The sequence below is a fragment of the Neobacillus sp. 19 genome (assembly GCF_049463095.1).
Taxonomy (GTDB): Bacteria; Bacillota; Bacilli; order Bacillales; family Cytobacillaceae; genus Neobacillus.
Map to the genome: position 1 here is coordinate 56,967 of NZ_JBMPZU010000058.1, position 115,343 is coordinate 172,309.

Sequence of the window (115,343 nt, forward strand, 5' to 3'; positions counted from 1 at the left end):
ACCCCTACAAGACTTGAGCTTTGGTCAACTACAAATAATGTTCCCACATCTTCAAGAAACATTGTACAAATAGCATCGTAAACAGAAACGTTTTCATTCACGACCACCGGAATGGATTGATAATCCTTTACATAGATTTTCTGCAAATTTTCCGTCAATAACTGCGCTCCTGATTTCCCTGTATAAAAGTATCCGACACGCGGCCTGGCATCCAAAAAACCGGCCATCGTTAAAATAGCAAGGTCCGGCCTTAGTGTCGCCCTAGTCAGGCTTAATTGATCAGCAATCTGCTCTCCTGTAATGGGACCATTTTCTTTCACTATTTGCAATATATGCTCCTGGCGTTTAGTTAGTTCGATTGTCCTCACCACCTTATAATACCCAGTTAAAATGTACATTATCTTAAGGAATATTATATACCACAAACTATTTCAATTCCATTCAGAAAAGCGGAAGCGCCCTGTTCAGCGGCGTATGGCCTCCTCGAAAAAGCTAACGCTTTTTCTTCGTGCGATGCCGATGCCTATGCTGCCGAAGCTTTCCCTGTGGAGCACTCCAACTGAGATAAAGGAAACACGATGCGCCGGAGGCGAATCGATGTTGACTTATCGTAGGGCGGAGTGCGAAGGACACTAGCCGCTAGGGCGCTGGAGCTGGACATTTCTTTAAAGTTGTTATAGATTCTGATAGTACTATTGAAAAAGGTGCGGAGTCCGCACCTTTTCGTTTGTCTAGCTTATTAAAACACCATTTTTTCTTGCAGGAAGTTTACTAACTCGGCAATCGGGATGCGGTTTTGTTCCATCGTGTCCCGGTCGCGAACGGTAACCATGTTGTCTTCTTTAGAATCAAAGTCATAAGTAATACAGAACGGCGTACCAATTTCGTCATGGCGGCGGTATCGTTTACCGATTGAACCAGCTTCATCATAATCAACTGCAAAGTGTTTGGATAACGTAGCAAACACCTCTCTTGCTTCATCAGACAGCTTTTTCGATAATGGCAGGACGGCTGCTTTAAACGGTGCTAAAGCCGGGTGAAAATGCATCACCGTTCTTGTCGTTCCATCTTCAAGCTGCTCTTCGTTATAAGCATCAATCAAGAACGCCAGTGTAACCCGGTCGGCACCAAGTGATGGTTCAATGCAAAATGGTACATACTTTTCATTGGTTTCAGGATCAAGATAATGGAAATCCTCTCCAGAGTGTTCCATATGCTGTTTCAAATCATAATCGGTCCTTGAAGCTACACCCCATAATTCACCCCAGCCAAACGGAAACTTAAATTCAAAATCAGTTGTTGCATTACTATAGTGAGAAAGTTCATCTTCAGAATGATCACGCAGCCGTAGATTTTCTTTTGTAAGTCCTAGTGACAATAGCCAACTTTCAGCAAAACTCTTCCAGTAGTCATACCATTTTAGTTCCTCACCTGGTTTACAGAAGAACTCAAGTTCCATTTGTTCGAATTCTCTTGTACGGAATGTAAAATTACCAGGGGTGATTTCATTACGGAAACTTTTACCGATTTGCGCAATACCAAACGGGAGCTTTTTCCTCATGGTCCGCTGCACATTTTTAAAGTTAACGAAAATACCTTGCGCTGTTTCCGGACGAAGGAAAATTTCATTCGTACTTGATTCAGTTACCCCCTGGAAGGTTTTAAACATCAAATTAAATTGACGAATTCCTGTAAACTCATGGCTGCCACAGTCGGGACATGCAATATTATGTTCTTTAATAAGCTCTTCCATTTTTTCAAATGGGAGTCCGTCAACAACCAATTCGATTCCCTTTTCATCAAGTGCATTTTCAATTAATTTATCCGCACGATGGCGCGCTTTACAATTTTTACAGTCGATCATCGGGTCATTAAAGTTACCGATATGCCCGGAAGCTTCCCAAGTGCGCGGGTTCATTAGGATGCTTGCATCTAATCCGACATTGTAAGGGGATTCCTGTACGAATTTCTTCCACCACGCAGCCTTAATATTATTTTTAAATTCAACACCTAACGGACCGTAATCCCACGTGTTCGCAAGTCCTCCATATATCTCTGATCCAGGAAAAATAAACCCTCTGTGCTTTGCATGTGAAACAATTTGCTCCATTGTTACATTCATTCTTTTTTCTCCTTTACTTTTTAATCAAACAAAAAACTCCCGCCCCTATGCTATTACAAGCATAGGGACGAGAGTTACCCGCGGTTCCACCCTATTTGCTGCTATAAAAAGCAGCCTCCTTAAAATCGTGCTTACACACGTGTTTGCTCAGGAACGCCTTCGTTAGTGCCCTATACCCTAGCTCACACCATCCTAGGTTCGCTTTTATAGAGATGACTAAGTACTACTTTCCTTCATAGCAATTATGATATTAAACAGAATTTTATCTAAAACTTCAAGCATTGTCAACAAGCCGATTAAAAGAGATTACGAAATTGATCCATGGAATTAAGAAATTTCTTTGTTTTGAAATGAAGTCCTGAATATTCTTCATAGTAGGCGGTTATGACTTTTTTAAGTTCTGCTTTCGTTTTCTCTTTGACAGAAATTTCACCTAACCTTGAAAGATCAAAATAATAAAATAATCGTAATAATTTCACTGTAGCTGGTGATAATTTAAAATGGTACGGATCTTGGTTCAAGCACCGGTGGCAGATAAATCCGCCTTCGCGAATAGAAAAAGAAAAATGTCCGTCTGTACTGCCGCAAACGGAACATTGATTTAAGATTGGATATAATCCCATGACATTTAACATTTTCATTTCATAAATATGCATCAGAATATCCGGATCATAGCCTTCATTCATGTAATTTAATGTCTGATATAATAATTCAAAATGAAACGGGTTTGGTTTTTTTTCATCTGTACATTTATCGGTTAATTCAACAATATAACTGGCATAGGCAGTTAAAAAGATGTCTTCGCCAATTGAACGCATCGAGGTAATCATTTCTCCCTGCTGCAAGCTCCCTAAACCGGTACCTTTTTGTACTAGAAAATATCCATGTGTAAAAAGCTGGGTAATGGAAGAAAGACGGCTGTTGGGCTTTTTAGCTCCTCGTGCCATAATGCCGATCTTTCCCCATTCCCTTGTATATAAGGTTACAATTTTATTGGTTTCACCATAATCATTTACTCTAATGACAATGCCTTCACATTTCTGAAGCATTACAAGCACCTTCTTAAGTCATACGCAAGACTCGCTTATGAAACGGGAAAATCGATTTGTGCTAGACCTTCATTCTGATTTCCGGGTATTTCTTGGTTTTCCTTCTCAAGCTCTTTGAAGAGAAGATATGTGTCAATATTACCTGTCTGGAGGAATACTTTCCACGTAAAATCCATCATCGAAAACCCCACCTTTCATTATTTAGACTAGCCTAAAGTTATATCCCAAACCATACATTTATCATAGCCTGCCATTGCCAAAATCATAAGACGAAATATTTGTTAATGTTGTCCATGCATAATCTTGTAGATAAGCTAATATTTTTAAAAGGGTTATTATTTAATATTCATCTTCATTAAAGCCATAATCACGAAGCTGGGACATCTTATTACGCCAATCTTTCTGGACTTTTACCCAAAGCTCTAAAAATACTTTTGACCCAAGAAGGTTCTCAATATCACTTCGTGCCCGCTTTCCGATTTCTTTCAGCATACTTCCTTGTTTTCCAATAATAATTCCCTTTTGTGAATCTCGCTCTACAATCACTGTTGCCATGACATGAATAATATCCTTGCCCTCTCGCCTTTCCATTTTATCAAGCACAACTGCCAACGAGTGTGGAATTTCTTCTCTTGTTAAATGCAGGGCTTTTTCTCTAATCAGTTCCGTAATGATAAACCGTTCCGGGTGATCGGTAACCTGATCAGCAGGATAATATTGCGGCCCCTCAGGTAGGAAGGATTTAATTTGGTCTAATAAACGTTCGACATTATTCCCTTCAAGTGCAGATATGGGCACAATTTCTTTAAATGAATATTTTTCTTTATATGATTCAATAATTGGCAATAATTTATCAGGATGGATCTGATCAATTTTGTTAATAACGAGAAAGATAGGGGTGTTTATTGTTTGAAATTTTTCAAGAATAAATTCTTCCCCACGTCCAAATCCTTCTTCGGCATTTACCATAAATAGGATCAAATCAACTTCTTTAAGTGTATTTTGTGCAACCTTCATCATAAAATCGCCTAATTTATGTTTTGGTTTATGGATCCCTGGCGTATCAATAAAAATCATTTGAGCGTCAGGCAGGGATAGTACACCTTGAATTTTATTTCGAGTGGTTTGCGGTTTATCACTCATAATGGCAATCTTCTGACCGATTACTCGATTGAGGAAAGTGGATTTCCCCACATTCGGACGGCCAATAATCGAAATAAAACCTGATTTGTATCCGTTTTCATTCCCATTATTCAACATGTAGATCCTCCGGCGAAAAGGCACCAGGCAATAGATTTTCTACTGTAATTTCTTGAATATCCCCTTTTAGGTTTGTTAAGACAACCTTCATATCTCTCGGGCATAACTCAGAAATAACTTGTCGGCATGCACCACAAGGGGAACATGGACGCTCTGTATCGGCAACAACGGCTAACATGTGAAAATCCCTATCACCTTCTGAGTAGGCTTTAAAAAGGGCTGTTCGTTCTGCACAGTTGCACATACTGTAAGCGGCATTCTCAATATTACAGCCATGATATATTTTTCCATCTGTTGTAAGCAATGCTGCTCCTACACCAAACTTGGAATAAGGCACATAAGCTTTATCTCTTGCCTTTTTTGCTTCTTCAATTAATTGTTCGATATTCACAAAACTTCTTCCCTTCCAGCAAGAATCTGCTGTTTCTTTATTTTACACCAAAAAACAGAGAAAATCATTACTTGCAATCAAAAAGTAATATAAAATTTAAAAAAGTTTGAATTTTCCCTCAAATTAACTTGTGATCAAAACAAAAGTTAATTATGTCATTTTACCGAATTCGATTGCCTATTTCAAATGGATAAAATAAATTACATTACAAAAGTCTAACAACATATGGTAAAAAGATGATCATCCCGATTACAGCTGAGAGAGCCGCATAGACTAAGACAGCCCCGGCCGCCAAATCCTTTGCTTGTTTTGCCAATGGATGGTACTCAGCGGTAACAAGGTCCACCACTCGCTCGACAGCGGAATTCAATAATTCCAAGGCAAACATCCCTCCAATAGCAAAAAGGATGAAAAGCCATTCCATTTTTGTAATCGAAAAGTAAAAGGATACGACTAGCACAATGAATGAACTCATAAAATGAATGCGCATATTCCTTTCCATTCGAAGTGCCGTCATAATCCCTGACAAGGCAAACATAAACGATTTCATAAATGGGAAAGACTTATCTTTTGAGTCCATAGTCATCTAAAATTTCCTTTTGCAATCTGAACATTACCTTTTCCTCTTCCTCCGTCATATGGTCATAACCTAATAGGTGAAGGAATCCATGTACTGCCAGGAATCCAAGTTCTCTTTGAAAAGAATGGCCATACTCCTCAGCCTGTTCTTTTGTCCTTGGTATTGATATAATAATATCCCCTAAGACTCTGGGCTGCTCCACACCAGTTAGTTCCATTTCTCCTTCACCGAGCTCCTCCATCGCAAAAGAGATAACGTCAGTAGGCATGTCCTTATCGCGATAGTCTCGGTTAATTTCATGGATTCTCTCATTCGAAACAAATATGATTGAAACCTCGCTGTGTTCTTCAATCTGCTGTTTTTTAGCGGCAAAGTGAATTATTCTTTCAACTTCAAGCATTTGTTGTTCCGATAGTTCATTGGTTTCATCAATACAATCAATAAGTAGTGTCATGCTTGTTTCACCTTCTTTGTCTTTGTCAGTTCAGGGTACTCAATTCTTGAGTGAAAGATCCCCTTTAACGTCTCACATAGCGTATGTGAGACCGTTTCAATTTCTTTCATGGTAATATCACATTCATTTAATTGACCATCCTGCAGCCGGTCTGCGACAATTTTCTTAACAAGAGATTCAATGAGTTCTGGTGTAGGCTGTGATAATGAGCGGACGGCGGCCTCCACACTATCAGCAATGCCAATCACTGCAGACTCCTTTGTCTGTGCCTTTGGACCTGGATAACGAAACTCCTCTTCCCTTATATCAGCATTATTTTGAAGTGCTTTATGATAAAAAAATTTTAGTAACGTTGTCCCGTGATGCTGCTCGGCAATATCAATAATTTCTTTAGGCATATGATATTTCTTTAATATCGCCGAACCGTCAGTAACGTGGGCAATAATGATACTTCCACTTTTATCAGGCGGCAGTCGATCATGAGGATTTTCAAGATGCATTTGGTTTTCGATAAAAAAGTTAGGTCTTTTAGTTTTTCCAATATCGTGGTAATAACTTCCTACTCTAGCCAGCAGTCCATTAGCCCCAATGGCCTCACAGGCTGATTCCGCTAAATTAGCAACCATGACGCTATGATGATAGGTTCCCGGCGCTTCCATTAAAATTTTTCTAAGAAGCGGATGGTTGGGATTAGAAAGTTCAATCAGCCTAATCGTGGAAAGAATTCCAAAACTTGCCTCGAAGAAAGGCAATAATCCAATCGTTAGTACAGCAGATCCAATACCCGATACAAGGGCAGTAATAAAATAGTACCCATATTCAATCCCGGAAAATTGTCCGTTTGGCAAAAACAATAACACACCTATCGTCAAAAGATTGACAATCGCAGCAAATGTCCCGGCCTGTAATATCTTTGTCCGATGATTCTGTGTGTTTAAGAATAAAATTGCTGCTAAGGAACTAAAGAGGATATAAATCCCCTGTGAAAAATTAAGCGTGCCCGTGACCCCTTCGTTGAATAAAATACTTCCACAAACCGCCATAATGATTGACGTTAGAAACGCTAGCTTTTCATCAATTAAAATCTTTAACAGCATACCACCCATGGCAGCTGGGAAAATATACCCAATGCCGGCAAAATTAAATATTTGCAGCATGCTAATGATTTTGATAATGATGAGAGAGAGAATGAAAATAATCCCAAATAATAACAAAGATGTTTGCCGTTTCTCTGGCAGGGATTTCATTTGATAAAAATAATAATAAATCGCCGAAAGGAAAATAGTAATTAACGCAACTAATCCAATAGAGGGTTTAAACGATTTATCATTGTTTAATAGGCCGACCAGCTTTAATTGTTGATAAATATCCTGATTGATTAACTTCCCTTCTTCAACTATAATTTGCCCTTGAAGGATTTTGACAGGTTCTACACTTTCAGCTGCCTGCTGCCTTAGCTCTTCTGTCGCTGCGGGATCATAAAATTCATTTTGAATGACGGCATACCTTCCCAGATTGATGGACGCCAATCTTAAACTATCACTTAAGGCAGTGTATTTTAATTTTTCCTCTACCCTTTTCTTAGCATTTTCCACATCATCAGTTGAAATTCTTTTAGTCATAACATTATTAATTGCTGTAACGGTCAAATCCTTTGCAATCGACAATTCATCATTACTTGCCTGGACTAACGCAGAAAAAACTTGATCTGAGAGATCTTTTGAAACACCAGCTGTCAATTTTGCTTTTAATCTTGTCACTTTATCTGATACACTCGGTTCTCCCTTTTCCGGCGTATCCACAGCTGCTAAATCTTCCTGCTTCTTCATTTCCTCTTTTATTTCATCATTTACTTCTACCGCCGATTGAAAAATGGAAGTAATCAAATCAACTCGATTTTGGGTGTACTCATTTTTCAAAGAAGATGACAGGCTGCACCTGATTAACAGCCTCTTTTCGCTTATTTTCTGTACTTTTTCTATCTTCGACGGTCCCCGGAGATCGAATCGTCTTTTCAGCGACAGAAAACAGGCTTAAATCCAGCTTTTCCGGCTTTACATTACTGTACATAGCAGCAAAAAGAACAATTCCTAATACAATAAAAAATAGGATTCGAAAAAAAGTAATATCGAGTAACTTTCGTATCCGAATGAAGTGCTGCTGTAGTTTATCCAACTAAATCCCCCCAGCCACGGCCCATAAATCATGTGTTTTGCGAAAGAATATACATATTATTACTGAAAGTACGCTTTATGTAAAATGATAACAGTTTTTTTAATAAGTTTCACCTATTACTAGGAGAAGGTTCATGTTGACATGGAAAAAGGGATAAACCTATCCAAGGTTTATCCCGCATCTTATTACTGATTTGCTTTTTTCTCATAGGCTGCGATAATTCTGCCGACAAGCGGATGACGGACAACATCACTTTGCTCGAGAAAGATAAACGAAATTCCATTTACATTTTGCAAAATTTCCTCGGCGGCAATAAGACCAGATTTTGCACCCTTCGGCAAATCAATTTGTGTTCGATCTCCTGTGATGACCATTTTAGAGCCAAAGCCAAGTCTTGTCAAAAACATTTTCATTTGTTTATCGGTTGTGTTTTGTGCTTCATCTAAAATAACAAATGCATCATCTAATGTACGGCCTCTCATGTAGGCAAGAGGAGCAATTTCTATTGTACCCCGTTCAATTAATCTTTGGGTATGCTCCGCTCCTAGAACGTCATTTAGTGCATCATACAGGGGTCTTAAATATGGATCAACTTTTTCTTTTAAGTCTCCCGGAAGAAAGCCGAGACTCTCGCCTGCTTCAACAGCCGGCCTGGTTAATATTATTTTATTGACCTGTCCGCTTTTCAAGGCATTTACGGCCATGACAACAGCGAGATAGGTTTTACCTGTTCCGGCTGGGCCAATCCCAAAAACAAGGTCATTTTTCTTAATGGCCATCACATATTGCCTTTGCCCCAGCGTTTTTATTCGAATTGTTTTCCCTTTAGCATTTCTGCCGATCTCTTCATCATACAAATTCACAAAATAATCAAGCGTTCCTTTTTGAGCCATTTGAATGGCATAGAGGACATCTCTTTGGCTGATATTAATTCCCTTTCGAATCACATATAGTAATCGGTCTAATATTTGTCCAGCTATCACGACGTTGTTTTCATCGCCTGACAAACTGACAGATTCACCCCTTGTGATAATGGAAACACCAAGCTCTTGCTCGATCATTTTTAAATTTTGATCTGAATTCCCCAGCAGGTTAATGGCCTCTGTGGGATTTTCAAGCTGTACATTGATCGTTGTTAATTTTTCTGTCATTCAAGAGTCTCCTTGGATATCGGTTGTCCGACTGCAATGTTTTCAATTATTTTAAAATGAATAGCTAATATTACCTTACCATTTTTATACTCTTTGTGTAAAATCTTTTCATCTTTTATGATAGCATCTTCACCTAGCTTGCTTTTTATTTCTTTTTTCGCCAGCTCAAGCGCATATTGTTCAGCCTCCTGCTTGGAATACGCGCGCAAATATTCTTCCCGTTCACGAATCGTTTTATTGACATAGGAAAGTGGCAGCTCCCAGTTCAGAAAATGAAGTTTATGAACTGTCTTTTCAGTTTCATATTTCTTATATTCAGGTTTCCCAAAACCCCATATTGGTATTTCAAGATTCCCCATCAATAATGCATACTTTTGTTTTTCCTTACCAGTATATACATTAAAGTTTGTTTCCAAAGGGAGTTGGACGTCACTCTTATACCAGGTTTCACCCCAAACTTCGCCGGTTGCTGCTGTCAATTCGGGATTCTCGTCATTACCAAATAATCCGGATACGAGTAATTGCCCTTTTTCTACATGGTCATGAATATCAACAACTTTTTGGCCAGTTTCAACAAACATCTGAACAATGATGGCTTTCTTTTTCGCAATAAGATTCTGCGGTGATAATTGCTCCGGTTTTTTCGGCTCATTCTTTTCGACAACCTGCAGGTGATAGGTTGTCCCCTTTAATTCCACACCTACCCATGTTAGTGCGCCAATACGATCAGTTAAATGTCTTTGTATTCCTTCCACGTTATCAACCAAAAACTGAACCTTGCCGATTTTAATACCCATCTTGTCCAATTCTTTGCGGATTTGGTACTCAGTTGCCGGTTTTGCTCCTTTTATTTCAATTCCCCAAATCACATTCGATAAGAAAAAGATAATGAATAAAAAGGCGGCTGCTCCTAACATAAAGCCGCTATTTTTTAAAAGTCTTCTAAACAAAAACGGCGCTCCGCTTCGTCCTAAAAAGGAAAGCTTACAATCCGCTTTCCGCGCAAAATGTCTAATTTTCAGGGCATCCTGGACCCTCATTTTGAAAGTAATTGTTTCCGTCCCATGCCGTTTAACCTGCCAAACATGCAGTCCATTTCTTGTTAAAACATTTATAAAGCGCTCAAGCCCCTTTCCAGATACTTTTACGGTAACCCTGCCATAAAAAAATTCGATCCATTGGTTCTTCATTTTGTTCCTCCCGGATTATCAGTTATATAAATAACCTGATCAATTTTTCCTTCCAGTAAAATTTCTTCAGGTAGTATCGTTTTAATCACAAATGACTTACCTGTAATTAACAATTGACCTTGCTTTAGCAGCAAACGGAGTTCTTTATCAGTAAACGCCAGCAGGCCGCGGTGATTCTCTATATAGATATGGATTTGTCCAATCATCGTAATACGGGGCAAATCCATCATGACATCTTGAGGAAGATCCATTTTATTAGCCATCCAGTTGCGAACTCGTTGGCCCCATTTTTTTGCCATAAAAAAAGAACCCCCTTTCATCTCATATTTATGAAATGAAAGGGGGTTCAGCACACCTTTTTCTTTTGTTTCTTAGGACTAAATCAGCCTTTTCTTGCAAAATAAGGTTTTTTCGACCGCGGTTCGCCAAGAATTTCTCCCCAAATAATTCCATTGATCACGGTATTTGAATCCGGCTCTTTAGAAATCATCGGTTCGCTTTCAGCCTGTCTTGGCTTGATCGTTTGGTTTTCCAGCTTCTCATTTTGCAGTCGAGCAGCCGCCATCCCTGTTCGACTGGCTTCTGATTCTTGCCTGACTTGTAAATATTCTTGTTCAATATTTTTCATTTTTTCTTGCGCTAATTCCTTATTTTGTTCTGTTTTCTTCGGCCTGATTTGTTCTGCTCCCTCATTCGCCAGCTCTTTAAAAAGCGTTCGAATATCCTCCATACCATTTGCTGTAAATGGCTTTTTGGGAGAGTGCCCTTGAGTTCGTTTTGCTTTACCGAATAGTGTTGAGATAATACCGACAATAATGAAAAATAATACGGTTTCCAAAGCTCCCACCCCCTTCTTTTCTACTAAAGCGGGTTTTATTTATCGTCTTTCTTCTCGCCTGTCATTTTCCCAATGGAACCTCTCATTTCCGTATCGGCAGAAATGTTTTTATAATTCATATAATCCATCACACCAATATTTCCGGATTTAAGTGCTTCCGCCATCGCAAGTGGAACTTCTGCCTCTGCTTCAACAACTTTAGCTCTCATTTCCACTACTTTCGCCTTCATTTCTTGTTCGGAGGCGACAGCCATTGCCCGCCGCTCTTCGGCCTTCGCCTGAGCAATTTTCTTATCAGCTTCCGCCTGCTCTGTTTGTAATTCTGCGCCAATGTTTTTACCGATATCCACATCCGCAATATCAATCGACAGGATTTCAAAAGCGGTCCCGGCATCAAGCCCTTTCGCCAAAACCGTTTGCGAAATCAAATCAGGATTTTCAAGGACCTTACTGTGACTATCTGATGAACCGATTGTGGAGACAACTCCCTCACCCACACGGGCAACCACTGTTTCCTCCCCTGCACCGCCGACAAGTCTCTCGATATTTGCCCGAACGGTGATTCTTGCCTTAGCTTTTACTTCAATACCGTTCATTGCAACACCAGCGATAAATGGGGTTTCAATTACCTTTGGATTAACGCTCATCTGCACCGCTTCTAAAACATCTCGTCCTGCGAGGTCAATTGCAGCACATCGTTCAAATGATAGTTCAATATTTGCACGATGGGCAGCAATAAGGGCATTAACGACCCGATCCACATTCCCTCCGGCAAGATAATGGCTTTCCAGCTGATTAGTCGTCATGTTTAAACCAGCCTTATGGGCTTTAATAAGCGGATTTACCACCCTGCTCGGTGTTACCCTTCTCAGTCTCATCCCAACTAACGTGAAAATACTAATGCGGACTCCTGCAGCTAGTGCCGATATCCAAAGCATGACCGGTACAAACGATAATAGAATTCCTAAAAAGATTAAGGCAACAATTACAATTGCAATAATAAAAATTGTTCCTCCGGATATAACGTCCATTATGAAACCTCCCCAACAGATTTAATTGACTTCTCTAACTACAATTCGGGCACCTTCAACTTTTATGACTTTCACTTTTGCGTTTTGCTCGATAAAGCTTCCCTCACTTACGACATCAATTCGTTCATTCTGAATAATAATTGTTCCTGCCGGCCGTAAAACGGTTAAAGCTGTCCCAACCTTTCCCAAAAGATCTGTACGGTTAATATTTGATACATAGCCATCCTCTTTCCTAGCGGATTCCGACAATACCATTTTATTAAAAAGGACAAGCTTTTTACCGAACATCTTAACCATCATAAAGAAAACAACAATAGAAATCAAAATGGCGATAAAAATAGAAACCCCTATTTGAAGGGCATCTTCACCAGCTAAAAAAAGGCTTAAAATTAAGGCAGCAACACCAAGTGTACCAGCAACCGCTCCCGGCAGGAAAAACTCTAAGAAGATAAGAATAATGCCTCCTACAAATAAAAATAATGTTCCGTATCCAGCAAGTCCGGCTTGAAAATGCCCGTAAAAGAACAAAATGAGCGCTAATACACCAATAAATCCCGCTATCCCAAACTTTGTTGAAAAAAGCTCCAGCACAATTCCAACTCCCGCTATTGTCAGGAGAACGGTTACAACAATCGGATCAGTAAGAAACTCAAATCATTCGAGACCCCCCTTTCTTTCTCTACAACTGACTATATGTAATACGTACAAAGGAGTAAAAAGTTTCAAATTGCTGCCGATAACTTTAAAAGACCGCAAGCAATTGGAGCCTGCGGTCTTTATGTCAGAATACTATGAAAGGTGTTGTTGTACAAATTTATTTACGAGTGAACCATCTGCTTTGCCTTTTACTTTAGGCATAATGGCAGCCATCACTTTTCCCATTTCCGCTTTTGATTTTGCACCGACTTCAGTGATCGTTTCTTTAACGATTTCTGACAGTTCTTCTTCAGAAAGCTGTTTCGGTAAATACAGCTCGACTATCGAGAGCTCGGTATGCAATTTATCAACTAAGTCTTGACGACCAGCCTTATCAAATTCATGGAGGGAGTCTTTGCGTTGCTTTACTTCGCGAGAAAGGATTGTTAACTCCGCATCCTCGGAAAGCTCTTTTGTTCCGAGCTTAATCGCTTCATTCTGCAATGAAGCTTTGACCATCCGAATAACTGAGAGTTTGTCTTTTTCCTTGTTTTTCATCGCTTGTTTCATATCATTATTCAAACGCTCGAGAAGACTCATGTATTACACCCTCTCTTAAAACTTACGTTTTCTTGCTGCTTCAGACTTTTTCTTACGTTTTACACTTGGCTTTTCATAAAATTCGCGCTTTCTTGCCTCTTGCAAAGTACCAGTTTTTGATACTGTACGTTTGAAGCGACGAAGAGCATCTTCAAGCGATTCGTTTTTACGAACGACGGTTTTAGACATTCTCTTTCCCTCCCTCCGAAACACAACACACTTACATTCAATCCATGTACCATGCAATTATAATATAACCTTGATACAAGGTCAACTGAAATTCGCAACGGAGTTTCACTCATCTTAAAAAAATTACTGCCTGTCTTAAAAAGTGGCATGTACCGCTGCTTTTAGCCATAGAATGAAGCGAGGAGGCCTAGAACATGCTGTACATACTATTATTTGTTCTTTGCATTTTATTATTTATATTTGGAATGACCATAATCAGGTTTGGCTTATTTAATTTATCTGCAAATAAATTAAAGACATGGTTGATAAAATTAACAAGCACACCTTTAAAAGGAATGGTAACGGGGACGTTTATTACTGCCCTGCTGCAAAGCAGTTCTGCTGTTATGGTGATTACAATAGGATTAATTTCAGCCAGAATAATGACTTTTCCTCAATCCATTGGAATTATTCTTGGCACAAATATCGGCACAACTTTTAAAACTGAACTTATTACGTTTGATTTAGATGCCATTCTTGTTCCTCTTGCTGTTAGTGGAGCATTACTCATTTTATTCAAAAATAAAAAAATGAGAAGTATCGGTATGCTTTTATTCGGAATTGCCTCCGTTTTTACGGCAATGAAGGGTTTTGAATTATTAGCACAACCTTTAACAACAATGGACTTTATTAATAAATTTATTTTATCAATTAATGACAATCTTATGTTAAGTCTTTTGGCTGGTGCTGTTATTACAGCCATTATCCAATCCAGTACGGCGATGACGGGTATAGCAATGGGATTTTTAACGGCCGGCTTGCTGCAGCTTGATGCCGGGATCGCAATTGTCCTTGGTGCGAATATTGGTACATGCATTACCGCTGTTATTGCCTCAATTGGGGGTGGAAAGGAATCGAAATTAGCCGCATTTGCACATGTTTGGCTCAATGTGTTTGGCGTTTTGCTGTTTATCCCGATAATTCCACTGCTAACGGAGAACGCTCCGTTACTTGCCAGTAAAAAAGATGTCCAATTAGCTCATATTAGTGTGATTTTTAATGTGGCAACCTCATTGCTCGTATTACCGTTCGCCACACGTTTTGGAGAGATGATATTATTTTTTCACGATCGGCGGCCTAAGCGGCCTGTATCGTGAAAAAGACGGCGCAGGTCGCCGTCTTTTTTTGTAGTTAATAATCCGAAGTAACCTTTAGTCCATTTATTATCGCAACACTTGAGCTTGCACCAATCCGCGTTGCACCGGCCTCAATCATTTTTTCTGCATCCTCCGTACTGCGGACACCGCCTGACGCCTTAACACCTATAGAAGGTCCCACAGTTTGTCTCATGAGAGCAATATCTTCAACTGTTGCGCCCCCTGTTGAAAAGCCTGTTGAAGTTTTCACAAAATCAGCACCGGCTTTTACAGAAAGCTCACAGGCACGAATTTTTTCTTCCTGCGTTAACAAACTTGTTTCAATAATAACCTTCGTCAGCGCCTTGCCCTTAGCTGCATCAACAACAGCACGGATATCCTTTTCAACTAAGTCATCATTTTGATCCTTCAATGCACCAATATTAATAACCATATCCACTTCATCGGCACCATTATCAACAGCATTTTTCGTTTCAAATGCTTTAACATCTGAAGTTGTGGCCCCTAGAGGAAAGCCGATGACCGTACACACCTTAACACCGCTGCCTTGCAAAAGCTCTTTGGAAGTACTAACCCAAGTTGGATTCACACATACTGAAAAAAAATTATTTTCCTTAGCCTCTTGGCACAAGGTTTGAATCTGTTCCCTCGTTGCTTCTGGTTTTAGTAACGTGTGGTCAATCATTGCAGCAACATTAGCAGCAGTCATTTACATGCTCCTTTCAATTTTTAATATGGAAAGAAACTTGTTTCTTACAGTAGTTTGCCCAAAAAAAAAGAACCTGCGAGAGGTTCTTTTTCCTTAAATAGCAGCTTCTTCTTTGTTAAAAACTTCTTCCTTAACTAACGCAGTATCCTCCACAACTCGGACAAATTGGCCCTCATTGTATGGATAGCCTGCTTTTGTAATTTTTACCTTAACAATCTTACCGATCATCGCTTCTGTTGCAGGAAATACTACTTTCAAATAGTTGTCTGTATAACCAATATATTTTCCAGAAGCAGCTTCCTCCTTGTATTCTTCTTCTGGAATTACTTCTAAAACTTCCCCTTCAAACAGTGAGGCGTATTCCTTTGCTAACTGATCAGATAGGGAAATTAGGCGGTGTACACGTTCATTTTTCACTTCTTCATCGACTTGGTCTTCCATCCTTGCTGCTGGCGTTCCAGTACGTTTAGAATATGGGAATACATGGAGTTCAGAGAACTTATGATCCTTAATAAAATTATAGGTTTCCATAAATTCTTCTTCAGTTTCCCCCGGGAATCCAACAATGACATCAGAAGTAACCGCAAGACCGGGAAGTACTTCTTTCAAGCGTTCGAGTCTCTCTCCAAAGAATTCCATCGTATATTTACGGCGCATCCTTTTAAGTACCGAATTAGAACCGGATTGAAGCGGAATATGCAAATGACGGACAACAATATTCGATTGGTTAATAACTTCAATGACTTCATCCGTAATCTGGCTCGCCTCAATCGAGGAAATCCGAAGGCGTTCAAGACCATTAACACCCGCTTCTAAATCACGTAGCAGCATGGCAAGATTGTAATCCTTCATATCTTCGCCGTAACCGCCGGTATGAATACCGGTTAAGACGATTTCTTTATAGCCCGCATCGACGAGCTGCTGTGCTTGACGAATAACTTCTTTCGGGTCGCGAGATCTCATTAAACCGCGAGCCCATGGAATGATACAGAAGGTACAGAAGTTGTTACAACCCTCTTGGATTTTTAAAGAAGCACGTGTTCTGTCCGTAAATGCAGGAACATCAAGCTCTTCATAAACACGGTTTTTCATGATGTTTCCAACACCATTAATCGGCTGGCGTTCCGCTTTGTATTGTTCAATGTAATCAAGCATTTTCACACGATCCTGCGTGCCTACAACAATATCAACACCTGGAATAGCCATAATTTCTGCTGGCGATGTCTGTGCATAGCATCCTGTGACACAAATAACCGCATCAGGGTTTTTTCTAACTGCCCGGCGGATAACCTGTCTGCTTTTCTTATCACCAGTATTGGTTACCGTACATGTATTGATAATATATACATCGGAAATGGATTCAAAATCAACCCGTTCATAACCTTCTTGTTTAAACAATTGCCAGATGGCTTCTGTTTCATAGTGATTTACCTTGCATCCAAGTGTATGAAACGCGACTGTTGCCATTTGTAAACTCACCTCAATAGTTCAAAATGATAGGATATGGCCGCAAGTGCATATAATGGGGCCGTTTCCGTTGGTAGAATTCGCGGCCCTAAGCCGCATAGACCAAATCCATGATCTCGTAATAGTTGTACCTCTTCATCCGCTAAACCGCCTTCAGGTCCAAAAACCAAAAGTAGTGAATGTCCTTTTTTCATTTTTTTGAGGACAGATGAAAATACAGATGTCTCACCGTTTCTGCTTTCTTCCTCAAAAGCGGCTAATTTATAGTCAAAATCCTTACTTTTGGCCAGCATTGCTTTAAAACTCATCGGACTAATAATTTCAGGCATAAACGCACGATGGGATTGTTCTGCCGCTTCTTTGGCAATCTTTTGCCATCTCTCTATTTTTTTTGCAGCTTTTTTTTCATCCCACTTTACGACTGAACGAGATGCAGCAAATGGAAGAAACTGATGTGCACCTAGTTCCGTTCCCTTTTGAATAATCCATTCCAGCTTGTCCCCTTTTGGGAGCCCGCTAGCTATTGTAATTGAAATGGGAAGCTCGGAAACTTCATCTTTCCATTGTACAACGTCTGCAACGACACTTTCATCGGTAATTTCTGCAAGCCTGCAAATAGCTTGTTTTCCCTCTGGATCGACACAAATGATTTGATCGCCCATTTGCATACGCATCACCTTCACAATATGATGGCGGTCTTCGTTATTAATGAAAAAACGATCATCATTTGCATGTTTGTTCACAAAGTAGCGTTGCACACTTTTGCACCCTCTCTAAAACATTTTACTCTTTATTTTACAAAAGATAAGGCAATAATGAAAGATGTGAAAAATAAAAAGGGGTCTCTACACCCCTTTTTATCGATTATATCCTTTTAGCAATAATGGCAACCCAGTCTTCCATTAAGATGGTTTCTGAAATTTCAAAACCTGCCGCAACGAGCGCTTCTTTAACCTGATCTTTCTTTTGCTGGATAATCCCGGATGCAATGAAAGTTCCACCTGGCTTAACGACATGGGCAACATCTTTCGTAAATCTTAAGATCACTTCAGCTAAAATATTCGCAACAATCACATCCGCCGAATTTTCCTCAACACCATCTAAAAGATTATTTTGAGAAATGGATACGGTCTTACTTACTTTGTTTAACTTGATATTCAGCTTTGCAGATGTTACTGCTACTTCATCAAGGTCATAAGCTCTTACATCCTCTGCACCAAGCATGGCAGCGGCAATGCTGAGCACCCCAGATCCAGTACCAACATCGATCACCCTGTCACCGGGACGAACAGTTCGCTCAAGGGCCTGGATACACATAACAGTAGTTGGGTGGGTTCCGTCCCAAAAGCCATACCTGGGTCTAATTCAATGATTAATTCATCACTGCTGACCGGTTCATAAATCTCCCAAGTAGGAACAATCGTGAATTTTTCTGAAATTTTCACAGGGTTATAATATTTCTTCCACGCTGTTGCCCATTCTTCTTCGTGCACTTCGCTAATCGTTACTTTATTTAACCCCAAGTCAATATCGTAAATAATCAGATTATTGATTGATTCCTTAATCGCGTCAACTGTTTCTCCCAAGAAACTGTTAATAGGCAGGTAAGCTTTAACGATAACCCCTTCTTCTGGATAATCGTCGGGATTGAGTTGGTAGATTTCTCCGAATTGATCTTCCCTTTCCTTCGTCAATTCAAATGGATCTTCTATGACTACTCCGCTCGCCCCGGCTTCATGCAGGATATGTGAAATAGGTTCGATCGCTTCGTTTGTTGTGTGGATACTAATTTCTGACCACTTCATTCTACCAACTCCAATTCTTACTCGCTTTTAAAAGCACGTTTTACTTTTGAGAAAAAACTTTCTTCATGTTCGCCAATAGGTGACGAGCCGCTAAGCTCTGCAAATTCTTTAAGCAATTGCTTTTGTTTATCTGAAAGCTTTGTCGGTGTAATAATCCGGACAATTATATACTGATCCCCAACACCATATCCGCGTACATTCGGAATACCTTTTCCTTTCAAACGGAATTTTTTACCCGTTTGAGTTCCTGCAGGAATTTTCAGCTTTACTTTTCCACTTAAGGCAGGCACCTCTATTTCATCCCCTAAAGAGGCTTGAACAAAGGTAATCGGCATTTCACAATAAATATCATCGCCATCTCTTTCAAAGAACTCATGCGGGCGTACTTGGAAAACAACATACAGATCTCCTGCCGGTCCGCCATTAATTCCAGCTTCCCCTTGGCCAGCCATACGAAGCTGTTGGCCGTCATCAATACCTGCAGGAATCTTGACATGAATCTTTTTGCGCTTTTGCACTTTTCCTAAACCGCCGCAGGTAGAACATTTATGCTTTATTTCCTTTCCAGTACCATTACAATGGTGACATGAACGACGGTTTACAATCCTGCCAAATGGAGTATTTTGTTCCACATTTAACTGACCTGTTCCATGACAATGCTGGCAGGTCTCTGGGTTTGTTCCTGGCTTTGCACCCGAACCGCTGCATGTATTACAGGTTTCCTCACGTGGAATTTCAATATCTGTTTCTTTGCCAAATGCTGCTTCTTCAAAAGACACAGTCATTGTGTATTGAAGGTCTGCACCCTGTCTCGGCGCATTTGGGTCACGTCTCCTTGAGCCGCCGCCACCGCCAAAGAAAGTATTAAAGATGTCTTCGAACCCGCCAAAGCCGCCGCCAAAATCAGAACCGCCGCCAAATCCTCCAAATCCTTGATTCGGATCGGTATGGCCGAATTGGTCATAGTGCGCCTTTTTTTGATCATCACTTAACACTTCATATGCTTCAGCAATTTCTTTAAATTTCTCAGCCGCATCTGGCTCTTTATTAATATCTGGGTGATATTGTTTAGAAAGTTTACGATACGCTTTTTTTATTTCATCCTTTGAAGCACTCTTACTAACACCAAGTACTTCATAGTAATCCCGTTTACTCATGATTACCACTCCCGAATCTGTCACATAAAGATTATTCTAACACCGGTAATAGTACTATTGCAATGAAAAAGCCAAAGTCTGAATAAATGACTTTGACTTTTTCACACATAGTAAAGTAATTATTTATCGTCTTTAACCTCTTCAAATTCTGCATCTACCACATTGTCATCTTTCGCAGCTGAATCATCGGCATTTCCGCCTTGTGCTGCCTGTTGAGCTTGTGCCGCTTGTTCATACAGCTTTACAGTCAATGCTTGAACGATTTCCTGTAATGCATCCTTTGCAGTACGAATTTCGTTAAGATCATTTTTCTCAATTGCTTGTTTCAATGCATCTTTTGCATCGTTAGCTTTTGCAACCTCTGCCGCATCAACCTTACCTTCAAGGTCTTTTAATGTTTTTTCAGTAGTGAAGACTAGTTGGTCCGCCTCATTTCGAAGCTCAACTTCTTCCTTACGCTGCTTGTCAGCTTCTGCATTTTCTTCTGCTTCTCTGACCATTTTTTGGATTTCTTCATCAGATAGACCCGTTGAAGACTTAATTGTAATTTGTTGCTCTTTATTTGTGCCAAGGTCTTTAGCACGAACATTTACAATCCCGTTTTTATCAATATCGAAGTTCACTTCAATTTGTGGAATTCCGCGTGGTGCCGGCGGAATATCAGATAATTGGAAGCGTCCTAATGTTTTATTATCTGCAGCCATTGGGCGTTCTCCTTGCAGAACATGGATATCAACAGCCGTTTGATTATCCGCTGCAGTAGAGAATACTTGTGACTTAGATGTTGGGATGGTTGTATTACGATCGATTAATTTCGTGAATACCCCGCCCATTGTTTCAATGCCAAGTGATAAAGGAGTTACGTCGAGTAAAACTACGTCCTTAACATCACCGGTAATGACTCCGCCTTGAACAGCAGCTCCCATTGCCACAACTTCATCTGGGTTAACGCCGCGATGAGGTTCTTGGCCAGTTACTTTTTTAATCGCTTCTTGAACGGCAGGAATCCGTGTTGAACCGCCGACAAGAATAACTTTATCAAGTTGTGACGCAGATAGGCCAGCATCACTTAGTGCTTGGCGAGTTGGTCCCATTGTTCTTTCAACAAGATGTGCAGACAGTTCATCGAACTTCGCTCTAGAAATAGTGACTTCAAGGTGAAGCGGTCCGGCTGCGCCAGCTGTAATGAACGGTAAAGAAATTTGTGTGGAACTTACACCGGAAAGATCTTTTTTCGCTTTTTCCGCTGCATCCTTTAGACGCTGCAGGGCCATTTTATCTTGAGAAAGATCAATACCGTTTTCTTTTTTAAATTGATCTACTAAATAATCAATGATTACTTGGTCAAAATCATCACCGCCTAGGCGATTATCACCAGCAGTTGATTTAACTTCAAATACACCATCACCAAGTTCAAGAATTGAAACGTCAAATGTACCGCCGCCAAGGTCATAAACAAGAATCGTTTGATCTTGGTCTGTTTTATCTAAACCGTAAGCAAGTGCTGCAGCAGTCGGCTCGTTGATAATTCGTTCTACTTCAAGACCGGCAATTCTTCCGGCATCCTTTGTTGCTTGACGCTCTGCATCATTAAAATATGCAGGAACTGTAATAACGGCCTTTGTTACTTCCTCGCCTAAATAGTCCTCAGCATAGGATTTTAAATATTGAAGGATGATGGCTGATAGCTCTTGCGGAGTATAATCTTTGCCTTCAATATGCTCTTTATGATTTGTACCCATATGGCGTTTAATCGACATAATCGTATTAGGGTTTGTAATCGCTTGGCGCTTTGCCACTTCCCCGACTTGACGCTCACCATTTTTAAATGCAATTACGGAAGGAGTTGTACGATTTCCTTCTGGATTTGGAATTACTTTTGGTTCTCCGCCTTCAAGTACGGATACACAAGAGTTCGTTGTTCCAAGGTCAATACCAATTATTTTACTCATTGCCTGTTCCTCCTAAAAAAATATGTAGGCTTATTGATTTACTTTTACCATTGCCGGACGAATCACACGGTCTTTTAATAGATAGCCCTTTTGAAATTCTTCCGTCACAATATTTGATCCATAATTCTCATCCTCACCTTGCATGACGGCATGATGCTGATGCGGGTCAAACTCTTGCCCTACAGATTCGATTTGTACAACACCTTCTTTTTTCAAGGCATCTAAAAGACTGCGATATACCATATCCATCCCCTGCAATAACGATTTGGATTGCTCGTTGTCAGCTTCGATATTCATCGCTCGTTCAAAATTATCTAACGAAGGCAGTAAATCTGTAATTAATTTTTGTGCTCTATATTTTTCACTCGCCTCTTGATCCAATCGGGACCGGCGGCGGAAATTATCAAAATCTGCCTGAAGACGTAAATAACGATTTTCTGATTCTTCTAACTTATGATTAAGCTGTTCAATTTCTTTCAGCTGTTCATCGATCGGATTAATCTCTGTTTTTTCAGCCTCATCAAATACAGACTCAACCGTTTCTTCTTCAGTAAGTTCAACTTTACTAGTATCGTCGATTTCTATTTCTTCATTTAGTGTATTGTTTTTCTCATTTGTCAACTTACTCACCTCCCTTAAAGGATTTGTGTATTTAGTAAAAATCATGTCTTATCCATAAGAAAGTGGGTGAAACTTGAGAGGCATTTCACCCTTACTCAATATTACCCGTGCTAATTATTTTGATACAATTTCGTTAAAACCTCAGTCAAATCCTTGCTTAAAAATTGGAGCAAGCTTATCACACGGGAATATTCCATTCTCGTAGGACCGAGGATTGCAATCGTACCCAGCTTTTCCGCACCGACTGAATAAGAAGCTGTAATTAAGCTGCAATTGTCCATGGCGGTAATATTATTTTCGGTACCAATTGTCACATGGATGCCAGCTGATTCTTTCCGAATTAAATTATAAATCCATTCTTCTTGGTCAATCATCATGAGCAACGTACGGATTTTAGCAATATCATGAAATTCCGGCTGCGCTAATATATTTGTTTTTCCGCCAAAGAAGAGCTTTTCATGGATTGGCATTTTTAAGGAATCAGCAATTGTATGCAGCATTAAATCATAATTATGAATATGCTGCCTCAAAAGCATTGCTACTTCCTTATAAATTTTATCGTTTAAATTTTCCAACGAAACGCCTGCTAATCGCTCGTTCAAAATATTCACCGTTTTTTCCAAGTCACTTGAATCCATAGTGGCAGGTATTGAAAAGGTCCGGTTTTCAACATGGCCGGTATCCGTAACAAAAATGGCTACCGCCGTCTCTTTATTAAGCGGAATGATTTGGATTCTCTTCAGCTTATTAATGCTTACGGCCGGTCCAAGAACGATCGATGTATAATTGGTCAGTTCCGATAGAATTTTAGCCGATCTTTGAATAATATTTTCGTACTCATAAATCTTCTCAGCAAAAATCGACCGAATAATCGAGATATCCTGCTGATTTAAAACTTGAGGCGATAATAAATGGTCCACATAATACCGATAACCTTTTTCTGAAGGCACACGCCCTGAGGAGGTATGCGTCTTTTCAATATACCCCAACTCTTCAAGGTCAGCCATTTCATTGCGAATCGTCGCTGAGCTAAAAGAAATCTCCTCTTTTTTCGACAAGCTTCTTGAGCCGACTGGTTGGGCAGATCGAATAAAGTCATCAACAATAACTTGAAGAATTAACAATTGACGATCTGTTAACAACATTCATCACCTCTGTTAGCACTCATCATTACCGAGTGCTAATTATACTAATAAATTATCAAAAAAAGGGGGATGGTGTCAATCATTACATACTCCTAAAAATGTTTGGAATACCTCATTACCTAAAAAACGGCCTTTTTTAGTTAAATATATATGATTATTCTTCACTTCTATCCATTGCTTTGCGATTAATTCCGTTAGCTGCTGTTCAAATAACTTTAGTGGGTCTAGACTAAACTTTTCAATAAAATGTGAAATTGACACCCCTGCTGTTTTCCGTAAGCCCAGGAACATTTCTTCTTCCACCTGCTCGGCTTTCGATGTTTGGTGTTCTTCAAAAACAGGAAGTATGCCATTGTTGATTTGATCGATATATTTTTTCAAGGGTCCTGAGTTTGATCGTCTAACTCCATTCACATAACTGTGTGCACCCGCACCAAAGCCGTAATAATATTCATTATTCCAGTAGGTTAAATTGTGCCTGCTCTCAAAGCCAGGTTTTGAAAAATTACTAATTTCATATTGATTGAAACCATGCCTGTCCATTTCATCCATTAACAGTTCATACATGCTGGCCTCGACATCTTCACCAGGAGTAGGCAGCTTGCCCTTTTTCAGCAAATTATAAAATACGGTCTTTGGTTCAATAATGAGCGAGTAGGCAGAATAATGATTGATATCAAGGGAAAACGCCTTTGTTAAAGACTCTTTAAGATCCTGAACAGTCTGAGTCGGTAAACTAAAAATTAGATCAATGCTGATATTTTCAAAACCAACTGTTTTCGCGTTTTCAATCGTCTGATAAACGTCTTTTGCTTTATGAACTCGGCCGATTTTCTTTAGTAAATCCTCATTAAAGGTTTGAACACCAAGACTAAGTCGGTTGACACCCGCCTCTTTTAATATTTGTAATTTTTCTTTACTTAAATCACCAGGATTGGCTTCAAATGTGAATTCGCATGTATTACTTTTAGGCAGGTTTCTTATTATACTTTCACAAAACATGGAAAGCTGTTGTTCATTTAATGACGTTGGCGTACCGCCGCCGACAAAGATGGTAGCTAATTGATCCGCAGGATATTGATGAAGCGTCAGCTTCATTTCCTGATCAAGAGCTTGTAAATAATCTTCAACAGGCTGTCCCTTAAGAAACACCTTATTAAAGTCACAGTAATGGCAAATATGCTCACAGAATGGGATATGAAGGTACGCAGCTTTTATCATGTTTTACACTTCCTAATAAAAAGAGGCAGGAACCACCTACTATCAGGCATGTCCTAACCTCAGCTAGTTTTTATTTTTTTGAATTATTGTCATCCATTTTTAATACTGCCATGAACGCTTCTTGCGGTACTTCAACGGAACCAACTTGTTTCATCCGTTTCTTACCTTCTTTTTGTTTTTCTAACAATTTACGTTTACGGGAGATATCTCCGCCATAACATTTCGCCAAAACGTTTTTCCGCATCGCTTTAATGGTAGAACGTGCGACAATTTTCTGACCGATGGCTGCTTGGACAGGAACTTCGAACTGTTGTCTAGGAATCAGTTCTTTAAGTTTCTCTACAATCACCTTGCCGCGATCATAAGCAAAATCCTTATGGACAATAAAGCTTAGGGCATCGACTTTTTCAGCGTTTAACAAGATATCCATTTTGACAAGGCTGGAAGGTTTATAACCAATTAATTCGTAATCGAAAGAAGCATAGCCCCTTGTACTTGATTTGAGCTGGTCAAAGAAATCATAGACAATTTCCGCCAATGGAATTTCATAGACGATGCTGACGCGATTTTCTCCTTGATATTGCATATCAATAAAGATCCCGCGCTTCAATTGGCACAACTCCATAATAGCACCGACATAATCATTTGGCGCCATCATTGTTGCTTTTACATAAGGCTCCTCTACCCGGTCAATTTTCTGCGGGTCAGGGAGGTCAGATGGATTATCTACTTTCACTTCTGAGCCGTCAGTCATATGAACATGATAGATAACGCTCGGTGCTGTAGTGATTAAATCAATCTTAAATTCCCGTTCAATCCGCTCTTGGATAATTTCCATGTGCAACAGGCCTAAGAAGCCGCAGCGGAAACCGAAGCCAAGCGCTTGAGAGGTCTCAGGTTCAAATTGGAGTGCCGAATCATTTAATTGCAGCTTTTCAAGGGCTTCACGAAGATCATTAAATTTAGCTGTATCGATTGGATATAGACCGCAATAAACCATTGGATTTAACTTTCGGTAACCAGGAAGCGGATCTGTTGCACCATTCTTTGCATTTGTAATCGTATCCCCGACACGGGTATCGCCGACATTTTTAATGGCTGCTGTTAAAAACCCAACGTCACCTACAGTTAATTCATCAAGCAACGTCGCTCTCGGTGAAAAAACACCTACTTCATTTACTTCAAACTCTTTACCGGTAGCCATCATTTTAATTTTGTCGCCGACTTTAACAGTACCATCGACAACACGGATATAGGCAACAACACCACGATAGGCGTCATATAAGGAGTCAAAAATCAAAGCCTTTAATGGTGCATCCGGATCCCCTGTTGGCGCCGGAACTGTTTTTACGACTTGTTCAAGGATATCTTCAATCCCAATTCCCGCTTTAGCGGAGGCTAACACCGCTTCTGAGGCATCAAGACCAATGACTTCTTCTATTTCATTGCGGACCCTTTCAGGCTCAGCGTTTGGGAGGTCAATTTTATTAATTACCGGCAAAATTTCAAGGTCGTTATCTAGTGCAAGGTAAACGTTCGCCAGTGTCTGCGCTTCAATCCCCTGCGCGGCATCTACGACTAAAATGGCACCTTCACAGGCAGCAAGGCTCCTTGATACCTCATACGTAAAATCGACATGTCCCGGCGTATCAATCAAATGGAAAATATAGTCTTCTCCATCTCCCGCTTTATATTTCAATTGTACAGCATTTAACTTGATGGTAATCCCGCGTTCTCTTTCCAGATCCATCGAGTCTAAAAGCTGATCTTTCATTTCACGAGATGTTAATGCATTGGTTTTTTCCAATATACGGTCTGCCAAAGTTGATTTCCCATGGTCGATATGGGCAATAATTGAAAAATTTCTTATTTTCTCTTGTCGTTTCAGTCTATCTTCTCTATTCATGGTAGTTCACTCCTACTATTCTCGCGCATGTACACTATTTTTGATTATATCAGCAGGAAAATCAAGTATCAATAAATTTTGCAAAACAGAAAATGAGCGGCACCATCGTGGTACCGCTACCCATTTTAGTCTGTTATCAGTTTAATTAATTTTCCCGAGGCACTTGAAATTCCTTCTGACATTTTCTTTCCCATCGATGAAAAGAAGTTATAAGCACTTATTTCCTCGAGCTTCTTCTTTTTCCCCTCGATATCATGACTAGAAAGATCTTTGCCAAGAAAAGAGGCACTTATATGATCGTCCGATTCATAGATAGAAACAGCATTTTGAAAATTTGGATCATCATAGCCCTTCATTTTATGGATCCCTTTACCCGCCAGCTGCATCCCGGTTAAAACGCAGATGAGCATTAGAGCTGCAATGCATAGGCATTTTACCATAAACATTTTCATAAACACTGCTCCCTTACTGCTATTGATTATTGTTTATCCGTTGATTGCTCAACATCATCGTTTACTTTTTCAGCCTGCCAAAAATACTCACTAATCACATCGGCAAGGGCATCTGCCGAGCGATTTAATTCTTCAAAAGTATTATCAACCCCGCCAAATTCAATCAGCATGGCATTCTCTGATAGATTTTGATTATAGACACTATTTGAGCCAGGTTCATTTTTAACGATGACGCCTCTACTTAATCCCTTATATTTTTTTTCTAAAAGATCGTGAAGTTCGGTTGCGAGTCTTGCATTTTTCTCATGATTTGGATTTTTACCACCGATTACAAAGGCTAGCTTAGCATATGATTTTCCGTTAACATCAACAGTTGTATGTTCTTTCCGCTTTGCATCTCTATGGATATCAATCAAATACTGGTAGTCACGGTTTGAAGCCATGGCTTCCTGAACAAGTAATCCAGATTCTTGGTATGACTTGGGATACTTCAACCCTTTTTTATTTAAGTTCCCCTGAACATCGGTTTTATCAATGACTGTTCCGATACCCCTATCTTCTAAACTCGTTTTTAGCTGATCTCCGATTTTAGTGACGTTAATTTGTGAATGGTATGCCAAATTTGGATTTGTGACTCCTTTAAGATATGGTAAATAGGATTCCCGATTATGGGTGAAATAAACATAAACTACCTTTCGATCCCCTGTAGTTTGACCCGGAGCTGGGGATGGATTTTCATTTGACGGTCGATCTAAGCCTTCTAAACTCTGCAGTGCTGCCTCCCGCTCGCCCTTCATAATTTCTATCGGCGGGGATGACTCCATCGGCATGTTCGTATAATTCGTACCCTCTCCCGCAACCAGAATTTTCCCATCAAATTGGAAGAAGCCCGGAAGTTCCCTGCCAAGAAGGCTTCTTGGATCATCCAAATTAATATTGCTTGATAGGCTTAAAACTAAACTGGCCAGTTTTGGTGTCGAAGCCCAATTATTCTCGACCTTTAAAAAGTGATGATTTTCCCAGCCCATTAATTGATAAAGCAATTCCCCATTCACATTGGTAGCAGCTTGATTTACAGACGAGGACATAATTCGATATTGTGGCTTCAACGAGGTTAATAGCCCGCTAATAGAAAATACCAAGATCAAAAATAATGATAAGGCTGCAAATATTTTAAGTAAGCTTGTCCCTTGAACAACTAAAAACGTACCTGGTGTTCTAGTATTTTTCATGGTTCCACCTCGCATTAACGATTCTAGTAAATCTTATGACATTACTAGAATTGATAGAACCAATAAATTAGGGCAATAAAACAGGAGCCTTTTTCCTTTCAGGCTCCTGTTTTTTTATTTCGTATAATATCCGGCATTTTCTTGGTCAACCGCTGTATGGAGGGAGGCATTTAACCCGTTTGCAATTAGGTTCGCCATGTCTTCAATAAAGACATCCACTTCCTTAGGCGTGACCATTAAATTATGTCCGATCGGAGACAGCACTTCATAAATTAACTTTCTCTTCTCATCATCAGACAGCGTGCCGACCATTCCCAAAAACGTCTTCCGATGCTTTTCTTCCGGCAAATCTTCTTCTGTTAACTTTCTTTTTTCCCCAAAGCTCATACCTGCCGGTGCAAGTGCTCTAGATGGGCGGTTCCCTTCCCGCAGTTCTTTCCCAAAATGTTTAAGAATGAAATCAATCGTATCACTAGTAATGGAAACCGCGTCAACAACGGTTGGTACCCCAATTGCAATAACAGGAATCCCAAGAGTCTCCTTACTAAGTTCCTTTCTTTTATTCCCTACCCCTGAACCGGGGTGAATACCTGTATCAGAAATTTGAATCGTGGAATTGACCCTTTCAATTGATCTTGATGCCAACGCATCGATCGCAATAACAAAATCTGGCTTTGTTTTTTCGACAACACCAAAAATAATATCACTCGTCTCAATTCCAGTCAGTCCCATTACTCCGGGCGACAAAGCGCTAACGGAGCGGTAACCTTCCTCAACATTTTCTGGCTGCAGCTGATAAAGATGACGGGTGACCAAAAGATTTTCACACACCAATGGGCCTAATGCATCAGGGGTAACATTCCAATTTCCAAGACCAACTACTAGGCATGAATCTGTTTTCTTAATGCCTGACCCTTCTAAAAAATGAGCAAATTCCCTGGCAAAAATCTCTTGTACCTTTTGCTGCACCTCAGTGTTTTGCTGCCGGATCCCCTGTACCTCTACGGTTAAATACCGTCCGGCTTTTTTACCTAGCTGCTCTTCACCCTGTTTCGTTACTTCCACCAAAGAAATCTTTATATCGTCAACATCTTTTTCCTTAATTATGACTCCTTCAATTTGCGAAAGGTTTTCCTCTTGTCCGACAGACTTTCCTGCAAGCACCATTTCCCTTGCTTCAATGGCCAAATCTGTTCGAATGGAATACTGACTTAAGTCAATTGATTCACCCATTTTTCCTTCACTCCCAACCCTGTAAATAGAGATATTACCTATTTTTGCCCTTATCATTCCAAAACATGCAGATGAAAATTCTTATCCCGATTAATTGTGTATTGCAAAATAGGCTCTCGTTTGATAAAATACTTCTTGTTCTGAATTTATTATTGATGAATGTATAGTCGAGTTCATATAGTCTCGATTCTTTGTAGGAGGTGAATGGAATGCCTAACATTAAATCTGCTATTAAGCGTGTGAAAACAAATGAATCTAAAAACGCTCAAAATACAACTGCTAAATCTGCAATGCGTACAGCTGTGAAGAAAGTAGAAGCTGCTGTTACAGTTAATGACGCTGCTGCTGCAAAAGAAGCATTAGTATCTGCTGCTAGTAAATTAGACAAGGCTGCTGCAAAAGGTCTTATCCACAAAAATGCTGCTGCCCGTAAAAAATCCCGTCTAATGAAAAAAGCGAATGCGCTATAAGAAAACAAAAAAAAACGATTCCTACAAGGAGTCGTTTTTTTATTTCTTCATCCGAAACAATAACATTTCTATTAATAATGATTTATTCATTCCGCCGGTTTTCATTTGATAATCCGCATCAGCAAGAAGCTTCATGAGGTTTGATAATTCTTCATCACTAAATTTACCAGCTTGCCCAAGTGCGAGCTTGACCCTGAACGGGTGCGTTTTCAAGTAACCTGCTATTTGCTGCTGTCCATAGCCCCTTCTTGAAAGCTCCTTCACTTGATAGATCAGCCTAAATTGTCCTGCAAGCAACGCTAAAATCTTAATGGGTTCTTCATTTTGCTTTAACAAATCATAATAAATTCGCAGTGCCTCGTCTAATCTTCGCTGAACTACTTTTTCAATCAGGGTAAAAATATTTTGCTCAAGCGACCTGGCTACAAGGTTGTCAACCAAGGCAGCATTGACTCGTTTTTCCTCAGCAGCATATAAGGACAATTTGTCCACTTCGCCTGCAATCATAAACATATTTGTGCCCACCAGTGCAAGCAGTTGATCAATCGCAATTGCTTCGAATTCAATCCCACTGCTTTTTGCCCGCTCTGCTACCCATTTCTTTAATTCATGTTCAGATAATTTTTTGGCCTCGACTATTTCGGCGTTCCTTTTCAATTCCTTAGTAATCTTTTTTCGTTCGTCTAATTTTTCATAAGGAGCTGAAATAACCATTACCGTATATGGAGCAGGCTCTTTTAGATACGCTTCAAATTTTGTTAAATTGTGATCGACTTTTTCTTTCGATTTTTCAGCGGTTAAAAACGCGGGATTATGTAGAAAAATAACTTTCCGTTCCCCTAAAAATGGAAAGGTTTCGGCATCCTCTAATGCCACATCAACAGGTGTTTCCTCTAAATCATACGCAGAAAAATTAAAATCCTTTTCGTCTTCGTTTAAAATATGGCTAAGCAGTAATTGTTTCGTTTCATTGATTAAAAATGCCTCTGTTCCATATAATAAATAAATAGGAGCAATTTCCTTTTTTTTAATTTTTCTCCAAATATCTACTACCATCTTGTCCAGCGCTCCCCTTCATTTCCTCACATCTTATCGTAATGAAGCTTGGACGATTTGACAAGTATTAATTGGGAAGTGGCACTTATCGATTAAGTGCCACTTCCCGATCTATAATGAACGCCTGCAATTGATAGCCCTAGGAGCTTTTATTTGCCTGGCGGGGTTTATTCGTAAACATAGTATAGCCTCGCGTAAGTCAAGCTATTTTGACAACTCTTGTCAGTACAGGAAGCAGTAAAAGGGATGCTGGATTTTTTCAATAAAATAGCTTATACTATTAGTTGAAAAATAGGAGGGGTTGACTGTGAACGAATTTGAAAAAAATCCGCAAAGTACTCGTAACGATGCGCTTGATTCCGGGATGGGATTTGTAGTTTCCTTCGGCTTTTTTGCTACAATGTTTATTATCGCAACAATTGTTAAGCTAATCGGTTCATAAATGAGTAGCTTACATATGCGTAAACTAAGGGCTGCTTTCTGCGCAGTTCTTTTTTTATTCTGTGAATTACTTTATCTTATGGCAAATGGGTGTAAAAGGTTCCTTTCCCATGATAAAAACGGTAGGTTATGGCGCCTTGCAGATCTGTTCGGTAAATGATTGTATTTGTTTTCTTTAACCGCTCCAATACTTCCTGATGGGGATGGCCAAAGCGATTTTTCTCACCCGCGGAAATAAGGGCAATTCGCGGATTTAATTGCTGAATAAAAGCTTCAGAACTGGATGTCTTACTTCCATGGTGACCAGCTTTGAGGACATCAATCTTCATATTCGTAAATTCCCTTATTATTTTCTCCTCCCCTTCTTGGTCTAAATCACCGCCAAAAAACCAGCTGACTCCCCCTAAACGGGCGACAATAGCAATCGACCCGCTGTTCCTCTCCCCAGTAAAATTTTCTTTAGGCGACAGGATATAAAATTCACTTTCCTCCTTTCTCCATTGATCCCCTGATTTCACTTTTTTCACGGGAATACCTTGTTTCATTGCCTCCTGAATAATGGCTAATTCTGTTTCGGATGGTTCAGTTACGGAAGGCAGCAGAATTTGTTTCACCTCAAGTTCAGATATAATGGCTAAAGCCCCGCCAATATGATCCATATCGCCATGTGTAAGGATTAGTTTATCGATCCGGGTAATTCCCTGTCCTTTTAGGAATGGAACAACTACATCCCGGCCCACCTCATAAGGCTTGGTACGCTGCCTCCACTCATCTTCAGCGAAGCTAACCGTTCCTCCTGAATCGATCAGATAATTTCCCTTTCCGTGCGGCAGATGGATTAAGATGCTATCTCCCTGCCCGACATCAATCATGGTCACTTCACCATTAGGGTTCAGCCAGTTCCAGCATGGTTGAAAAGAAAACAGTACGGCCGTCAATACAAGCAAATAAAGTCCTTTTTTGGTATAGGTACCTGTTTCCCAAATGATAAAAATAGCCGAAATAAGCACAATGTAGAGGATTAGTATGAACACATTTGGTTTTCCTGGAATAAAACGGACAAATGATAAATGAGCTAAAATTTCAATCAGCTGATTCGAAAGATGAATGGTTTTTACGAAAAAGTCAATAAAGATTTGCGGGGTTTTTGCGAACAGAAGTTGAATAAAAAACAATGCATATAATCCAGGAAGATAAACAAATGAAAAGAGAGGAATATATAGCAAATTGGCGAATATACCGACTAATGATACCTCGAAGAAATGATGCAGCAGCAATGGCAATGCTGCCAGCTGTGCCGTCACAGATGTAACCAACATCCGTATCCAATTCTGCTGGTATTTGGTAAGGATTTGTCGTGCAGACAGAATGATCGCAAAGCTGACTGAAAACGAAAGCTGAAAACCAGCATCAAAAATCACCATTGGAGAAATCAATAGAAAGAGAATGAATGCCCAGCTAATGGCATCAATTGGTAAAAGTTTCATATGGCTTTTAAATTTGACTGTGAAAAGGACCAAGAAGATCATTAATGCTGCCCGGATAACTGAGGGCGAACCGCCTGTAAGGATGACATAAACGGGGAGCAGCATGAGAAGAAAATTTGTCATGAACTGTCTTGTCAATCCAAATCGAATCCCAATATAAAAAACCATTCCAATTAACAGGGAAACGTGAAGGCCGGAAATGGCTAATAGATGAATGATTCCTGTTTTTTGATAATTCCCAAGTAATTTAGGATCAAGCAGGCTCCTGTCACCAAAAATTAAAGCGGCCGAAAGGGAGGAAATTTCGGGTGGAAAATGATTCTCAAGATAGCGGATACCGGAAAAACGAATTTGTTTGATCAACACGAGCGGAGAGGGTTTCAATGGAGAACAATGTTGGAGTGGGTTTTCCTGAATCTCAGCAATCCAATAAATACCCTTAAATGACAAATACCTGCGGTAATCAAAAGCATTTGGATTTTTCGCTATCGCTGGTTTTTTCAGGGTTCCTGACACTGAACATAAACCGCGATAAAAACTTTTATTCTGTAATGCCCCTTTTTCCGCTTCTGATTTGATTTCGTAACGGATCAGGAGTTTTTCTTTGGATTGCTTTTCGATAGCAGGTACTTGTAGTACATTACCATCAATTTTGGGATCACCAAAATATTCAATGATAAAGTTTTTACTTGTAACGGGGATGACTGATTTATTCTTTGTTTCAGCCTGCACTCCCACGAGGAGGAATGCAACAAATACTATGAAAATCTGGAAAAGCTGGGTACTTCCAAACCTTTTATATTTTTTTAAACTATAAAGATAAATGCCAATTAATAATAAAAAAGTGTGATACGAAATAAGTGCACATAAAACCCCCATTAATGCAGAAAGAGCGAAATAAAGATATTTTCCATTCATCTTTTTTCTCCAATTGTGGTATTTGTCGAAGAGTTTTTAGATTATTGAAGACGCCGGAGAATCCCCCAGCGTCTTTAAAAACGATGTTCATTGGTTAATATTGCGGAAATCAATAACTGATTCCGTCAATTCAACCTTGGCCACTTTGACATTTGCTTGTTCAAAAAGTTCGATTGCGTAAGGATGATTTTTATAATCCTCCGCGTAATAAACTGTTTGAATTCCTGCCTGGATAATCGCCTTACAGCATTGCAGACAAGGGAAATGTGTAACATAAATTTCTGCCTCAGCAGTTGGTACACCAAACTTTGCGCATTGCAGCAGCGCATTCATTTCAGCGTGAATCGTTCTTACACAATGATGATCAATTACATAACAGCCTTTATCAATACAATGATCGCCGCCGGCAATAGAGCCGTTGTAACCGCCGGCAATAATCCGTTTATCTCTCACAATCGTTGCACCCACTGTCAAGCGTGTACAGGTGCTTCTTAGGGCGAGTAAATGGCTTTGTGCCATAAAATATTGATCCCAAGAAATTCGTTCCATTTTTCTCCACTCCCTAGAAAATACTTTCTTTTAAGTTTACTGGTGTTTGTCCATTTCGGTCAATGAAGAATTTAATTAACGACAATTAAATCCTTTAATTTCTCAAACGTTTTATCGCCGATACCGTTGATACTCTTTAAATCTTCAACCATTTTAAATGGACCGCTGACATTCCGATATTCAACAATCGCCGCAGCCTTTGCCGGGCCAATACCAGGAAGGTTTTGCAGTTCCTTCTCATCCGCTTTATTAATATTTATTTTCCCTTGATTTTGGCCAGCACCGCCAGATACCGCGACACCTCCTTCAGGTGTACTTGTAACAGGGATACCTGCCTCTCCCTTAGCGGGTATGTAAATCACCATTTCATCTTGGACATGCTCGGCTAAATTCACTTGTGTTTGGTCTGCCAGATCTGTTAAGCCGCCCGCCCGGCTAATCACATCAATAACCCGTTCACCTGTAGTGGATTCATAGACCCCTGGCAGCTTTACTTGCCCCTTCACATCAACCATGATTTTTTCCGGCAGTACAGCAGCTTGATTTGTTTGTTGGTTATTTTCTGCTTCCTTGACATCTCCTTGAAGCATGCTTTCGTTCATCATGGCATTAATGGGGGCAGGCTCTGAATCATCATACATATAAAAAAAATAAAAGCCGCCGGAAACAATAAAACCAACTACAATTAAGGTTAACTTATGCTCAATAAGCCAGTCTTTCAAAAGAATCCATCCTTTCTAAAGGTATATTTCACTTCTGGTTTTCATATGGTTATAAAAGAATATTGCATGCGAAGGAGGGTCGGAAAATGAATATAGGTATCATCGGTACCGGAAATATGGGGACAATGTTGGTTGAAGCTTTGATTGATGGAAAAACCATTGCCCCTTCTTCAATGATGATTACAAACAGAACGAAAGCAAAAGCCTTTCTGCTTAAAGATAAATATAAGGGAATTAGGGTTGGGGCAAATGCAGAAGAAGTAGCAGCTCAATCCGATTTGGTATTTATATGTGTAAAACCGTTAGAAATATTTAAGGTTTTGGATAAGATTAACCCACATTTAGGCCCTGAAAAATGTCTTATTTCGATAACGAGCCCTGTCAGTACAAGCCAAATTGAGAAAAAGGTATCTTGTTCAACAGTCCGGGTGATCCCAAGCATCACCAATCGTGCGTTAACAGGAGTTTCTTTGGTTACCTATGGAGAAAATTGCAGTGAATATTGGAAGACAAATGTTAATCAATTGATTTCGAATATTTCCGTACCAGTTTGTATTGGAGAAAATATTACGAGGGTTGCCTCTGATATCGTTAGCTGCGGTCCTGCTTTCTTCAGCTATCTGCTGCAGCGTTTCATAGAAGCAGCAGTAAAAGAGACTGAAATTGATAAAGAAGCAGCGACGATATTTACGAGTGAAATGATTGTTGGGCTTGGTGAATTAATAAAGCAAGGGCATTATACCTTACCGTCATTACAGGAAAAAGTAAGTGTAAAGGGCGGTATAACCGGTGAAGGAATTAAAGTATTAGAAAATGAAATTGGGGATGTATTTGAACATCTATTTCAAGCAACACATGCAAAGTTCAAAGAGGATCTTGATAAAGTGGAGATACAATATTCTAATCTATAAATTCGCCTTCATTTGACAAAATCCTTCTTTCATTTTATAAAAAAAGCCATCTTTTTATAAAAAAGACGGCTTCGGGCTGTCGAGAAACTCTCGACAGCCTTTATTTTATTTAATTTCTTTAATAATTCACCGCGTTAATTAACTTAAATTATTAATAATTCAACTATTCAACATGTCTGTTGATTTGCGCTCCAGGCACTTCGCTTTCCGCGGGCGTGCCGGGGAGCCTCCTCGGCGCAAGCGCCTGTGGGGTCTCCCACTGCCCCGTACTCCCGCAGGAGTCTTCGTGCCTTCCGCGCAAATCAACAGGTGTTATTAATAGGACGAGCAACTCAACCAATATTTAATAAGATAAGTGGTTAAATCAATGTTTAAGCCAAAAGAGTCTGGTCAAAGGAATATGAATTTGAGTGTATTGATGAATTAGTTCCGAATGATCACCTTCTTCGATTGATTGATAAATATGCAGACTTTTCATTTCTTTTTGAAAAAGTACTCTCTTTTTATAGTGATGATAACGGCCGTCCATCTGATCCCCCTTATTCTTTTTAAAATGATGTTCATAGGGTATCTCTTTGGCATACATTCCGAAAGGAAAGTAGAAAAAGAAATTAAAATGATCATTGCTTATCATTGGTTTTTAAGTTTAAAATTTTATGATCCGGTTCCTTACCTGAATCGATTGGACCGTCAGGTCCAATGGTTTGGTTTTAAGGTAGAAGCTGTTGCTCTAGATTCAGGCTATCTTACTAATCCTAAAGGACTTTCTAATCGTAATATATTTGGCGTTATTGCCCATAGTCGATTCCATCCTACTACTGGCTTATTCCCTAATTGGAAATTTACTTTGACAATGAACGGGATCTTTACATTTGTCCTAATACCCAAGAATTACCCTACAAGACAACAAACCGAGAGTGTTTAAAGAATACAAATCTGATTCGAAAAAATGTGAAGGCTGTCCACTTTTATTCCAATGCACACGTTTAAAAATTAAAGTGAAAGTTGTAACACGACATGTATGGGAGGAGTTTAAGGAAAAGGTAAGAGTAAATCGCTTATCAAAATCAGGAAAAGAGCTATATAAATTTTGAAAGGAAAAAATTGAGCGAAGCTTAGCAGACTCAAAGAGCTGCATGGGCTTCGCTACTGCCGGTTGCGGGGTAAAAAAAGCAAGTGAACAGGCTCTTCTTACTGTAGCTTGCCAGAACACGAAAAAGATTGCGACACACTTATTCAGGCTGGAAAAGGTGTGTTGCAATTCTTTAAGTTGATTATCTCCTGTTGATTGGAGCGGAAGGTGCGAAGACTCCTGCGGGAGTACGGGACAGGTGAGACCCCGCAGGCGCGGAACGCGCCGAGGAGGCTCACCGAACCGCCCGCGGAAAGCGAAGCACCTGGAGAGGAAATCAACAGGCCCATTAGCAGGGACATTTTTGAAAAAAATAGGCCATTCAAATCCCGATAAAAATATAAAATTGCCGAGAAAAATACACTTTCTCGACAATCTGAAGCCATCTTTTTATTTTTATTTTTTAGCGACAAAAAAGATCCGCTCTGAATGTGGCTGCGGTCCGGTATGTTTGAAATCGGCAGCAACCTCCAGAATTTCAAAACCTGCTGTCTCTAACCAATTTACATATTGTTGGACCGGATAGGTCCGCTGAAAATGAAGCTCATCAAATCGGTCATACTTCCCTGATTTTTCATCCAAAGCAAAAAAGCTTAGTTCATGTTCGACACTATTTGGATGTTCACCAGGGAAACTATTCCAAATATAGGATACATCTTCATCATTTAATGCGAAGGTTTGGCTGATGAATACTTGGGTAATTTTATAGATTGAATGGACATCAAAAATGAAAATCCCATGATCGTTCAAATGTTCCATGGCTGCAGCAAAAGTGGACACCACTTCTTCTTCTGTTTGCAGGTAGTTCAATGAATCACAAAAAATGCCAATTACATCAAATTGCCCATGACCTTCCAAATCAGCCATACTTTGCTGGAAAAATGGAATCCTGACACCTTCCCCTTCCGCCTTTGCCTGTGCGACAGCGAGCATATCCTCTGACAAGTCAATCCCAGTTACTTGGAATCCTTCCTTTGCAAACCTGACAGAGAGCTCACCAGTCCCGCATGCTAAATCTAAGAGACGCAGATGGGGACCCCTTCGTTTGACGTCATATTTAACAAGAGTTTCTTTAACAAACTGTACCCATTCATCATATGGGGCATCTTTCATCAGCCCATCATATAAATAGGCAAACTGTTCATAACTCATGAATTCAGCTCACTGCGGATATCCTCAAGCGGCGCGTCGCCCCATAGCCGTTCCAAATTGTAGTAGCTTCTTTCGTCCCGATGGAATACATGGGCTACGACATCCCCCATATCAATTAACACCCATCTTGCTTCATCAAACCCTTCAATACGTTTCACATCGTATCCATGTTCTTGTGCCTTTTCTTTCATTTCTCGTGCAATTGCTTGTACTTGTTTATCAGAATTTCCGTGGCAGATAATGAAGTAATCTGCAATTAAGGAAATACCCTTCATATCGAGAGCAAGAATGTCCTCTGCCCGTTTATCATCCGCTGCTTTTACTGCTATTTTTAAAAGTTCCTGATTTTCCATTCATCAATCCTCCAGTTTCGTAACAAGGTCATTGTAAGTATAAAAAGTCTCTGGGTACACCGTTTGATTTTTTTTCATTAAAAATAAAATCGTGTTTTGTACCGCTTTTATTAATGCCCGATCTAAATTTCCTTTTGCCATTTCTCTTACTTCATCTACACCTGGGAAATGTCTCCCGGGTTCGATATAATCCGCTAAATAAATGACTTTTTCAAGCATCGTCATACCTGGTCTCCCAGAAGTATGGTAGCGTATAGCAGCCAAAACTTCACGGTCAGTAATTCCGGCTTCCTTCTCTACGAGATAGGTACCTGCTGGAGCATGCCATAATTCTGAATTAAATTGGAGCAAGTCCTGCGGGAAACCTTGGGAAACAATGATTTCTTTCATTTCATCCTTGGGGCGAAATTTCGCGTAATCATGAAAGATGGCGGCCATTTCCGCTTTCTTCTCATCTGCACCAAATCTCTTGGCTAAAGAAATGGCCGTTTCCATTACCCCCAGCGTATGCTGATAACGATGCTCCGTCAATTGTTTCTTAACCAGTCCCAACGCCTTTTCACGTTCCATATAAATGCTTCTCCTCTATATAATCAATCACCTGATCAGGTAATAAATATCGAACGGTCTTTCCGCTTTTCATTCGATTCCGAATCATACTAGATGAAACATCTATTGCCGGGACTTCAACATACAGGACAGGGTATTCTGTTTGATGGCTGTAGGAAGGTCTCCTGACTCCTACAAAGTGGACCAGGTTTACAAGTTCATTAATTTTATGCCATTTCGGCAAATATTCAATCATATCTGCCCCGATAATAAAGAAATACTCGTTGTCAGCATATTCGCTTTTCAGCATTCTCATTGTATCCACTGTATAGGAAGGACCTTGGCGTTCGAGCTCAATTGGTTGAATCGTAAAGGCAGGATTCCCGTCAATTGCGAGCCTTAGCATGTTTAGGCGATCCCCATCTTCGACTGATTCTGATTTTTTCTTATGCGGCGGCTCATGGTTGGGCATAAACCAAATTTCATCAAGATTTAGTGCAGAATAAACTTCATTGGCAATCATAAGATGTCCGTAATGCGGAGGGTCAAACGTTCCTCCTAATATTCCCACTTTCTTCATGCGTTCGCCATCCTTTACTCCATTGATTAAGGCAGTGTTATAGTTTTCTTTTCAACAGACTCTTTATAAAGAACAATTGTGCTGCCAATTATTTGCACAATTTCAGCACCCGTTCCAGCTGCCAGCTCTTCAGCAACTACTGTTTTATCTTCTTCGCAGTTTTGCAGCACACTGACTTTAAATAGTTCCCTAGCTTCTAGCGCATCTGCGATTTGCTTAATCATATTTTCATTTACGCCGCCCTTCCCCACTTGAAAGATTGGATCTAAGTGGTGTGCCTTTGCGCGTAAAAATCGTTTTTGTTTACCTGTTAACATCGTTTTCCTCCTAATTGTAACAACACATTCTCTCTCATTCTTTCGACATCAGGGAATATGCCTGTCCATTTTTCGAAAGCAAGTGCACCCTGATAGACAAACATATCAACTCCGGTTTGGGTTCTTGCCCCTTTGGATACGGCATCTTGCAAAAGCTGCGTTTCCAACGGATTATATATTATATCACAAACAATTGACTGTTCCCTTAATTTGTCCAAACTCAAGGGCTGTGCCGAGATTTTCGGTGACATCCCAATCATCGTCGTCTGAATAATTAAATCATATTCCCCAATATTTTCGCTTGCTTCTTTTAAGGACAAAGCTTTAGAGGAGCTATCATAAGGACAATCCTCAATAAGTTTTACCGCCCTCTCTAAAGTCCGATTTGCGATGTCTATAACCATCGGTTTTGCTTGGGCCATGGCAAAGTAAATCCCTCTAGCTGCTCCCCCGGCACCTATTACCAGGATCCTTTGCCCCGATACGCTTGGTACATATGGGTTTAAACTTTTTAAAAAACCGGGACCATCGGTATTATAACCAATCAGCTTTCCGTCCTCATTGACCACTGTATTGACTGCACCAATGCTGGCTGCTAAATCATCCACTACATCTAAAAAGGGTATAATCGCACTTTTATGTGGAATGGTTACATTAAACCCGCCAACCCCAATGGCTCTTAGGCCCTTAACAGCATCTCCTAAATCCTCAGGTTTTACTTGAAAAGGGAGATAGTGAGCATCCATTTGATAAAAAGAAAATAAATCATTTAGCATAACCGGTGACATCGAATGCCCAATGGGATCACCTAATACTGCATATAACTTTTTCACTTGTATCTCCCCACCTATTCTACGGCTTCTATATTTATATTAAAGATTTTCGAATTAACGTTTGAACACCTTTCGGAACGTACGCAGCCACTTTTGCTCCCGGCTCATTTACTGTAATCCAGCCAAGCCCCGAAAATACGATATCTGTTTTAGCTTCTTTAATAACAAATTCCTGTTTCACAAGCTCCGGAAATGTCGCTAATTGTTCAGGAGCCGGCGGTGTCAGCATTTCCCCAACATGCTTTTCATAAAGCTCGTCCGCATTTTCTGTTTTCGTCCGGTGAATATTCAATTCATTGGAAACATAACAAACAAATGAACGTCTGCCGCCGCTAATATAATCAAATCGGGCCAATCCGCCAAAGAATAATGTTTGATCTTCATTTAATTGAAATACTTTTGGCTTGATTTCCTTTTTAGGGGTAATCATTTTTAGGTCCTTTTTATCTACAAAATGGGCCATTTGATGATGATTGATAATCCCAGGTGAATCAATTAAGGATTTTTCGTCATCTAGCGGGATTTTAATAATGTCGAGTGTCGTTCCAGGGAAATGAGAAGTGGTAATCACATCCGCCTCGCCGGTGACTTCCTTAATAATTCGGTTTATGAAAGTAGACTTTCCAACGTTGGTGCAGCCCACGACATAGACATCTTTACCTTGCCGCAATTCATCAATTGCCGCAGCCGTTTCTTTTACATTTACCCCTTTTGCTGCACTGACGAGGAAGACCTCTTCAGGTCTTAAGCCCAGCTCCTTTGCTTCCTGCTTCATCCAGTTTATCAATTTGGTATGCTTAACAGACTTCGGCAGCAAATCAACCTTATTTCCGACTAGGACGACCTTGTTATGACCGACAAACCGGTGTAATCCCGGGAGCCAGCTGCCATTAAAATCAAAAATGTCAACAATCATTACAATAAGGGCGTCTGTTCTGCCGATTTCATTTAATATTTTTAAAAAATCATCGTCGGTTAAATTGACATCCTGAACCTCATTATAATGCTTCAGACGAAAACATCTTTGGCAAATAATCACTTCTTTTTCCAAAGCGGATGATGGCGCATATCCCAGTTCCTCTGGGTTTTCGGTTTGGACCTTGACACCGCAGCCCATGCATATATATTGTTGTTCAATCACAGATTAATCCTCCCACTGAAGCATCCCTTTTTTTCGAAACCAATTTAAAATTCTCCGTTCCGCAAAGCGATTAAATTTTGTCCAAAATCCGTCCGTTTGGGCAACAGGTACAACGAGAATGGTATGAAACCCGCTGCGGTTTCCGCCGAGAACATCCGTTAATAATTGATCACCAATGACAACAGTCTCTTCCTTCTTAATGCCCATTTGCGAAATTGCCCTGTGAAACGCTGGTCCCATCGGCTTTCTTGCCCGGAAAATAAACGGGATTTTAAGCGGGTCAGAAAAAGCCTTGACTCTTTCCTCATTATTATTAGAAACAATTGTGACAAGTATATTATGTTTCTTTATTTCGTCAAACCATTTAATCAACTGAGGAGTTGCAGTAGGACGATCCCATTCCACTAACGTATTATCCAAATCCGTGATAATCCCTTTAATCCCTCTTGATGTTAGCTCCTCAGGAGATATATCCAGAATGCTTTTCACATGTTCATTCGGCAAAAATTGTTTTAACACTAAGCTTACACCTCATTAAATTCTAAATAAAATTCCTCTTTTATAAGAGGTAGCAGTCAGACCAATTATTTCTGTACCATCATACCAATTTTACCCTTTGTTTCAAAGTTTTAAGATGTGAAAAAAATATTTTTCGACAAACATCTGCAATTCCCCGCCCTGTGGATAACCTTATTAACATTATACCCTTTGAATCATTTACATTTAGGTACTTTATAAACAAATTAATAACAAGTTATCCACTATTACCTGTGGATAAATAGAACGATTGTTCTATAAGAATAAATTTGGTAGATTTAGGGTACACCATTTGAACATACCATTTTATGTTTCTTTATACCAAAAAAGAACAATTATTTAAATCGGAGGTGGATTCTGACGTGCGGAAATTGTCAGATGAATTATTAATTGAGTCCTATTTTAAAGCAAGAGAATTAAACCTAAGCCCAGATTTTATTGGTCTAATTGAGTCCGAAATCCAAAGGCGATCATTATTCAATAAAATCAAAAAATCCTCATAACCTTCCATACTGCCCTTTAAGGGCCTTTCTTTTTTTTGGCGAAAAAGGAAGTCAATAAAAGCCTCCAGGCACCTGCTATTGTATTTTGGTCAAAACGCCTATCTTTTCCCCGACGCTAATATCTTTAGGAGTCTTAATCGTTGAATCAATTTGAAAAGTTCCCTTTTCAAATAACAGCACAACGGTTGAGCCAAAACTAAAATAGGCCATCTCTTCACCCTTGACTAACTCATATCCCTTATGTGTAGTTTCAATCGAATTAACAAACATGGCTCCAACCTTGACAACCGAAACATGACCAAATACCGTTTTCACTTCCGTTATGACTCTATAGTTCTTAGCAAGTGTTCTGCGTCCATATTTTAACCCTAATTTATTGACGGGATATGATTTTTTTCCAAGTGTCCATTGCTTTGTAACGATTCCATCAACAGGACTATGAATGCGATGATAATGACTAGGACTTAAATATAGAATCATATATGTACCATTTAAGTATTTTGCTAAAATGCTGCTCTCTCCCAACATCTCTTCAATGGAATAGTTTTTACCTTTTACGATGATGTCACTTGTTTCTTTTATCAGCCCAACGTCTTCGATCACGGCATCAACCGGACTAACAACTCCATCATGACTTTTATCGATTTTCCTTGCATCCTTTTTCAACGTCCTAACAAATAAATCGTGAAGGGTGGGAAATTCGGACAACTCCTTTTCCATTTCTTCTTGTTTCAAATGATAAATTTTAGCAAACGATGGTACGGCGAAACGACTGATTTTCGAACGGGCAAACCGCTTCAGAATACCTGATGTCCACTTTCCATTCGTTAATTCAATCAATAGCCGATAAAACCCCTGTATCATAGAACTACCCCCAAATAGTGTAAAAATACTCTTTACGAAAAGACATAAAACGCTTAGAATTAAATAATATAGTATAACAGTATTTGTTTTCCTTCGTCCTCGAGAAAGGAGTGGTGTGGAGAATGTTTTTATTGGATGTATTGGATCAGACTATAAAAAAATTAAAATCTCAAACAGCAAATGTGATGACCTTAACGAATTTATCATTGGGCGGATTTGCAATTGTATTCGGACTGCATGGAAATCTAAGGTTAAGCCTCCTGCTTATTTTTATCGCAGCATTGGCAGATCGATTTGATGGTATGATTGCCCGAAAATTTAATATTGAATCAGAGCTTGGGAAACAATTAGATTCCATGAGTGATATTATATCATTTGGAGTGGCACCTGCACTATTACTATACCAAGGAATTTTACATGAATTTGGCGGACCTGGTTCATTTTTTACAGTATTCTACATCGGTTGCGGTGCATTTAGATTAGCGCGTTTCAATATTACGGAAAGCACTGGATATTTTACCGGGCTGCCTATTACTGCAGCAGGCTGCTTGGCAACCTTAAGCTTTTTAGCCATTCCCTATCTTCCATCCCAAACGTTCTTATTCATCATTATTATTTTATCCTTCCTAATGGTTAGTTCATTTACACTTAGAAAAGTATAAATAAACACAGAAATGACCTGCTTTAGCGTCTTGCTTGGTAAGGTCATTTTTTCATTTTTTAAGCAAATAAATTTTCAGGACAGACACAATTTCCCGATTTCCTCATAGGAATTATTAATAGGCATTTTGCCTAAAAAGAGTACGGGGGTGGATGTGGATGTCTGGAATCTTAACAGCTCTCGGTTATTTAATGAAGGAATTTTTATTTCTTGTTTCTTATGTAAAAAATAATGCCTTTCCGCAGCCCCTATCTGCTGCAGATGAAAGAAAGTATTTACGGTTAATGGCAGAAGGGGATTCGCATGCGCGTAATATGTTAATTGAACACAATTTAAGGCTTGTTGCGCATATCGTAAAAAAATTTGAAAATACCGGGGAAGATTCGGAAGATTTAATCTCAATTGGAACAATTGGGTTAATAAAAGCAATCGAGAGCTACTCAGAGGGGAAAGGAACAAAGCTTGCTACCTATGCTGCCCGCTGTATTGAAAACGAAATCCTGATGCATTTGCGGGCACTCAAGAAGACGAAAAAGGATGTTTCCCTGCATGACCCGATTGGGCAGGATAAAGAGGGGAACGAAATTTCATTAATTGATGTACTGAAATCCGAATCAGAAGATGTAATTGATACGATCCAACTAAACATGGAGCTTGAAAAAATAAAAAAATATATCGAAGTGCTCGATGATCGGGAAAAAGAAGTCATCATTGGCCGATTTGGCCTCGATTTACAAAAGGAAAAAACCCAGCGGGAGATTGCAAAGGAGTTGGGTATTTCTAGAAGTTATGTCTCGCGGATTGAAAAACGCGCACTGATGAAAATGTTCCATGAATTTTACCGGGCAGAAAAAGAAAAGAAAAAGAAGAGTTAACCCACATACAAAAGAGCAGGTACCATCACCTGCTCTTTTGTACGTTGTTACTTACCTTCTTTAAGTAGATTACTCCATTTTCCCCCGCCATCAACGGATTCAAACAAATCATTTTTATAGGTTGTGAAGGCTATTTGGTTTTTACTCTTTGGATTCACTGTTACATAAGTAATAGGATTATCGTAATCAAGAAAGGGAATGGTCATATCTGTTTGTTCCCCAGAGATTGGATTTACTATTTTTAATAAAATTTTATCATTTTCTACACTTGAAAATAAAATTGAGTCCCCGTAGAACGCCAGTGCCGTTACCATAAATGGACCCGTAACCAGCTTCATGGTATTCCCATTGTCTATTGAATAATAAATTCCCGATCTTGTTGCCATCGCAATGGTATTTCCATTATCCGGGTGAACAGCCATCATTCCAAACGAATCGGCTTGGAAATCCTTCAAGGCACTTCTTTTCCAAGTTTCACCGTTATCAATAGAATAATTCACACCTAAACCTAAGTCATCGTTCGGCTGCTCACTTATCACATAAATACCATTCCCCGAATAGCCCGCTGCCGTAAAATGAAAATTAGCTTTACCATAAAAGGCTAATTTTTTTAGTGTCTCCCCTTTATCAGAACTGTGTACTAATCCAAGAGGATCCTTCAAGTTTGTTCCTTTTTGCGGATGACCACTGGCAACGAAGCCCGATTCAACCGCCTGAAAACCGATATAGTCATGTTGACTTGCGGTTGTTTCATACCATGCCCCATCCTTGTACATTTTTAAACCATCATTTGCCGCTACATATAGGGCAGTGTCATTCCCTGGATAGCCGATCCCCCTGATATTTTTCAGCTTAAATGTGTTCGCCTTGACAATATCAAATTTTTCTTTTATTTCTGCCTTCTTTTCTTGATTCGACTTTTCTGCGGTTTCACTCTTGTTTGTGCAGCCAACAGCAAGGAATATGCCTATGAGGAGAGCAAGAAACACTTTTATTTGAACCTTCATTTTTTTCCTCCCGAAAAACTTCATAGTAAACTATGAGATATCCATCCACTTATACCGTAGTCCTAATAAGATTGTCAAATAATTGATTGTAATAATATTTTTTAAATGCTTTATTGACATGCACATTTGCCTATACCGTAAATAATAAGGGCTCATACGCTAATATAAAACATTAAAGGGGGGAAACATGATGCCTTTTGGATATCCTGCTGCTTACGGTTACCCGGCTCCCTATCCTGTTAATCGTGCTCCATATGGCTTTGGTGCCGGTATATGGATTGCAGTGATCATTGTTCTCTTTATTCTGTTATTTATTTTCGGAGCCTGGTGGTGGTATACCTGTTTTTATTAAAGCAGATTACGGCTTATGCGATGAATGCATAAGCCATTTTTCTTGTAGCAGGTACAAAATATAGAATTTTTCGAAAAGTAGACATATAATAAATAGGTACATATATAAAGGAGGTCCAAGAATGACAGCAACTACATATTCAGAAGTCTGGAATCTTGATGTATTTTTTAAAGGTGGAAGTGAATCCGCAGAATTACAGGAACACCTTGTTCAAACCGAAGAATTGATCAAACATTTCGAAGCAAAAGTGAATAACTGGACACCAATTAATTCTCTGGAGGACGGCAAGTATTTGCAAGAATTACTTGCCGATTTGGAAAAATCCGCAAAAAAATTAATTCAAGCTGGAGCCTTTGCCGGCTGTTTACTAGCACAAAAGACTGAAGATAAAAAAGCATATATGCTAGACGCGAAAATAACAAGCTTAAATGCCATTTTCCAGTCTGCACTTGGATCGTTAGACAACCTGCTGACCTCGATTAACGATGTGGTATGGCAGCAGTTAGTAGCTGCTGAACCATTAAACGAACTTGCCTTCGTGTTAACGGAAAGCCGCGAAAAAGCGAAAGAGAAGCTGTCTAAGGAAGAGGAGGCCCTGATTAGTTCCCTTGAAGTGGATGGCTATCACAGCTGGGGCCAGCTGTATGATTTAATTGTCAGCAAAATCAAAGTATCATTTACCGAAAACGGAGAAGAGAAACTCCTTTCTATCGGCCAGGCCTTCAACAAATTTTCAAGCCCTGACCGCGAAATGCGCTCAAGCGTCTTCAAAAATTGGGAAAAGTCTTGGGAAGAGCAGGCAGATTTCCTTGCGAAAACGTTAAACCATTTATCCGGTTTCCGTTTGAATGTCTATAAAAAAAGAGGCTGGGAAGATGTCTTAAAAGAACCGCTCAGCATCAATCGAATGAAAAAGGAAACATTGGATACGATGTGGGCAGTTATTTCGGAAAATAAACAGAAGCTTGTTCAATATTTAGAGCGGAAAGCAAAGCTCTTGGGACTTGAAAAGATAAGCTGGTTTGACTTAGAGGCACCATACGGGAAATCAGAAACAAAAGTTTCTTATCAAGAAGGAGCCGAATTTATTGAACGAAATTTTGCTTTGTTTGGTGAAAAAATGGCTTCATTTGCGAAAAATGCCTTTGAGGAACAATGGATTGAAGCAGAAGACCGCCCGGGAAAAGCTCCAGGAGGTTTCTGTACCGGGTTCCCTGAAAGTGAACAATCCCGCATCTTCATGACGTATTCCGGGACACCGTCAAATGTTTCAACACTTGCACATGAACTTGGGCATGCGTTTCATTCTTATGTAATGAGGGATATCCCATTTCTTAATTGCAATTATGCAATGAATGTAGCTGAAACGGCTTCCACTTTTGCAGAAATGATTGTGGCAGATGCTTCAGTCAAAAGCGCAAAGGATGAAGAAGAAAAACTTGTTCTTCTCGATGATAAAATTCAAAGAACCGTTGCCCTGCTTATGAATATTCATGCCCGTTTCTTGTTTGAAACCCGTTTTTATCAGGAAAGAAAACACGGAACAGTATCGGTAGAAAAATTGAATGAATTGATGCTAGAGGCACAAAAGGAAGCATACTGTGGTGCTTTAGAAGAATATCATCCATTATTCTGGGCTTCCAAGCTGCATTTCTTTATAACGGGAGTTCCATTCTATAACTTCCCTTATACCTTTGGCTACCTGTTCTCTCTCGGTATTTATGCTGAGGCGCTTGAGGAAGGGAAGGGATATGAAGAAAAGTATATTGCCTTATTACGAGACACTGCCTCTATGACGGTAGAAGAGCTTGCGCAGAAACATTTACAGGTAGATCTGACGCAAAAAGACTTTTGGGAAAAAGCTGTTCACATCTGTCTCGATGATATTGACGAGTTCCTGGAGCTTACTGCGAATAAATAGGTTTTATAACGAAAAGAGCATCGGTGGCTATCCCCGGTGCTCCTTCTTTTTATTCGACACTTATTTCCGCTGAGATTACGCAGCCGATTGCTCCTGTAATAATTAACGCCATCACAACCATGAACATATTCTCCACCCCTTAGATAGATCATGTATTTCTTACTTAAATTTATCATGTTTTCACAGTATCTATCTGAGGGAAAAATGAACATTTTGTTAACAAAGCTTCTATAGGATTAACTACGATTTTTTTTCTTTGGTGTAAAAATTAACGATAATAATAATAAATGTAACGGCATACTTGCTACCTCCTATTTTAGGTTCGGCTAGGTGGTATCCTTCATATCCCATAAACTAGCCCCTCGTCCCTGCATTAGAAAAAACATCATCTCAAAAACCACCTTTCTTCTCATGAATTTTTTACTGCTTACATAATCCGGTACATGGATGCTTGACGATCCTTGTTCTTTTCATAAAGCTTTTCAACCATTTCTTGATGTGCAGCCTCTTCCAGGCTCATTTTTCGTTTATGAATGGTAATCGTTAAAAAGAAAATATTTAGCGTCATTTTGATTCACTTCCTTTTTTTAAAGGATTTTCACATGAAATGATGCATGGAGATTTGACGGTCTTTTGTTTGATCATATAGTTTTTCAACCATTTCCTGGTGAACCGCTTCTTCAAGACTCACTTCTCGTTTTTTAAATGTAATCGAGAAAAATAAGATATTTAAGGTCATTGGATTCACTTCCTTTTTTTATTTGTTATTACATGAAATGATGCATAGAAATTTGCCGGTCTTTGTTTTGCTCATAAAGCTTTTCAACCATTTCCTGGTTTGCCGCCTGTTGAAGGCTCATGGTTCGTTTTTTAATCGTAATCGAGAAAAATAAAATATTGAGGGTCATACATACCACCTCCTTTAAAGTCTTTTTCTTTTTTAAATTCAGCAACATCTTCAAAATATGCAAAACATATCCATTTTGCGAGAAAAAAGGGCACAAAAAGGCCGCAGAAGAATAGGGTCCCTGCGGCTGGCATTTTTTAGACACAAAAATACCGCAAGGCGTCATTCTCCCTGCGGCATGGATATGTATTGTAACAGTACGTTAAGCAATCCATTCCTGTCTGGTCGAATGCGTGATATTCAAATATACAGTTTTCGTGCCAACTACAGCTCCAGTGTTGATTGCCAATAACATCATTTTCTTCGACCTCCTTTGGAATTTTTTACTTACTACGGTAATTATATCCACGGAACATCACTTTGTAAACCTTTTTTCTTAATTTATTTAAAATTAATGAGAAAGCCCGGCTGAAGGTAAAAAAAATAAACGTCCCAAATGGTTAGGAATCGCTTATTTTTTCAAGAATGTATCATCATTGTCAGCCATTTCAGACAGCTTGATCTGACATTGTTTTGATTGAATAAACATAAGAATAGATACTGCTAAAAAGGACAAAGAGGAAAGAATCATCACATTTATATCCATTTCGCTTTTCGCATCTGATGGAATAATCACACCTAGATAGAAAAATATGCCGCAAGCCAATAAGACAGTTCCAAACCGTTTAAAATCCATCATTTTTTCATAAAGATTCTTCATTTCATGTTTCACTGTTTACCACCTGCTTTTCTTAAAATCTACTAACCTACTTTATCACAGAATATCAGGAAAAAGAGGATGTAAATTATAGAAAAACACAATGTGCGAAACCACACAAAAAGAGGTCTGATCAACAGATCAAACCCCTCTTTCTTATTCTAATGCCTGTGTGAGATCCTCAATGAGATCCTCGATATCTTCGAGGCCGACGGAGATGCGGACTAATCCTTCAGTGATACCCAGTTCTGCTCGTCGGTCAGCTGGAATTGAGGCATGAGTCATTCTTGCGGGAACGGAGATCAGGCTTTCTACAGCTCCAAGACTTTCTGCCAATGTAAAATATTTGACCTTGCTTAGTAAGTGGTCTGCATGTTCAGCACTGCCTACATCAAATGATACCATTCCGCCAAAGCCTCTTGTCTGTTTCTTAGCAATCTCATGATTGGGGTGTGATTCCAAGCCAGGGTAAAATACTTTTTTAACCTTAGAGTGCCCTTGTAAAAATGCAACAATCGCCTTCGTATTCGCTTCCGTCTCTTCCATACGAATACCTAAGGTTTTGATTCCCCTGATTAACAGCCATGAATCCTGTGGCCCCAGAACTCCGCCTGTAGAGTTTTGTACAAAGTGGAGGTCTTCTGCCAGTTGATCGCTGTTTACAACCACTAAGCCAGCCACAACATCGCTATGGCCTCCTATATATTTTGTAGCACTATGGAGGACAATATCAGCACCAAGCTCAATTGGATTTTGCCAATAAGGCGTCGAGAACGTATTATCAACAATCGTTAACAGTCCATGTTCTGTTGCAAGCTTTGCGGCAGCTTCGATATCGGTCACCTTTAATAGCGGATTTGTGGGTGTCTCTAAATATACAGCCCGGGTATTTGGTCTGATTTCACTTTTGATATTCTCTAAATGGCTTGTATCAACGAATGTTGAATCAATCCCGAAACGATTCAATACCTTTGTCATCACACGGAACGTGCCGCCATACACATCATCTGTTAAAATGACATGATCGCCGCTGTTAAACAGCATAATAACTGCAGTGATTGCCGCCATCCCTGAGCCAAACGCAAAACCGGCTTTGCCGCCCTCAATATCTTTAATCAACTCTTCAAGCGCATGTCTGGTCGGATTTCCGGTGCGGGAATATTCGAATCCCTTATGGCCGCCGACACCCGCTTGTTTGTAGGTGCTAACTTGATATATCGGGAAAGAAACAGCACCTGTAGCCGGGTCCTCACTAATTCCGCCATGAATCAATTTGGTCTTTCTTCTCATTTTACAATCCCCCCTCAAAGATCTTCTTGCTTAAATAGCGTTCACTGCCGTCTGGGAAAACGACGGCGATATTGGTACCGCCCTTTGCGGCCTTAGCTTCTTTTAGTGCAGCAGATAAGGCGGCGCCAGATGAGCTGCCAACAAGGAGCCCTTCTTTAGCAGCCAACTCTTTAACAAAGTGAAAGGCATCATCATCCGCAATCGTATGAATAGCGTCAAAATAGCCCGGCTCCATAAATGAAGGCAAAAATTCCATGCCTATTCCCTCCGTTTTATGGGGGCCAGATGCGCCGCCATTTAATATGGATCCTTCGGGTTCAACAATGACGGTTTTAATCTGTTGATTTTGTTCTTTCAAATAACGGGCTGTTCCCATGAAGGTACCGCCTGAACCAGCTCCCGCAACAAACACATCAATATCCCCATCGAGTTGTTTCCAAAGCTCCGGACCTAATGTTTTATAATACGTAGCCGGATTGGCTGGATTAGCAAATTGCTGCGGACAATAGGAGCCGGGAATTTCTTGAATCAGCTCCTCTGCTTTAGCAATCGCGCCCTTAATCCCTTGTTCCGCCGGTGTATGGACGATTCTTGCCCCAAGCGCCTTCATGATTGCCTGCTTTTCCATACTAAATTTTTCAGGTACACAAAAAATGACCTGTACCCCTTTATTGATTGCTGCAAGTGCTAAACCTATTCCGGTATTTCCGGCAGTCGGTTCAATGATTGTTCCACCTGGGCGAAGTTTTCCGCTTGAAAATGCCTCATGTAACAGCTCAATTCCAAGCCGGTCTTTGACACTTCCCCCTGGGTTCATGAATTCTAGCTTTGCAAAAATGCGAACATCTTCAGGCAATGAAAACTGTGTAATTTCAACAACTGGTGTATGCCCAATTAATTCATGTACATTTTTGTAGACTTGCATCTCTCCACCCCTATGTGCTATTTAAAGCGCAGCCACCATTTTCATCACCAATGTAGCGGAATTCGTCGCTGCCTTATCAATAAATTGATCAAACGAGATTTCGGATTCTTTCCCGGCAATGTCAGAGAGGGAGCGGATAATCACAAAAGGAACCTCAAAGCGGTGGGCCACTTGTGCGATTGCTGCTGCCTCCATTTCTACCGCTTGTAACTCCTCAAATTTCGAACGAACAAAATCGACGCGAATCGGGTCTTCCATAAAAGAATCGCCCGTCACAATCAAGCCCTTCACAATTTGGAAATTCTCGAGTTCCTTCGCAGCAGCTTCTGCCACAGACATTAATTTTTCATCAGCAGTAAATGCAGCCGGAAGCTGCGGTACCTGACCGTATTCATAGCCAAAGGCTGTCACATCTACATCGTGATGGCGGACTTCAGTTGAAATAACGGCATCACCTACATTCAGCGCAGGATTAAAGCCTCCAGCTGAACCAGTATTGATAATGTAATCCGGTTTATATTTCTCAAGCAGGATGGTGGTTGACATAGCAGCGTTAACCTTGCCAATCCCGGACCGTAGCAGGATCACATCTGCACCGTGCATTTTTCCAAATGTAAATTCACAGCCAGCGACTGTTTCTTGTGTTTGCTCTTCAATATTGTCTCGTAGTAGGGTAACTTCTTCTTCCATTGCTCCGATAATTGCAATTTTCATTACGTAACCTCTTTCTTAATGTTCTCCACTAACATATTATTATCTTCTGCGGTTTCTTGCATCGTATCCGCAAACATTATTCTACCATTTTTTAAAAGCAGCTTGCTATTGGAAGACGCAAGCTTTTTTCGCCTATAAAAGTGTTTCTGAAAATAATACATAATTCCTATAAATATACTATGAATTAAACTGATATCATGTTATCAAACTTTATACTTTTCTTCAAATACATTGCCAATATGGAAAGTAATAACTAAAATAATCGTATAGAAGGGATTGATCCAAATGAATTTTCAATTTGATTTAATCGAGGATAAAGTTGAATTTTTCGAGGCCGAAAACCTTAAAACACTGCAAAAAAAAATTGAATCACAAATTGATGAGAATAGAGCTATTTTACTTGTCATCTCTGTTTCCCACCAAATGCATGTTAACGAAAATGGACATACATATTTCTCAGCCGTAGTTCATTTTAAAAGAAATAAGGATGGCGCCATTATGTTGGCCCATCCTTATTCTCTTATTGCTTGATGACTTTGGTCGGTTTCCAGCCTTGCCCGTCCACCCACTCGATAAAAACTTGAAATTTTTCCTTTGTGTCTTTTGCAGCGACAGTGCCTACGGAGGCATTCGTCTTAGATTGATCCCTGCCAAGCCAATAGACAGTCATATTACCTTGATCTATCCCGGTAGCATATGAGATGGCAGTAAGCATTTCATCCCAATCTACTCCGCTATATACAGGTGTGTGTTCTCCAGTTTGGACTGTGCCAACGGGTTTCCAAGACGGATTCTCGATGGTTTTGCCATCCTCAGAAACCACTGCCTGTGAATCATCCGCCTCTTCAGGTGCAGCGGTTTCCTCACTTTCTTGTTTGTCTTCCACATCTTTGTCGGAAGAACTGTCATTCTTTGCGGCTTTTTGCTCTTGTTTTTCCTTTTGCTCTGTACCTGCCGTGTCCTTCTGTTCTTTATCTACTGTTTTCGTTTGTTCTGTTTTTGGACTTTCCTTCTTTGGTGCGGCTTTGTCATTTCCTGATGCGAAAATATTGTATGCAACAAAAATAATTAATAGCAGCACAATGACAATTAAACTATTTAAGACGAGATTCGTTTTTTTCCTTTTCGCGCGATAACCTGAACGCGAATTAGACTTAAAATCATTACTCAAGTTTATCCCTCCGTAAAATAAGGCTCTCAATATTCTAACATGATTTCATAAGAACTTGAAGGAAAAACCATTTCATCACTCTTGCTTAGAATCTCTTTCATACAGCATCTTAACCATATCAGCAAATAACAAGTTCACTCCGCCCTCCGAATCCAATACATCTAAATTCACGGTCACCAAGGCGTATTTAGGTTTTTGATAGGGAAAATATCCGGCAAACCATTTATTATGCAACTGCCTGCCATCGTCAAATTTCCCAGTTTCAGCAGTACCTGATTTTCCTGGCCACCTCAAAGGGGAGATCTTTAAACCATCTTCCGGTGCCACTCGGGTTTAGCACCACTTCCCGAAGCAATTTTTGCAGTTTCATTGCCGTATAGGGAGAAATGGTGTCCCCCTTTAAGCTTTCTTCAGGAAAATCAACCATCGTCGTACCATTTTTATATTCGATCTTTGAAACGGCCCTTACCGCCTCTTTTTTACCTCCTCTGGCGATTGTAGCCATCATATTGGCGGCAGCTAAAGGAGTGACGCGGACTTCATGCTGGCCAATTCCAGACATGGCAGCAAAATTAGCATCCTTTCTAGCTTCATCAGACAAAAAGATTCTGCCCTGATCTTCATTTGTAAATTGTTTGAAGTTACTTGTATGGTAAATGTCTCCTTGCCAGCCTGTCGCACCGATCAGCGACAATTTGCCCGCATACTCTTCTAATATGTGTGGATTCGTTTTTTGTAATTCCCTTGCCAGCTCGCCAAACGTTCGGTTACAGCTTCGAGCAAAACTATTTGTAAAATCCAACATCCCATAGTTGTATTTTAGTTCTGGTTTTCCGTTAATTTTTTTACTGCAGTCAAATAGACGCGTTGGGTTATCTAGATTTTGATCTATTGCTGCAGCGGCAACAACCGTTTTAAAAACTGACCCGGCAATTTGCTGCTTCAACATCATATTTGTAATTCCTCCGCTGCCGTATGGATCCTTTTTATTAATTGTTGGCCGCGAAACCATCGCCAGCACGGAATTATTTTCAATATCAATGAGAACCAGACCTCCCTTTTTTACTTGATAACGGTCAACAAGGTTCTCCGCTTTTTGCTGGATACTTTTATCAAGGGTTGTCCGGATATTTACAGGATAAAAGGGATTTGCCGGATCAACATATTTAACGTTGATTCCGAATAATGGGCCGCCTGTCCCGTCCACATGGTAGACAAGCTTTGATTTCCCTTCAGGAAGCAAAAATTCATCAAAGCTTTCCTCAAGGCCAGAGACACCTAGCAAGGTTTTCTCTGACAATTCTTTGTCAGGATACCGTTTTTTTAATTCCTTTGGATTTTCCCCAGTCAAGCCAATTAACTGTTCCGCAGGAATACTTGAACGTTCAAACTTCTTTTCAATGGCAAACACTCCAGGTATTTTTAAAGCATTGATTTTTTCCATTTGCGACACAGTCAATTCAAAAGGCTGAGGGTCTCCATAAGCAAACGGTTTTTTTGCCCCTTCTACAGCATTTTTCAGCACTTGAACCGGAATTCCGGAAATCTCTGAAACCTTCTCCGCCTCCCAATCCAGCTTTTTTAAAAAGGGAAAGAGGACAAGGACCGAAACCTTTTTATGTGTCAGCATGGTCCCATTTCGATCTAAAAAGTTACCTCTGCCATTATCAATTACCAATTCCTGCGTTCTTTGCTTCACACTTTCTTCAAGTAAATTAACATTATGCTTTGAGAAAGTTTTTGTCTCCATTAATTGAATTTGCATTAGCCGTACTAAAAGCAGTACCAAACCGGTTATACAAATAAAAAGCCATCCAAGTGCCCGTCTTCTCCACATAAAAACACCTCGTCAAAAGTTTTGACGAGGATTTTGAATTTCAAACCATATTCAAATGAATAGTTATAAAACCGACTAATTTATGCTGACAATCCGGACGCTCATTTCACCGCCTGGAGTTTGAACGGAGACTTGGTCGCCCACCTTTTTACCTAAAAGGCTTTTAGCAATTGGCGAGTCGTTTGAAATTTTTCCTTCAAACGGATCTGCCTCGGCACTTCCAACAATTGAGTAAGTTTCTTCTTCTCCATCAGGAAGCTCAACAAATGTTACCGTGCTGCCTAATGAAACAGAATCGCCGGCCATTTCGCTTTCAGCGATAATTTTGGCATTGCGAATCATATTCTCTAATGTTGTAATTCGTCCCTCAACAAACGCTTGCTCTTCTTTCGCGGAATCGTATTCAGAGTTTTCTGATAAGTCTCCGAAACTTCTGGCAATTTTAATTCTTTCTACTACCTCTTTACGTTTTACTGATTTTAAATATTCCAGTTCTTGTTCAAGTTTGTCTTTACCTGCTTGTGTCATTGGGAATACTTTCTCTGCAGCCAAAACCCTCACTCCTTCTAGTCTTCACAATACCCCATTCGAATTGTGTATATACTGTATGTAGTTTGTTTGCCTATGCAAATACATAGGAGCGCGTCCTTATATAGGGCGCGCAGGTTAAATATTTATTTTATCTTTTCTTTTGCTATTGTGTCATAAAAATGACTTTTGTTCAAGAATTGTTTGAATTTTTGTGACCATTATATCTATGGCAACATGGTTTTGCCCGCCCTCAGGGATAATCACGTCTGCATAGCGCTTAGTTGGTTCAATAAACTGATTATGCATTGGACGAACCACATTTAAGTATTGTGCGGTAACAGAGTCAAAAGTCCGCCCGCGATCTTTAATATCGCGTGTCAGCCGACGGATGATTCTTAAGTCAGCATCCGTGTCAACGTACAATTTAATGTCCATTAAATTGCGGAGACGTTCATCCTCGAGCACCAAAATCCCCTCTAAAATGATAACATCCTTCGGTTCTACGGGAATAACCTTTTCTGAACGTGTATGGATGGCATAATCATAAACAGGTTTTTCAATTGCCTCATAACGCAACAGCTTCTCGATATGTTCAATGAGCAAATCATTATCAAATGCAAGCGGGTGGTCATAATTTGTTTTTAATCGTTCTTCAAAAGGCAGATTGCTTTGGTCTTTATAATAATAATCCTGTTCAAGCACCAAAATGGAGTGATCTTTCAAACTTTCATAAATTGCCTTCGTCACACTGGTTTTTCCGGAGCCCGAGCCGCCGGTTACACCAATAACAACAGGTTTCGCTGTCATGCTAGTTCTCCTTTCGCATCATGTTGTTAGGGTATACCGGTTTGTCCAATTTAAATTGCACAATTTGAAGTGGGTGTCTAGCTGCGTCCAATTCATTCCCTTTTTCATCCCAAATTTTATCAATCACGTGTGTAAAGTTTTGAATTTCCGGACCAAAGAATTCGACTTCTTCCCCTGGTTTAAAATGGTTACGCTGCTGCAATGTAACGATTTGCGTTTCCTTATTATAGTCAAGCACCAGGCCGACAAATTCAAACTTTGTCTTCTTGCTATGATTACCAAACATTTGCTCTTTATACCCTGGAATTCCTTCAAAAAATGCAGGTGCCGTTTCCCGGTTAGCGCATTTATCAAGTTCCTCTAACCACTCGCGCTTAATAACAAAATTCTCAGGATCGGCACAATAAGCATCAATCACTTTTCGGTAAATACTTACCACGGTTGCAATGTAATGAATTGATTTCATCCGGCCTTCAATTTTCAAGCTGTCAATTCCAAGCTCGATCATCTGTGGGATCGCCTGAATGAGGTTAAGATCCTTCGGACTCATTGCGAATGGGTCGTCTCCTTCCTCAAAAAGAGCTACTTCCTGATCGCTGTCCTCAAGCTGGTAAAGATCATAATCCCAGCGGCATGACTGGCAGCAGCCGCCGCGGTTGGAATCCCGTGCTGTCATATGGTTGCTCAATGTACAGCGCCCGGAGTAGGCAATGCACATCGCCCCATGAATAAAGGTCTCAATCTCAACATCGACCTTTTCTTTCATTTCTCTGATTTCTTCCGCACTAACCTCACGCGCTAATACAACACGCTCTGCCCCGGCCTCTTTCCAAAACTGGGCTGCTTTCCAGTTAGAAAGTGATTGCTGTGTACTAATGTGGATTTCTATCTCAGGAGCAAGCCGGCGGCATGTTTCAATAATGAGCGGATCCGCAACAATAATTCCTGCTATTCCAGTCTCTTTTAAGCCAAGAATATACTCTTCCAAGCCGGCTATATTTTCATTATGAGCAAAAATGTTAGTTGTCACATAAATCTTCGCTCCGTATTTCTTAGCGAACTCGACTCCTTCTTTCATTTCTTCAAAGGTAAAGTTATCCGCGTTTGAACGAAGACCATATTCTTGGCCCCCGATAAAGACGGCGTCTGCTCCATAATGAACGGCAATTTTTAGCTTCTCAAGATTGCCTGCCGGCGCAAGGAGTTCCGGCTTCTTCATAATGACACGTTTTCCATCAATGATTTCAGAAATTTTATCATTAACTGTATACACGTTTGAACTCCTCCTTTTAATAAACTGTTTCCTTAAAATAAAACCCTGTATCTAAAGACCGATTTGCTGGCTGGATTTCCTCCATTGCCTCAAGCAGCTCGTCCTTTTTATCCTCATACGCATCCGGATCCTCAAAATATAAATCAATGGCTTCACGATAAAGTTTTGTCACAGCCAAAATATATTCAGGTCCCTTTAAAATCCCATCTATCTTAAAGGAATCGACACCGGCCTCTAACATCTCTTGAAGCTCATCAATGATGCAAATATCATTTGGGCTCATAATATGCGTTCCATTCGCATCTTCAAAAATCGGATACTTATTTTCGCGTTCTTTATCGTGCAAGAACATATTTTTTTCTGCTTTACGGTTTTCGACTTCCATAACCTTTCCTTGATACTCATAATAATTCCCAAGAAGGGTCCGTTTTGATTGGAACATACAGCTCATTCCATGAACCTGTACTTCAATTTCCACTTCAGCATTTTCTTTAATTTCAACAATGGCATCCATGTTGATTTCTCGTGCTAAGACAGCCCGTTTCGCGCCTTTTTCACCCCAATAATTACAAGTAAACCAGTTCGTTCCTGTTGTCTCTGTATTCCAATGAAGCTTCAATTCCGGGGCAACTTCTTTAGCAATCATTAACACCGCCGGGTCACCAAAAATAATCGCGTCCGCTTTTGCCTCAGCGATAAAGTGGACATATTCTGAAAGCTCGTCTATTTTTTCATTGTGAAAAATAGCATTCACCGCTACATAAACTTTTTTCCCCATACCGTGCGCAAGTTCAATGGCCTTTTGAACATCTTCACGATTAAACTCCCCTGCTAATCGTAAGCCAAAGCGCTGCTCCCCGACAACAAAGGCATCGGCTCCTGCTTCTGCAAGTGGCAAAATATCGTTTACCGTCAATGGAGTGACTAGCAATTCTGTTTTTTTCATTTCCTCTCACCTCTCCTTTTGCTGATTGCAACCCCGTCCCCCACAGGCAGGATCACGGAGTCATATTCCGGATGATTTAGTAACCAATGATTAAATTCATCTATTTTTTTCACAAGGTTTCTGATTCTTTTGGATTCAATTACATCTTCAGCTACAAGTCCTTTAAACAGCACATTATCAGTAATAATCATGCCATCGTCTCGAAGATATTTTTCATACATCTCAAAGAACTTTTTGTATTGGCCTTTAGCAGCATCAATAAAAATAGCATCGAATGGTGCCCGCCCTTGAACAAAATTTTCAACCTCAAGAGCATCGCCTTCAATGATCGTAATTTGCTTACCTTTAGGTGATCGACCGATAAATGCTTTTGCAACTTGTATTCTTTCTTCGTCCCGTTCAATCGTAACGATTTCAGCATTAGGCAATGCCTCTGCCATTCGTAACGCCGAATAGCCAATCGCGGTGCCAACCTCAAGAATTCTTTCGGATTGATGGATTCGCAGTAATTGCAGCATGGTTTCAATACCGGCAAGTTCCATAATCGGAACATTATGCTCCTTTGCATAGCTCTCCATCTCGGAAAGCAGGGGAATGCGAGCCGGAATTAGACCTTCAATATAAAAATGCAGCTTCTCATTTAACAAGCTGCCGTCACCTCAATTCATAGAAGCATTTTTACCAAAAATATGCTCTTTAGACATGAAAAAATAGCGTTCACAGAAAATGTTGCAGTTAGCGTAAGGAAGTTTTGGGTTCCGATACGCTATTTTAGGCAGATCCTGCCGCAAATCACCTTACTGTGAGGTACGCTATGAAATACATATTAAAACACCTGAATTATTTTAACATAAAACCAGGGGGAATGCTAACCTTTCCCCCATAAAATCCATTATTTTTTATTGGTAATATGTTTTGCTTTTTCCTGATTATGTTCTTCTAATGTTTTTGTAAAGATAACTGCACCCTCTGCCGTTGCCAGGAAATAATAGTAATCCGTTTCCGCCGGTTCCAGTGCCGCTTCAATAGAAACTTTTCCGGCATTGGCAATCGGACCCGGCGGCAGACCCGTATTTTTATACGTATTATAAGGTGAGTTCACTTCCAAATCATCATATAAAACTTTCTCTTTATGTTTTCCTTGCGCATATAAAACAGTTGGATCGGTTTGTAGCGGCATGCCTATTTTCATTCGGTTATAGAAAACACTTGCGATTGTTTTCCGGTCGGCTTTCCCCGTAGCCTCCTCCTCGATTAAAGACGCCATCGTGAGCAATTGATGAACGGAAAGCTTTTTTTCATTACTTTCCGCCGCATAATCCGCAACCACTGATCTTGTTTTATCAAGCATTGCCGTGACCATTTCATCAACAGTTGGATTTGGCTTATAAAATGGATAGGTCGCTGGATATAAGTAGCCTTCAAGTGGAAATTTTACCGTTGAATGAAGAATTTCATCAGTTAATATATCAGGGTATTTGGCCATTAGTGTACTAATAAATTCTTTATCATTTAATTTATTAAAAACGTCATCTTCTTTTTGGCTTGTTGCTTTTGCCATAATAGCCGCAATTTCCTTCAGCTGCTTTCCCTCTGGAATCGTAATTTTAAAGCTTGCCTTCGCTAGTACTTTACCCGTTTTCAAGCGGCTGACGATTTCAGGAACATCCATCGAAGGGCTAAGCTGATAATCTCCGGCCATAAAGCCGCCTTCATTTTTTAGCTTTACATAATACTTGAATACTTTAGCATTTTTTATAATGCCGTTTGCTACTAATTTTTCTGCAATCCCTGTGACAGATGACCCTAACGGGATTTCGACTGTTTTCTGTTTCTTACTGTTAGCGTCAACAGGTTTAAGTGCTGATTGTATGTAGAGATATCCTCCGCCGCCAATTATGACTATGAATAATACCATTAAGATTGAGATAATTAAAACAATCTTACGAACAATTTTTGCTTCATGGTGCTGCTCAAGCATTTTTTTTCGAATAACCTCTTTCTTTGAGCCCTTTTCGTCTGTTGTCATCTTTTTCCCCCTTCCCATGACCAATGGAACAATAAAATTCGCCCTAATTTTATGTAAATATAAAAAAAGATATCGTAATAATTTCAGCATATACTTCGAAAAATGTCAATTTATCAATGAATTTGTCATATTTTTATATTAAAAAAACCGGTTGCATACGCAACCGATTTGCTTACTTAATGTTCCTCTTGTTCCTCGTTAAAAGTATTAAATACCTCTTCTACCATATCCCACTCTTCGTCCGTTTCGATTTCCATTAATTCTCCGAAACCGCCGTCTTCAGTTGGAATGTATGCATATGTGAGAATATCAATTTCTTCCTCTTCATCCTCATCCGCACCAACCGGATAAAAGAACACATAGGACTTTTCAAATTCGTCTGAATCAAACGTAAAAAGTATTTCAAATAATTGTTCATCGCCATTTTCATCTACTAGTGTGATATAGCGATCCTCATGGTTATGTTCGTGTGTCATATCTTCACCTCATTAATTTTTACTATCAAGATAGCCTTGAAGAATCATCACTGCTGCCATTTTATCGATGACCTTCTTTCGTTTTTTCCGACTGACATCGGCTTCAAGCAATACTCGTTCAGCAGCCATTGTTGTCAGCCGCTCGTCCCATAAAACAGTAGGTACAGCAAACCGGTTCTCGATTTCAGCAGCAAATTGCTGACTGGCTTCTCCGCGCGGACCCACCGTCCCGTTCATATTTTTTGGAAATCCAATAACGACCGTATCGACTTGATACTCACTAATTATTTGACCAATCTCCTCAAAACCAAACTCCTGCTTTTCTTCATTGATTTTGAGGGTTTTAAGGCCCTGTGCCGTCCATCCCAGCTCATCGCTTAGGGCAATACCGACGGTTTTAGAGCCAACATCTAAACCCATTGCACGCATTACTTAACCCTCTCGTTGTTGTTTTAGATAGGATTTGACCAATTCCTCAATAATTTCGTCCCGTTCTAACTTGCGAATGATGTTGCGGGCATCGCGATGCCGTGGAATATAGGCAGGATCGCCCGATAATAGGTATCCGACAATTTGATTGATAGGATTATACCCCTTTTCCTGCAAAGCCTCATAGACTTGAAATAACACATCCTTCACATCATGTTCAAATGGCTCTTCGGGAAAATTAAATCGCATCGTTTTGTCAAATGAACTCACTTCATGCACCTCGCCTTTCTAACAGAGGAGAGAATTGTATTAATTACCTACATTTTACACTAATCTGTCCCATTATCAAATGGATTTTACCCATTCGTCTACGAATTGGAGTGCGGAATCCAATTTTGCAGGATCTTTTCCTCCCGCCTGGGCCATATCTGGACGGCCGCCGCCTCCTCCGCCGCAGCGTGTAGCGACTTCTTTTATAAGTTTCCCGGCATGGTAGCCTTTGTCGATTAAATCCTTTGTTACAGCGGCAATTAGATTTACCTTTCCTTCATGCGCACTGCCGAGAACAATGACAACAGAACCAAGCTTTTGCTTCAGGTCATCTGCCATATTTCTCAAGTTATTCATATCAGCAGCCTGAACCTTTGCTGCTAAGACCGTTACACCGTCAACTTCTTTCGCTTTAGATACAAGGCTGCCCGCTTCAATATTTCCAAGCTTTGTGGCAAGCGATTCGTTTTCCCGCTGCAGCTGTTTCATTTCGATCATTAAACTTTCAATTCGGTTCACAATATCTTTCGGATTTGTTTTAAGCTTCTCAGCTGCATCCTTTAACAAACCAACTTGGTCATTTAATGATTTATAAGCTGATTCACCTGTTACAGCCTCAATTCTTCTTGTTCCGGCACCAATTCCGCCTTCCGAAACAATTTTAAACAAGCCAATAACAGATGTATTAGGAACATGACAGCCTCCGCAAAGCTCTAGGCTGTAATCACCAACCCTAACAACACGGACGATATCACCATATTTTTCTCCAAAAAGGGCCATTGCCCCCATTGCTTTTGCCTCTGCAATTGGTTTTAGGCTGATGTCGACTTCGATATTCCGCCAAATCTTTTCATTCACGATTTTTTCAATCTGTTCCAATTCTTCCGGCTGAATTTGACCAAAATGCGAAAAGTCAAAACGAAGACGGTCAGGCTCGACAAGAGAACCAGCTTGGTTTACGTGCTCGCCAAGCACGTCCTTAAGGGCTTGATGAAGCAAATGTGTTGCTGTATGGTTTTTGATAGTCTTGACGCGGTTCTCGGCGTCCACCTTTGCTGTTACCGGCTGGTTCGTTTTTAATGTACCGCTTTTTACTACTACTTGATGGAGGTTTTGACCATTCGGCGCTTTTTGAACATCCTTAACGGCAACGCTGACACCCTCTCCCTCAATTATGCCACGGTCTGCAATTTGTCCGCCGCTTTCTGCATAAAACGGTGTCACATCGAGAATGAGCTGGACTTCTTCACCGCCTAATGCTTCCTCTACAAGTTCGCCATTCTTAATGATTGCTGCAACAGCTCCGCTAGTCTCTAGAGTATCGTAGCCAGCGAATTTACTTTGGACAGTAACATCGCGAAGTACTCCGCCTTGCACCTGCATGGAATCGACATCTTGACGGGCCTTTCTTGCACGGTCACGCTGCTGCTCCATTTCAACCTCGAAGCCTTGATGATCAACCTTCATGCCTTCCTCTTCGGCATATTCTTCAGTCAGTTCTACAGGGAATCCGTATGTGTCATAAAGACGGAACACATCAGCACCTGTAATCGTACCGCTGCCTTTTTCTTTTTCCTTTTTAATGACGCTTGCTAAAATCGCTAAGCCTTCATGAAGGGTTTCGTGGAAACGCTCCTCTTCATTTTTAATGACCTTTTGAATGAATTCGGTCTTGTCCTTTACCTCTGGATAGAAATCATCCATGATTTCACCGACGACAGGAACGAGTTCATACATAAATGGACGGTTGATATTGATTTGTTTCGCGTAGCGGACAGCCCGGCGCAGCAAACGACGCAGCACATAGCCGCGGCCTTCATTGGACGGCAATGCACCATCGCCAACTGCAAATGCCACCGTACGAATATGGTCAGCGATGACTTTGAATGCGACATCGCGTTCTTTATCAACGCCATATTTTTCACCGGATATTTCCTCGACTGCCCGAATGATTGGAATAAATAAATCTGTATCGAAATTGGTAGGAACATTTTGAACAACAGATGCCATCCGCTCAAGTCCCATGCCGGTATCAATATTTTTCTTTGGCAGCGGTGTGTAGGTACCATCAGGGTTATGATTAAATTGTGAAAAAACTAGGTTCCATACTTCAAGATAACGCTCGTTTTCACCGCCTGGGTATAGTTCTGGGTCGCTTGGGTCATCTCCATACTCCTGACCGCGATCATAGAAAATTTCGGTATTCGGGCCGCTTGGTCCTTCACCAATATCCCAGAAGTTCCCTTCAAGGCGAATAATGCGTTCTTCTGGTATGCCAATTGTTTTATTCCAAATTTCGTATGCTTCATGATCCTCTGGGTGAACTGTCACAGATAATAACTCTGGATTCCAGCCAATCCATTTTTCATCGGTTAAAAATTCCCATGCCCATTCAATTGCTTCCTGTTTGAAATATTCACCGATAGAAAAGTTACCAAGCATTTCAAAGAACGTATGGTGACGTGCGGTTTTTCCGACATTCTCAATATCATTCGTTCTAATAGATTTTTGGGCATTTGTGATACGTGGATTTTCAGGGACTACCCGCCCATCAAAATATTTCTTTAAGGTTGCCACACCACTGTTGATCCACAACAATGAAGGATCATCATGCGGAACAAGAGATGCACTTGGTTCAATAGCGTGTCCTTTTTCTTCGTTAAAAAACTGTAAAAACATCGAGCGGATTTGTGATCCAGTTAAATTTTTCATAGAATTAAGCCTCCTTTTTATAATAAAAAAGCATACAAAAAAGCCCTCATCCCATAGCAGGGACGAGAGCTTGATCTCGCGGTACCACCCTGATTACGAATACAATAAGCTGTATCCATCTCTCAAAAGTGCCTTAACGCGGCACTGACGGCAGTGATTAGCTGCACTCCGGATTAGCTTTCTGTTATCCTTCACCTAGAGCTCCTTTCAGCCGTGGAAGCTCCTCTCTTCTACGCTTTTACACGTTACAGATGGACTATAACATACTTGGGTCCTTCTACATTTTTCAACAAATATTCTATATGACGAATTATAGCCACCCGAAAAACGTTTGTCAATTTGATTCCTTCATTAAATGATTTTTTGCGTGAATGATCCCCACTTTTAGCACAGCCATGATCGGTACCGCCAATATAAGACCTAGAACACCGCCAATTTCTCCGCCTGCCGTTAATGCGGCCATAATGACTAGCGGGTGCATATGCAAACTCTTGCCCACAATATAGGGGGATAAGATATTTCCTTCAAGAAATTGCAGCCCAAACACAATGACTAACGTAATTATCACTAATTTCACCGATGTTGTCGCGGCGATTATGACTGCCGGCACAGCCCCAATAATCGGTCCAAAATAAGGGATTACGTTGGTCGCACCAATAATCAGCCCTAATAATAAGGGGTATTTTAAATGAAAGACCCAAAATAACAGGGCAGAAATACTGCCGATTATGACACAAACAAGGAGCTGCCCCCGAATATAACTGCCAAGGGATTTATCGACATCTTTTAGAAATAATGTCCCCTTCCTGCGCCACTTTTTAGGGGTCATATACCAAACTGCCCGTTTAATTAAGCCAAAATCCTTTAACATATAAAAAGCAATGAAAGGAATAAGCAACATCAATAATGCTGAATTCAACAGGTTCAATAACATATTGACGATAACCGTTAGTAATGAGTCCATCTTTCTCTCGAAGGTATCGATGCCGTCATTCATGCGGGCTTGCAGTCCATCCGGCCATGCCCTTGTATGTGCTTGGAGCTGGTTAATCCAATCGCGGTATTGTTCCGCAAAGACAGGCGCACTCTCGGACAAGTCTTTTAATTGATCAATGATTGCCGGTATCCCTTTATACAATCCCGCGCCGATTCCGCCAAAAAAAATAAAATAAATTAAAATAATTGCAAACCCGCGATGTAGACCTTTTTCATGTAATCTTTCGACGATAGGGTGTAGTAAATAGGTAATAAACCCGCCAATAATAAAGGGAATAATGATGATGGCAGCCATTCTGACAACCGGCATCCACACGAAACTAATTTTTAGAAAAACAAAAATGACAATTAACAAAAGGAGCAAAAAACCGATGCGGTAATACCATTTCATCCGAATATCCACTTTTCATGCCTCCTTTTGGTTAGTTTTGGAGACAATTGGGGAAAATATGCAAATAAAAATCCCCCTCATGCCCGAGGGGGACTACCATTAAAAAATCGCTCGTTTTACTTTCTTTTGCATTCTTTTCATATTGCGGGCAGACATCATATTATTTCGCTGAGCGATATTATAGGCTGCCATTCCCGCACCAAAAGCAATCATCGTTGTCATCATTTTACCCATGCGTCTCACCTCTTTTTTAAAATTTAAAGAGTGTACCGACGTTCTTCTTCTTCAAACAAATCATCCAAGGAACTAAGTGATCCGTCTTCTTCAACTTGATGGGTGTTGATGATTCCCGAGGACACCGAAAGCTCAATAAAACAGTTCCAGCAATAATATTGGTTGATACCAATTTTGCCAATATCTTTACTTTGACAATTGGGACACTTAAACATGAAAAGACACCTCACGTATTATTAACATCTACGATAATGGCATCCTTTCCGATCGCTATGGGCTTCCCGGATTGAATGACTTGTTTGCCTTTCGTGATATCCGAAAAGAAGCCATCCGTGATTTCGTACCCTACGATTGTGCCCACTTCTTCTTGAAAATATACATCTGTTAACAACCCGAGTGACTCCCCGCTCTTTGAGAGCATCATCATTCCGTCTAGTGAATGCTGGTGTGTTAACGTATATTCCGGACTCTCTTTTAACTTTTGTAATAGCCCAGTGTCCTCAATCATAACCCCATCCCAGCCAAATGAGGCCACTTCTTGAATGTCCAGAAAAAAGGATTGTTTGAAGAACACGCCTTTTTTAACCAATAGGCCTTTGACTTTTCCGGTGCTTGAAATACATAGGTCACTAATTTCACCTATTTTTGTTCCGCTTTTCGTTTCAAATACTGGCTGCCCTTTCAATAAAGAAAATGTCCGCAAAGAGTGTCCCACCTCCCGTGAACATTTATAGTTTCAGTCATTTATCATAAAATCATAAGGAGAAACGTTTTCCATCCCAACCATTGGATTTACATGCATTAATTCTTCCTCATAGGACATTTCAATGTCAGTTTGCTCCTCTTGGGAATCGTCCCCTTTTACGGCAATCGATTCCTTAAGTTTTTGGCAGAGCGTCGTTTGCCTCGAGAGCTCATCTGCTCTTTCAACTCCCATTCGAAGGGCATCCTCTTCACCGCATAGAATCAACGATTGTTTACTTCTGGTAATGGCTGTGTAAATTAGATTTCTTCGCAGCATCCGATAATAGCTCCGTGTAATGGGGAGAATAACAATCGGAAATTCACTGCCCTGTGATTTATGGACCGAACAGCAGTAAGCATGGGTGATCTGATTCAAGTCCTGCTTTGTATATTCAACCTCGTTCCCTTCAAAGGAAATGTAAATCATATCCTGTTTCTCTGTGTTTTCTTTCGCATAAATAATCGAAATTATTTCTCCTATATCTCCGTTAAAAACATTGCTTTCCGGCTGATTCACAAGCTGTAGCACCTTATCACCGATCCGATATTTTGCCTCACCAAAGGTAATTTCCTTCCGTTTCCCATCAGGGTTTGGGTTGAAAATTTCCTGGAGCAGCACATTTAAGCGGTCAATTCCTGCTGGCCCTCTGTACATCGGCGCCAGCACCTGTATATCTTTTGCGGAATACCCTTTATTTTTAGCATTAAGCGCTACTTTTTCAACTACTTGGGCCACCTGTGCCGTGGAACATTTGATAAAAGAACGATCCGCCTGTTTGGCGGTAATATTTGCAGGCAGATAGCCCTTTTTAATATCATGTGCCAGTTCAATGATTGATGATCCTTCTGCCTGCCGGTAAATATCGGTAAGACGGACAGTCGGAATCCGCTCTGATTGCAGCAGATCTTTCAATACCTGCCCCGGTCCGACTGATGGCAGCTGATCTTCGTCGCCTACCATGATGACTTGAATATGTTCTGGAAGTGCCTTAAATAATTGATTGGCAAGCCAAATGTCTAGCATCGAAGTTTCATCCACGATTAAGATTTTTCCTTCAAGTGGGCTGGCATCATCACGATCAAAGCCTTCTGATCCGTTAAAACCAAGCAGCCGGTGAATCGTGACGGCAGGTAATCCTGTCGATTCGGTCATTCGTTTGGCGGCTCGCCCAGTCGGTGCTGCCAGTAAAAACGGAAAAGGCTCATCCTTCTTATGGTAATCCTTCAGTTCTAAAGAACAGCCATGCAGTTCTCCGTATAGTTCTACGATTCCCTTAATCACGGTCGTTTTCCCAGTACCAGGTCCGCCTGTTAACATCAGCATCGGTGACATCAGCGCTGTTTGAATCGCTTCTTTTTGTGTTGGTGCATATTGCACGCCAAGACGTTCCTCTAAGCCCCCTAGTGCCAGAAGAAACTCTGATTCAGGGAACTGATCCTTAAATTCTGTTTGCTGTAATATCCGATTAATGCTCGTTACAAGGCCTTTTTCCGCGAAAAATAATGATGGGAGATAAATGCGTTTCTCCTCCACCATTAATTTTCCTTCCTCTTCGAGTTTAACAACCTCATTTGAGATATTTATGTATTCAATTTGATCCCTTTTGTTATCCTCAAGAAGTGCTTTCACTTGTTCGAGTAAATCCTGAGCATGCATGTAAACATGTCCCGTTTGCATGCTTTCACTTTCAAGGGTATAAAGACAGGCAGCTTTGATTCGGTCGGGATGGCTTCCGGTGATTCCCAGCTGGTGGCCAAGCTCATCCGCACGGCCAAAACCAATACCCTCGATATCTTCAACCAGTTTATATGGATTTTTTTGAATGGTTGTAAGTGTTTCCTCTTTATATGCTTGGTAAATCCGCATCGAGATCTGTGGTCCAAAGCCGTATTGATTTAAGGCAACCATTACCTGCTCGAGTCCTTGATGCTCCATCAGAGTGTCATAGAGCATTTTTGCCTTTTCAGGAGGGAGCTTGGGAATAGAATCAAGCAAGGAGGGCTGATTGAGAATCTTGGAAATAGCGTCTTCTCCCAATGTTTCAACGATATTCTCAGCCGTTTTCTTCCCAATTCCTTTAAACATTTCCCCTGATAAATAGGCGATGACTCCTTGTTTAGTCTGGGGCATATCTTTGCGGAAATGATTGGTGTGAAATTGCACCCAAACTTTGGATGTTCCTTAAATTCCCCAAAGAAAATATAGGTTTCCTGTTCATGAATCTTTGGAAAATAGCCGGTAATCACCGCTTCTTTATCCTCATATTGATCGTTTGTTTCATCTACGCGAATTCTTAAAACGGTGTATAAATTTTGTTCATTGTGAAAAATCGTCACAATCGGCCGCCCTTTGACGAACTTCCCCTGCTCCGCGAATAAATCGAGTGAGTCTTGTTTTTCCATTTTGTGCTCCCTCCTTTCGGGTAGAATTGAAAAATTAAAGGTTATTTTCGATTAGTTTTTTTGCATGACCAGCAAGCAGATGGTCCGGTTGAATGGCGAGTGCATGATTAAACATTACCAGCGCTTCTGTGGCATTTTCTTTAAAGGCATAAGATACACCTAAATTGTAAAATGCATCTGAATGATTTGGATCTAACTCAACACACTTTTGGAGTTGGAAAATTGCCTCATCAATCAGTTCAAGCTGCGCCAAGCATAAGCCATATTGAAACCGTGCTTCCGCATCCTGTTCATTTAGCTCAACACTTCTTTGCAGATAGGGGAGAGCAAATTTACCTTGTTCTAATTGTACAAGTGTTAACCCAAGCATAAAGTAATTATCGCTTGACTCAAGCCCTTTTTTCATCGCCGTTTCAAACATATTTTTCGCTTCAGTAAATAGGTCTTGACTGAATAATAGGTTACCGATACTATAATAAGCCGCTGCCGCGTTTTCATCGATTTCAATCGCTTTTTGGTAGAAATTTAATGCCTTTTCATCATCACCTACGGCAGAAAGAACATTACCAAAGTTAATATAAGCAACGGGGTCAGTTGGATTTTCTTTAATAGCCTCATTAAAAGCCTTCGCTGCCTCTTCCCAGTTACCGTCTTGCATGTACCCAACACCTAATTGGTTTTTATCCATTTTGTTCACTCCAATCCTAAGAAAAAGTATAACATATTGGGCAAAAAACCCCGACTCCAAATTAGGAATCAGGGTTAAATATTAGCCAACATACGTTAATCGTTCACCGTTTTTAAACACATCGTCAATGGTCCCGCCTCCAAGACATTCATCGCCATCGTAAAAAACAGCGGCTTGCCCTGGAGTGATTGCCCGAATCGGTTCATGGAATAGCACTTGTACCTGACCATCCTCTAAAAGACGAACCGTGACTTTATGGTCTTCCTGACGATAACGGAATTTGGCGGTACAGTCAAACTCAGCAGGCTTTTCACGATTGGATACCCAGCTGACATTTACAGCGGTAATCGCATCAGAATATAGCTTTTCATGATGAAAACCTTGTCCCACATAAAGGACATTCTTTTTTAAATCCTTGCCGATGGCAAACCATGGCTCACCTGATCCGCCAATGCCTAAACCGTGGCGCTGGCCAATCGTATGATACATGAGCCCTTCATGCTTGCCTTTGACGATCCCGTCAAAGGTTTCCATATTCCCCGGCTGTGCAGGGAGATATTGCCCTAGAAATTCTTTGAAATTCCGCTCTCCAATGAAGCAAATTCCGGTGCTGTCCTTTTTGGAAGCAGTCGCTAGATTTGCCTCCTTCGCAATTTCCCGTACCTTTGATTTTTCTAGATTGCCGATGGGGAACATCACTTTACTGATCTGCTCCTGCGACAATTGATTCAGGAAATACGTTTGGTCCTTATTTTCGTCAAGTCCACGGAGCATTTTATATTCTCCGTCCCGGTACTCGACGCGCGCATAATGACCAGTGGCAAGATAATCCGCCCCTAAATTCATGGCATGCTCCAGGAATGCTTTAAATTTGATTTCTTTGTTGCACATCACGTCAGGGTTAGGCGTTCTGCCCGCTTTATATTCTTCAAGGAAATAAGTAAAGACCTTATCCCAATATTGTTTTTCAAAATTCACCGCATAATAAGGAATGCCAATTTGATTGCAGACGCGAATAACATCCTCGTAATCTTCTGTTGCCGTACAAACACCATTTTCGTCGGTGTCATCCCAGTTTTTCATGAAAATGCCGATAACGTCATAGCCTTGCTTCTTCAATAAAAGTGCTGCAACAGAGGAATCAACGCCTCCTGACATCCCGACAACAACCCGTATATCTTTTGGGTCTTTTCTTTCCATTTCGTTCACCTCTCTCTTTACCGCAGTTACGATTGTACCTTTATTTTTTCAGACGCGAAACAACTTTGGCCAATTCTTCAGCTGTTTTCATGACTTCAGCGGTCGTTGTCGTAAAACCAAAGCTGAAACGAATGGAATTGATTAAGCGCTCTGATTGTTTCCCAAACATCGCCACCAGGACGTGGGAAGGGTCAATAGAACCGGCCGTGCACGCGGAACCACTGGAAACGGCAATCCCTGCCAGATCCAGATTTACGAGCATGGCTTCCACACTTGTCCCCGGGAAGCTTAAGTTTAATACATGGGGCAGTGAATGTTCAAGCGATCCGTTTATGTCGAAATCAACATTTAGTTCACGAAGCTTTGTCAGCAGGGTTTCTTTTAATCCGTTGAACGTTTCTCTTTTGGCCGGCCGATTTTCATGAGCAATCAGGACAGCTTGATGAAATCCGGCGATTGAGGCAACATTTTCTGTTCCTGCACGCCGTTTTCTTTCTTGGTCACCGCCAAATAGACGGGGAGAAATTTTTACAGATGATCTCGCAAACAGGAAACCCATTCCTTTTGGACCATTAATTTTATGAGCAGAAACAGACAATAAATCAATTTGTGACTCATTGACATTAATGTCCTCAACGCCATAAGCCTGCACCGCATCTGTATGGAAAATAGCTTGATGATTCTTCAATAGCTGGCCAATTTCAGCAATCGGCTGAATGGTTCCAACTTCATTATTTCCATACATGACCGAAACGAGGATGGTATCATCCCTTAAAGCTTGCTGGAGATCTAAGACGGATATCCGCCCTGTTTTATCGACTGGCAGATAGGTAACCTCAAATCCCATTTTTTCTAATTTTTTGCAGGCATGAAGGACCGCATGGTGCTCTACTTGTGTCGTAATAATATGCTTACCTTTATCTTTGCTGCTTTCGGCCACTCCAAACAACGCCATATTATCTGCTTCCGTTCCACCGCCTGTGAAAATAATCTCATTTTCTTTTGCTCCAATACTATGAGCCAAAGCTGCACGCGCTAAATCAATGTAATGGCGGGCTTCCCTGCCAAATGAATGAATGCTGGAAGGATTGCCGAATGTAGCATTCATGACTTCGAGCATTTTTTCAATCACCTTTGGGTGCATGGGTGTGGTTGCAGCATGGTCGAGATAAATTCGTTCCATCATTACACCTTCAATCCAATCATTCTCTCGTTATTTTTTACATTAAATATAAAACATATAACCTTCTGGTTCGCTATCCTCGCTATGACTGGCAAGATCATCCAATGTTGTATTATCTAATACATCTTTAATCGCATCGCGAATGCGGATCCATAGCTCACGCTTGGCAGGTTCTTCATCTTCAATTCCTTCAACAGGGGTAATTGGACCTTCTAACACGCGAATTACATCACCCGCAGTGATTTTGGAAGGTTCATTTGTAAGGATATAACCGCCGTAAGCACCCCTGATGCTTTTTACAAGCCCTGCGTTTCTAAGCGGGGCAATTAACTGCTCTAAATAATGTTCGGAAAGATCATTTGCCTGAGCAATCGTTTTTAATGAAGTAGGACCCTCGCCATGCTTTTTAGCAAGCTCAATCATGATAGTTAGACCGTATCGTCCTTTTGTAGAAATTTTCATAACTCGCACCTCTATTCGTAATCTATATCAAATATAATTCGCAGTAAATTGATAGGCATTGAAATTATATCATATTCTCCTTCAATATGCTTTTACCATGGGAAAATGGTATTGTTATACGTATGGAATATTGTTTTTTGGAGAGATGAATATGCAACAGAAACCATTAGCATTTCGAATGCGTCCTAGAACGATTGATGAAGTAGTCGGCCAGCAGCATCTAGTTGGTAATGGAAAAATTATAGCCAGAATGGTAAAAGCAAAACAACTGACATCTATGATTTTATATGGTCCGCCGGGAATTGGCAAAACCTCGATTGCCAGTGCCATTGCCGGAAGTACGAAATATGCCTTTCGAACACTGAATGCTGTTACAAATAATAAAAAGGATATGGAAATTGTCGCAGCCGAGGCGAAAATGTCGGGAAAAGTGATTCTGCTTCTTGATGAAGTCCATCGTTTAGATAAAGGGAAACAGGATTTTTTACTTCCCTATTTGGAAAGCGGTATGATTGTGCTAATCGGAGCTACGACAAGTAACCCTTACCACGCTATCAATCCAGCGATCCGCAGCCGCTGCCAAATTTTCGAGCTTAAGCCGTTAATACCGGAAGAAGTTAAACAGGCATTAGCCCGTGCTATTGAAGATAAGGAACGAGGCTTTGGCGGGATGCAAATAGAGATAACCGATGAAGCATTACAGCATTTTGCCCAAGGCTCCAATGGAGACGTAAGAAGCTCTTTAAATGCATTAGAATTAGCGGTCCTTTCAACGGATAAAAATGAGAATGGATTGATTCATATTGATGTAGAAACCGCTGAAGAATGTTTGCAGAAGAAAAGCTTGGTTGCCGATAAAGATGGTGATGGCCACTATGATGTCCTGTCAGCCTTTCAAAAATCAATCCGCGGCAGTGACGTTAATGCCGCACTTCACTATTTAGGCAGGTTGATTGAAGCAGGTGATCTGCCTAGTATAAGCCGCCGTCTGATTGTCATTGCCTATGAGGATATCGGGCTTGCCAATCCTCAAGCTGGAGCGCGAACATTGGCCGCGATTGAAACAGCAGAAAGAATTGGCTTTCCAGAAGCACGCATTCCGCTCGCAAATGCCGTTATTGAATTGTGTTTGTCGCCTAAATCCAATTCCGCTGTCATAGCCATTCAGGCTGCCCTGGATGATATTCAAAAGGGAATTGTCGGCGAAGTTCCTGACCACCTTAAGGATGCCCATTACAAAGGAGCAAAAGACCTAGGCAGAGGCATCGGCTACATGTATCCCCATGATTATCCAAATGGCTGGGTACAGCAGCAGTATTTACCAAACAAAATTAAAAACAAACAATACTACCAGCCGAAAAAAACCGGAAAATTCGAACAAGCCCTCGCCACAGTCTACGAAAAATTAACAAGATCAAAACAGTAAAAATAGTAGGAAAGGTGTCAGGCACCATGTGAAAATTTCACATGGTGCCTGACACCTTTTTTGACATCTTTGTAGTGTTAAACTTCTGTTATGCGGCTACGTCACGTTTTTTGAAGACGACGAAGGCCAGGGTTTGGAACAGGGCAAAGTAGATGAGCAGCATGATGACGGAGAAGGATAACGTCATCCCCTCTACCATTGGCGTGCCTTCGAAATATTGCATTAAATCAGTATTGGCAAACAAAATGTATTTTGCCCAGTCAAATTTCATCGATAACAAAGTGGTAAACTGTCCACCGGTAAACAATAAGAACAGTGATAAGCCAATGGCTAGACTACTGTTTCGGAAAACAGAAGAAATCATGAAAGCCATTGTCACCAGCATAATGGTGTCTATTGAGCTTAATCCGTAATAGATTAACAAGTGCACAACAATGTTTTGCTCTGTCACTTGACCGTTATAATAATTTAAATATGGAATGGCTTTGTCCGGCATTCCAAACAGAATCGCGCCAAGTCCAGTGGAGAAAGCAAACAGAATCGCCAGTATAAACAAGGCAAACAATAGCACCGTCAAATATTTTGATAGGAGGATTCTTGTCCGGTTGATCGGCCTGATTAATAACAGTTTGATGGTCCCCCAGTTAAACTCACTGGCGACAATTCCGGCAGAAACGATAATGATAAATAAACCGGCTAACATAATCAGCTGTGAGGTATCCTTGACAAATGACCAAACCGTATATTTTTCCCGCGGCGGAATATCATGCTTAATTCGATAATCATTGATGGCAATTTCTTTTTTAAAAAATTGCTTTTCCGTCTTCATCCGGCTTTGCGCCATCTGCTGATTCAAGGCGTTATTTTCCTCTTGTAATACTTGCTCCCAATTTTTATCCTGCACAAAGTCTTTTTGCTGCGTCTTAACCACAATCCCCACTAAGGCAATGGCAACAACGAGCATTCCAATCATTACGAAGGTGCCTGGGCGTTTAAATATTTTCATCCATTCATTTTTGATTAAATTAAGCATGTGTTGCAGCCTCCTTCTCCGATGTCACCTCAAGGAAGCGATCTTCTAGTGTTTTCACTGTTTCTTTTATTCCAAAAATCTGAATATCATGAGTAACCAATTGTTTAACCAAATTCGGTATTTCCTCTTTTTGGAGCATAACGGTTATTCCGTTTCGTGAGTGGCTGGCTCTTACATCAGGATAGTTCACCTCAATGAGTTTTAAGGCCTTTTCAGATGGAACAACCTCCATTTCATAGGTCACTTCAGAGCCATGTACAAATTCCTCTACGAGCTGCACATCGATCAACCTGCCATTTTGAATAATCCCGATCCGATCACACATCATTTCCATTTCGGATAATAAGTGGCTGGAAACGATGACAGCCATATCTTTTTCACGGGCAAGGAGGCGGACATAATCACGGATTTCCCTGATTCCCGCTGGGTCGAGGCCATTTGTCGGCTCATCAAGAATAAGGACATCCGGGTCATGCAACAGACACTGTGCTAAGCCCAATCGCTGTCTCATCCCTAAGGAGTAGGTTTTCACCTTATCATTGATGCGCGCCGTTAAACCAACGAGCTCCACCGTTTCCGCAATCTTTTCTTTCGTAATCCCTTTTGACATTCTTGCATAATGGACAAGATTTTGATATCCAGTTAAGAATTTATACATTTCGGGATTCTCAACAATGGCTCCTACATGGCCAACCGCATCCTCAAACTGGGTATTAATGCTTGAGCCGCCAATCATGATATCCCCGGAAGTAATTCCCATTAGCCCGACAATCATTCGAATGGTCGTAGTTTTTCCGGCTCCATTCGGGCCCAGGAACCCAAAAACCTCCCCTTTGTTCACCTGGAAGCTGATATCGTCTATTATGGTTCTTCCTTTAATCACTTTCGTTACATTTTTTAATTCGACGATGGTATTCAAACTCTCTCTCCTCTCTATGTATCCCAACATAGTTTAACGTAAATTCCTATTTAATTATATCCTAGTTAATTAGTATTCATAAAACGGCTGAGGGTGGAAAACTAGCTAGGTCTAGAGACTGAGGAGAATGTTAACAAAATAGTCATACATGCAGTTGATAATATTTAATACAATTAAATTGTTACCAAGCTATGAAAGGAAGTGTGCTATGTTTTTAAATTCTCGAATGGAATCAAAAGAATTGCTAAGGTTAAGATCGTTAAACACACGTATGATACTGGCACCCAATGATAAAAAGTATTATTTTAGTCTTGAAAAAGGATTTGAAGGTGAGAAAAAGTTTGACCAATTAACCCAAAAGCTTCAAAATGATTTTTTTATAATTAATGATTTACGACTAGAATTCAATAACTCTGAGTTTCAATTTGATACCTTAATCATCGCTCAAGAAACCATTTACCCTTTCGAAATTAAAAATCATGAGGGTGATTATTATTATGAGTCTGGCAATTTTTATTCTTTGTTAACTAAGGATGAAGTAAAGAATCCATTGGACCAATTAAAACGCAGTAAATCACTTTTTTGCCCCTTACTTAAAAAGATGGGGATTACTGCCCCTGTCGAAGGTTTTGTTACTTTTGTAAACCCCGTTTTCACCTTATATCAAGCCCCTATTAATGCCCCTATCATTTACCCAACACAGCTTAAAAGCCTCATGAACAAATTAGAGCAAATACCGTCTAAACTAAATATCCACCACAAAAGACTTGCTGATCAATTAATTTCAATGCACCTAAATGAATCTCGCTATACACGAGTCCCGTCTTATATGTATGAACAATTGAAAAAAGGAATAATCTGTCCAATTTGCTTTTCATTTATGAAGTCTTTTGGGGATAAAAAACTCGTGTGTGAAAAATGCTTGTTTGAGGAAAGTGTTGATTCAGGTGTTTTGCGGAGTGTAAAGGAATTGGTGCTGCTGTTCCCGGATAGAAAAATTACCACAATCAGTGTTCATCATTGGTGTGGGGTGATAAAATCAGCGAAGGTTATTAGGAGGATCTTAATGCAAAACTATACATCAATTGGCTCAAGACAACACAGATATTTTGAGTGAAAATCTTAATTATTATGCTCTCTCATACTGTAGGGGGCTTTTTGCTTCGGGGGCAAGTAACAACAGATTTCATTTACCGTTTGGCCTCTTTTTTTCGATCATCGGTCAATGTAACCCCTTTTCATTTACCGTTTGGCCTCTTTTTTTCGATCATCGGTCAATATAACCCCTTTTCATTTACCGTTCGGCCTCTATTTTCCGCGCTTCGGTCAATGTAACCCCTTTTCATTTACCGTTCAGCCACTCTTTTCAGCACTTCGGTCAATGCGCCCCCGTTTCATTTACCGTTCGATCTCTTTTTTAAGCACTTCGGTCAATGTAACTCCTTTACATTTACCGTTCGGCCTCTTTTTTCCCCAATTCGGTCAATGTAACTCCGTTTCATTTACCGTTCGGCCTCTTTTTTCCGCTCTTCGGTCAATGTAACCCCATTTCATTTACCGTTCGGCCACTCTTTTCAGCACTTCGGTCAATGCGCCCCAGTTTCATGGACCGCCGGTTTATGAGTGTATGGGAACATCAAAAAAACCCCAAACCAAGTATAGTTCAGGGCTAAATAATTATTTATCATCTGATACACGATGAATCTTGATGTCTTTTAGCAATTCCGTGACCACATAGCTTGCCATAATCAAGCCGGCAGCAGATGGGACGAAGGCATTGGATGCAGGCGGCATTTGTCCTTTACGGATCGGTGAGTTCTCGTTACCGACCTCTTTTTTAATATCCTCACGGATGACAATTGGGCTTTCGTCAGAAAAAACAACTGGAATCCCTTTATGGATCCGTTCCTTGCGAAGCTTTGTGCGAATGACTTTTGCTATCGGATCCGTGTGCGTTTTGGAAATATCCGCAATCTTGAAGCGGGTTGGATCCATTTTATTGGCGGCTCCCATGCTTGAAATAATTGGAATCCCGCGCTTTAAACACTCTTTCATCAAATGAATTTTATACACAATGGTATCAGAGGCATCCACAAAAAAGTCAATATTGCAGTCAAAAATGTCCTCATAGGTTTCCTCTGTGTAAAAAATCTTTAGTGCAATTACTTCACAATCAGGATTGATATCCATAATCCGCTCCTGCATGATTTCAACTTTCGGTCTGCCAATCGTTGAAAGCAGGGCAATTAGCTGACGGTTGATGTTGGTAATATCCACATCATCTTTATCAATTAAAATTAAGCGGCCTACTCCGGAGCGAGCTAGTGCTTCAGCGGCAAACGAACCGACTCCGCCGACCCCTAATACAGCGACCGTACTGTTTTTCATGATTTCTAATCCTTCTTTACCAATCGCAAGCTCATTTCGGGAAAATTGATGCAGCATATATTTTCACTCCAAATTCTTAGTCAATTTCAACCTATTGTTGCTATTATTTTTTCACCTAAAAAATATATCATACTCGCTCATAAATACAAGTATTTTTATAGGAATTACCGCAAAGAAAATTCGCCAAGGAAGGAGAAGATAAAAGCCGTTTTAAATTTTCGACTATCCTCACGGCCCAAAATGGCTAAATAAAAACCTCCCGACATAGCCAGGAGGTTGATTTTAAACAAAAGGAAAGAGTCCCAATGATGCCGTTGCTTCTCGATCCTTAGTTTTGATCCCGCTACTTGAGCAGGGGGGTGTCCTGTTTCCGGTATTGTAAGTCCCCTTCCCTGTTAAAGGCGGGGCATTTACGCAATCAGAAAACTCCAGACTCCCGAATAAAAAATGTTCGGTCAAAACTTCAGGTAACACAACGTACATTTCAGGACTCTTCTTTAATTGCTTTTATCATAACATATTTTAACTCTGCCTACAAGAAATCATGAAAGCGAATTCCAGTTATTTATTAACATTTAGTGACAAATGTAATTCCTTCAATTGTGCCTCGGAAACTTCTCCAGGTGCGTTTGTTAACAAGCAGCTTGCACTGGCAGTCTTTGGAAATGCAATGGTATCACGTAAGTTTGTGCTACCGGCAAGCAGCATCACCAAACGGTCAAGTCCAAGGGCAATTCCTCCATGTGGCGGTGTACCGTATTCAAAGGCATTCATCAGGAAGCCGAATTGTTCTAAAGCAGCTTCCGGTGTAAACCCAAGTACACTGAACATTTTTTCTTGAATCGGGCGTTCAAAGATACGCAGCGATCCGCCGCCAAGCTCATAGCCGTTCAACACAAGGTCATACGCTTGGGCACGAACCTTAGAAGGATCTGAATCCAGGTATTCAAGGTCTTCCCTAAATGGCATCGTAAATGGATGGTGGGCAGCATAATAACGGCCTTCCTCCTCATCGTACTCTAACAGCGGCCAGTCGGTGACCCATAAAAAGTTAAACAAGCTTTGGTCGATTAATCCTAATTCTTTTCCAAGCTTTTGTCTTAAGGCACCAAGGGCGTCAGCGACAACGCTCTTCTTATCAGCAACAAACAAGAGCAGGTCCCCTTCAGAAGCTTCAAGGGTCGCCGTCAAAGCCTGGGCATCAGTTTCAGAGAAGAATTTTGCAATTGGACCCTTTAAGCCTTCCCCGTCCACTTTCAACCAGGCAAGACCTTTTGCACCATAGACGGCTACAAATTCAGTCAATGCATCAATATCTTTCCTTGAATACTTTTCTGCTGCGCCTTTTACATTAATCGCTTTAACCTGTCCGCCGCCGGCAACAGCAGAAGCAAACACTTTAAAGCCGGACTCTTTCACGATTTCAGAAAGGTCAACGAGTTCTAATCCAAAACGTGTATCCGGTTTATCAGAACCAAATCGGCTCATCGCTTCATCGTAGGTCATCCGCGGGAAGACCTCCGGTACCTCAACGCCTTTTACTTCCTTCATCAGCTGGGTCATCATTTTTTCCATCATGCCCATGATATCTTCCTGGCTCATGAAGCTTGTTTCAATATCAATTTGCGTAAATTCAGGCTGACGGTCTGCACGCAGGTCCTCATCACGGAAGCAGCGGGCGATTTGGTAATACCGTTCTACGCCCCCTACCATTAGCAATTGCTTAAACAATTGTGGTGATTGGGGCAGCGCGTAAAATTCACCCGGGTGGACACGGCTGGGAACTAAATAATCCCGTGCTCCTTCTGGTGTGCTTTTTGTTAATATTGGTGTCTCAATATCCAAAAAGCCTTCGCCATCAAGAAAATCTCTAATTTGCTTTGTCACTTGATGACGCATTTTTAATGTTTCAAAAATCACCGGGCGACGGAAATCTAAATAGCGATATTTTAAGCGGATATCTTCTGACGCATCTGTTTTATCTGAAATCATAAACGGCGGTGTTTTTGCTTCATTGATAATGATGACCTTTTCCGCTTGAACTTCGATTTTTCCAGTTTTTAAATTATCATTAACAGTGCCGGCTTCACGTGCAACCACCGTTCCAACCACATCCAACACATATTCATTACGGATTTTTTCTGCCGTTTCTAGTGCTTCCTTTGATAAATCAGGATTAAATACGACCTGAACAATCCCGGAACGATCACGCAGATCGATAAAAATTAAACCGCCAAGGTCGCGCCGTTTTTGCACCCATCCTTTTAATGTTACTTTTTCCCCTACTGAAGACTCTGGAACTTCTCCACAAAAATACGATCTGCCAAACATTGTTAATCCCCCTTAAGATTGCATTTCCTGAAATTGATGAATGAAGGTGTCCAGGTCTAATTCCACTTGTTCACCAGTTGCCATATTTTTCACATTAATTTTGTTGTTTTTAAGTTCGTCGTCACCGAGTACAACTACATACTTTGCTTTTAAACGATCTGCGGCTTTAAATTGTGCCTTAATTTTTCGATCTAAATAATCTCTTTCGGCTGAAAAACCAGCTAGACGCAGCTTTTGCAAAAGCCCTACGGTGTAATCTTTCGCTTCCTCTCCAAGAGCTGCAAGGTAGCAGTCAATCCCTTGATTTACCGTAAGTTCAATCCCTTCAGCATCCAAGGCAGCTAGAAAACGCTCAATACTTAAGGCAAAACCAATTCCCGGTGTTTCCGGCCCGCCAATTTCTTCCGCTAAGCCGTTATAACGGCCACCGCCGCATAGCGTCGTAATGGCACCAAATCCTTCGGCATTACTCATAATCTCAAAAGCTGTGTGATTATAATAATCCAAGCCCCGCACCAAGTTCGCATCCACTTCAAACGGGATATCGAGCTGCGTTAAGTAGTGCTGTAATTTTTCAAAATAAGCCTTTGAATACTCATTCAAAAACTCAAGGATGGATGGTGCTGATTTCATTAATTCGTGATCGCGATCCTGTTTACAATCGAGTATTCTAAGCGGATTTTTCTCAAGACGATTTTGACAATCGTGGCAAAACTCTCCGATCCGCGGTTTAAAGTGATTCACTAATGCCTCACGGTGAGCGGTTCGGCTCTCCTTATCTCCAAGGCTGTTGATGATGAGCTTCAGTTTTTGTAAACCCATTTCTTTGTATAAATTCATTGCGAGGGAGATCACCTCTGCATCAATCGCCGGATCATTACTGCCTAACGCCTCAATGCCAAATTGAACAAACTGGCGAAAGCGGCCTGCCTGAGGGCGTTCATAGCGGAACATCGGCCCCATGTAATATAGCTTGACGGGTTGGTTGGCGAGCCCAAACATTTTTTTCTCAACGTATGAGCGCACGACCGCTGCTGTTCCTTCTGGCCGGAGCGTGATACTGCGCTTCCCGCGGTCCTCAAATGTGTACATTTCCTTTTGCACAATATCCGTGGAATCACCCACACCTCTGGAAAAAAGGTCGGTATGTTCAAAGATCGGTGTACGAATCTCCTGATATTGGTATTTTTCACAAAGCTCACGTGCCTTTGCTTCAATTAACTGCCACTTTTCAACTTCACCGGGCAGAATGTCCTGGGTTCCTCTTGGAATACTAATAGACATTATGGAAAACCTCCTCATGTAAAAAATTTATGTAAAGTAATTTTTACGTAAATAAAAAAACTCTCGTCCCTTGTATTTACATACAAGGGACGAGAGTTTAATCCCGCGGTGCCACCCTAGTTGAAAAGCATTACATGCATGCTCCTCCTCTTAAACAGATAACGCCTGCTCACGTTTTCTCCTACTAGAGCCTAAGCTTTTTCAGAGAGAAGCCTACGGAGTGTTCATTCATTAAGGCACATGCAGAAATGCTTTCAGCCTAGGGCATTTCCTCTCTTTTCATGGGTTAGCTTAATTACTATGCTCCATCACGGGTTTTTCCAATATTTCATTTTATTTATATAATAATACGGAGCAAAGATAGTGTTGTCAAGAGAGATTTACGATCTTTCCAGATGTTTTTTTAACTTTCTGACATCACCCATCGTGATTCCAAATTCAGATGCCAGTTCAAACGAGGTTGCATGCTGCTCCTTTTGAATGAAATCATGAAAATCCACCCCAAAAAGGCGGCCATCCATGGATTGTACATTCATTCCCTTTTCACTCGACCTCATACTATAATCACCTCTGTCCTTTTTCTCTATTATTTCCACAAATCGTGAAAAAATTGCATGATCCATGCTGAATTCTTAGGTTACCTGGTCAATATTAGTAATTTAGGAATGAATTTCTTTCGCCTTTACGTTAAAATAAAAATGGAAAAGGAGGGAATTGATGTTTAAAAAGTTTAATCTTATCTTATTATCTAGCATTCTTATTTTTGGAGCCTTCCTGCCTCAGGGAAAAATTAGGGCTGCCAGCGAATCGTTGACCATATCAACAGATGCCGTCAATGTTCGCGGAGGTCCAGGTTTAAGTTACCCCCTCGTCAAAGTTGCCAAGCGGGGAGAAACGTATTCGATTGTGAAAGAAAAAAATGATTGGATTGAAATTCAATTATCTTTTGGTAAAACAGGCTGGGTCGTTAACTGGCTTGTCACAAAAGAAGACGAGCCCAAAGCTGCATTATCAACATCAACCGGAAACAATAACACACTAGCCAAAGCCAATACCGATCAATTAAGGGTTCGCTCTGGTCCAGGGACAAGCTTTCAGATTGTCGGCTTCTTAACTAAAGGACAAGAAGTCACGATCCTTGATCAAAACGAAAACTGGTATAAAATATCCTCAACATTTGGTGAAGGCTGGGCGATTAGAGACTTTCTCGAGATTAAAACCGTTAAGCAGGAAGATAAGAAACCGAATCCTTCATCCACTAGCATAGGTACAGGTGTCGTTACTGGCGATACCTTAAATATCCGGAAGGAACCGGCCGCATCCAGTGCTATTATCGGAAAATTAACTAAGGGTACCAGCATAACGATTTATTCAAAACAAAATAATTGGGTGGAGATAGGTTTTTCAAACCTAAAAGGATGGGCGAGTTCCGCGTTTATTGACATGCAAACAGGATCTTCGAAGGACACCCCTAAGAAAGAATTGAAGGGAATCAATGGTTCGGTAACTGCCGGCAGTCTTAGTGTTCGCTCAGAGGCCTCATTGGATTCCAACATTATTGGCACGGTAACAAAAGGCCAAAGCTTTGCTATTTTGGAGGAATTCAATAATTGGGTAAAAATAGAATACAAGACTGGCAGATTCGGTTGGGTTGCCGGGTGGTATCTTGATAAAACAACAGCGAAATCCCAGACTGGACAAGCCTTGAAGGACAGTACGATTACGATCTTACATAATGGAACGAATATCCGAAAAGAAGCAAATGTCCAATCAGATGTCGTTGTTCTGGCAAATGAAGGGGAAGTTTTTTCGGTAAACAGGATTGTAAATGAGTGGTACGAGATAAAGCTAAAGAATGGAAAAATCGGATTTGTTGCCGGCTGGATTGTTTCCATTAATGGAAACAACACGCAGATACAGAAATCAGGCGCAGATGGCTATCTCAAAAATAAAACCATTGTTCTCGACCCCGGTCATGGCGGCGGAGATAACGGGACAACCGGTGCAAACGGAACATTAGAGAAGAACCTGACACTAAGGACTGCCAGGCTTCTGTATGATAAATTAAACGCTGCCGGTGCAAATGTCATTCTTACCAGAAGCAATGATTCCTTCATTCAATTGCCGTCCCGCGTAAATGCTGCACAAGCAAACAATGCAGACGCCTTTATCAGCCTGCACTATGACAGTAATGTAGATCGCAGTATTCGCGGAATGACTGGCTATTATTATCATGGGTATCAAAAATCATTAGCTGACACCCTTTATGCTGCAACAATTGGACAAACAAAATTGAAAGATCGCGGCGTCCGAATCGGTGATTACCATGTGATTCGTGAAAACAGTCAAAAAGGGGTTCTAATGGAGCTTGGCTATTTAAGCAATCCTGAGGAGGAAATAACCCTAAACACCAGCGGATTCCAGGAAAATGCCGCTTCCGGGCTTTACAATGGATTAGCAAGGTTCTTTAAAGTTAATTAAAAAAATGAGCTTGGCGCCAATGCCAAGCTCATTTTCTATCTTTACTGTCTAATATTAATGTAACCGGCCCGTCATTCGTTAGTTGAACATCCATCATCGCACCGAAGACGCCTGTTTCGACACGAATGTCTCTATCTCGCACCATGGTGTTAAACGTCTCATATAGCCGTACAGCTTGCTCTGGTCTGGCTGCTTGAATGAAACTAGGCCTTCTCCCTTTGCGGCAATCACCGTAAAGGGTAAACTGAGAAACGGATAGAATCTCTCCCCCAATATCCAATAATGAATGGTTCATTTTTCCTTCGGCATCCTCAAAGATCCTAAGATTGACCACTTTATCAGCCAGGTATGCTGCATCCTCTTCTTTGTCCTCATGTGTTACACCGACGAGCAAAACCAAGCCGCTGTTTATTTCACCCGTTACTTCACCGTCAACGGTTACCTTGGCTTCCCTGCTGCGTTGAACAACTACTTTCATGTTAAAACACCTAACCTTAATTCATTATCCGTCGAACCGAATAAATATCTGGAATCTGTTTAATTCGCTCTACCACTTTTTGCAGGTGGGAAACGTTATGAATCGCTATTGTCATGCTAATCGTAGCCATTTTATTACGATCGGTTTTCCCTGTAACAGCATTGATATTCGTTTTAGTTTCATTTACTGCCTGAAGAACTTCATTTAAAAGTCCTCTTCGATCGAATCCGCTGATTTCAATATCAACGTTATACTCTTTACGATCATTTAGGGAGGTTTCCCACTCAACCGGAATTAATCGGGATTGGGCATCATTGGAATCAATATTCGTACAATCTGAGCGGTGAACAGAAACACCGCGTCCTTTTGTAATAAAACCGACAATTTCATCGCCCGGTACCGGATTACAACATCTTGATAAGCGGATTAAGAGATTATCAATTCCTTGAACACGGACGCCCGATTCCCGCTTCTTATTAGATGGAAAAGATTTTAAATCCGAAATTACATTCGTTATACTTGCCGATTGTTCTTGGTCTCGTTTTTTACGCCATTTCTCGGTTAAGCGGTTGGCCACCTGTAAGGCGGTGACCCCGTTATAACCGACGGCGGCATACATATCTTCATCATTAGAAAAATTAAATTTATCCGCAACCTTTTTCAGATTATCAGGAGTTAAAATTTCTTTCAGGTCGAATTCCATATTGCGGATTTCTTTTTCAACGAGTTCTTTGCCTTTTATCACATTTTCATCACGGCGCTGCTTCTTAAAGAACGCACGAATCTTGTTTTTCGCCTGTGAGGTTTGTGCCAGTTTTAACCAATCCTGACTTGGTCCATAAGAATGCTTGGAGGTGAGAATTTCGATTATATCGCCAGTCTTCAGCGTATAATCAAGCGTCACCATTTTGCCATTCACTTTTGCTCCAATGGTTTTATTACCGATTTCAGAGTGAATTCGATAGGCAAAATCAATCGGAACAGAACCAGAAGGCAATTCAATGACATCACCCTTTGGCGTAAAGACAAATACCATATCGGAAAACAAGTCAATTTTCAGTGACTCCATGAACTCTTCGGCATTGGCAGTATCATTTTGGAACTCCAAAATCTCTCGGAACCAGGTTAGTTTTTGTTCGAAGGTAGAGCTATCACTAATAGACTTCCCTTCCCTTATAGGCCCAGTGGGCAGCAACCCCGAATTCGGCAATCCGGTGCATTTCATACGTACGAATTTGCACCTCAAGCGGGTCTCCCTTTGGACCAATTACGGTTGTGTGCAAGGACTGATACATATTTGGCTTCGGCATCGCGATATAATCCTTAAAGCGGCCAGGCATCGGCTTCCAGCATGTATGAATGATACCGAGGACGGCATAGCAATCTTTTATACTGTTCACGACAATTCGCACAGCGAGCAAATCATATATTTCACTGAATTGCTTATTTTGCAAGACCATTTTTCGGTAGATGCTGTAAATATGCTTTGGACGGCCGGAAAGTTCGGCTTTGATCGAGACTTCATCCATCCGTGACTTAACCTCATCGATCACATCGTCTAAATATTGCTCCCGTTCGGCCCGTTTCTTCTTCATTAAGTTTACAATCCGGTAATATTGCTGCGGATTTAAATACCTTAATGCGGTATCTTCCAACTCCCATTTAATCTTAGAAATACCAAGACGATGCGCTAAAGGGGCAAAAATTTCAAGTGTCTCATTTGAAATCCGACGCTGTTTCTCTACAGGAAGATGCTTTAATGTCCGCATATTATGCAGACGGTCGGCAAGCTTAATCAGAATCACCCGGATGTCCTGTGCCATCGCTACAAACATTTTTCGGTGATTTTCCGCCTGCTGCTCCTCATGAGATTTATATTTAATTTTCCCTAACTTTGTTACCCCATCGACAAGCATCGCCACTTCGTCGTCAAAGGCCTCCTCAATATCTTTTAAGGAAACACTTGTATCTTCCACAACGTCATGGAGAAAACCAGCAGCTACTGTTGCCGGATCCATCTCTAGGTCTGCCAGAATACCTGCAACCTGAATTGGATGGATGATATACGGCTCCCCTGATTTTCGATATTGTTCACGATGAGCATGTTTTGCGTATTCATACGCATTTTTAACTAAATCAACATGCTCCTCATTTAAGTATTTTCTCGTCTTGTCGATGACTTGGTCGGCTGTTAACACTTGATCATTCGCCATGAAATCACCTTTATTTTCATCTCATTTTTATTTGTATTAAGGAATTTTGGTTTAAAAAATTGTTACTAAATTATAATGATTGTTACTATTATCGAAAAAAAAAGCAAAGATGTAAAGAGATTGGGCTGTTTTTTCTGCAAATTTTGAAAAGAAAAGTCGAAAATTCATTATTTCATATCAATATTATATAAAGAGAGCACTCGTCTGTGAGTGCCCTCCTGCATAATTTAATAGTGCATTAATGTTAAAATATCATAGCCGTTAAGCTTTTTCCGACCTTCTAAATAGCTTAACTCAACTAAGAAAGCGATTCCGGCTACGACGCCGCCAAGCTGTTCCACTAATTGAATCGTTGCTTCAATTGTGCCGCCTGTTGCTAGTAAGTCATCGGTGATTAAGACTCGTTGCCCTGGCTGAATCGCATCTTTATGGATGGTTAGTACATCTTTCCCGTACTCAAGACCATAGCCAACTTTAATTGTTTCTCTTGGAAGCTTTCCTTCTTTACGAACTGGAGCAAAACCTACCCCAAGCGAATAGGCCACTGGGCAGCCAATAATGAATCCCCGTGCTTCTGGTCCAACAATAATATCAATTTCTTTCTCTTTCGCATAAGCAACGATTTGGTCTGTTGCATATTTATATGCTTCACCATCATTCATTAAAGGAGTAATATCTTTAAATTTAATTCCCGGCTTCGGCCAATCGGGTACGATTGTAATAAATTGTTTTAAATCCATTCTGTAATTGCCTCCTCAGTTTCAACTGACTCTTGAATAACTTGATCGAACCAGCCTTTTAATTCCTGAAAGGATGAAAACAACAAATCCTTTTCAAGGGCATATTGTGCCTGTTTCCTTTGATAGGTTCTTGAGTCAGTTAAATCACGCTTTTGCGCTTGATTGTTCAAAGTAATAAATCCATTGTATATTGTAACAAAATCCAGTTCAGAAAACACCTTTGTCATAAAATAAAGAGTTTCCTGCGACCAGCCGCGATGCTTGGCAATCATATCGCCATGTCTTTTCAGGTCAAGCGGGCCTTTTTTCATGAGGTAGGCATAAAACCATTTAAAATGGTCGCGAGTCGGAACCGTACTGAAAAAATCACTGGATTCTTTATAAAAATAAGTATAAATTCTGGATGGCTGACTACCTTCTAATAAGACTTTTAGCATCTCCTTTGAAGGGGGAAAATCAACTAAAGCGATATTTGCCCGATTACCATCAAAAGCCTTTGCCTCTTCAAGATTTTGAATAAGAATGGACTCATCTTGCAGATCAGAGCCTATTTTTTCAAAAATCTCTTTATTAAAAAGGATGAATTTCCGGTTTTCAGCTGGGACAATATCTTTCATACTTTTGAGTCTCTTTTGTCCGCGAAAATCAAATAACTGCCATGATTCTACAGCGAGGTCATGGATAAAAATTTGTGGTTTACGTATATTGTTCCATTCATTAATAGATAATTCTCCAATTAATGAAATTTTTGATGCTGGGGAAATTTGGTCGGCTAATGCCCCTAACCCAAAGCCTATTCCGTCAAGGTTTGCATTACCTTCATTGATTAAAATCTTTAAATGGTTTTGCTCACTGCCAATTTTTCTCATATTGCCAATTTCGACATTATGAATTAAGACTTTTGGCTTAGGGTTGTCCATGCCAAAAGGAGAAAGCAAATTCAATTCTTCTAAAGAAGATAGTTGGATATCATCCAGATGGATTTCCTCGTCAAGTAGTGTTACAGGTATAAAATCCTCAGCAGATAATTGCTCGCCTGCAAGCTTATTTAATCGATCCCTAAGCTCAGCAACATCTTCAAGCTTCAAGGTCATGCCTGCTGCCATTGGATGTCCGCCAAAGTGCGGGAGAATCTCTCGGCAGGCAGATAAATTTTTAAATAAATCAAATCCGGCAATACTCCTGGCAGAGCCCTTCGCTAACCCTTTATTAGGGTCAAAATTTAACACGATTGTTGGCCGATAGTATTTTTCAACTAGCCTTGAAGCGACAATACCAATAACACCGGCGTTCCAGCCTTCTTTCCCCACAACAAGGACCTTATTTTCCTCAATCGGGAAATTCCTTTCAACCTCTTCAATGGCTTCAGCTGTGATTGAATTGACAATCGATTGCCTAGTCTTATTTAAGGTATCCATTTCTTCCGCTAAATGCTGTGCCTCATCAGGATCATCTGTCAGTATCAGCTGAACAGCTAAGTCAGCATCTTCTAATCTGCCGACAGCATTAATTCTTGGCGCAAGCGTGAAGCCAATCGTTTCTTCATTTATCGCATTAGGATTGACACCGGATAATTTTAAGATGGCTTTAAGACCAATATTTTGCGTAACTTTCAGTTTTTCTAGACCTTTTTTGGCTATTAAACGATTTTCGCCTTTTAACGATACCAAATCCGCTATCGTTCCAATAACCGCTATTTCGAACAAATGCTCAGGAATTTCCCCATATAGGGCATGAGCGAGCTTAAATGCGACACCAACACCTGCTAATTCACGAAACGGATAAATACTTTCGGGAAGCTTAGGGTGAATAATCGCTAATGCCTCTGGCAGAACTGGACCTGGTTCATGATGATCCGTAATGATGAGATCGATTCCCAGCTCTTTTGCAACGGCAGCTTCATGGACGGCTGATATTCCAGTATCCACGGTAATAATTAAATTTATTCCATTTTCCGCAGCTTGGCGGAATGCCTGTTCATTCGGGCCATACCCTTCTGTAAAACGATTCGGGATGTAAAATTGCACATTGGCACCAAGCTCACGTAGTGTGATCATTAATACCGATGTACTGCTAACGCCATCAGCGTCATAATCACCATAAATAAGAATAGGTTCTTGATCTTCGATTGCTTTCCGAATTCTCTTAACTGCCAGGTCCATATCTTTTAAAAGATATGGGTCATGGAACTCATCCTTCCCAAATAAAAAATACCGTGCTGAATCAACGGTATCTAAGCCACGGTTAACAAGCAGTGACGCAACTAGAGGTGTTATTTTCAATTCATTTGCCAGCATGTTGACTAGATTGTGATCAGAACTGCGAACAATCCATCTTGTTTTTGACTTTAACATCGGTTGGTTCACCCCTCAGACTTATTTATTATACAGGAGTCAAAAAAGCCTTTCAATAAAAATAAAAGCCGCAGACGGTCTGCGGCTAAAAATTTTACACTTGTGGTTGATCAGAGTATTTTCTCTTTTCTTTCACTGTTTTAATGACGCCTTTCTTTTTAAGCTCTTTTGTCTTAAATACATACCAGAGTGGACCGGCAATACAAATGGATGAATAGACACCGACAAGTAATCCTACCAATAAGGCGATTGAGAAGTTGCGGATTGATTCACTGCCGAAAATAACGAGTGCCACTACTGTGATTAACACGGTTAAGACAGTATTGATAGAACGAGTCAGGGTTTGACGTGTACTTACATTCAATACTTCAGCAATATCTGCATTTGTTTTCAGGCGTTTTTTCTTTTGCATATTCTCACGCATCCGGTCAAAGGTAACAATGGTATCGTTGATTGAATAACCAACAACGGTTAACACGGCGGCGATAAAGGTTAAATCCACCTCAAGCCTCGTGATACTGAAGAATGCCACCATAAAAAACGCATCATGCAGCAAGGAAACAATTGCAGCAATGGCCATTGATAATTCAAATCGGAAACTCACATAAATAATAATCCCGACTGAGGCAATTAACAGCGCAATAAAGGCATTTTTCGCTAATTCCTTCCCAATAGTCGGAGAAACGGTGCTTACGTTTGGCTCGGATCCATATTCCTTGTTAAAGTCAGATTTCAGCTTAGCAATTTCATTTTTCGAGAGAACACCGACAAGACGGGCTGCTCCAATATTCTTCTTCTCACCGGAAATGACCACATCATCTGTTTTCAAATGATGCTTTTCAAATGAACTGTTTATTTTCTCAACGGTCAACGGAGAGTTTGATAAGATTTCAACACGCGTACCGCTGGTGAAATCAATTGCTAAATGTAAACGTAATACAAGAAGCACAACTAATCCGGCAGCAAGAAGAATTCCTGAAATCGTGAAAAATTTCTTTCTATGCTTGACAAAATCAAGCTTATCAAAACGGGTTGGCAGATCTAATGTATCCACATTTTCAGCAATGTCCCTGATATCGGACTGTTTGACCCCAAACCAGCTTGCTTTCTTTTTAAAGACTCCACTATGGACCCAAAGTCCTAATAATAGACGTGAACCATAAACGGCCGTTAAAAAGCTCATCAGGATACTGACAATTAACATTGTTGCAAACCCTTTAACAGAGCTTGTACCGTAGAAGAAAAGCACACCTGCAGTTAAGAGGGTGGTTAGGTTAGAGTCAAGAATCGATGTAAACGCATTTTTTTCACCCGCCTGGAAGGCTGCTTTAATCGATTTACCGACTTTAAGTTCTTCTCTAATCCGTTCATAAGTAATAATGTTTGCATCGACAGCCATCCCAATCCCGAGGATAATTGCGGCGATACCAGGCAAGGTCAGGACACCCTTCATCCAGTCGAATATTAATAGGACTAGATAAATATAAATGGATAATGTAACAGTGGCAATGAAGCCAGGAAAACGATAATAGAAAAGCATAAATAGGTAGATGATTGCGACACCGATGATTCCGGCCATTATCGTATCATTTAATGCTTGTTCACCAAATTTTGCTCCTACTGAAGTGGAGTATACTTCTTTCAGCTTTACAGGTAAAGAGCCGGCATTTAAAAGATTAGCTAAGGTACTAGCCTCTTGCGCTGTAAAACTTCCGACAATGGAAACTGTATTCTGGTTAAAGATTTGCCTTACAGTTGGAGCCGATAAAAATTTAGGATTCGGTTTTGTCACTTCAGTTTTAAAAGAGTCTTTTCCTTCTTCAAAATCAAGCCAGATAACAAGCACATTGTTTGGTGCCATGTTCATAATTTCTTCAGAAACTTTCCGGAACTTGTCCGCACTTTTTAATGTCAACGACACGCTTGGTGCACCATTTTCATCAAAAGTCTGCTTTGCTCCGCCCTGCTTTAAGTCTGACCCGTCCATCATTAAACGGTCATTCGCGTCCCTGAAAGTTAAATTTGCTTGTGTAGACAGCATCTCACGAGCTTTGTTCTGGTCCGTGACCCCTGCAAGCTGAACACGAATCCGATTCGTCCCTTCGATTTGGATGTTCGGTTCACTTACACCGAGGACGTTGATCCGCTTATCGAGGGCTTCAGCAGTACTTGCTAATACTTCTTTATCAATTTTTTGGCCCTTTTTCGCCGGCTTAACCTCGTATAAAACCTCAAATCCACCTTGAAGGTCCAAGCCAAGCTTAATATTGTTTAATATGTTCTTGGTTGTTGCCCCCATTGTGCTCCCTACAATTAGGACCACAAGAAAGAAAGCAATGATTCTACTGCGCTTTACCATTATGTATTGTTCCTCCTTAGTGCCTGTGCAAATGCACTGTTACAGACTAGCATTATCATAGAATAATTAAAAAGTCACTGCTTCCATTATGGAATAAGTAGGTATAGCTGTCAATTTGAAATAGGTGGGATTATTCCAATATCTTTTTCCATTCATCCTCATCCTCAAAGGAAAACTCGGCAGTTTTATAAGTTTCAATCGTCGCAAAGCTGATATAATCACTTACCTTAATTGAGAGAATTTCTTGAATCATTTCGTAAAGTCGTTTTTCTTCCTTCGCTTTTTTCCACTTTTTCTTTGTCAAGTACAACCAAAGTTCTTTTTCGGTAACTGAATCATACCCCAGTAAGCGAAATTCTTCGAGTTTGCTTGCTAACGCCGGTTGTACTTGGGAACGAAAATGATCATTATTATCGCTCTTATCCATTTTTAACTGCCTCCCTTGGGCTTTTTGCAACCCCCTCATTCATGCATCCTTTACAAAAAGCTGTTACTACTTGTCATGCTTTGTCCACTATCAGGCATATAGTTAATTGTAAATGAATTCTTCTTTTTTGAGAAGGTGGGAAACAGCATGTCGAAGTTTTTAAAGGGGACTTTTATCCTGTTAGCGGCCGGCTTCATTACACGCGTCCTTGGCTTTATTTATCGAATTGTCCTTGCACGCAGTATTGGTGAAGAGGGCGTCGGATTATATATGATGGCCTATCCTACGTTTATTCTAGTTGTAACCATCACGCAGTTGGGGCTGCCGGTTGCCATCTCTAAAAATATTGCCGAGGCGGAAGCAAGAAAGGATTATGCAGAAATAAAAAAAATCCTAGTTGTTTCCCTTGCCATTACAATCGGCTTATCGATCATTATCACACCGGCCTTACTCTTACTAGCACCAATCCTATCCACTACACTGTTTACCGATGATAGGACGTTATATCCGTTAATAGCTATTGCGCCTGCATTGCCGATTATCGCGATTTCATCGGTATTAAGAGGCTATTTTCAAGGGCGGCAAAACATGCGCCCATCAGCCATTTCGCAAATTTTAGAGCAAATTGTAAGAATAACCTTAATTGCTACTGCAACAAAGACATTTCTTCCATATGGAGTGGAATATGCGGCTGCGGCTGCCATGGCAGCCTCTGTTTTAGGCGAATTGCTTTCGCTCATTTATCTATTAACTACTTTTAAATTAAAAAAGCGGTTTAGACTTAGAAAAAACTTCTTTCAATTTGTTCATAAAGGGAAGCGGACCTTCAAAGAATTAATGGAAATCGCTCTGCCAACAATGGGGAGCAGAATGATTGGTTCGGTTGCCTGGTTTTTTGAACCAATTGTTGTTGCCCACAGTCTGGCCATTGCCGGGGTCATTGCCGTCGAAGCAACAAAGCAATACGGTGCTCTAACCGGCTATGCAATGCCGCTGTTAATGCTGCCATCCTTTGTAACCTTTTCATTATCCACATCGCTTGTCCCTGCCATCAGTGAGGCAAACACAAACAACAATTATAAATTGATTGAATACCGCCTGCAACAAGCATTGCGATTCGTTTTTATAACGGGCGGACTGGCTGTTATTTTACTTTTTGTTTTGGCGGACCCGCTCATGCAGCTCATGTACGGCTCAACGAAGGGCGCTTATTTTATCCGTATCATGGCCCCATTCTTTTTGTTTTATTATTATCAACAGCCGCTGCAGGCTGTTTTACAAGCACTAAATCTTGCTAGAGCAGCAATGATTAATAGTCTTATTGGTGCTGTGGTCAAAACTGCTGTCATTTTTTTACTCGCTAGCCAGCCTTCTTTTGGAATTACTGGGGTAGCTCTCGGTATTGTCGTCGGCTTTGTACTTGTTACAATCCTCCACTTTGCAACGGTTTTGAAAAAAGTTTCTTTTTCGATATATATTCGCGACTATTTGAAAGGATTTCTAGTGATGGGAGTTTCAGGCTGGTTAGGTTATTGGATTTTCGAAAATATCCTGATCAATGGACATCTGGTCATTAGAGTATTAACTGCAGCATCAGCTATGGCCGTTTCCTATTTTCTCATGGTCGTTTTATTTCGCTTAATAAAAAAGGAGGAGCTAACTCGAATTCCGTGGATTGGAAACCTATTTTCATTTTAGTTTACAAAAACAAGACATGCCGGATCATTAGCATGCCTTGTTTTTATTCATCTTGCAAATCAATAAAAAACTTTCCATTTTCATAGCTGCAAAAGGAAATTCTCTTTACATCCCGATACCCCTTTTTCTTTAATTCCTGACGAAGCCATAGATTGGTTTTATTAATTTTCTTCAAATTTTCTTCCTCAATATCACCATCTAAAATTAACGGGATGGTGATATCTCCTTGCTTGCTTTTTTGTTTATTACTCTTTAGTTTTTCAATAACAGACAGGCTGCCGGAGGATTCTAATATGGCAAACTCCACATCAGCAATACTGCGAATATCCTTCTCTCTTAGCTGGGTCATTAAATCATCAAAATTGTAACGTTGTTTCCGCATCGCCTGCTCATCAATTTTCCCTCGATTAATAATAATACTTGGCTGTCCATCCACCATGTCCCGGAATTTTTTACTCTTTAGCGAAAGGAATGCAAGTGAGATCTGGATGAGCATTAATAGCACCATTGGTAAAATGGCATAAAATATATGGACATCAGGTTTTTCAATGGCAACGACTGCAAGTTCTCCAATCATAATAAAAACGACAAGATCAAGGATGCTTAGTTCCCCAATTTCCCTTTTTCCCATCAGGCGGAAAATAACGAGAATAAGTACATAAAAAATTATGGTTCGAACTACAATCGTTATGTAATTTTCCACAACTGTCGCCCCTTTTTTAGCAATCAATCTTATTATTTCTTATCTACTTCAAATAATTAGAGGAATTAAATCCCATTATCCCTAGAACCAGTAAAAAGGACTGAAATAGTTATTCTACTTTTACCCCTTGATGAATACGCTTGTACTAGGAAAGAAACTTGTATTTATGGCCGGTCCAACAGAAAAATGTAAAAATACAGAATCGGCCTGATGCTGTGAAGGGGGAGAGTTCAAATCGAATCGAAAAGCTTTGGTACATCTATTTTGTACGGTTTAATTTTCATTTTTGCTTTTGCCGTAATATCCAGTCTTATTTTTGCCTTTATCCTTAGGTTTACTTCTGCCCGGGAAGGATCGCTTCAATATGTTATTACGGCATTATCATTCATTGCGCTATTTGGCGGCGGCTTTCTTTCCGGGGGGATGCGAAAAGAAAAAGGCTGGCTTATCGGCGGAATAACGGGGCTCATTTATTCAGTTGTTGTATTTTTGTTTCAATACCTTGGCTATGATCGTTTGTTTGACGCAGAGCAAGTAATCTATCATACCTGCTATACATTAATTGCTATGATGGGTGGAATTTTAGGGGTTAATATTGCGACGAATAACTCGCGGAGATCAGTATAGAAAAAGGAAGCCGGATTTCTACGGCTTCCTTTTCTCCACTATTTTGAAAGGCTTACGCCTTCACCTGCGCCAGCTTCAGTGACTTCACGAATGGCGTTGCGGTCATATGTAAGACGGCTTCCATCTCCACATTTAATCACAACTTTATTTTCATCGATTGAGTCGATAAAACCGTGTAATCCGCCAATGGTTACGATTTTATCCCCCTTTTTCAATTCGTTTTGCATTTGCGAAACCGCTTTTTGGCGTTTTTGCTGCGGGCGAATTAATAGGAAATAAAATAACACAAACATTAAAATCAATGGAACGATTGTACCAAGTCCTCCAGACATTTTCTTTTCCCTCCTTTCAAAAATTATCTATTAGAAATTTTTCGCGTTCGGTTTATTAAAACCATAACGTTCAAAAAACTCTTCACGGAAATCACCAAGCCGGTCTTCCATAATGGCTTGTCTGACTTTCTCCATTAATCTTAACAGAAAATAGAGATTATGGTAAGACGTTAATCGAATTCCAAAGGTCTCATCACATTTAATTAAGTGACGAATATAGGCCCGGCTATAATTTCGGCATGTATAGCAGTCGCACTCTGGATCAAGCGGACCAAAATCTCTTGCATATTGTGCGTTCTTTACTACGAGGCGTCCACTGCTTGTCATTAACGTACCATTACGGGCTATTCGCGTTGGCAGTACACAGTCAAACATGTCAATTCCGCGAATCGAGCCGTCAATTAACGAATCCGGCGAGCCTACCCCCATAAGGTAGCGGGGTTTATTGGTCGGCAATAGCGGTGTCGTGAATTCCAGCACTCGATTCATCACGTCTTTTGGTTCGCCAACCGATAATCCGCCTACAGCATATCCAGGGAAATCCAGAGATGTTAAGTCTTTTGCACTTTGTTTACGGAGTTCCTCATATTCTCCCCCCTGGACAATTCCGAAAAGGCCCTGGTCTTCCGGACGCTGGTGCGCGTTCAGGCAGCGCTCAGCCCATCTTGATGTCCGTTCGACTGATTTCTTCATATATTCAAAAGTAGCCGGATACGGAGGACATTCATCAAAGGCCATCATAATATCAGAACCAAGGGCATTCTGAATCTCCATCGCCTTTTCCGGGGATAAAAATAATTTTTCACCACTCATATGATTACGGAAATGAACCCCTTCCTCTTCAATTTTCCGAAATTCACTTAGACTGAAAACCTGGAAGCCTCCGGAATCGGTTAAAATCGCTCGATCCCAGTTCATAAATTTATGAAGTCCGCCTGCTTCTTTAATGATCTCATGCCCCGGGCGAAGCCACAAATGATACGTATTGCTTAAAATAATCCCGGCACCCATTTCTTTTAAATCTTCCGGCGACATCGTTTTCACGGTTGCCAGTGTTCCAACCGGCATGAAGGCAGGTGTATCAAAAGATCCGTGCGGGGTATGGACCCTGCCAAGCCTTGCCCCGGTCTGCTTACATGTTTTAATTAATTCATAGCGAATCGCAGTCAAATTGTTGTCTCCTTCCATATGTAAACCTTTATTGCATTTCCACAGCCTAAATGATCAACATCGCATCGCCAAAGCTAAAGAAGCGATAGTGCTCCGCTACAGCTGTATTATAGGCATGTAAAATAGGTTCTCTTCCAGCCAAGGCACTGACAAGCATGATTAAAGTTGATTTTGGCAAATGGAAATTAGTAATCATGCCATCGATCGCTTTAAATTCATATCCCGGATAGATAAAAATACTTGTCCAGCCGCTGCCCACAGTGAACTGCCCATCATTCTGGGAGGCAATGGTCTCTAGTGTTCTCGTTGAAGTGGTTCCAACAGTAATGATTCGACCGCCCTTACCTCTAACTTCATTCAAGAGGTTGGCCGTTTCTTCCGTAACGGTATAAAACTCGGAGTGCATATCATGCTCCAGCACATCATCGACACTTACCGGCCGGAACGTGCCAAGCCCGACATGGAGTGTGATAAAGGCAATATGGACGCCCATTCCTCTTATTTCTTCCAATAACGGTTCCGTAAAATGAAGCCCTGCTGTAGGGGCTGCAGCAGATCCAGGTTCGCGGGCATAAACAGTCTGATAGCGATCCCGGTCATCCAGCTGCTCTTTTATGTAAGGTGGCAATGGCATTTCCCCTAGTTGGTCAAGCACCTCATAAAATATGCCATTATAATGAAAATCCAATACTCTGCCGCCATGGTCTGATGTTCCGGTACAAACCGCAGTAAGAAGACCGTCGCCAAATTCAATTTGGGTCCCTTCTTTAACCCGTTTTGCCGGTTTCACAAGTGTTTCCCATTTGTCGCCTTCCAGCTGTTTTAACAGAAGAACCTCGATTTTGGCACCTGTATCGTTTTTCACACCAAAAAGGCGTGCGGGCAATACCTTTGTATCATTTAAGACAAGGCAATCCCCTGCACGCAAATACTTGGTAATATCTTTAAATATTTCATGCTTTATATTGCCCGTTTGTTTATCTAACACCATTAATCGGCTGTCAGTTCTTGTTTTTAACGGGACTTGCGCAATTAATTCTTCTGGCAAATGAAAATCAAACAAATCTACTTTCATAATATGACATCCTAATCTGTATTAAAATCTTAATTTATTCACGTGGCGGGTATCTCCATGCCAAAATGCTGGTAGACAGCCGCTGTTACGACCCTGCCTCGTGGTGTTCTTTGGAGGAAACCGATTTGCAATAAATACGGTTCATAGACATCTTCAATCGTTTCCGCCTCTTCACCAATCGACGCGGCAATCGTATCTAAGCCTACGGGTCCACCGCGAAATTTCTCAATAATTCCTTTTAATAATTTATGATCGATATGATCAAGTCCCAAACTGTCGACCTGCAGCAGTTCAAGGGCTTCTCTTGCAAGAGCAAGGTTAATTGTACCATTTCCCTTTACTTGTGCAAAATCTCTTACCCTGCGGAGAAGTCGATTCGCGATTCTAGGGGTTCCCCTTGCTCTCCTGGCAATTTCAGCTGCTGATGGTTCGTCAATTTCCGTATCAAACAACTCCGCTGTTCGTATGACAATATTTTTCAGCTGATTCTCTTTATAATACTCGAGCCGGCTTAAAACACCAAATCGATCCCGTAATGGAGCTGATAAAGATCCAGCTCTTGTGGTGGCACCCACAAGTGTAAATGGAGGAAGGTCAAGGCGGACTGACCTGGCACTTGGACCTTTGCCAATGACGATATCAAGGCAAAAATCTTCCATCGCCGGGTACAGCACCTCTTCAATCGTCCTCGGGAGCCTGTGGATTTCATCAATAAAAAGTACGTCTCCGGGCTCAAGTGCGGTTAGTATGGCGGCTAAATCGCCTGGCCTTTCAATTGCCGGACCTGAAGTCGTCCGAATATTGACGTCCATTTCATTGGCGATAATGATAGCAAGGGTCGTTTTCCCTAAACCAGGTGGTCCGTAAAGGAGCACGTGATCTAAGGTTTCCTTTCGAAGCTTTGCGGCCTTAATGAAAATATCAAGGTTTTCCTTCACTTGAGTCTGGCCAATATATTGCTTTAATGTCTGTGGCCGAAGGCTTTGTTCCATACTAATTTCGCTTTCGTTTACTTCACTTGAAATGATCCGCTCTTCCATGAAACTTCACCACCTATTTTAAAAGCCGCTTTAGTGCATTCTTAATGTATTGATCGGTTGTCAGCTGTTCTTTTCTTAGCTCAGGTGAAATCTTTTTAATTTCTTTTTCTGAATAGCCAAGGGCTTTCAGGGCAAGAATGGCCTCGTCAAAAGCCAAATCACTTGCTTGTGTTTGCGGTGGAAATTGATCGGCATTGAACAGGTTCGGGAAGTAATCTGGGACAATATCCTGCAATTTTCCCTTTAAGTCAAGTATCATTTGCCGGGCTGTTTTTTTCCCGACTCCCGGAAATTTAATAAGGAAACTTTCATCCTCATTTTCAATCGCCGTAACCACCTGCTGTACCTCACCAGAAGCAAGGATCGCAAGGGCCCCTTTTGGACCGATGCCCGATACATTTAATAGTTTTGTAAATAGTTTTTTCTCTTCTCTTGTTTCAAAACCATAAAGGGCCATAATATCTTCGCGTACGTAATGAAAGGTATAGACCGTTATCATTGTTTCCATTTTTATGGCATAAATAAACGGATTAGGTGTTGCAATTTGGTAGCCAATTCCATTATTTTCTATGACAATATATTCCGGTCCGACAAAATTGACGGTTCCTTTTATAAATTCATACAATCCTATTCTCTCCCTAGTTGAACTCACTGAAGTGAATTCATGCTGTCTTACATTTTAACATAACTATAGATAGGAGTTGAAGAAAATCATATTGTCTAAAAAATCAAAAAAAACAGGCTGATTTGGTTTAATCAGTCTGTCTTGGCAATGTTTCTATTCTTCTTTTACGGAATAAGGCTTAAACGTCTCTAGAACCTCGACATAATGGTCCTTCGATTTTATCGGAATCCCTTGATACAACTCTTCTTGTATTTTACTCTCAAGCTTCTTAATATCTATTTGAAAAAATGATTGAATGATTCGTGACTGACCTGGTCTACCATTAAAAATGGTCAATATTCCTTCCTCAGTAACACCAAAAAATCCATTAGCTTTTAATAGCGGTGATATATCATCCACTTGTTTTCGAAATACATACGTCGAATCATCAATGTCGGTTAGCTGCCACTGGTCATATTTTGCCCAAAAATTTTCCATTGACCAGCATGTTTCATTTACAACCTCCTGACTTATTTCCCCATCAAGATAGATTCTTTCTAAAATAACCGTAATGTTTAGCGGCTGCTGATCTGGCTGTGTTTGATGATGATCCGGTTGTGCAGCAAAGCCGGTCGGTACCATCCTAGGAACACTACAAATAAACATGAAGAGAATAACAGTAACTGCGGCAAACGCAACCCGATATCTTGCTATCCCATTGACCCTCATGTTCCTCACCTCTTATTAGTTAAAAATTGAACAATCTCTTCAGTCCTAGTTTAGCCTTTTTTTGCCTTTAATATCCTTTTTAGAAAATGAATTTAAAAAGGGACAAAGCTTATGTGCTTCATCCCTTTGATAACTATCTTCCACCCTTGTTGCGCTGAATATCATTATGAATGTTGCGGTCGCGTCCAAGTGTTCCCTCATCGGTAATGACAGTTACCGGACGCCCCATCGTGTATGGTTTCACCGCATTTTTAATTGCTCTTTTTGTAGCTGCTGTTTTATCGTTGTCATGTAACTTTACCGATACAATAACTGTATTTCCATACGCTACAGACCTTACATCCCGAACATTATCGATCGCGGCTACTTTGTTTCTAATTTTATTGGAGAAATTATCCTGGAAGTCCGGATTTGTTGCAACCCCGGTGTTTCCCATATTAGTACTTAAATGACCGTGATAATTCATATCGCTTGTACTAAAACGATTATCACGCTGGAAAAAGTTTCGATCTTTTTTGGCTAACGGGGTTGTTGGATTTTTCGGATGTCCATTTTCATCTTTTGTTTGCAGCTGTCTTCTTTTTTGCTCGTTAACCGCAAGATCTTCTTCCCCTAAAGTGTGGTCCATCATATCAGTTATAGCACCATCGTTATCCCTTACTAACGTGTTAGTATTATTTGGGTGGTTTTCATTGGAATAATATCCTATCGGCCGAACAGGATTATTTTCATTCACACCTGCACGATTTTGATCACTTGCACATCCCGCCGCACCTATCAGTAAGAAGGCGGAAAGAGGAATCATCCACTGTTTCTTGTTCAAGCGAAAAACCCCCTCGAAACTTGTCTGAGCATATTGACATGCTCATTAATAGGGTGCTGTTTTCAAGGGGATTTCATTCGCCAGACTTCTTTGGAACAAATGACCAACCTGCCATGAGCAAAAAGTTATCCAAAAATCATTTCACTATTTCCTGTAAACGGTCAACGAATTTTTTCCTTGTGTAAAATTGGCTGATGGATAAATCCATCACCTGCCTGAGTTTTACAGGATCAGTATACAATTTCTCACGAATCAAGCGGTTCCATTCACGAAAAATATCGGCAGGATAAGCTAATGCGTATAAAAAGGCCTCATCACGCAGGTATTTTTGTAATTGCGGGAAACTTCCAAGCTTATCAAATGACCAATCGATATAGGGCAGAATCCGATTGGCATATTGTAAATAATCCAGTGCTGGCGGGCCGACACTGATTAAATCAAAATCAATGAGATGTAACCTTCCGTTCTTATCGCGTATAAAATTATGATGAGCGACATCCCCATGAAGGATGACATAAGGCTCCTTTTGAAAATAGCTGCGATGCTTTTCCATTCCAATTAGCGCCCAATTGCCCCATGCTGCTATTTCTGAGAGAAATGGGTCATTCATAAAATATTTTAGAAAGGAAAAATTATTTAAAAAAAGCTGGAGCCTCTCCGTCCATTTTTCCAGCAAGTGACCTTTAGGGATTATTCTCCGATAGCGGCTCTCAAACGCCGCTGTAGTCTGGTGAAATTGTTCTAGGAGTTCAATCCCTTCTAGCCTATTTTTTTGTGTTTGATAGGTGAAAGCCGTTTTATTTGGGTTAATATACTCGATACATCCAAAATATTTCCCATCAATAAAAAGCTGTTCTTTCGCGGGGGGCACTAGAAATAAATACGTTTTATGAAAGCCTTCTTTTCTAAGTGTCGCTGTAAAGGCTTCTTGTAGCCTAAGTCTGCTGTTTGTATTATACCCTTTTAAAATGTAAGTATGTTTATCGGTTTTTACTAAAAAGACAGATTTTCGAATCGGTACAAACTGAATAATTTTTTCGAAAAATTGCGACTGAAAATAAGAGAGGAGACGATCAAAATTATCATCGTCCCCTGTATTGTTTATTGACGTATTAATTGCTTTCATCTCGGTACCCTGGCATACCGTACGGATTTGTTCCAACGGGGCCCATTCCATAAGGATTCATATATGGCGGCTGGGCAACATTGACAGGTCCCGTATAGGGTGCACTGTAAATTGGCGGTGTCGGCGGGACAAAGTTTGTCGGCAAAGCATTCGGAGCAGCTGCTGCCGGCTGCATGGTCCCCATTACAGGTGCAGGTCCACAGCCGCAATCTCCCATGCCACCTGTTCCTACAGGCAGCCCCTGGGATGGATACCCTTGCATAAATGGCATTTGACTGCCTAAAGCAGGTGCAGCCATGTCTGATGATTCAAAACCATGGACACCCATAACTTGCGGTACTGGACCGCCCATTTGTGGATATCCGTAAGGCATTTGACCCGACGGTTCCATACCGTAAGGACTTGCCATTCCCGGAGCTCCATACATCGATCCAGGCATTACTTGTGCAGTTTGTGCAAATTCTCCCGGATTTTGTGCTGGAAAGCCACCGGTTGCCGGACCTGTCAGCGGGTATCCTGCAGGGGCACCTGTTTGATACCCTGTTGGATAACCCGCTGGCATTTCTCCATAGCCCATTGGCATTTGGCCATAGCCGCCTGGCATTTCTCCATAGCCCGTCGGCATTTGGCCGTAACCCGCTGGCATCTGACCGGATCCTGCTGGCATTTCTCCGTAGCTCATTGGCACTTGACCATAACCTGCTGGCATTTGACCGGATCCTGCTGGCATTTCTCCGTAGCCCATTGGCACTTGACCATATCCCGCTGGCATTTCTCCGTAGCCTCCTGGCATTTGACCATATGCGGCCGGATCCATCATCTGCGGCGGATACCCTGGGTTTTGGGCACCCATCACCCCCCCTGGATTGTATGCCGGGTTCACTACAGGCATTTGCGGCATAAAGGATGACGATTCATCATGGTAAAATTGCCCTGGCATGACTGAGGCACCGGCCACAGCTGGTGCAGCGCCTGGAATCCCATGAATCATTCCCTGGGGCGGCGCCATTGCCATTCCTTGGACTTGTGGATACGGCATTGGCATCATTGGCGGCGGAAATCCTCCCCCAAACGGCGGACAAAAGCCCGGCCCTGGCATGACAGGTGTGCAAGGGACACAATATTCTTGCATTGGCACTTCAATTGGAGCTTCTTGTACCGGAACAGGAATTTCCTTCTTCGGAACTTCCTTTACTTCAGGAAGAATATTTGCTGGTTTCGGCGGCAGATTTGGCTGTACAGTCATGTTGGACATGTTTGACATATAATAATTGTTAATATCAATTTCCGGGACTACTTGTAGAGGCATTTTAGGAGTGTAGGGTACTTTTGGCGCTTCTTTGATGATTGGCTGTTCTTTGGCAATTGGCACTTCTTTTTTAGGTACTTCCTTAATTGGTACTTCCTTAATTGGTACTTCCTTGATTGGCATTTCCTTGATTGGTGCTGGTATAGGCTTCTCTTTGGCAAACGGATGCTCAGCAATCGGCATTTCTTTCTTTGTTCCTAAATTGATTGTTTTTTCCGGTTTATGTGCCCCCATTGGTGCTTCTTTTTTTATATTTCCACCAGTGGTTGGGACTTTTATTTTCATACCGGGCATAATCATATCAGGGTTGCTGAGCTGTGAATTCATCTTTTTCAGCTCTTCAAAATTCACGCCGTACTTCTTGGCGATCTTCCAAAGAGTATCCCCTTTCTGTACGATATGGATCTTCACTCTGATTTCCCTCCTATGGCATAAGTCCATATAGTGTATGTGATAATGGGCAAAGTGCTAACATTCTTCAGAAAAACTTATGCTATTTTTATGAAGAATATGTTTGTCATAACGGAAATTACCTTCTGGATGGAGCTGGGGGAAAGTTTTATTTTTCACGTCAGTATGGTAAAATTGGCTATTATGCCTACTGTGAGGAGCGTTTTTTACATATGGAACAGAAAAAGATTCTTGGGGAAGATAGGAGAAAGTTTATTTTACAATTGTTAAAAGATAGCAGTCTCCCTATTACCGGCAGCGAATTAGCTGAGCAAACCAATGTCAGCAGACAAGTAATTGTCGGGGATATTACGCTTTTAAAGGCAAAAAATGAACCGATTATTGCCACTAGCCAAGGGTATATCTATTTAAAACAGAACTCCAGCCTGCCTGTTTTTGAAAGAACTGTTGCCTGCAGGCACACCCCACAAGATACCGAAATGGAACTAAATTTATTGGTAGATCACGGTGTGTTAGTGAAAGATGTAAAAATTGAACATGCGGTGTACGGCGATTTAACTGCATCGATAATGGTTTCTAACCGCCAGGAAGTAAAGCAATTCTTAAAGAGACTGCAAACGACCAAGGCCTCATTATTATCTGAGTTAACCGGCGGCTTCCATCTGCACACCATTTCAGCCTCCAATGAAAAGCAGCTTGATAAAGCTGAAGCCGCCTTGAAGGCGGAAGGAATATTATTAGAATCATGAAAAGACCCGGAGAACCGGGTCTTTTTTTAATCAAGCTCCACTATGATAGAAGGGTAACTTCCTAAAACCTTTACACCGCAGCCTAATGCTTCAAGTTCCGCAATTGCTCCGGGAATCAATACTTCATCAAGCTTCATTTCAATATCAATAATGAAAAAATAATTGCCAATCCCTGTTTTCATCGGCCTGGATTCGATTTTTGACATGTTTAACTTTCTCCAGGCAAAGGCAGATAACACCTGATGGAGGGCTCCGGCCTGATCCGACGGCAGGGTAACCATAAGCGTGGTTTTGTAATGAGATGAACCGCTTATCGACTCAAAATCCAAGTTCTGTTCTGATAGAACGAAAAAGCTTGTATGATTATAATCAAAATCATGAATATTTTTCTGGACGATGGCCAAACCGTACTCCTTTGCTGCTAATTCATTGGCAATCGCAGCTGACTTTAATTCAGGCTGCTCCATTACCAGCTTTGCTGCTGCCGCGGTGGAGGTCACACTCTCGATGGGCACGCCGCTAAAATGGGTATGGAGGAACTTATGGCATTGGGCAATGGCATGTGAATGGCTGTATACCACGCCCGCCTCCCGCCATGTTTCCTTATTTGCAGGATGAACCATCAAATGCTGTTTAATTGGCAGTGTTATCTCACCCACAATTGGAATTTGAACAACATGGGTCAAATAATCCAGGGTAATATTTACTGAGCCTTCTAGGGCATTCTCAACCGGAACCACGGCCAAATCTACTTTTTTAGCGACAAGGGCATCCATACTTTCAGGGATGGTGCGATACGGCTCAAGATCGTATCCCTGAAAAATATTTTTCACTGCCATTTCTGTAAATGTTGCTTTTGGTCCTAAAAAGCCTACTTTCATTGTTTCCCCACTCCTTGTATAAATGAGCAAGCGCTTGTTCAGCACTAAAACTTCTTTTTCAAAATTTTTCGTCTTATTCTTTTAAAAAGAAAGCTGAGCACAGCCCAGCAGACAAAAAGTCCGCTATGCACCCGTACCCAGCACGTCAACCTTCTCGACAAATTCTAATTTTCGTAAGTTTGCGAGTAAATCATCGAGCTCTGTTGTCATACTCGATGTATGCAATGATAATGTTACATTTGCCCTGCCTTGCAGCGGGATGGTTTGGTGTATCGTTAAGACGTTACAGCCAGATGCAGCAACGACACTTAACAATTTTGACAATGTCCCGGAGCGATCTTCCAAGTGAAAGAAGAGTGAAATAATTTTCTCCTTCTGAATGGTCGAAAAAGGAAAGACTGTGTCCCTGTATTTATAATAGGCACTTCTGCTCAAATCAACCTTTTGAACAGCATCTGCAATCGATTCTGCCTTGCCCCTTTCAAGCATGTCCTTCACATCGATTGTTTTTTTCATCGCTTCGGGCAAAACATCCTCACGGACCAAATAATATTTTTTATCAAAATTAGCCATATCCCTCTACCTCGTTCTCTTACAAAAAAAACTATCTACTCTATAAACTCAAATTCGAATTCCAGCAATTTCACGACATCCCCGTCTTTTGCCCCGCGCTGTCTCAAAGCATCATCGACACCAAGTCCACGTAACTGGCGGGAGAAACGGCGAACAGATTCTTCACGGGAAAAGTCTGTCATTTTAAATAATCTTTCGAGTTTTTCACCTGAAAGGACAAATGAGCCATCCGGGTCTCTTGTGATCGTGAAGTTTTCAGGATCTGCCTCATGTTTATATAATACACGATTAACACTTGATTCTTCTTCTTCATGCTCAAGCGGGAACTCCGGTGTTTCCTCTAACTTATCAGCTACAGCGAATAATAACTCTCGCAGCCCTTTACGAGAAACAGCGGAAATAGGGAAGATTGGATAATCCTCTTCAAGCTGCTCTTTAAACTTTTTCAGATTTTCTTCTGCTTCCGGCATATCCATTTTATTAGCGACAATGACTTGCGGGCGCTCGGTCAAACGAAGATTATACTCTTTTAATTCACGATTAATCGTCAAATAATCTTCATATGGGTCCCTGCCTTCAGTCGCTGCCATATCAATTACATGGACGATTACCCTTGTCCGTTCAATATGCCGTAAAAATTGATGACCCAGGCCGACACCTTCACTAGCCCCTTCAATTAGTCCCGGCAAATCGGCCATGACAAAGCTTCTGCCGTCTTCTGTTTCCACCATCCCAAGATTCGGAACAATCGTGGTAAAATGGTATTCCGCAATTTTTGGCTTTGCAGCGGATACAACCGATAATAATGTAGATTTTCCTACGCTAGGGAAACCGACAAGTCCAACATCAGCTAACAGTTTTAATTCAAGAACTACATCGCGTTCTTGACCTGGCTCGCCATTCTCAGCGATTTCCGGTGCCGGATTTGACGGTGTGGCAAAGCGCGTATTTCCCCGGCCGCCGCGGCCGCCTTTGGCAATAACAGCCTGCTGCCCGTGCTCAACTAAATCGGCAATAACCTCATTCGTTTCCGCATCCATAACAACCGTTCCAGGCGGCACCTTGACAATCATATCCTTAGAGCCTCTGCCATGCTGGCCCTTGGACATGCCATGCTCACCACGATCTGCTTTAAAATGGCGCTTATAACGGAAATCCATTAACGTCCTTAGTCCTTCGTTCACCTCAAAAACGACACTGGCTCCCTTCCCGCCGTCACCGCCGGCAGGGCCGCCATTCGGAACATATTTTTCTCGGCGAAACGCGACCATCCCGTTACCGCCGTCGCCGCCTTTTACATAAATTTTGACCTGATCGACAAACATTTAATTCCTCCAGTTTTGCACATGTATTCATATCAAACCATAAAAGGTTTCATCTTGGCATAAAAACTTCAAGTGCAAGTTCATTTTCAGTAAATTCCTTGACCACTACATTCACAGTTGAGTCGGTAAGAAATTGTTCAATGAGTATCCGTTTTATTATTATCCCGCTAAAATCAAAAAAGAAACGAACACCATTTGATTGCGGTTCAATTGTAATCGATAAATGATTTTCTTGAAATTGCTCTATTGACTGATTTAAACATAAAAAAAAGGAATTTGTCCAATTTGTCATGCCAGCGTCATCAACTTTTATTGATTCTGAATCGTGAAGTACCTCATATTCCAATTTAAAAGAAGGATTCTCCCAATTGGATTTTAATAACAAAGCAGCTAACAATGGCATCTGTAAATTAGAAAGCTTTGTTTCATGCTGCGTTTCAATGACAATTTCATCAATGACTGCTTTTGCCCGGTCGATGCGATTTAAATCCAAGTTCCCCTTTATTAGCTGGAGTTTATTTAACCAATCATGTCGTGAGTGCCGCAGCACTTCGACGATATCCCATTCTTTCCCCATACGTACACTCCCACATTAATTGTTGGATCCTGTTTCTGATAGTATATCAAAAAAACAAACATGAGTAAGCATTTTTATATTCGAGGAGAAAAGAAGCTTTTACGAAGTAGGTTTCCTGAAGTGTTTAGTTTAGTTGGAAGATGTACTTTCGTTAGCAAAAAGAAAACTCTAACCAAACAGGTTAGAGTTTTCATGAATGACAATTAAGCTTCTTGAGCTGCTGGATATACGCTCACTTTTTTACGGTCACGACCTAAACGTTCGAATTTTACAACGCCGTCGATCTTTGCAAAAAGAGTGTCATCTCCGCCGCGGCCTACGTTTTCACCTGGATAAATCTTTGTACCGCGTTGACGGTAAAGGATTGAACCACCAGTTACAAACTGACCGTCTGCACGCTTCGCACCAAGGCGCTTTGCGATGGAGTCACGTCCGTTCTTTGTAGAACCTACTCCCTTTTTAGATGCAAACAACTGAAGATCTAATTTTAATAACATTTATTCCACCTCCTGCTTTTTGAAGGTAATCTTTATGTGCTTTCCGTACTCTTCTTCAATCGTCCGTAACGAAACGACCATTGTCTCAAGGATCAGCTGTACTTTCCCTTGGATGTCATTCGGAAGTTCATCCGGGACAACGCAGCGGAGAAACCCATCTGCTCGATGTTCAAGGTCTGGGGTGACACCCGTCAATTCGTGCAATGCGTTGATGGCCCCAACGGAGACAGCAGAAACACCTGCACAAACGATATCCTTCCCCCGGTCAGCGAATAAAGCATGACCGCTCATTTCGAAAGATTGAATCATTCCGGAGTCAGTACGATTAATCGTAATTCCAATCATCTATTTTCCAACACCTTACGCGTTGATTTTTTCGATGACTACTTTTGTGTAAGGTTGACGATGACCTTGTTTCTTACGGTTGTTTTTCTTCGCTTTGTACTTGAAAACAACGATTTTCTTCGCACGGCCTTGTTTTTCAACTTTAGCTGTAACAGTAGCGCCTGCAACAACAGGGCTTCCAACTTTTACAGTTTCACCGCCAACGAAAAGAACCTTGTCAAAAGTAACTGATTCACCAGCTTCAACATCTAATTTTTCAATGTAGATTGCTTGGCCTTCTTCGACTTTAAGTTGTTTACCGCCAGTTTCGATAATTGCGTACATGAACTGCACCTCCTTATAAACTCAGACTCGCCATCCCCAGGCGTCCCCGCAAATTTTGCAGAAATCTTATTACCTGTTCTGTGCGGTTGTAGCACGGGTGCTACAAACATAACATTAGAATACTAACATAATTTAATGAAAAGTGTCAATAGCTTTTAGGGAGATATCCCGTTCATCGCCAAATTGTTTTATGATGTAATACGGCTTGGGTGCTTGCTGGATTAAAAAGTATAGTTTTAAATGAAGCAATTCTTCTAATGCCTGTCTATGGACTTCATTTTCGCCTAGAAGGGTTGCTTTTACCTCTTCGGTTGTCTCAATAAGAATGGCTTCAAAATCAGCATGACGGTGCTCTAGAAGCTCTCGCTCAAGTCTGAATGCAGTGGTTTCGGTGCTAAGGATCCGTCCCGTGCCATCGCAGACAGAACATTTTACTTGTAGTGCCTCCGAGATGGTAACTTTAGTCCTTTTTCTAGTCAGCTGCAGAATTCCGAGCGGTGTGAAGCCGATGATTTTTGTTCTTTTTTCATCTCTGGTTAATTCAGTTTCGACAGTATCAAGAACAGCCAGCTTGTCCTGCTCGCGCTTCATATCAATAAAGTCAATCAGGACAATCCCGCCGATATCACGGAGTTTGAGCTGTCTGATAATTTCCTTTGCAGCTAGTTGATTGGTTTTGAGAACGGTATCCAGATAATCGGACTTACCGGAAAATTTCCCTGTATTTACATCAATAATCGTCAAGGCTTCTGTTTGATCAAAAATAAGATAGGCACCGTGATCGAGCCAGACAATCCGTTTTAAGGCCTTATCAATTTCATGCTCCACCTGATTGGCTGAAAAAATGTTTTCTTTCCCGTTGTAATAGGTGTACGTCAGGTTGGCGTTGTACTGCTCAAGCATCTTTTTGATGGCTACATCATCGACAATCACTTCTCCTGCTTTCATTTTTTTTATTTGGGCCAGGATCATTTCGATAAAAGTATCTTTTTGAAAAACCAGTCCCGGCTTCTTCGGGGTTGTCTGGACGAGTTCTTGGTATTGTTGTCTTAATGTTTGCAGCTCTTCTTGGATTTCTTCGTCTGTAGAAGAGATGATAGAGGTGCGAAAAATAATCCCCTCTTCCTCCGTTGTGAGGCGGCTGCCGAGGCGCCGAAGTGCAGCTTGTCTGGATTCATTAGCAATTTTTTTTGAAACTGCCACATACCGCCCTTTAGGCATGTAAATAAGCTGATTTCCTTCCATTTCAATAATTCCTGTTACTTTTGGCCCCTTCGTGCCGGTGGCATCCTTGTCCACCTGAACGAACATTTTTTCTCCTTGGTGAACGAAGGAAGTAACATTTTTATGTTTTTCGGAAGCAAGTACGTATGATGGGAGGCTGTCACGGTGCAAATAGGCGTTTTTTTCTTCACCTATGTCGATAAAAACAGCATTCATCCCCGGTAATACCTTTGTCACCGTCCCAAAATAAATATTACCGACCAGAGAGCGATGTTCTGGTCGGTCAAATACAATCTGTTCTATGCGATTATTTTTCAAATAAGCAAATCGCTTCTCTCGTGCATTGTAATTGATAATTAAAGTTTCCAAACCTAGCGTCCTCGCTTTTCATATATACATGTATTATACCCTTTTTTACGGCTGTGTTAAACTTGGCTGTTGATTTCCGCTCCAGGCACTTCGCTTTCCGCGGGCGTGACGGGGAGCCTCCTCGTCGCTTCGCTCCTGCGGGGTCTCCCCTGCCCCGTACTCCCGCAGGAGTCTTCGTGCCTTCCGCTCCAATCAACAGTTTAAAAAAACCACCAGTGACCTTTAACACAGCCATTAATATAAAAAGAGAAGGTCGCTGATTTTATCGGTTAGCCGCTTTTCCGTAAAGTAAGCGTGCAGGAGCTCGTTCTCATCCAATGTACCTGTTTCCTTGCCGCCAGCTTCAACGATAATTGGATGCTTGCAGCCGCGTTGAAATTTTTCTAACACATGAATGAGTAAATCCTGTTCATTAGCCTGGATCGGCTTCAATGCCTGAAGACTGGATTTTTTCCCGTAATAGCGCTCTAATAAAAATCTCATAAAGATAAAGCGCCGCTGCTTCCATTCATGATAGAGCGAGAAAAATAAGAAAGCAATCACAACCCATACGTTAATATTAGAGGGTGCAGCCAGCAAAATGATGATTGAAAACAAGAAGAGGCTGAAAAACGAAATCATTAATGTCAAACGATGGGCACTCGGAAAAGAACTTTTTAATGATAGCAGTAAAAAGACCAGTTTTCCGCCATCCAGCGGCCAAACGGGAAAAAGGTTGAAGATAAAAATCATGACATTATAGCTGATAAATAATTGATATAAGTCCTCAGGGATTACCTGCAGCGAAAATAAGACATACGCGACCGCGACCATCCACACATGCTGGAGCGGCCCGGCGAGCACGACAATCGTTTCTTCCTTTAACGGACGATTGCCGTGTTCATCCATTTCAGCCACTCCGCCAAATGGAAGAAGAGTAATTTTTTTTATTCGCCATGAAAAAAAAGAAGCTGCAGCAGCATGCCCCATTTCATGGATAAAAATAATCGCGAGCAGCAGAGAGACTTCCAGGAAATACCCGGTAGCAATCGATAAAGCAATCACAATCCACAGCAAAGGATGGATTTGAACATGCCGGAGTAAAGTAATAGCTCTATTCAAAGCGAATCACCTGAATCGGATCGATGAATGAATCGTCTTTTTTTATTGCAAAGTAATACTTACCTTTAGTCTTATCTTCACCTGTTGATGCGGAAACCGTGCCAACGACCGTTCTTTTATCAATATGATCATATTTATTGACCTTAACTTCCTCTAAATTGCCATACCAGGTTTGCGATCCATCGCTATGCTGGACAATGACCGTTTTGCCTAAGTCGTCTTTGATCCCCGCAAAAGTTACAAACCCATCGTCAATCGATTGAACAGCGGCACCTTTTGTCGTTTCAATCATGATACCCTGACCATTTTTCTCAAAGTTTTCAAGGATTTTCCCCATCGCCGGAACGGAAAAATTCTCCTCTTTGACCACTGCCTTTTTTCCGGCTTGATCGTCTTCTGAAAATGGCAGCAAGGCTAATGGTTTACCGAACTTGTCTTCATACCAGTTTGAAACAGTGGCAAACTGAAAATCCTTGTCCATTTGCTTTGAAACAAAGTCCCTTACCGGCTCAAAAGTTGACCCTTGATTGCGAAATAATATGGCAACCACTAAAAATAGGAGCACTGACGCCAATATTTTAAAAAAGAACACTTCCTTTTTAAATAATGGATGCACCTCATCCCCACTGCCGTTGTCTGTTGGGCCAATATAATTGTAACCGTACTTTTCATCATCACCTGGCCAAGCCACTTGGCGATCCGGTGTTTTAGTTGTTGATCCCTGCTCTTTTTTCCTCTTGGCGATTCGCCGCCGTATTTCTTCCGGTGTAGACCGCGCCATACCCATCAACCCTTTTCCCGCTGTTTTGTACAAGTTTATGAAAGAGAATGGCAGAGTATGACTTCACACACAGCTTATCCAAAATTTTATTGAGACTGAATAAAAATAGCCTGTCCACTTTTACGCGGCCAGGCCAAATCTATTAACGTACTCCAAAAAACTTCTTTAT

Annotated in this window: 115 protein-coding genes, 1 other RNA gene, 7 pseudogenes and 3 other annotated features (2 of these 126 cut by a window edge); of the genes and pseudogenes, 17 read left to right on the forward strand and 106 right to left on the reverse strand. The window is 40.8% G+C overall.

What is annotated here, in order from left to right:
* The 17 genes and pseudogenes from ACO1D1_RS17995 to rpsU all read right to left on the reverse strand — a co-directional run.
* Nucleotides 1-398, reverse strand: partial view of a helix-turn-helix transcriptional regulator gene (locus ACO1D1_RS17995; protein ID WP_423336630.1) — the 5' portion only. The gene continues 262 nt to the left of window position 1, outside the view; 398 of the gene's 660 nt are visible here — the first part of the coding sequence; the start codon lies at nucleotides 396-398; its stop codon lies beyond the left edge, outside the window.
* Nucleotides 399-739: 341 nt separating this feature from the next.
* Nucleotides 740-2,122, reverse strand: coding sequence for a glycine--tRNA ligase (locus ACO1D1_RS18000; RefSeq protein WP_149871018.1), 1,383 nt, complete (start codon nucleotides 2,120-2,122; stop codon nucleotides 740-742).
* A 60-nt stretch (nucleotides 2,123-2,182) separates the two neighbouring features.
* Nucleotides 2,183-2,368, reverse strand: a binding site (T-box leader).
* A 50-nt stretch (nucleotides 2,369-2,418) separates the two neighbouring features.
* Nucleotides 2,419-3,171, reverse strand: coding sequence for a DNA repair protein RecO (gene recO, locus ACO1D1_RS18005; protein WP_149871019.1), 753 nt, complete (start codon nucleotides 3,169-3,171; stop codon nucleotides 2,419-2,421).
* A gap of 35 nt (nucleotides 3,172-3,206) precedes the next feature.
* Nucleotides 3,207-3,350, reverse strand: coding sequence for a YqzL family protein (locus tag ACO1D1_RS18010; protein WP_149871020.1), 144 nt, complete (start codon nucleotides 3,348-3,350; stop codon nucleotides 3,207-3,209).
* A gap of 160 nt (nucleotides 3,351-3,510) precedes the next feature.
* Nucleotides 3,511-4,431: a GTPase Era gene (era, locus tag ACO1D1_RS18015; RefSeq protein WP_423336631.1), complete on the reverse strand. Its 921-nt coding sequence runs from the start codon at nucleotides 4,429-4,431 to the stop codon at nucleotides 3,511-3,513.
* Nucleotides 4,421-4,822 carry a cytidine deaminase gene (locus tag ACO1D1_RS18020; RefSeq protein ID WP_149871022.1) on the reverse strand — a complete coding sequence of 134 codons (402 nt, stop codon included), beginning with the start codon at nucleotides 4,820-4,822 and terminating at the stop codon, nucleotides 4,421-4,423. The genes era and ACO1D1_RS18020 overlap by 11 nt, the downstream gene beginning before the upstream one ends.
* A gap of 205 nt (nucleotides 4,823-5,027) precedes the next feature.
* Nucleotides 5,028-5,372, reverse strand: a complete 345-nt coding sequence (locus ACO1D1_RS18025; RefSeq protein WP_423336632.1) for a diacylglycerol kinase family protein — start codon at nucleotides 5,370-5,372, stop codon at nucleotides 5,028-5,030.
* A 13-nt stretch (nucleotides 5,373-5,385) separates the two neighbouring features.
* Nucleotides 5,386-5,802, reverse strand: coding sequence for an rRNA maturation RNase YbeY (gene ybeY, locus ACO1D1_RS18030; protein WP_411675502.1), 417 nt, complete (start codon nucleotides 5,800-5,802; stop codon nucleotides 5,386-5,388).
* A 50-nt stretch (nucleotides 5,803-5,852) separates the two neighbouring features.
* A pseudogene (locus ACO1D1_RS18035) lies at nucleotides 5,853-8,031 on the reverse strand (HD family phosphohydrolase).
* Between the two features lie 185 nt (nucleotides 8,032-8,216).
* Nucleotides 8,217-9,182, reverse strand: coding sequence for a PhoH family protein (locus ACO1D1_RS18040; protein WP_423336633.1), 966 nt, complete (start codon nucleotides 9,180-9,182; stop codon nucleotides 8,217-8,219).
* Nucleotides 9,179-10,372, reverse strand: coding sequence for a sporulation protein YqfD (gene yqfD / locus ACO1D1_RS18045; protein WP_423336634.1), 1,194 nt, complete (start codon nucleotides 10,370-10,372; stop codon nucleotides 9,179-9,181). The genes ACO1D1_RS18040 and yqfD overlap by 4 nt, the downstream gene beginning before the upstream one ends.
* Nucleotides 10,369-10,671 (reverse strand): sporulation protein YqfC, encoded by a 303-nt coding sequence (gene yqfC, locus ACO1D1_RS18050; protein ID WP_149871027.1) that lies wholly within the window; start codon nucleotides 10,669-10,671, stop codon nucleotides 10,369-10,371. Before yqfC ends, yqfD begins: the two co-directional genes overlap by 4 nt.
* A gap of 83 nt (nucleotides 10,672-10,754) precedes the next feature.
* On the reverse strand, nucleotides 10,755-11,210 hold the full coding sequence (locus tag ACO1D1_RS18055) for a hypothetical protein (RefSeq protein ID WP_423336635.1): 456 nt from the start codon (nucleotides 11,208-11,210) through the stop codon (nucleotides 10,755-10,757).
* 35 nt (nucleotides 11,211-11,245) lie between these two features.
* A complete protein-coding gene (gene floA / locus ACO1D1_RS18060) occupies nucleotides 11,246-12,241 on the reverse strand; it encodes a flotillin-like protein FloA (protein WP_423336636.1) in 996 nt (331 codons plus the stop codon).
* Between the two features lie 21 nt (nucleotides 12,242-12,262).
* Nucleotides 12,263-12,832, reverse strand: coding sequence for an NfeD family protein (locus ACO1D1_RS18065; protein WP_423336637.1), 570 nt, complete (start codon nucleotides 12,830-12,832; stop codon nucleotides 12,263-12,265).
* 198 nt (nucleotides 12,833-13,030) lie between these two features.
* The gene (locus ACO1D1_RS18070; protein WP_149871031.1) at nucleotides 13,031-13,477 is read right to left on the reverse strand and encodes a GatB/YqeY domain-containing protein; all 447 of its coding nucleotides are present in this window, start codon (nucleotides 13,475-13,477) and stop codon (nucleotides 13,031-13,033) included.
* A gap of 15 nt (nucleotides 13,478-13,492) precedes the next feature.
* Nucleotides 13,493-13,666 carry a 30S ribosomal protein S21 gene (gene rpsU / locus ACO1D1_RS18075; protein WP_007087607.1) on the reverse strand — a complete coding sequence of 58 codons (174 nt, stop codon included), beginning with the start codon at nucleotides 13,664-13,666 and terminating at the stop codon, nucleotides 13,493-13,495.
* A gap of 194 nt (nucleotides 13,667-13,860) precedes the next feature.
* On the opposite strand from rpsU, the gene ACO1D1_RS18080 reads away from it, so the two are divergent.
* Nucleotides 13,861-14,802: a Na/Pi symporter gene (locus tag ACO1D1_RS18080; protein WP_149871032.1), complete on the forward strand. Its 942-nt coding sequence runs from the start codon at nucleotides 13,861-13,863 to the stop codon at nucleotides 14,800-14,802.
* Nucleotides 14,803-14,836: 34 nt separating this feature from the next.
* Here the strand turns inward: ACO1D1_RS18080 and deoC are convergent, their stop codons facing one another.
* The 13 genes and pseudogenes from deoC to gpr form a co-directional block, all read right to left on the reverse strand.
* The gene (gene deoC / locus ACO1D1_RS18085; protein WP_149871033.1) at nucleotides 14,837-15,511 is read right to left on the reverse strand and encodes a deoxyribose-phosphate aldolase; all 675 of its coding nucleotides are present in this window, start codon (nucleotides 15,509-15,511) and stop codon (nucleotides 14,837-14,839) included.
* A gap of 93 nt (nucleotides 15,512-15,604) precedes the next feature.
* Nucleotides 15,605-16,978, reverse strand: a complete 1,374-nt coding sequence (gene mtaB / locus ACO1D1_RS18090) for a tRNA (N(6)-L-threonylcarbamoyladenosine(37)-C(2))-methylthiotransferase MtaB (protein ID WP_149871034.1) — start codon at nucleotides 16,976-16,978, stop codon at nucleotides 15,605-15,607.
* An 8-nt stretch (nucleotides 16,979-16,986) separates the two neighbouring features.
* Nucleotides 16,987-17,736, reverse strand: a complete 750-nt coding sequence (locus tag ACO1D1_RS18095) for a 16S rRNA (uracil(1498)-N(3))-methyltransferase (RefSeq protein WP_423336638.1) — start codon at nucleotides 17,734-17,736, stop codon at nucleotides 16,987-16,989.
* A gap of 106 nt (nucleotides 17,737-17,842) precedes the next feature.
* Nucleotides 17,843-18,783, reverse strand: a pseudogene (gene prmA, locus ACO1D1_RS18100) (50S ribosomal protein L11 methyltransferase).
* Nucleotides 18,784-18,800: 17 nt separating this feature from the next.
* Nucleotides 18,801-19,940: a molecular chaperone DnaJ gene (gene dnaJ / locus ACO1D1_RS18105; protein ID WP_423336639.1), complete on the reverse strand. Its 1,140-nt coding sequence runs from the start codon at nucleotides 19,938-19,940 to the stop codon at nucleotides 18,801-18,803.
* 119 nt (nucleotides 19,941-20,059) lie between these two features.
* Nucleotides 20,060-21,892, reverse strand: a complete 1,833-nt coding sequence (gene dnaK / locus ACO1D1_RS18110) for a molecular chaperone DnaK (RefSeq protein WP_423336640.1) — start codon at nucleotides 21,890-21,892, stop codon at nucleotides 20,060-20,062.
* 30 nt (nucleotides 21,893-21,922) lie between these two features.
* Nucleotides 21,923-22,513 (reverse strand): nucleotide exchange factor GrpE, encoded by a 591-nt coding sequence (gene grpE / locus ACO1D1_RS18115; protein ID WP_423336641.1) that lies wholly within the window; start codon nucleotides 22,511-22,513, stop codon nucleotides 21,923-21,925.
* A 110-nt stretch (nucleotides 22,514-22,623) separates the two neighbouring features.
* Nucleotides 22,624-23,655, reverse strand: coding sequence for a heat-inducible transcriptional repressor HrcA (gene hrcA / locus ACO1D1_RS18120; RefSeq protein ID WP_149871040.1), 1,032 nt, complete (start codon nucleotides 23,653-23,655; stop codon nucleotides 22,624-22,626).
* Between the two features lie 78 nt (nucleotides 23,656-23,733).
* Nucleotides 23,734-24,879: a radical SAM family heme chaperone HemW gene (gene hemW, locus ACO1D1_RS18125; RefSeq protein ID WP_423336642.1), complete on the reverse strand. Its 1,146-nt coding sequence runs from the start codon at nucleotides 24,877-24,879 to the stop codon at nucleotides 23,734-23,736.
* A gap of 70 nt (nucleotides 24,880-24,949) precedes the next feature.
* Nucleotides 24,950-26,785, reverse strand: a complete 1,836-nt coding sequence (gene lepA, locus ACO1D1_RS18130; protein ID WP_423336643.1) for a translation elongation factor 4 — start codon at nucleotides 26,783-26,785, stop codon at nucleotides 24,950-24,952.
* A 125-nt stretch (nucleotides 26,786-26,910) separates the two neighbouring features.
* A complete protein-coding gene (locus ACO1D1_RS18135) occupies nucleotides 26,911-27,237 on the reverse strand; it encodes a DUF3679 domain-containing protein (RefSeq protein ID WP_149871043.1) in 327 nt (108 codons plus the stop codon).
* A gap of 26 nt (nucleotides 27,238-27,263) precedes the next feature.
* Nucleotides 27,264-28,469, reverse strand: coding sequence for a stage II sporulation protein P (gene spoIIP / locus ACO1D1_RS18140; protein ID WP_149871044.1), 1,206 nt, complete (start codon nucleotides 28,467-28,469; stop codon nucleotides 27,264-27,266).
* Nucleotides 28,470-28,583: 114 nt separating this feature from the next.
* Nucleotides 28,584-29,702 (reverse strand): GPR endopeptidase, encoded by a 1,119-nt coding sequence (gene gpr / locus ACO1D1_RS18145; protein ID WP_149871045.1) that lies wholly within the window; start codon nucleotides 29,700-29,702, stop codon nucleotides 28,584-28,586.
* A 209-nt stretch (nucleotides 29,703-29,911) separates the two neighbouring features.
* Here gpr and rpsT point away from each other — a divergent pair, with 209 nt between their 5' ends.
* Nucleotides 29,912-30,172, forward strand: a complete 261-nt coding sequence (gene rpsT, locus ACO1D1_RS18150) for a 30S ribosomal protein S20 (protein ID WP_149871046.1) — start codon at nucleotides 29,912-29,914, stop codon at nucleotides 30,170-30,172.
* A 39-nt stretch (nucleotides 30,173-30,211) separates the two neighbouring features.
* On the opposite strand, the gene holA is transcribed toward rpsT, so the two are convergent.
* Nucleotides 30,212-31,228 (reverse strand): DNA polymerase III subunit delta, encoded by a 1,017-nt coding sequence (holA, locus tag ACO1D1_RS18155; RefSeq protein ID WP_423336644.1) that lies wholly within the window; start codon nucleotides 31,226-31,228, stop codon nucleotides 30,212-30,214.
* A 307-nt stretch (nucleotides 31,229-31,535) separates the two neighbouring features.
* On the opposite strand from holA, the gene ACO1D1_RS18160 reads away from it, so the two are divergent.
* Nucleotides 31,536-31,670, forward strand: a complete 135-nt coding sequence (locus tag ACO1D1_RS18160) for a YqzM family protein (protein ID WP_149871048.1) — start codon at nucleotides 31,536-31,538, stop codon at nucleotides 31,668-31,670.
* A 76-nt stretch (nucleotides 31,671-31,746) separates the two neighbouring features.
* Here the strand turns inward: ACO1D1_RS18160 and ACO1D1_RS18165 are convergent, their stop codons facing one another.
* The 3 genes and pseudogenes from ACO1D1_RS18165 to ACO1D1_RS18175 form a co-directional block, all read right to left on the reverse strand.
* Complete coding sequence (locus ACO1D1_RS18165) at nucleotides 31,747-34,074, reverse strand: DNA internalization-related competence protein ComEC/Rec2 (RefSeq protein ID WP_149871049.1); 2,328 nt, start codon at nucleotides 34,072-34,074, stop codon at nucleotides 31,747-31,749.
* Nucleotides 34,075-34,173: 99 nt separating this feature from the next.
* A pseudogene (locus tag ACO1D1_RS18170) lies at nucleotides 34,174-34,623 on the reverse strand (ComE operon protein 2); the annotation flags it as partial.
* A gap of 71 nt (nucleotides 34,624-34,694) precedes the next feature.
* Complete coding sequence (locus ACO1D1_RS18175) at nucleotides 34,695-35,345, reverse strand: helix-hairpin-helix domain-containing protein (RefSeq protein WP_149871051.1); 651 nt, start codon at nucleotides 35,343-35,345, stop codon at nucleotides 34,695-34,697.
* A gap of 86 nt (nucleotides 35,346-35,431) precedes the next feature.
* On the opposite strand from ACO1D1_RS18175, the gene comER reads away from it, so the two are divergent.
* Nucleotides 35,432-36,256, forward strand: a complete 825-nt coding sequence (gene comER, locus ACO1D1_RS18180; RefSeq protein WP_149871052.1) for a late competence protein ComER — start codon at nucleotides 35,432-35,434, stop codon at nucleotides 36,254-36,256.
* A gap of 414 nt (nucleotides 36,257-36,670) precedes the next feature.
* A pseudogene (locus ACO1D1_RS18185) lies at nucleotides 36,671-37,530 on the forward strand (transposase).
* A 254-nt stretch (nucleotides 37,531-37,784) separates the two neighbouring features.
* Here ACO1D1_RS18185 and ACO1D1_RS18190 read toward each other — a convergent pair.
* The 8 genes from ACO1D1_RS18190 to ACO1D1_RS18225 are packed head-to-tail and all read right to left on the reverse strand — an operon-like array spanning nucleotide 37,785 to nucleotide 42,832.
* The gene (locus ACO1D1_RS18190) at nucleotides 37,785-38,540 is read right to left on the reverse strand and encodes a class I SAM-dependent DNA methyltransferase (RefSeq protein WP_149871053.1); all 756 of its coding nucleotides are present in this window, start codon (nucleotides 38,538-38,540) and stop codon (nucleotides 37,785-37,787) included.
* Nucleotides 38,537-38,893, reverse strand: a complete 357-nt coding sequence (rsfS, locus tag ACO1D1_RS18195; protein WP_149871054.1) for a ribosome silencing factor — start codon at nucleotides 38,891-38,893, stop codon at nucleotides 38,537-38,539. The genes ACO1D1_RS18190 and rsfS overlap by 4 nt, the downstream gene beginning before the upstream one ends.
* Nucleotides 38,894-38,896: 3 nt before the next feature.
* The gene (gene yqeK / locus ACO1D1_RS18200) at nucleotides 38,897-39,463 is read right to left on the reverse strand and encodes a bis(5'-nucleosyl)-tetraphosphatase (symmetrical) YqeK (RefSeq protein WP_149871055.1); all 567 of its coding nucleotides are present in this window, start codon (nucleotides 39,461-39,463) and stop codon (nucleotides 38,897-38,899) included.
* Nucleotides 39,453-40,022 carry a nicotinate-nucleotide adenylyltransferase gene (locus tag ACO1D1_RS18205; RefSeq protein ID WP_149871056.1) on the reverse strand — a complete coding sequence of 190 codons (570 nt, stop codon included), beginning with the start codon at nucleotides 40,020-40,022 and terminating at the stop codon, nucleotides 39,453-39,455. The genes yqeK and ACO1D1_RS18205 overlap by 11 nt, the downstream gene beginning before the upstream one ends.
* 26 nt (nucleotides 40,023-40,048) lie before the next feature.
* A complete protein-coding gene (gene yhbY / locus ACO1D1_RS18210; protein WP_149871057.1) occupies nucleotides 40,049-40,339 on the reverse strand; it encodes a ribosome assembly RNA-binding protein YhbY in 291 nt (96 codons plus the stop codon).
* The gene (gene aroE, locus ACO1D1_RS18215; protein ID WP_149871058.1) at nucleotides 40,333-41,172 is read right to left on the reverse strand and encodes a shikimate dehydrogenase; all 840 of its coding nucleotides are present in this window, start codon (nucleotides 41,170-41,172) and stop codon (nucleotides 40,333-40,335) included. The genes yhbY and aroE overlap by 7 nt, the downstream gene beginning before the upstream one ends.
* Before the next feature lie 34 nt (nucleotides 41,173-41,206).
* Entirely contained in the window at nucleotides 41,207-42,289 is a 1,083-nt protein-coding gene (gene yqeH, locus ACO1D1_RS18220; protein WP_411675503.1) for a ribosome biogenesis GTPase YqeH, read from the reverse strand.
* 27 nt (nucleotides 42,290-42,316) lie between these two features.
* Complete coding sequence (locus ACO1D1_RS18225; protein WP_149871060.1) at nucleotides 42,317-42,832, reverse strand: YqeG family HAD IIIA-type phosphatase; 516 nt, start codon at nucleotides 42,830-42,832, stop codon at nucleotides 42,317-42,319.
* Between the two features lie 380 nt (nucleotides 42,833-43,212).
* Here ACO1D1_RS18225 and ACO1D1_RS18230 point away from each other — a divergent pair, with 380 nt between their 5' ends.
* Entirely contained in the window at nucleotides 43,213-43,353 is a 141-nt protein-coding gene (locus ACO1D1_RS18230; RefSeq protein ID WP_149871061.1) for a sporulation histidine kinase inhibitor Sda, read from the forward strand.
* 75 nt (nucleotides 43,354-43,428) lie between these two features.
* Here the strand turns inward: ACO1D1_RS18230 and ACO1D1_RS18235 are convergent, their stop codons facing one another.
* Nucleotides 43,429-44,217 (reverse strand): phosphatidylserine decarboxylase, encoded by a 789-nt coding sequence (locus ACO1D1_RS18235; protein WP_149871062.1) that lies wholly within the window; start codon nucleotides 44,215-44,217, stop codon nucleotides 43,429-43,431.
* Between the two features lie 122 nt (nucleotides 44,218-44,339).
* On the opposite strand from ACO1D1_RS18235, the gene pssA reads away from it, so the two are divergent.
* On the forward strand, nucleotides 44,340-44,879 hold the full coding sequence (gene pssA / locus ACO1D1_RS18240; protein ID WP_149871063.1) for a CDP-diacylglycerol--serine O-phosphatidyltransferase: 540 nt from the start codon (nucleotides 44,340-44,342) through the stop codon (nucleotides 44,877-44,879).
* 157 nt (nucleotides 44,880-45,036) lie between these two features.
* Complete coding sequence (gene sigK / locus ACO1D1_RS18245; protein ID WP_149871064.1) at nucleotides 45,037-45,753, forward strand: RNA polymerase sporulation sigma factor SigK; 717 nt, start codon at nucleotides 45,037-45,039, stop codon at nucleotides 45,751-45,753.
* 47 nt (nucleotides 45,754-45,800) lie between these two features.
* On the opposite strand, the gene ACO1D1_RS18250 is transcribed toward sigK, so the two are convergent.
* Nucleotides 45,801-46,760 carry a F510_1955 family glycosylhydrolase gene (locus ACO1D1_RS18250; protein ID WP_149871065.1) on the reverse strand — a complete coding sequence of 320 codons (960 nt, stop codon included), beginning with the start codon at nucleotides 46,758-46,760 and terminating at the stop codon, nucleotides 45,801-45,803.
* Nucleotides 46,761-46,947: 187 nt separating this feature from the next.
* Between ACO1D1_RS18250 and ACO1D1_RS18255 the strand changes: the two genes are divergently transcribed.
* Together ACO1D1_RS18255 and ACO1D1_RS18260 are read left to right on the forward strand one after the other, a co-directional pair.
* Nucleotides 46,948-47,112, forward strand: coding sequence for a hypothetical protein (locus ACO1D1_RS18255; RefSeq protein WP_190284960.1), 165 nt, complete (start codon nucleotides 46,948-46,950; stop codon nucleotides 47,110-47,112).
* A gap of 121 nt (nucleotides 47,113-47,233) precedes the next feature.
* The gene (locus ACO1D1_RS18260) at nucleotides 47,234-49,033 is read left to right on the forward strand and encodes a M3 family oligoendopeptidase (protein ID WP_423336645.1); all 1,800 of its coding nucleotides are present in this window, start codon (nucleotides 47,234-47,236) and stop codon (nucleotides 49,031-49,033) included.
* 427 nt (nucleotides 49,034-49,460) lie between these two features.
* Here ACO1D1_RS18260 and ACO1D1_RS18265 read toward each other — a convergent pair whose 3' ends face one another.
* The 7 genes from ACO1D1_RS18265 to mtnN form a co-directional block, all read right to left on the reverse strand.
* Nucleotides 49,461-49,601: a YrzI family small protein gene (locus ACO1D1_RS18265; protein ID WP_149871067.1), complete on the reverse strand. Its 141-nt coding sequence runs from the start codon at nucleotides 49,599-49,601 to the stop codon at nucleotides 49,461-49,463.
* Between the two features lie 30 nt (nucleotides 49,602-49,631).
* Entirely contained in the window at nucleotides 49,632-49,772 is a 141-nt protein-coding gene (locus ACO1D1_RS18270) for a YrzI family small protein (RefSeq protein ID WP_149871068.1), read from the reverse strand.
* Between the two features lie 28 nt (nucleotides 49,773-49,800).
* Nucleotides 49,801-49,941: a YrzI family small protein gene (locus ACO1D1_RS18275; protein WP_149871069.1), complete on the reverse strand. Its 141-nt coding sequence runs from the start codon at nucleotides 49,939-49,941 to the stop codon at nucleotides 49,801-49,803.
* Nucleotides 49,942-50,391: 450 nt separating this feature from the next.
* Nucleotides 50,392-50,652 (reverse strand): YrhC family protein, encoded by a 261-nt coding sequence (locus ACO1D1_RS18280; protein WP_149871070.1) that lies wholly within the window; start codon nucleotides 50,650-50,652, stop codon nucleotides 50,392-50,394.
* Between the two features lie 141 nt (nucleotides 50,653-50,793).
* On the reverse strand, nucleotides 50,794-51,927 hold the full coding sequence (locus ACO1D1_RS18285; protein ID WP_423336646.1) for a bifunctional cystathionine gamma-lyase/homocysteine desulfhydrase: 1,134 nt from the start codon (nucleotides 51,925-51,927) through the stop codon (nucleotides 50,794-50,796).
* Nucleotide 51,928: 1 nt separating this feature from the next.
* Entirely contained in the window at nucleotides 51,929-52,852 is a 924-nt protein-coding gene (locus tag ACO1D1_RS18290) for a PLP-dependent cysteine synthase family protein (protein ID WP_149871072.1), read from the reverse strand.
* Nucleotides 52,853-52,873: 21 nt separating this feature from the next.
* Nucleotides 52,874-53,566 (reverse strand): 5'-methylthioadenosine/S-adenosylhomocysteine nucleosidase, encoded by a 693-nt coding sequence (gene mtnN / locus ACO1D1_RS18295; protein ID WP_149871073.1) that lies wholly within the window; start codon nucleotides 53,564-53,566, stop codon nucleotides 52,874-52,876.
* A gap of 285 nt (nucleotides 53,567-53,851) precedes the next feature.
* Here mtnN and ACO1D1_RS18300 point away from each other — a divergent pair, with 285 nt between their 5' ends.
* The gene (locus ACO1D1_RS18300; protein WP_423336647.1) at nucleotides 53,852-54,097 is read left to right on the forward strand and encodes a DUF2536 family protein; all 246 of its coding nucleotides are present in this window, start codon (nucleotides 53,852-53,854) and stop codon (nucleotides 54,095-54,097) included.
* Here the strand turns inward: ACO1D1_RS18300 and ACO1D1_RS18305 are convergent.
* The 21 genes and pseudogenes from ACO1D1_RS18305 to cymR all read right to left on the reverse strand — a co-directional run bounded on the left by ACO1D1_RS18305 (nucleotide 54,087) and on the right by cymR (nucleotide 74,348).
* The gene (locus ACO1D1_RS18305) at nucleotides 54,087-54,737 is read right to left on the reverse strand and encodes a YrrS family protein (protein WP_423336648.1); all 651 of its coding nucleotides are present in this window, start codon (nucleotides 54,735-54,737) and stop codon (nucleotides 54,087-54,089) included. The two genes, ACO1D1_RS18300 and ACO1D1_RS18305, sit on opposite strands and share 11 nt — an antisense overlap.
* Nucleotides 54,738-54,812: 75 nt before the next feature.
* Nucleotides 54,813-56,574, reverse strand: a pseudogene (locus ACO1D1_RS18310) (peptidoglycan D,D-transpeptidase FtsI family protein).
* 75 nt (nucleotides 56,575-56,649) lie between these two features.
* The gene (gene greA, locus ACO1D1_RS18315; RefSeq protein ID WP_149871077.1) at nucleotides 56,650-57,126 is read right to left on the reverse strand and encodes a transcription elongation factor GreA; all 477 of its coding nucleotides are present in this window, start codon (nucleotides 57,124-57,126) and stop codon (nucleotides 56,650-56,652) included.
* A gap of 150 nt (nucleotides 57,127-57,276) precedes the next feature.
* Nucleotides 57,277-57,912, reverse strand: coding sequence for a uridine kinase (udk, locus tag ACO1D1_RS18320; RefSeq protein ID WP_149871078.1), 636 nt, complete (start codon nucleotides 57,910-57,912; stop codon nucleotides 57,277-57,279).
* 1 nt (nucleotide 57,913) lies between these two features.
* Nucleotides 57,914-59,131, reverse strand: a complete 1,218-nt coding sequence (locus ACO1D1_RS18325) for a peptidase U32 family protein (RefSeq protein WP_423336814.1) — start codon at nucleotides 59,129-59,131, stop codon at nucleotides 57,914-57,916.
* A gap of 70 nt (nucleotides 59,132-59,201) precedes the next feature.
* Nucleotides 59,202-60,131, reverse strand: coding sequence for a peptidase U32 family protein (locus ACO1D1_RS18330; RefSeq protein WP_149871080.1), 930 nt, complete (start codon nucleotides 60,129-60,131; stop codon nucleotides 59,202-59,204).
* Nucleotides 60,128-60,778, reverse strand: a complete 651-nt coding sequence (locus ACO1D1_RS18335; protein ID WP_149871081.1) for an O-methyltransferase — start codon at nucleotides 60,776-60,778, stop codon at nucleotides 60,128-60,130. The genes ACO1D1_RS18330 and ACO1D1_RS18335 overlap by 4 nt, the downstream gene beginning before the upstream one ends.
* A 245-nt stretch (nucleotides 60,779-61,023) precedes the next feature.
* Nucleotides 61,024-62,160, reverse strand: a complete 1,137-nt coding sequence (gene mltG / locus ACO1D1_RS18340; protein WP_149871082.1) for an endolytic transglycosylase MltG — start codon at nucleotides 62,158-62,160, stop codon at nucleotides 61,024-61,026.
* Between the two features lie 176 nt (nucleotides 62,161-62,336).
* Nucleotides 62,337-62,636: a DUF1292 domain-containing protein gene (locus tag ACO1D1_RS18345; RefSeq protein WP_149871083.1), complete on the reverse strand. Its 300-nt coding sequence runs from the start codon at nucleotides 62,634-62,636 to the stop codon at nucleotides 62,337-62,339.
* A gap of 12 nt (nucleotides 62,637-62,648) precedes the next feature.
* Nucleotides 62,649-63,065, reverse strand: a complete 417-nt coding sequence (ruvX, locus tag ACO1D1_RS18350) for a Holliday junction resolvase RuvX (protein ID WP_149871084.1) — start codon at nucleotides 63,063-63,065, stop codon at nucleotides 62,649-62,651.
* A gap of 3 nt (nucleotides 63,066-63,068) precedes the next feature.
* Nucleotides 63,069-63,335: an IreB family regulatory phosphoprotein gene (locus tag ACO1D1_RS18355; RefSeq protein ID WP_149871085.1), complete on the reverse strand. Its 267-nt coding sequence runs from the start codon at nucleotides 63,333-63,335 to the stop codon at nucleotides 63,069-63,071.
* A 75-nt stretch (nucleotides 63,336-63,410) separates the two neighbouring features.
* Complete coding sequence (gene alaS / locus ACO1D1_RS18360) at nucleotides 63,411-66,047, reverse strand: alanine--tRNA ligase (RefSeq protein WP_149871086.1); 2,637 nt, start codon at nucleotides 66,045-66,047, stop codon at nucleotides 63,411-63,413.
* 334 nt (nucleotides 66,048-66,381) lie between these two features.
* Entirely contained in the window at nucleotides 66,382-67,446 is a 1,065-nt protein-coding gene (locus ACO1D1_RS18365; RefSeq protein ID WP_149871087.1) for an AI-2E family transporter, read from the reverse strand.
* 87 nt (nucleotides 67,447-67,533) lie between these two features.
* Nucleotides 67,534-67,668 carry a YrzQ family protein gene (locus ACO1D1_RS18370; RefSeq protein ID WP_149871088.1) on the reverse strand — a complete coding sequence of 45 codons (135 nt, stop codon included), beginning with the start codon at nucleotides 67,666-67,668 and terminating at the stop codon, nucleotides 67,534-67,536.
* A gap of 23 nt (nucleotides 67,669-67,691) precedes the next feature.
* Nucleotides 67,692-67,883, reverse strand: a complete 192-nt coding sequence (locus ACO1D1_RS18375) for a hypothetical protein (RefSeq protein WP_149871089.1) — start codon at nucleotides 67,881-67,883, stop codon at nucleotides 67,692-67,694.
* 11 nt (nucleotides 67,884-67,894) lie between these two features.
* Nucleotides 67,895-68,371: a PRC-barrel domain-containing protein gene (locus tag ACO1D1_RS18380; RefSeq protein WP_149871090.1), complete on the reverse strand. Its 477-nt coding sequence runs from the start codon at nucleotides 68,369-68,371 to the stop codon at nucleotides 67,895-67,897.
* Nucleotides 68,372-68,404: 33 nt separating this feature from the next.
* Nucleotides 68,405-70,815: pseudogene (locus ACO1D1_RS18385) on the reverse strand (ATP-dependent RecD-like DNA helicase).
* Between the two features lie 34 nt (nucleotides 70,816-70,849).
* Complete coding sequence (locus ACO1D1_RS18390) at nucleotides 70,850-71,503, reverse strand: tetratricopeptide repeat protein (protein ID WP_149871092.1); 654 nt, start codon at nucleotides 71,501-71,503, stop codon at nucleotides 70,850-70,852.
* 81 nt (nucleotides 71,504-71,584) lie between these two features.
* On the reverse strand, nucleotides 71,585-72,703 hold the full coding sequence (mnmA, locus tag ACO1D1_RS18395; RefSeq protein ID WP_149871093.1) for a tRNA 2-thiouridine(34) synthase MnmA: 1,119 nt from the start codon (nucleotides 72,701-72,703) through the stop codon (nucleotides 71,585-71,587).
* A 40-nt stretch (nucleotides 72,704-72,743) separates the two neighbouring features.
* Entirely contained in the window at nucleotides 72,744-73,886 is a 1,143-nt protein-coding gene (locus ACO1D1_RS18400; RefSeq protein ID WP_423336815.1) for a cysteine desulfurase family protein, read from the reverse strand.
* Nucleotides 73,887-73,928: 42 nt separating this feature from the next.
* Nucleotides 73,929-74,348: a cysteine metabolism transcriptional regulator CymR gene (gene cymR, locus ACO1D1_RS18405; RefSeq protein ID WP_149871095.1), complete on the reverse strand. Its 420-nt coding sequence runs from the start codon at nucleotides 74,346-74,348 to the stop codon at nucleotides 73,929-73,931.
* A 151-nt stretch (nucleotides 74,349-74,499) separates the two neighbouring features.
* Here cymR and ACO1D1_RS18410 point away from each other — a divergent pair, with 151 nt between their 5' ends.
* Nucleotides 74,500-75,774, forward strand: coding sequence for a replication-associated recombination protein A (locus ACO1D1_RS18410; RefSeq protein WP_423336649.1), 1,275 nt, complete (start codon nucleotides 74,500-74,502; stop codon nucleotides 75,772-75,774).
* 88 nt (nucleotides 75,775-75,862) lie between these two features.
* On the opposite strand, the gene ACO1D1_RS18415 is transcribed toward ACO1D1_RS18410, so the two are convergent.
* Both ACO1D1_RS18415 and ACO1D1_RS18420 read right to left on the reverse strand, forming a co-directional pair.
* Nucleotides 75,863-76,807: an ABC transporter permease gene (locus tag ACO1D1_RS18415; RefSeq protein ID WP_423336650.1), complete on the reverse strand. Its 945-nt coding sequence runs from the start codon at nucleotides 76,805-76,807 to the stop codon at nucleotides 75,863-75,865.
* A complete protein-coding gene (locus ACO1D1_RS18420) occupies nucleotides 76,800-77,726 on the reverse strand; it encodes an ABC transporter ATP-binding protein (RefSeq protein ID WP_423336651.1) in 927 nt (308 codons plus the stop codon). The genes ACO1D1_RS18415 and ACO1D1_RS18420 overlap by 8 nt, the downstream gene beginning before the upstream one ends.
* A gap of 226 nt (nucleotides 77,727-77,952) precedes the next feature.
* On the opposite strand from ACO1D1_RS18420, the gene ACO1D1_RS18425 reads away from it, so the two are divergent.
* Nucleotides 77,953-78,843, forward strand: coding sequence for an NERD domain-containing protein (locus tag ACO1D1_RS18425; RefSeq protein WP_423336652.1), 891 nt, complete (start codon nucleotides 77,953-77,955; stop codon nucleotides 78,841-78,843).
* Nucleotides 78,844-79,403: 560 nt separating this feature from the next.
* Here ACO1D1_RS18425 and ACO1D1_RS18430 read toward each other — a convergent pair.
* From ACO1D1_RS18430 to ACO1D1_RS18450, 5 genes are all read right to left on the reverse strand, one after another.
* Nucleotides 79,404-80,171 carry a tRNA threonylcarbamoyladenosine dehydratase gene (locus ACO1D1_RS18430; RefSeq protein WP_149871100.1) on the reverse strand — a complete coding sequence of 256 codons (768 nt, stop codon included), beginning with the start codon at nucleotides 80,169-80,171 and terminating at the stop codon, nucleotides 79,404-79,406.
* 238 nt (nucleotides 80,172-80,409) lie between these two features.
* Nucleotides 80,410-80,608: non-coding RNA, 6S RNA (ssrS, locus tag ACO1D1_RS18435), on the reverse strand.
* Between the two features lie 67 nt (nucleotides 80,609-80,675).
* Nucleotides 80,676-82,445, reverse strand: coding sequence for an aspartate--tRNA ligase (gene aspS, locus ACO1D1_RS18440; RefSeq protein WP_423336653.1), 1,770 nt, complete (start codon nucleotides 82,443-82,445; stop codon nucleotides 80,676-80,678).
* A gap of 12 nt (nucleotides 82,446-82,457) precedes the next feature.
* The gene (gene hisS, locus ACO1D1_RS18445) at nucleotides 82,458-83,729 is read right to left on the reverse strand and encodes a histidine--tRNA ligase (protein ID WP_149871102.1); all 1,272 of its coding nucleotides are present in this window, start codon (nucleotides 83,727-83,729) and stop codon (nucleotides 82,458-82,460) included.
* 82 nt (nucleotides 83,730-83,811) lie between these two features.
* Nucleotides 83,812-84,050 (reverse strand) — a binding site (T-box leader).
* Nucleotides 84,051-84,109: 59 nt separating this feature from the next.
* Nucleotides 84,110-84,286 (reverse strand): hypothetical protein, encoded by a 177-nt coding sequence (locus ACO1D1_RS18450; RefSeq protein ID WP_190284680.1) that lies wholly within the window; start codon nucleotides 84,284-84,286, stop codon nucleotides 84,110-84,112.
* A 160-nt stretch (nucleotides 84,287-84,446) separates the two neighbouring features.
* Between ACO1D1_RS18450 and ACO1D1_RS18455 the strand changes: the two genes are divergently transcribed.
* A complete protein-coding gene (locus tag ACO1D1_RS18455) occupies nucleotides 84,447-86,210 on the forward strand; it encodes an SH3 domain-containing protein (RefSeq protein ID WP_423336654.1) in 1,764 nt (587 codons plus the stop codon).
* Nucleotides 86,211-86,238: 28 nt separating this feature from the next.
* On the opposite strand, the gene dtd is transcribed toward ACO1D1_RS18455, so the two are convergent.
* The 6 genes and pseudogenes from dtd to ACO1D1_RS18485 all read right to left on the reverse strand — a co-directional run bounded on the left by dtd (nucleotide 86,239) and on the right by ACO1D1_RS18485 (nucleotide 94,781).
* Nucleotides 86,239-86,688: a D-aminoacyl-tRNA deacylase gene (gene dtd, locus ACO1D1_RS18460; RefSeq protein WP_149871104.1), complete on the reverse strand. Its 450-nt coding sequence runs from the start codon at nucleotides 86,686-86,688 to the stop codon at nucleotides 86,239-86,241.
* Between the two features lie 16 nt (nucleotides 86,689-86,704).
* Nucleotides 86,705-88,901 (reverse strand): annotated as a pseudogene (locus tag ACO1D1_RS18465) (RelA/SpoT family protein).
* Between the two features lie 227 nt (nucleotides 88,902-89,128).
* The gene (locus ACO1D1_RS18470) at nucleotides 89,129-89,641 is read right to left on the reverse strand and encodes an adenine phosphoribosyltransferase (protein WP_149871106.1); all 513 of its coding nucleotides are present in this window, start codon (nucleotides 89,639-89,641) and stop codon (nucleotides 89,129-89,131) included.
* Nucleotides 89,632-91,995, reverse strand: a complete 2,364-nt coding sequence (gene recJ, locus ACO1D1_RS18475; RefSeq protein WP_423336655.1) for a single-stranded-DNA-specific exonuclease RecJ — start codon at nucleotides 91,993-91,995, stop codon at nucleotides 89,632-89,634. The genes ACO1D1_RS18470 and recJ overlap by 10 nt, the downstream gene beginning before the upstream one ends.
* Nucleotides 91,996-92,089: 94 nt before the next feature.
* Nucleotides 92,090-94,354 carry a protein translocase subunit SecDF gene (secDF, locus tag ACO1D1_RS18480; protein WP_423336656.1) on the reverse strand — a complete coding sequence of 755 codons (2,265 nt, stop codon included), beginning with the start codon at nucleotides 94,352-94,354 and terminating at the stop codon, nucleotides 92,090-92,092.
* A gap of 130 nt (nucleotides 94,355-94,484) precedes the next feature.
* The gene (locus ACO1D1_RS18485; protein WP_149871109.1) at nucleotides 94,485-94,781 is read right to left on the reverse strand and encodes a post-transcriptional regulator; all 297 of its coding nucleotides are present in this window, start codon (nucleotides 94,779-94,781) and stop codon (nucleotides 94,485-94,487) included.
* Nucleotides 94,782-94,928: 147 nt separating this feature from the next.
* Here ACO1D1_RS18485 and spoVB point away from each other — a divergent pair, with 147 nt between their 5' ends.
* Entirely contained in the window at nucleotides 94,929-96,479 is a 1,551-nt protein-coding gene (spoVB, locus tag ACO1D1_RS18490; RefSeq protein ID WP_149871110.1) for a stage V sporulation protein B, read from the forward strand.
* Nucleotides 96,480-96,522: 43 nt separating this feature from the next.
* Here the strand turns inward: spoVB and ACO1D1_RS18495 are convergent, their stop codons facing one another.
* Nucleotides 96,523-97,182, reverse strand: a complete 660-nt coding sequence (locus tag ACO1D1_RS18495) for a DUF421 domain-containing protein (protein ID WP_149871111.1) — start codon at nucleotides 97,180-97,182, stop codon at nucleotides 96,523-96,525.
* 264 nt (nucleotides 97,183-97,446) lie between these two features.
* Between ACO1D1_RS18495 and ACO1D1_RS18500 the strand changes: the two genes are divergently transcribed.
* On the forward strand, nucleotides 97,447-97,809 hold the full coding sequence (locus ACO1D1_RS18500; protein WP_149871112.1) for a TIGR04086 family membrane protein: 363 nt from the start codon (nucleotides 97,447-97,449) through the stop codon (nucleotides 97,807-97,809).
* A 38-nt stretch (nucleotides 97,810-97,847) separates the two neighbouring features.
* Here the strand turns inward: ACO1D1_RS18500 and yajC are convergent, their stop codons facing one another.
* The 9 genes from yajC to safA all read right to left on the reverse strand — a co-directional run bounded on the left by yajC (nucleotide 97,848) and on the right by safA (nucleotide 106,428).
* Nucleotides 97,848-98,141, reverse strand: a complete 294-nt coding sequence (yajC, locus tag ACO1D1_RS18505) for a preprotein translocase subunit YajC (protein WP_149871113.1) — start codon at nucleotides 98,139-98,141, stop codon at nucleotides 97,848-97,850.
* 30 nt (nucleotides 98,142-98,171) lie between these two features.
* A complete protein-coding gene (tgt, locus tag ACO1D1_RS18510; protein ID WP_149871114.1) occupies nucleotides 98,172-99,311 on the reverse strand; it encodes a tRNA guanosine(34) transglycosylase Tgt in 1,140 nt (379 codons plus the stop codon).
* Between the two features lie 46 nt (nucleotides 99,312-99,357).
* Nucleotides 99,358-100,386, reverse strand: a complete 1,029-nt coding sequence (gene queA / locus ACO1D1_RS18515) for a tRNA preQ1(34) S-adenosylmethionine ribosyltransferase-isomerase QueA (protein WP_149871115.1) — start codon at nucleotides 100,384-100,386, stop codon at nucleotides 99,358-99,360.
* Nucleotides 100,387-100,424: 38 nt separating this feature from the next.
* Nucleotides 100,425-101,426 (reverse strand): Holliday junction branch migration DNA helicase RuvB, encoded by a 1,002-nt coding sequence (ruvB, locus tag ACO1D1_RS18520; protein WP_149871116.1) that lies wholly within the window; start codon nucleotides 101,424-101,426, stop codon nucleotides 100,425-100,427.
* A 13-nt stretch (nucleotides 101,427-101,439) separates the two neighbouring features.
* Nucleotides 101,440-102,051, reverse strand: a complete 612-nt coding sequence (gene ruvA / locus ACO1D1_RS18525) for a Holliday junction branch migration protein RuvA (RefSeq protein WP_149871117.1) — start codon at nucleotides 102,049-102,051, stop codon at nucleotides 101,440-101,442.
* Between the two features lie 153 nt (nucleotides 102,052-102,204).
* Nucleotides 102,205-102,759 carry a BofC C-terminal domain-containing protein gene (locus ACO1D1_RS18530; RefSeq protein ID WP_423336657.1) on the reverse strand — a complete coding sequence of 185 codons (555 nt, stop codon included), beginning with the start codon at nucleotides 102,757-102,759 and terminating at the stop codon, nucleotides 102,205-102,207.
* A 133-nt stretch (nucleotides 102,760-102,892) separates the two neighbouring features.
* Nucleotides 102,893-103,582 carry a YhcN/YlaJ family sporulation lipoprotein gene (locus ACO1D1_RS18535; protein WP_149871119.1) on the reverse strand — a complete coding sequence of 230 codons (690 nt, stop codon included), beginning with the start codon at nucleotides 103,580-103,582 and terminating at the stop codon, nucleotides 102,893-102,895.
* 136 nt (nucleotides 103,583-103,718) lie between these two features.
* Nucleotides 103,719-104,708: an aminoglycoside phosphotransferase family protein gene (locus tag ACO1D1_RS18540; protein ID WP_149872761.1), complete on the reverse strand. Its 990-nt coding sequence runs from the start codon at nucleotides 104,706-104,708 to the stop codon at nucleotides 103,719-103,721.
* Nucleotides 104,695-106,428, reverse strand: coding sequence for a SafA/ExsA family spore coat assembly protein (gene safA / locus ACO1D1_RS18545; protein WP_423336658.1), 1,734 nt, complete (start codon nucleotides 106,426-106,428; stop codon nucleotides 104,695-104,697). The genes ACO1D1_RS18540 and safA overlap by 14 nt, the downstream gene beginning before the upstream one ends.
* 212 nt (nucleotides 106,429-106,640) lie before the next feature.
* Between safA and ACO1D1_RS18550 the strand changes: the two genes are divergently transcribed.
* Nucleotides 106,641-107,177, forward strand: coding sequence for a transcription repressor NadR (locus tag ACO1D1_RS18550; protein WP_149871121.1), 537 nt, complete (start codon nucleotides 106,641-106,643; stop codon nucleotides 107,175-107,177).
* Between the two features lie 26 nt (nucleotides 107,178-107,203).
* On the opposite strand, the gene pheA is transcribed toward ACO1D1_RS18550, so the two are convergent.
* From pheA to minD, 11 genes are all read right to left on the reverse strand, one after another.
* Nucleotides 107,204-108,058 (reverse strand): prephenate dehydratase, encoded by an 855-nt coding sequence (pheA, locus tag ACO1D1_RS18555; protein WP_423336659.1) that lies wholly within the window; start codon nucleotides 108,056-108,058, stop codon nucleotides 107,204-107,206.
* Nucleotides 108,059-108,181: 123 nt separating this feature from the next.
* Complete coding sequence (locus ACO1D1_RS18560; RefSeq protein WP_149871123.1) at nucleotides 108,182-108,631, reverse strand: ACT domain-containing protein; 450 nt, start codon at nucleotides 108,629-108,631, stop codon at nucleotides 108,182-108,184.
* A gap of 35 nt (nucleotides 108,632-108,666) precedes the next feature.
* The gene (obgE, locus tag ACO1D1_RS18565; RefSeq protein ID WP_423336660.1) at nucleotides 108,667-109,956 is read right to left on the reverse strand and encodes a GTPase ObgE; all 1,290 of its coding nucleotides are present in this window, start codon (nucleotides 109,954-109,956) and stop codon (nucleotides 108,667-108,669) included.
* A 49-nt stretch (nucleotides 109,957-110,005) separates the two neighbouring features.
* Nucleotides 110,006-110,533: a Spo0B C-terminal domain-containing protein gene (locus ACO1D1_RS18570; RefSeq protein WP_423336661.1), complete on the reverse strand. Its 528-nt coding sequence runs from the start codon at nucleotides 110,531-110,533 to the stop codon at nucleotides 110,006-110,008.
* A 203-nt stretch (nucleotides 110,534-110,736) separates the two neighbouring features.
* Entirely contained in the window at nucleotides 110,737-111,030 is a 294-nt protein-coding gene (gene rpmA, locus ACO1D1_RS18575; protein ID WP_423336662.1) for a 50S ribosomal protein L27, read from the reverse strand.
* Nucleotides 111,031-111,375: a ribosomal-processing cysteine protease Prp gene (locus ACO1D1_RS18580; protein WP_423336663.1), complete on the reverse strand. Its 345-nt coding sequence runs from the start codon at nucleotides 111,373-111,375 to the stop codon at nucleotides 111,031-111,033. It lies immediately after the preceding gene.
* A 15-nt stretch (nucleotides 111,376-111,390) separates the two neighbouring features.
* The gene (rplU, locus tag ACO1D1_RS18585) at nucleotides 111,391-111,699 is read right to left on the reverse strand and encodes a 50S ribosomal protein L21 (RefSeq protein WP_149871128.1); all 309 of its coding nucleotides are present in this window, start codon (nucleotides 111,697-111,699) and stop codon (nucleotides 111,391-111,393) included.
* 13 nt (nucleotides 111,700-111,712) lie between these two features.
* Nucleotides 111,713-111,797: a sequence feature (ribosomal protein L21 leader region), on the reverse strand.
* A 34-nt stretch (nucleotides 111,798-111,831) separates the two neighbouring features.
* Nucleotides 111,832-113,292, reverse strand: a complete 1,461-nt coding sequence (locus ACO1D1_RS18590) for an Rne/Rng family ribonuclease (protein WP_423336664.1) — start codon at nucleotides 113,290-113,292, stop codon at nucleotides 111,832-111,834.
* Nucleotides 113,293-113,526: 234 nt separating this feature from the next.
* The gene (locus ACO1D1_RS18595) at nucleotides 113,527-114,393 is read right to left on the reverse strand and encodes a M50 family metallopeptidase (protein ID WP_149871130.1); all 867 of its coding nucleotides are present in this window, start codon (nucleotides 114,391-114,393) and stop codon (nucleotides 113,527-113,529) included.
* Nucleotides 114,386-115,174 carry a peptidoglycan DD-metalloendopeptidase family protein gene (locus ACO1D1_RS18600; RefSeq protein ID WP_423336665.1) on the reverse strand — a complete coding sequence of 263 codons (789 nt, stop codon included), beginning with the start codon at nucleotides 115,172-115,174 and terminating at the stop codon, nucleotides 114,386-114,388. Before ACO1D1_RS18600 ends, ACO1D1_RS18595 begins: the two co-directional genes overlap by 8 nt.
* Before the next feature lie 142 nt (nucleotides 115,175-115,316).
* On the reverse strand, nucleotides 115,317-115,343 hold the 3' end of the coding sequence (gene minD, locus ACO1D1_RS18605; protein ID WP_423336666.1) for a septum site-determining protein MinD. It continues 777 nt past the right edge of the window; 27 of the gene's 804 nt are visible here — the last part of the coding sequence; its start codon lies off the right edge, out of view; its stop codon occupies nucleotides 115,317-115,319.

Coding starts and splice junctions, on each gene's coding strand:
- ACO1D1_RS18135 (WP_149871043.1), bottom strand. CDS start 27,237: ATGAAAATGTTTATGGTAAAATGCCTATGCATTGCAGCTCTAATGCTC.
- rpsU (WP_007087607.1), bottom strand. CDS start 13,666: ATGTCTAAAACCGTCGTTCGTAAAAACGAATCGCTTGAAGATGCTCTT.
- recJ (WP_423336655.1), bottom strand. CDS start 91,995: ATGTTAAAGTCAAAAACAAGATGGATTGTTCGCAGTTCTGATCACAAT.
- yajC (WP_149871113.1), bottom strand. CDS start 98,141: ATGTCTGGAGGACTTGGTACAATCGTTCCATTGATTTTAATGTTTGTG.
- mtaB (WP_149871034.1), bottom strand. CDS start 16,978: ATGGCAACAGTCGCGTTTCATACACTTGGATGCAAGGTAAATCACTAT.
- ACO1D1_RS18550 (WP_149871121.1), top strand. CDS start 106,641: ATGGAACAGAAAAAGATTCTTGGGGAAGATAGGAGAAAGTTTATTTTA.
- dtd (WP_149871104.1), bottom strand. CDS start 86,688: ATGAAAGTAGTTGTTCAACGCAGCAGGGAAGCCAAGGTAACCGTTGAC.
- ACO1D1_RS18410 (WP_423336649.1), top strand. CDS start 74,500: ATGCAACAGAAACCATTAGCATTTCGAATGCGTCCTAGAACGATTGAT.
- ruvX (WP_149871084.1), bottom strand. CDS start 63,065: ATGCGTGCAATGGGTTTAGATGTTGGCTCTAAAACCGTCGGTATTGCC.
- yhbY (WP_149871057.1), bottom strand. CDS start 40,339: ATGTTAACAGGTAAACAAAAACGATTTTTACGCGCAAAGGCACACCAC.
- comER (WP_149871052.1), top strand. CDS start 35,432: ATGAATATAGGTATCATCGGTACCGGAAATATGGGGACAATGTTGGTT.
- ACO1D1_RS18540 (WP_149872761.1), bottom strand. CDS start 104,708: ATGAAAGCAATTAATACGTCAATAAACAATACAGGGGACGATGATAAT.
- cymR (WP_149871095.1), bottom strand. CDS start 74,348: ATGAAAATTTCTACAAAAGGACGATACGGTCTAACTATCATGATTGAG.
- spoVB (WP_149871110.1), top strand. CDS start 94,929: ATGTCGAAGTTTTTAAAGGGGACTTTTATCCTGTTAGCGGCCGGCTTC.
- ACO1D1_RS18430 (WP_149871100.1), bottom strand. CDS start 80,171: ATGCTGCATCAATTTTCCCGAAATGAGCTTGCGATTGGTAAAGAAGGA.
- ACO1D1_RS18255 (WP_190284960.1), top strand. CDS start 46,948: ATGATGCCTTTTGGATATCCTGCTGCTTACGGTTACCCGGCTCCCTAT.
- secDF (WP_423336656.1), bottom strand. CDS start 94,354: ATGGTAAAGCGCAGTAGAATCATTGCTTTCTTTCTTGTGGTCCTAATT.
- dnaJ (WP_423336639.1), bottom strand. CDS start 19,940: ATGAGTAAACGGGATTACTATGAAGTACTTGGTGTTAGTAAGAGTGCT.
- ACO1D1_RS18560 (WP_149871123.1), bottom strand. CDS start 108,631: ATGGCTAATTTTGATAAAAAATATTATTTGGTCCGTGAGGATGTTTTG.
- rpmA (WP_423336662.1), bottom strand. CDS start 111,030: ATGTTATTAAAATTAGATCTTCAGTTGTTTGCATCTAAAAAGGGAGTA.
- lepA (WP_423336643.1), bottom strand. CDS start 26,785: ATGAATAGAGAAGATAGACTGAAACGACAAGAGAAAATAAGAAATTTT.
- alaS (WP_149871086.1), bottom strand. CDS start 66,047: ATGAAAAATTTAACTGGATCACAAATCCGCTCGATGTTTTTACAGTTT.
- holA (WP_423336644.1), bottom strand. CDS start 31,228: ATGGTAGTAGATATTTGGAGAAAAATTAAAAAAAAGGAAATTGCTCCT.
- gpr (WP_149871045.1), bottom strand. CDS start 29,702: ATGGGTGAATCAATTGACTTAAGTCAGTATTCCATTCGAACAGATTTG.
- ACO1D1_RS18450 (WP_190284680.1), bottom strand. CDS start 84,286: ATGAGGTCGAGTGAAAAGGGAATGAATGTACAATCCATGGATGGCCGC.
- obgE (WP_423336660.1), bottom strand. CDS start 109,956: ATGTTTGTCGATCAGGTCAAAATTTATGTAAAAGGCGGCGACGGCGGT.
- ACO1D1_RS18580 (WP_423336663.1), bottom strand. CDS start 111,375: ATGATTGGAATTACGATTAATCGTACTGACTCCGGAATGATTCAATCT.
- ACO1D1_RS18330 (WP_149871080.1), bottom strand. CDS start 60,131: ATGAAAAAAACAGAATTGCTAGTCACTCCATTGACGGTAAACGATATT.
- sigK (WP_149871064.1), top strand. CDS start 45,037: ATGTCTGGAATCTTAACAGCTCTCGGTTATTTAATGAAGGAATTTTTA.
- yqfD (WP_423336634.1), bottom strand. CDS start 10,372: ATGAAGAACCAATGGATCGAATTTTTTTATGGCAGGGTTACCGTAAAA.
- ACO1D1_RS18260 (WP_423336645.1), top strand. CDS start 47,234: ATGACAGCAACTACATATTCAGAAGTCTGGAATCTTGATGTATTTTTT.
- ACO1D1_RS18290 (WP_149871072.1), bottom strand. CDS start 52,852: ATGCAAGTCTACAAAAATGTACATGAATTAATTGGGCATACACCAGTT.
- ACO1D1_RS18080 (WP_149871032.1), top strand. CDS start 13,861: ATGCTGTACATACTATTATTTGTTCTTTGCATTTTATTATTTATATTT.
- mnmA (WP_149871093.1), bottom strand. CDS start 72,703: ATGGAAAGAAAAGACCCAAAAGATATACGGGTTGTTGTCGGGATGTCA.
- ACO1D1_RS18345 (WP_149871083.1), bottom strand. CDS start 62,636: ATGACACACGAACATAACCATGAGGATCGCTATATCACACTAGTAGAT.
- queA (WP_149871115.1), bottom strand. CDS start 100,386: ATGAAAGTAGATTTGTTTGATTTTCATTTGCCAGAAGAATTAATTGCG.
- ACO1D1_RS18070 (WP_149871031.1), bottom strand. CDS start 13,477: ATGAGTCTTCTCGAGCGTTTGAATAATGATATGAAACAAGCGATGAAA.
- yqeK (WP_149871055.1), bottom strand. CDS start 39,463: ATGGAACGTGAAAAGGCGTTGGGACTGGTTAAGAAACAATTGACGGAG.
- ybeY (WP_411675502.1), bottom strand. CDS start 5,802: ATGCTTGAAGTTGAAAGAATAATTCACTTTGCCGCTAAAAAACAGCAG.
- ACO1D1_RS18370 (WP_149871088.1), bottom strand. CDS start 67,668: ATGGGTAAAATGATGACAACGATGATTGCTTTTGGTGCGGGAATGGCA.
- ACO1D1_RS18300 (WP_423336647.1), top strand. CDS start 53,852: ATGAATTTTCAATTTGATTTAATCGAGGATAAAGTTGAATTTTTCGAG.
- deoC (WP_149871033.1), bottom strand. CDS start 15,511: ATGACTGCTGCTAATGTTGCTGCAATGATTGACCACACGTTACTAAAA.
- ACO1D1_RS18285 (WP_423336646.1), bottom strand. CDS start 51,927: ATGAGAAGAAAGACCAAATTGATTCATGGCGGAATTAGTGAGGACCCG.
- ACO1D1_RS18600 (WP_423336665.1), bottom strand. CDS start 115,174: ATGGCGCGGTCTACACCGGAAGAAATACGGCGGCGAATCGCCAAGAGG.
- ACO1D1_RS18485 (WP_149871109.1), bottom strand. CDS start 94,781: ATGGATAAGAGCGATAATAATGATCATTTTCGTTCCCAAGTACAACCG.
- ACO1D1_RS18400 (WP_423336815.1), bottom strand. CDS start 73,886: ATGGAACGAATTTATCTCGACCATGCTGCAACCACACCCATGCACCCA.
- rpsT (WP_149871046.1), top strand. CDS start 29,912: ATGCCTAACATTAAATCTGCTATTAAGCGTGTGAAAACAAATGAATCT.
- ACO1D1_RS18530 (WP_423336657.1), bottom strand. CDS start 102,759: ATGAGGGTCAATGGGATAGCAAGATATCGGGTTGCGTTTGCCGCAGTT.
- yqfC (WP_149871027.1), bottom strand. CDS start 10,671: ATGGCAAAAAAATGGGGCCAACGAGTTCGCAACTGGATGGCTAATAAA.
- ACO1D1_RS18455 (WP_423336654.1), top strand. CDS start 84,447: ATGTTTAAAAAGTTTAATCTTATCTTATTATCTAGCATTCTTATTTTT.
- ACO1D1_RS18025 (WP_423336632.1), bottom strand. CDS start 5,372: ATGAAATCGTTTATGTTTGCCTTGTCAGGGATTATGACGGCACTTCGA.
- pheA (WP_423336659.1), bottom strand. CDS start 108,058: ATGAAAGTAGGCTTTTTAGGACCAAAAGCAACATTTACAGAAATGGCA.
- dnaK (WP_423336640.1), bottom strand. CDS start 21,892: ATGAGTAAAATAATTGGTATTGACCTTGGAACAACGAACTCTTGTGTA.
- ACO1D1_RS18325 (WP_423336814.1), bottom strand. CDS start 59,131: ATGAAGAAGCCGGAACTCCTTGCGCCGGCAGGCAATCTTGAGAAGCTA.
- era (WP_423336631.1), bottom strand. CDS start 4,431: ATGTTGAATAATGGGAATGAAAACGGATACAAATCAGGTTTTATTTCG.
- udk (WP_149871078.1), bottom strand. CDS start 57,912: ATGACAGCGAAACCTGTTGTTATTGGTGTAACCGGCGGCTCGGGCTCC.
- ACO1D1_RS18425 (WP_423336652.1), top strand. CDS start 77,953: ATGGAATCAAAAGAATTGCTAAGGTTAAGATCGTTAAACACACGTATG.
- ACO1D1_RS18570 (WP_423336661.1), bottom strand. CDS start 110,533: ATGGGGAAAGAATGGGATATCGTCGAAGTGCTGCGGCACTCACGACAT.
- ACO1D1_RS18040 (WP_423336633.1), bottom strand. CDS start 9,182: ATGACAGAAAAATTAACAACGATCAATGTACAGCTTGAAAATCCCACA.
- ACO1D1_RS18390 (WP_149871092.1), bottom strand. CDS start 71,503: ATGGATAAAAACCAATTAGGTGTTGGGTACATGCAAGACGGTAACTGG.
- mtnN (WP_149871073.1), bottom strand. CDS start 53,566: ATGAAAATTGCAATTATCGGAGCAATGGAAGAAGAAGTTACCCTACTA.
- hemW (WP_423336642.1), bottom strand. CDS start 24,879: ATGATAAAAGCTGCGTACCTTCATATCCCATTCTGTGAGCATATTTGC.
- ACO1D1_RS18205 (WP_149871056.1), bottom strand. CDS start 40,022: ATGAAGAAAGTGGGAATATTAGGAGGAACGTTTGACCCTCCGCATTAC.
- aspS (WP_423336653.1), bottom strand. CDS start 82,445: ATGTTTGGCAGATCGTATTTTTGTGGAGAAGTTCCAGAGTCTTCAGTA.
- ACO1D1_RS18415 (WP_423336650.1), bottom strand. CDS start 76,807: ATGCTTAATTTAATCAAAAATGAATGGATGAAAATATTTAAACGCCCA.
- rsfS (WP_149871054.1), bottom strand. CDS start 38,893: ATGGAAAATCAGGAACTTTTAAAAATAGCAGTAAAAGCAGCGGATGAT.
- ACO1D1_RS18250 (WP_149871065.1), bottom strand. CDS start 46,760: ATGAAGGTTCAAATAAAAGTGTTTCTTGCTCTCCTCATAGGCATATTC.
- rplU (WP_149871128.1), bottom strand. CDS start 111,699: ATGTACGCAATTATCGAAACTGGCGGTAAACAACTTAAAGTCGAAGAA.
- ACO1D1_RS18270 (WP_149871068.1), bottom strand. CDS start 49,772: ATGACCTTAAATATCTTATTTTTCTCGATTACATTTAAAAAACGAGAA.
- spoIIP (WP_149871044.1), bottom strand. CDS start 28,469: ATGAAAAATACTAGAACACCAGGTACGTTTTTAGTTGTTCAAGGGACA.
- ACO1D1_RS18190 (WP_149871053.1), bottom strand. CDS start 38,540: ATGAGTTATGAACAGTTTGCCTATTTATATGATGGGCTGATGAAAGAT.
- pssA (WP_149871063.1), top strand. CDS start 44,340: ATGTTTTTATTGGATGTATTGGATCAGACTATAAAAAAATTAAAATCT.
- recO (WP_149871019.1), bottom strand. CDS start 3,171: ATGCTTCAGAAATGTGAAGGCATTGTCATTAGAGTAAATGATTATGGT.
- ACO1D1_RS18375 (WP_149871089.1), bottom strand. CDS start 67,883: ATGTTTAAGTGTCCCAATTGTCAAAGTAAAGATATTGGCAAAATTGGT.
- floA (WP_423336636.1), bottom strand. CDS start 12,241: ATGGACGTTATATCCGGAGGAACAATTTTTATTATTGCAATTGTAATT.
- ACO1D1_RS18010 (WP_149871020.1), bottom strand. CDS start 3,350: ATGATGGATTTTACGTGGAAAGTATTCCTCCAGACAGGTAATATTGAC.
- ACO1D1_RS18165 (WP_149871049.1), bottom strand. CDS start 34,074: ATGAATGGAAAATATCTTTATTTCGCTCTTTCTGCATTAATGGGGGTT.
- ACO1D1_RS18235 (WP_149871062.1), bottom strand. CDS start 44,217: ATGATACAGGGGTTTTATCGGCTATTGATTGAATTAACGAATGGAAAG.
- ACO1D1_RS18275 (WP_149871069.1), bottom strand. CDS start 49,941: ATGACCCTCAATATTTTATTTTTCTCGATTACGATTAAAAAACGAACC.
- ACO1D1_RS18265 (WP_149871067.1), bottom strand. CDS start 49,601: ATGACGCTAAATATTTTCTTTTTAACGATTACCATTCATAAACGAAAA.
- ACO1D1_RS18470 (WP_149871106.1), bottom strand. CDS start 89,641: ATGGATTTAAAACAATTTATTACAATCGTACCCGATTGGCCGAAGCCG.
- hisS (WP_149871102.1), bottom strand. CDS start 83,729: ATGTCTATTAGTATTCCAAGAGGAACCCAGGACATTCTGCCCGGTGAA.
- mltG (WP_149871082.1), bottom strand. CDS start 62,160: ATGACAACAGACGAAAAGGGCTCAAAGAAAGAGGTTATTCGAAAAAAA.
- ruvB (WP_149871116.1), bottom strand. CDS start 101,426: ATGGAAGAGCGGATCATTTCAAGTGAAGTAAACGAAAGCGAAATTAGT.
- ACO1D1_RS18000 (WP_149871018.1), bottom strand. CDS start 2,122: ATGAATGTAACAATGGAGCAAATTGTTTCACATGCAAAGCACAGAGGG.
- yqeH (WP_411675503.1), bottom strand. CDS start 42,289: ATGGGCTGCGGTGTCAAGGTCCAAACCGAAAACCCAGAGGAACTGGGA.